The organism is Streptomyces sp. R35, from assembly GCF_041053035.1.
Classification (GTDB): Bacteria; Actinomycetota; Actinomycetes; order Streptomycetales; family Streptomycetaceae; genus Streptomyces; species Streptomyces lutosisoli.
Genome location: NZ_CP163440.1, coordinates 4160509 through 4272794, shown reverse-complemented (window position 1 = coordinate 4272794; position 112286 = coordinate 4160509). Strand labels below are relative to the sequence as shown.

The following is a 112286-nucleotide window of genomic DNA, read 5'->3' as shown; positions in this document are numbered from 1 at the left end:
TCCAGCTCGATGGCGAGGCGGTACCACTCCACGGCGGTCACCAGGTCGCCGTCCCGCCGCTTCCAGTAGCCCAGTTGACTGGCGGCCCGTGCGCTGCCCGCCCGTGCCATCCCGGCCACCAGGTCCTCGGCCTCGGTCGCTCGTCCCGATGCCCAGCAGCGCATTTCCTGGGCCATGGTGACCAGCCAGTCGGGGTCCTGCCTGACCTGAGCCTCGCGGCGGAGCCAGTGCTCGGCCTCCGCCTCGTAGCGGGCGTCCGTGTGCGCGAGCCTGCTGGCGCTCCAGGCCAGCTCGCGCACCGCGTCCAGGTGACCGGCCTCGGCCAACGGCACGAGTCGGCGCTTCGCTTCCTCGCGGTGCCCTTGCCGCAACAGGTCGCTGCCGAGCCGGAATTGGGCGGAGGCGTCGCCGTCCGCTGCCGATGTCGCCATGGGCAGCACCCTATGGCGGAGGGGCCGCCCCTCCGCGATGCGCCCCGGCGATGCGCCCCCGGGGACGCCCGCTGGGGACGCCCCCCCGTGTCGCCCCCGTTGCGGCCCTCGTTACGGCCGCCCCCGTCAGGCCGGTCAGGCCCGTCAGGCCCGTCAGGCTCGTCGGTCGGTCAGGCTTGTCAGGCCGGTCGCGCCCGTCGGCCCGTCGGCCGGTCAGCCGGTCAGGCCGGTCAGCCGGTCAGCCGGTCAGGCCGGTCAGGCCCGCCAGGCCGGTCACGCCCGTCAGGCCCTTCGGCCCGCCAGGCCCGTCAGCTCCGTCGGCCTGCCAGGCTGGCCAGGCGCGTCGGCCCGTCAGGCGCGTCGGCTGGTCAAGCCGGTCAGGCCCGTGGGCCCGTCAGGCCCGCCAGGCCCGCCAGGCCCGTCAGCCCCGCTCCCGAAGCACCAGCACACTCACCGCCGCCAGCGCCGCGAGCCCGGCGGAGACACCGATCGCGATGTCCGCGCCGTGTGCGAGCCCGCCCGTGGAGGTCACCAGCGCGATCGTGAGGGCGACGCCCGCGCAGGAACCGATGTAGCGGAACGTCTGCTGGGCGCCCGACCCCATCGCGGCCCGCTGTACCGGGACGGACTCCACCGCGAGCAGCGGCAGCGCGGCGTTCAGGAGGCCGCTGCCCACGCCGGAGACCACGAAGCCGGGGAGCAGCCGGGTCCATGAACCGGCGTCGACCGCGCCGAGCATCGTCAGGACGCCGGCCGCGTGCAGCGCGAAGCCGAGGGCGAGCTGGTGGCGCGGTGAGACCCGGCCCGCGAGGCGCCGTGCCTGGAGGGCGACCGCGAAGGAGAGGCCTGACCAGAGCAGGAACAGCCACGCCGTGTCCATCGCGGACAGCCCGAGCGTCCGCTGGAGCAGTGCCGGCAGGAAGCTGAACAGGCCGATCACCGCGAGGCCCGTGAAGAGTCCGCCCGCGGACGAGGCGAGGAAGCGGCGGTGCCGGAGCAGGCCGAGGTCGATCATGGGCGTACGGCTGCGGCGCTCGACGACGACGAACACGGACGTCAGCACGAGGAACGCCAGCACCAGGAGGCCCACCGGTGCGCGCAGCCAGCCGTCGCGGCCAAGCGTCAGTGCCGCGACCAGGGACACCAGCGCGAGGCCGAACGTCAGCGCCCCCGCCAGGTCGGGACGGCCGCCCCGTGGCGCGCGGGACTCGGTGAGTGTCCGGGCGCTGAGCAGAGCGACGATCAGCGCGGCGGCGCCCAGCACCGCGTACGCCGCCCGCCAGTCCCACCCCGCTATCGCGCCGGCGAGCAGCGGGCCCACCGCGATGCCGCCGCTGACGAAGGCGCCCCAGACGCCGGTCGCGTGCAGGCGTCCGCGGGGAGTCGGGAAGGCGTGGACGATCAGCCCCAGGCTGCTGGCGAGGATCGCCGCGCTCGCCGCGCCCTGCGCGACACGGGTGAGGGTGAACAGGAGGGTCGAGTCCGCGAGCGCGCCCAGTGCCGTGGTGATGCCGAGCGCGACCGTGCCGGCCAGGAAGATCCGGCGCCGCCCGTAGTCGTCCGCGAGGCTGCCGGCGACCAGGAGCAGCGCGGCCAGGCCCAGCGGGGTGCCGTTGAGCAGCCAGGCCTGGGCGGAGACCGAGGTGTGCAGGGCGGCGGCGGTGTCGGGGAGCGTGACCATCGGCGCCGTGTAGGTCATGAGGGCCACGGCGGTGGCGGCGCTGGTCAGGGCGAGGGTGGGGGCCGCGCGCGGGGTGTCCGTGGCCGAGGGTGCGGGTGCGGAGGGCGCGTCGGAGGGGGGCGGGTGCGTGGTGGCGGCGGTCCGGTCGAGCCCGGTCATGGCCTGCCCTTTCGGGATGAGGGGATTGGCGGATGGGTAAGGGAGTGGGTTCGGTCATTGAACCCACTCGCCGGTTCGACCGTAACACCCTAGGTTCGTTCACTGAACCAAGAAGTCGAAAAGTGGCTACAGTGGGGCCATGGCTCTGGGCAAGGACTACGCGACGCAGGAGTGCTCGATCGCCCGCGCGCTCGAGGTCGTCGGCGAGCGCTGGACACTCCTCGTCATCCGCGACGCTCTCTACGGCGTACGGCGCTACAACGACTTCCTCGGTCACCTCGGCATCCCGCGCGCCGTCCTCGCGACCCGCCTCCAGACGCTCACCGCCGAGGGCATCCTCGAAAAGCGCCGCTACCAGGAGTCGCCGCCGCGCGACGAGTACGTCATCACCGACCGCGGCATCGCGCTCTGGCCCACCCTGCGCTCGCTCGGCCTGTGGGGCCGCGAGCACTTCAGTGAGACCCAGCTGCGTGTCTTCCGCCACGCGACCTGCGGCACGGAGCTCGGCCCGTACGGCGAATGCGCCGTCTGCGGAACCGTCGTACCCGTTCCGGACGTCGAAATGATGCCGGGCCCCGGACTCGATCCGGACCCGGCGGATCCGGTCAGCCGGGCACTGCTCAAGCCGAAGCGGCTGCTCGAACCGATCGAGGCGGATCCTGTATAACGGCAGGGCAGGCACGTATGTACGACCGCATGCGACCGCATACGAGTGACGAGGAGGGGAGTAGGCGATGATCCGTAGCTGGGCCAACATGCGCCCCGCCGCCGTGCTGCTGCTTCTGCTCCTCGAAGTCGCCCTCCTCGACACCGGCAGCCTCTCCGCCGCCGTCGCCGTGGCGTTCACCGCGACCGCCGCGGCCGGTTCCGCGCTCGCCGTCTGCGCCCTCATCGGCTCGCGCTGCGCGCCGGCCGTCCCCCGTACGCGGGTACGGACGGCCCTCCGCGACCGCGAGCACCGTACGGCGTTCCTGCCCCAACGCGATCCCGACGCATCGGGGCGTACGCGCCCCCGAGCCCCCGGGCGTGCCCTCCTGACGGCCGCCGCGTAGGGACTCTCCGGATCTCAGGATCTCCGCATCTCCGGATCTCCGTAAGTCCGTAGCTGGACCCCGCGTGGGGCCGTCATGCCGCATTCCGTAACCCGGCACGACGAGACCCCCGGAGGGCTCACCCATGTCCACGTTCATGTCTGCTTTCGCGAGCCTGGTCGAGCAGCTCGCCGATCTGCTCCAGCCCTTGTTCCATGCCTCGGCGGCGGCTGCCGCGATCGTCCTGTTCACCGCGCTCGTACGGCTGCTCGTGCATCCCCTGTCGCGGGCCTCGGCGCGCGGACAGCGCGCTCGGGCGGCGCTCCAGCCGCAGATCGCGGAGCTGCGCAAGAAGCACGGCAAGGACCGTGAGAAGTTCCAGAAGGCGCTGATGGAGCTGCACGCGGAGGAGAAGGTGTCGCCGCTGTCCGGATGTCTGCCCAGCCTGTTGCAGATGCCGGCCTTCTTTCTCCTCTACCACCTGTTCTCCAGCTCGACGATCGGCGGCGAGGCCAACGCCCTGCTCGGGCACAAGCTGTTCGCCGCACCGCTCGGCGGCCGGTGGGCGGACGCGCTCGGCGACGGCGGGGTCTTCGGGGCGCAGGGCCTCGTCTACCTCGCCCTCTTCGCGATCGTCGCGGCCGTCGCCGCCTTCAACTACCGGCGTACGAAGCGGATGATGGCGACGAGTGCTCCGGTGGCCGACGGTGAGCAGGTGCCCGGGCTCGCCTCGGTCAACAAGCTCATGCCGTTCATGTCCTTCTTCACGCTCTTCACCGTGGCGGTGGTGCCGCTGGCCGCCGCGCTGTACGTGGTGACGAGTACGACATGGAGCGCGGTGGAGCGGGCGGTGCTGTACCGGGACATGCCCGGCGCGGGGCCCGCGACGGCGGCCCTCGTCTGATCTCGGCTCCTGGCCGCCTCGGTTCCCTGACCCCGGCCCCTGACCCCGGCCGTTGGTTACGGTCCAGTCCGTGAACGGGGTATTGCGGACTGGACGCCGAAATTGGAGGATCGACCAGTCCTCCGATGGCTGCACCCGTCGGTCGACCGCCCGCGATCGAGGGAGATTGTGATCATGAAGCTGCTGCGAGTCGGTACGGCTGGGTCGGAGCGGCCCGCGCTGCTCGACGCCGAGGGGACCCTCCGGGATCTTTCGGGCATTGTCCCGGACATCGACGGGGCGCTGCTCGCCGACGACGCGGCGCTCGGCCGGATCCGTTCCGCCGCCGAGGCCGGTGAGCTGCCCGCGCTGGACGCGACCGGGCTGCGCGTCGGGCCGCCGCTCGCGCGCATCGGCAAGGTCGTGTGCATCGGGCTGAACTACCACGACCACGCCCGCGAGACCGGCGCCGAGCCGCCCGCCGAGCCGGTGATCTTCTTCAAGGCCGCGGACACGGTGGTCGGCCCGAACGACACCGTGCTCGTGCCGCGCGGCTCGGTGAAGACCGACTGGGAGGTGGAGCTGGCGGTCGTCATCGGCCGTACGGCCCGCTATCTGGAGTCGCACGAGGAGGCGCTCGCGCATGTCGCCGGGTACGCGGTGGCGCACGACGTCTCCGAGCGCGAGTTCCAGATCGAGCGCGGGGGCACGTGGGACAAGGGGAAGAACTGCGAGACGTTCAATCCGCTGGGGCCGTGGCTGGTGACGGCGGACGAGGTGCCGGATCCGCAGAACCTGTCGCTGCGGTTGTGGGTCAACGGTGAGCTGAAGCAGGACGGCACGACCGCAGAGCAGATCTTCCCGGTGGCCGAAGTCGTGCGGTACGTCAGCCAGTTCATGACCCTCTACCCCGGTGACGTCATCAACACGGGTACGCCGGCGGGGGTTGCCCTCGGGCAGCCCGAGCCGAAGCCGTTCCTGCGGGCGGGGGATGTCGTGGAGCTGGAGGTCGAGGGGCTCGGGCGTCAGCGCCAGCAGTTCAAGGACGCCTGAGCCCCCCCGACGTCAGATCAGGAGGTCGGCCAGCCTGCGCCATGCCTCCCGCTGCAATCCGTCCCTCGGGCCGCCGTCCACCACCTGGATCGCCACATGGTCCGCGCCCGCCTCGTGGAAGGCGTTGACGCGGTCGCGGATCCGGTCCTCGTCGCCCCATGCGTACAGCGCGTCGATCAGGCGGTCGCTGCCGCCGTCGGCCAGGTCGTCCTCGGTGAAGCCGAGGCGCAGGAAGCTGTTCGTGTAGTTGGGGAGGGAGAGGTACATGGCGAAAGCCTCGCGGGCCAGGGCGCGGGCGCGGGTCGGGTCGGTCTCCGGGACGACCTTGAACTCGGGGGCCAGCAGCGGGGCCTCGCCCAGGATCTCGCGGGCCTGGGCGGTGTGCTCGGGCGTGACCAGGTAGGGGATCGCGCCCGCCGCCCGGTCGGCGGAGAGTTGCAGCGTCTTCGGACCGAGGGCCGCCAGGGCCCGGCGCTCCGCGGGGACCCCGGCCGCGTCCAGCGCGTCGAGGTAGGCAACCAGGGCCGAGTACGGGCGGCGGTACTGGTCCGCGAGCTTGGCGTGGCTCACCCCGAGGCCGAGCACGAAGCGGCCGGGATGGGCCGCATCCACCTCGGCGAAGCCCGCCGCGCTCGCCTCGGCGTCGTACTGCCAGATGCTCTGGATGCTGGTGCCGACCGTGAGGCGCGAGGTGGCTTCCAGCAGGGGTACGGAGTGGTGGGCGGCGCTGCTGCCGCCCAACCAGACGGCTCCGTAGCCGAGCTGCTCCAGCTCGGCGGCGGCCTCGGCGATTTCGGCGCGCTTGGCGGGGTCCTCCGAGCGGAGCCCGACGCTCCAGATGCCGTAGCGGCCGACTGTTTCCTTCAGGGCGGTTGTCATCGTTCCGTTCCCTCCGGTGGGTGTCGTTCCATGATCGCTGTCTCGTACGACGATCCCAACCGGAGGGTTCCTCGAGTTAATCCCGCCGGTGCTGTTCGGCCAGGAATTGCTCCAGCGCCTCCACCACGAGGCGGTGGTCCTGGAGCTGGGGCAGGCCGGAGACCGTGACCGTGCCGATCACGCCGACGCCCTCGACGTTGATCGGGAACGAGCCGCCGTGTGCCGCGTACACGTCGGGGTCGAGACGCGAGGACTCCTCGAACGTCGTGCCCTTGGCGCGGAAGCGGGTGCCGACCAGGAGCGAGGAGCAGCCGTAGCGTTCGACGACGCGGCGCTTGCGGTCGATCCAGGCGTCGTTGTCCGGGGTCGAGCCGGGCAGCGCCGCGTGGAAGAGCTGCTGGCCGCCGCGGCGGATGTCGATGGCGACGGGGGCGTGACGGTCCCTGGCCATCTCGACGAGGCGTGTGCCAAGGGTCCAGGCGTCGTCGTACGTGAAGTGGGGGAGCGTCAAGCGACGCTCCTGCTCCTCGAGGTCGGGGATCTCCGGCGCGTTCACAGGGACACCACCACTCCCTCGCGGGCGGAGCGGCGGGCCGCCTCCAGGACGTCGAGGGCGGCCGCGGCCTCGTGCGCGGTGACCGGGTTGGGGGCTCCGTCGCGGAGGGCGGCGGCGACGGCCGCGTAGTACGCGGGGTACGCGCCGGGGAGCGTGGGTTCGGGTCGGCCGCCGCCGGTCAGCGGGGACTCCCCGGAGCCGACGCGGCCCCACAGGTGCTCGGGCTCGACACCCCACTCGGCGTCCGAGCCGGCGTCCGTACCGGGCCGCTTGCCGTCGCGGAGGTCCGCCTCCTGCGGGTCGAGGCCGTACTTCACGTAACCGGCCCGCGAGCCCAGGACGCGGAAGCGCGGGCCGAGTTGGGCGGTCGTCGCGGAGACGTAGAGGTGGGAGCGCACCCCGTTCGCGTGCGTGATCGCGATGAACGTGTCGTCGTCGGTCTGCGCGCCCGGGCGGCGGATGTCGGACTCGGCGTACACCGAGGTCGCGGGGCCGAAGAGGACGAGGGCCTGGTCGACGACATGGCTGCCGAGGTCGTAGAGGAGACCTCCGATCTCTGCCGGGTCGCCGGACTCGCGCCAGCCGCCCTTGGGCTGCGGGCGCCAGCGCTCGAAGCGGGAGTCGAAGCGCTGGACGTCGCCCAACTCGCCCTCGGCGAGCAGCTTGCGGACGGTCAGGAAGTCGTTGTCCCAGCGGCGGTTCTGGAAGACGGAGAGCAGGAGGCCGCGTTCGTCGGCCAGGGCGGCCAGCTCGCGGGCCTCCGCCGCCGTACCGGCGAGGGGCTTGTCGACGACGACCGGGAGGCCGGCCTTGAGGGCGGCCGTCGCGATCGGGACGTGGGTCTTGTTCGGGGACGCGATGACGATCAGGTCCAGCTCGTCGGCGCGCGCCCACAGCTCGTCGGGCGTGGCGGCGAACCGGAGGCCGCCACCGAACTCGGCGCGGGCCTGCTCCTGCCGCTCCGGGTTGGACGTGACGACCGTGTCGAGGGTCAGCCCCTCGGTCGCGGCGATCAGCGGGGCGTGGAAGACGGAGCCCGCGAGGCCGTAGCCGACGAGGCCCACGCGGAGGGGAGTACCAGTCATGCCTGTCATGGTCTCTACTTTCGCAACGCTGTTGCCAAAGTGCAAGCGCGGGGGACAATAGTGGCGTGAACAGGAGTGATGGGGAGTCGGGCGTGGGGGTGCCGGGAGCGGCGAGGGGGCCGGAGGCGCCTGGGGTGGTGGACGTGCCTGGGGTGGTGGACGTGCCTGGGGTGGTGGACGTGCCGGGGGTGCGTGGTGGCCGGGGCGGGGAGGCGGGGGTGAATCTGCTGAATCTGCGGAGTCACAACGCCGCGCTCGTGCTCGATCTGCTGCGCACGGCCGGGCCGGCCGGGATCAGCCGGCTCGAACTCGCCGAGCGGACCGGGCTGACCCCGCAGGCCGTCAGCAAGATCACCGCGCGGCTGCGGGCGGAGGGGCTGGCCGTGGAGGCGGGGCGCCGGGCGTCCACCGGTGGCAAGCCCCGTACGGTGCTGCGGCTGGTGCCCGAGGCCGGTCATGCGGTGGGGCTGCATCTCGACCGGGACGAGCTGACGGTGGTGCTCTGCGATCTCACGGGGGCCGTGGTGGCTGAGCGGCGGGCTTCGTTGGGGCTGGGGGCCGGGGCCGATGCGGTGGTCGAGGGGGCGGCCGGGGAGGTGGAGGCCCTGATCGCGGGGGTGTCCGTGCTGGGGGTGGGGGGTGCGCTGCATGGGCCTCTCGATCTGTGGGGGGTTCTGCATCCGGCTTACGCGAGTTCCGGAGTGGGACGGGTTTCCGTTTGGGGGATGTGCTGGTGGAGCTGTTGGGGGGTTGCCCGTGTTGGTGGTCGACCAGGGAACCAATGCGGCCGGCGTTGGGGATTGCCTTGGGGGGCGCCGGGGATGGCTGCCGGGCGTGGTGGCCGAGTCCTTCGGTATCTGATTAGGGTTCGGGGGGCTGGGGGTGGGTGGTGAATGGCTGGGGGTGTGCATCGGGGTGCCGTACGTGAGGACGGGGGCGTTCGGGCATCCGGTTCATTCCCAGTTGGGGGTGGCCAGGTGTGCGTGGTGGAACTATGTGGTGGGGCCCGGGGGTGCAATGGAGTGCTGTGTTGGAGGCGGTGGGGCGGGGGGATGTGGATGAGGATGCGCGGGAGTCGGGGTTGGTGCGGCGAATCTGGTGGGGTCTGTTGGACATTGACTCTTGTGTTGCTGGGCGGAGCCGTACGGTTGCGGGTCACCCGGATGGCGTATAGTGGGGGGGTTGTCCGGGCGGTGTTGGGGGAGCGGGCTCGGGGGAGGGGGTCGTCGGTCGGGGGTTCGGTGGGGTTGCTTCGGTGGGGCGGGGGGGTTGCGGAGGGGGCGGCTCAGTTGTTGTTGGCGCCGTTGTTCGGGCGGGGGGAGGGGTGAGGGGGTTCTTTCGCCCCCGCCGCCCCTACCCGTCCCATCCAAGGGGCTCCGCCCCTTCGACCCCGTGGGTTGTGTTCTGTCTGCGGGTGAGTGGGGGCCGTTCGCGCAGTTCCCCGCGCCCCTTTTAGCAGCCCCCAGGAACGGGAACCCCACCCCCAGCCACCGCCGAGCCGGTCCGCCGGGTGGGGGACTTTCGGGGTTGAACGGGGCGGGTGCCGGGCGTGGCGGACAGGTTGGGGTGTGGGGGCGTGGCAGCGTCACGGGAGTCGTTGCCTGGTAGCGACTGATGTTTTTGTCTGACGTTCCGATCCCGATTCCTGCCGCTCTCGATCGGCCAAAGGCCCCTCATGCGACTGCGTAACTCCCTCCTCCCGCTCGCCCTCCCCATCGTCCTGACCGCCGCCGCCCCCACCCACGCTCACCCGCTCATCCTCACGACCCCCCGCCCCGCCTGCGCCGCCCCCGACACCCGGGACTTCCCCATCAAGACCCGGATCCACGGGGGGCCGGCCGCCTACGACGTCGGTGGTGACTACCGGACGTGGTACATCGACCTCAGCAACACCACGGCGCACACCTGCGGCGGCATTCACCCGATCGTCGTGCTCGTGGACGGGAAGCGGGCGTTGCGGCCGGAGCAGGCGCGGCTGGAGTTCTACGAGGGGGAGCGGTCGCATCCGGTGACGTTCGAGAAGAGTGACGAGGCCGAGAACGTGGGGGTGTTCGACGACGGGTTCCCGGGGTTCACCGTGGGACCCGGGCGGACGCTCACCGTGAAGGTGCGCCTCTCCGTGACCTCCGACGCGACCGCACCGAACGACGTCGTCGCCAACGCGGCGGTCGTGCAGCGCCACAACGACGACGGCGACTGGGTGGGGGAGTCGAACGACTACCGGTTCCGTATCGAAGGCGAGGAGGAGGGCGAGGGCGGCGGCGGTGATGGTGACGGCGGTGATGGTGACGGCGGTGATGGTGACGGCAGCGGCGTACACGACGGGGCGGCACCGTCCGCCGACGAGCTCCCCCAGACCGGACCGGGCGCACCGCACGAGCTCGGCGTGGCGGCCGGCCTCGTGCTGTTCGTCGTGGGAACGACCCTGTTCGCCGTAACCCGCCGGGCACGCCTTCGTCGCCGCTGACACCGGCAGCCCGGCACCTGGAACTCGCGGAGGCAAGCCCGTCTGCGACGATCCCCCCGTGAACTACCCGGACTACCCGAACGACCAGGCCCCCGGCGCCCCCGTCCGCTCCGGCATCCCGGAGCACGGCCGTATCCCGAAGTACTACGCGGTGAAGGCGCACATCGCCCTGCTGATCGAGGAGTTGGGCGAAGGGGGGCTCCTGCCCACCGAGCGTGATCTCGCCGAGAAGTGCGAAGTCGCCCGCGAGACCGTGCGGCAGGCGTTGCGCGAGCTGCTGCTGGAGGGGAAGCTGCGGCGGCAGGGGCGCGGGACGGTCGTCGCCGGGCCGAAGCTGGAGCAGCCGCTCTCCCTCGCCAGCTACACCGAGGGCGTACGGCGGCAGGGGCGTACCCCCGGTCGTACGCTCATCTCGCTCGACCGCTTCCCCTGCCCCGAGGCCCTCGCCGCCGAGGCCGGGCTCACGCGCGGCGAACCCGTCTGGCACATGGAGCGTGTCCTGCTCGCGGACGACGAGCGGGTCGGGCTGGAGAGCACCTATGTCGCCGTGGCCCGCGTGCCCGGCCTCGACCGCGACTTCGACCCCGACTCCTCCTTCTACGCCTACCTCCACGAGCGGCTCGGCATCGCGTTCGGCGACGCGGATGAGCGGATCGAGACCGTGCTGGCCACCCCGCGCGAGGCGCTGCTCATCGGTACGCCGCCCGCGTTGCCGATGCTGCTGATCCACCGGGTCTCGCGGGACACGGAGGGGCGGCCGCTGGAGCGGGTGCGGACGCTGTACCGGGGGGATCGCTTCTCGTTCACCGCTCACCTTCAAGGCTGACAGCGGGTTCAAGGCTGACAGCGGGCGGGCTTCGGCTCGCCCTCTTTTATAACCAACAGATAACGGGTCTAGCCCAAACGTGATGAGCGGTTCACCATCTGGTTGCTGGCCGGACCCTTTCGATTCCCCCGTCCCCAGGAGCGTTGCCGTCGTGAGAGTGATAGTCGTCGGAGCCGGTGTCGTGGGCACCCTGCATGCCTGGCATGCGGTGGAGCGCGGCCATGAGGTCGTACAGATCGAGCGTGAGGCGGAGGCCCGCGGGGCCTCGCTGCGCAACTTCGGACAGATCTGGGTGAGTGGTCGCGCCGGAGGAGAGGAGCTCGAAACCGCCCTGCGGGCACGGGAGTTGTGGGAGGAGATCGGGGCGCGCGTGCCCGGGCTCGGGTTCCGGGCCAACGGGTCGCTGACACCCGTGCGCAATGACCTCGAACTCGCCGTCGCCGAGGCCGCCCTGGCCCGTCCGGACGCCGCGGCCCGTGGCTACAAGCTGCTCACGGCCGACGAGGCGCGTGCGGTGAACCCGGCACTGCGGGGAGCGTTCGACGCCGCCCTGTACTGCGAGCGCGACGCGGCCGTCGAGCCGCGCACCGCCCAACTCGCCCTACGGAAACACCTGTTGATGTCCCCGAACTACACCTTTCTGCCGGGGCGCGAGGTCCGTGACGTCGTCGGTGAGCGAGCGGTTCGCGACGATCACGGGGAGGTGCATGACGGGGACGCCGTCGTGCTGTGCACGGGGGCCTGGCTCGGCGGCCTCGTACGGGAACTGGCGGGGCCCGGGCTGCCCGTGCGGCGCGTACGGCTGCAGATGATGCAGACCGATCCGCTGGGCGAGCCGCTCACGACATCCGTCGCCGACGCGGACAGTTTCCGCTACTACCCCGCGTACCGAAGCCCCGCCCTCGACGAACTCGACGCGCGCCGGCCCCAGTCCGCGACCGCCGCCGCGCACCGGATGCAGCTGCTCATGGTGCAGCGCGCGGACGGCGGGCTGACCATCGGCGACACCCACGAGTACGAGCACCCCTTCGCCTTCGACACCCTCGAAGACCCCTACGACCACCTCGCCGAGGTCGTCGAGTCCTTCCTCGGGCGGCCGCTGCCGAAGATCCGGCGCCGCTGGGCCGGGGTGTACGCGCAGTGCACGGACCCGAGCCGGGTCGTGCACCGGCAGCGGGTGCGCGACGGGGTGTGGCTGGTCACCGGGCCCGGCGGGCGCGGTATGACCTGCTCGCCCGCCCTGGCCGAGACGACCGCCGACGAGCTGGGATGGTGACCGAATTGACCTCGAACGACATACGGGATTCGACCGCGGACGACATACGAGAACCGGCCCCGAACGTCATACGGGAATCGGTCGCGAACGACATACGCCTCGTCGTGCTCGACATGGCCGGCACCACCGTCGCCGACGGCGGGCTCGTCGAGCAGGCGTTCGCCGCGGCCGCCGGGGAGCTGGGCGTCGAGCCCGGGTCCGTCGATCACGCCGAGAAACTGGCGTACGTCCGGGCCACCATGGGCGAGTCCAAGATCTCCGTCTTCCGGCAGCTGTTCGGGGCGGAGGACCTCGCCCGGCGGGCCAACTCCGCCTTCGAGAGGGCGTACGGGGAACTCGTCGACGGCGGGCGGATCGCGCCGATCGCCGGGGCGCGCGAGGCGGTCGAGGAGCTCGCGGAGGCCGGGCGGACGGTCGTGCTCACCACCGGGTTCGCCCGGGTCACCCAGGACGCCATCCTCGATGCCCTGGGCTGGCGGGAGCTGGTGCCGCTCACGCTGTGCCCGGCCGACGCGGGGGGCCGGGGGCGCCCGTACCCCGACATGGTGCTGGAGGCGTTCCTGCGGACCCGGGCCGCGGAGGGCGTACGACAGGTCGCCGTCGTGGGGGACACCTCGTACGACATGCTCAGCGGCGTACGCGCCGGGGCGGGTGTGGTGGCCGGGGTGCTCACCGGGGCACACGGAGACGCGGCGCTGCGCGCGGCGGGCGCCATGCGCGTGCTCGGGTCGGTCGCCGAACTGCCCGCTCTCCTCAAGGGGGTTGAGTGATGGACGGCGGTATTCGCTTCGACCGGGTGTCCGTCGCGTACGGCGGGACCACCGTCCTCGACTCGCTCGACCTCACCGTCGAGCCCGGCGAGGTCATGGCGCTGCTCGGGCCCTCCGGATCCGGGAAGACGACCGCGCTGCGTGCCGTCGCCGGGTTCGTACGGCCCGTCTCCGGGCGGGTGTTCCTCGGCGGACGGGACGTCACCGACGAGCCGCCGTACCGGCGTGGGGTCGGGATGGTGGTGCAGCAGTACGCCCTCTTCCCGCACATGCGGGTCGAGGACAACGTGGCCTTCGGTCTGAAGGCGCGAAGGGGGCGCGAGGCCGTGCCCCGGCGGGAGATCCCCGGGCGGGTCGCCTCGGCGCTGGAGATGACCGGGATGGCGGAGTACGCCCGGCGGTATCCGCGCGAGCTGTCCGGCGGGCAGCAGCAACGCGTCGCCATCGCAAGGGCGTTGGCCGTACGGCCCGGGGTGCTGCTCCTCGACGAGCCGCTGTCCGCGCTGGACGCGCAGCTGCGGTCCGGGATGCTGGCCGAACTCTCCCGGCTGCACCGGGAGTTGCCCGACGTGTCGATCCTCTACGTCACCCATGACCAGGTCGAGGCGCTCACTCTGGCCGATCGGATCGCCGTGATGGACCGGGCGCGGCTGGAGGACTGCGGGACGCCTCGGGAGCTGTATCGCAGTCCTCGTACGGAGTTCACGGCGTCGTTCGTGGGGAACGCCAATCTGTTGCCTGTGACCGTGGGGTCGGGAGCCGTCGCGTTCGGCGGGGCCGAGTTCACGGTCGATACGGGGGAGGTGGGGGCGGGGGTGTCGGCGACCTTGTGTGTACGGCCGCACCTCGTGGGGCTCGGGCCCGGGCCCAACCAGGTCGTCGGGACCGTGCGGGAGGTGCAGTGGCGGGGGGCCACGCATCGGCTGTACGTGGAGGTGGAGGGGCGGCGGGTGATGGCTGACCTTCGTGAGCTGCGCGAACCTCCGGCTCACGGGGACTCGGTGACTCTGCATTTCGCGCCCGAGGACGGAGTGTTGCTGGCTTCCGGGGTGGGCCATGGATAGGTCCATCGCCCTGCGGAACGATGGCCCACAGAGATACCTCTGGGCCCTGCCCCCTGTCCTCGCCCTCTCCCTCCTCTTCCTCTACCCCCTCCTCCTCGTCCTCCAGCAGTCCCTCCACCCGGACGCTGGAGGCACCTCTCTCCAGCCGTACGCCGACGTCTTCGCCTCTCCGGCCTTTCGGGAGGCACTCTGGACGACCGTCTGGATCGCGGTCGTCGCCACCGTCGGATGTCTCGTCCTCGGGTTTCTCCTCGCACTGGTCATCGCGTTTGTGCCGTTCCCGGGAGCCAGGGCCGTCGCGAGGTTCATCGACGTCTTTCTTTCGTTCCCGTCGTTCCTCATCACGCTCGCGCTGCTCTTCATCTACGGCACCGTCGGAATGGCGAACGGGCTGTGGACGGAGGTGACCGGAGCGGGCGACGGGCCCTTTCAGTTCCTGACCACGCCCTGGGGAGTGCTGCTCGCCGAGGTCACGTACTTCACGCCCTTCGTGATGCGGCCGCTGCTCGCCGCGTTCTCGCAGGTCGACACGGCGCAGGTGGAGGTGGCGGCCAGTCTCGGGGCGCGGCCCGGGCGCATTGTGCGGCGGGTGATCCTGCCCGAGGCGCTGCCCGCGCTCGCGGCCGGCGGCAGCCTCGTACTCGTTCTCTGTCTGAACGAGTTCGGGATCGTGCTGTTCACCGGGGCCAAGGGGGTCACGACGCTGCCGATGCTCGTCTACAGCAAGGCGATCCTGGAGTCGGACTATCCGGGCGCGTGTGTCGTCGCCGTCGTCAATGTCCTGCTGTCCGTGGGGCTTTACGGGGTGTACCGGGTGGTGAGCCGTCGTGCTGGTGCATAGCCGGGGCGGGAAGTGGGCGACCTGGGCGGTTTTCTTCCTCCTCTTCCTCCCCCTCTTCGCCCTTCCCCTTCTTGTCGTCCTCGCCGCCTCGTTCGCCACCCACTGGTCGAGCGTCTTCCCGTCCGGGTTCACGACCCGGCACTACGCCGCCGCCACCCGCGGTGAGTCCCTCCAGGCCCTCACCACCAGCCTGGTCACGGCGGTCACCGCGAGTCTGCTCGCGCTCGCGGCCGGGACCTGGGCCGCCCTCGCGGCGCACGCGCTGCCGAGGCGGGCCCGGCGGGTGCTCGACGCGCTGTTCGTGCTGCCCGTCGCCGTGCCCTCGGTGGTCGTCGGGCTCGCGGTCCTCGTCGCGTTCTCCAAGCCGCCGATGCTGCTCAACGGCACCCGGTGGATCGTCGTCCTCGCGCACGCCGTCCTGGTCACGGCGTTCGCGTACCAGTCGGTCACGGCCGCCCTCGTGCGGCTCGACCCGGCGTACGAACAGGCCGCCGCATCGCTCGGCGCCCGGCCCTGGTACGTGCTGTGGCGGGTGCGGCTGCCCCTGCTGCTGCCCTCGCTGACCGCCGCCGCGGGACTCTGCTTCGCCCTGTCCATGGGTGAGTTGAGCGCCACGATGATGCTCTACCCGCCGGACTGGACCCCGCTGCCCGTGCGCATCTACGCCGCCACGGACCGCGGCGCCCTCTTCGCCGGCTCCGCCCTCGCGGTCGTCCTCATGACCGCCACGCTCCTGGTCCTGTTCGCCGTCTCCCGCGTCCGGACCAGAGCGACCTACCGCTGACCTTCCAGACCTTCCTGGCCCATCAACTCACCCCATCCCGCAAGGAGTTCACCTCGCCATGCCCAGAAACGCCCACCTCAGGCCGATCCCCCCGCTCGCCGCCGTCCTCGGCAGCCTCGTCCTCGCCGCCACCCTCACCGCCTGCGGCGGCGACTCCGGCGCCTCCGACGCGAAGGTCGTCACCGTGTACAGCGCGGACGGACTCAAGGGCGAGAACGGCGACGGCTGGTACGACCAGGTCTTCAAGGACTTCGAGAAGGAGACCGGGATCAAGGTCAAGTACGTGGAGGGGGGTTCGGGGGAGATGGTGCAGCGGGCCGTCCGGGAGAAAAGCAACCCGCAGGCCGACGTCCTCGTGACCCTTCCGCCGTTCATCCAGCAGGCCGACGGCAAGGGGCTGCTGGCGACGTACGCGCCCAAGGGCTCCGACCAGGTCGACGGCGCCGGCAAGGCGGCCGACGCCACCTGGACCTCCGTCGTCGACAACTACTTCGGGTTCGTCTACAACACCAAGGAACTCAAGCAGCCGCCCACCACCTGGGAGGAGCTGCTCGACGCGAAGTACCGGAACAAGCTCCAGTACTCCACCCCGGGTGTCGCCGGTGACGGAACCGCCGTGCTCATCAAGGCGATCCACGACTTCGGCGGCAAGGAGCCGGCGCTGGCCTACCTGAAGAAGCTCCAGGCCAACAACGTCGGCCCGTCCGCCTCCACCGGCAAGCTCGCGCCCAAGGTGGACAAGGGCGAACTCCTCGTGGCGAACGGCGACGTCCAGATGAACTACGCCCAGTCCAAGACCATGCCGAACCTGGGCCTGTGGTTCCCCGCGCACCAGGGCGGGAAGCCCACCACGTTCGCCCTCCCGTACGCCGCCGGGCTTGTCACCAAGGCCCCGCACACGGCCAACGGCAAGAAGCTCCTCGACTTCATGCTGACCGCCAGGGCCCAGCGGCAGGTCAGCGAGATCGGCGGCGGCTTCTCCTCCCGCAAGGACGTCGAGGCCACCGACGCGAACGCCGTCGCCCTCACCAAGCTGATGGACGGCGTGGAGATCTTCGCACCGGACTGGACCGAGATCGACAAGAACCTGCAGAGTGACGTCGAAGACTGGAAAACCGCGACCGGCAGCTGACTGAGCACGATCGCTAGGCTGGGATTCCGCAGCCCGGCGTGAGTCACCCAGCCCAGCGTGAGTCACACAGCACGGCGTACGTCAGGAGATCGGCACATGTCAGAGCGCAAGCCCATCGAATCGTGGCTCACCGACATGGACGGTGTACTCATCCACGAGGGTGTGCCGATCCCCGGCGCCGATGCCTTCATCAAGAAGCTGCGGGAATCCGGGAAGCCGTTCCTGGTGCTCACCAACAACTCGATCTACACCGCCCGCGACCTGCACGCCAGGCTCCAGCGCATGGGCCTGGACGTGCCGGTCGAGAACATCTGGACCTCCGCCCTGGCCACCGCCAAGTTCCTGGAGGACCAGCGCCCGGGCGGCACGGCGTACGTCATCGGCGAGGCGGGTCTGACGACGGCGCTGCACGACATCGGGTACGTCCTCACCGACCACGACCCCGACTACGTCGTCCTCGGCGAGACCCGCACGTACTCCTTCGAGGCCATGACCAAGGCGGTCCGGCTGATCAAGGGCGGCGCCCGTTTCATCGCCACCAACCCCGACGAGACCGGCCCGTCCACCGAGGGCCCGCTGCCCGCCACCGGCGCGGTCGCCGCGCTGATCACCAAGGCGACCGGCAAGCAGCCGTACTTCGCGGGCAAGCCGAACCCGCTGATGATGCGGACCGGTCTGAACGCCATCGGGGCGCACTCCGAGACCAGCGCGATGATCGGCGACCGCATGGACACCGACGTGCTGGCCGGGCTGGAGGCCGGGATGACGACGTTCCTGGTGCTCACAGGCCTGACCACGCCCGCCGAGATCGAGCAGTACCCGTACCGGCCGTCGAAGATCGTGGACTCGATCGCGGACCTGGTCGAGCGCATCTAGTCCAAACCATTCAGAACCCGTACGGAGCAGTCGCGCCCCTCTGGAGATGCGGTGCGCCGCCCCGAGGAGGAGTCTCCAGGTATCTGGAGGTTCACGATGCGCTCAATGCGACTCACACTCTGTGCCGGGGCGGTGGTCGCGGCCGCGTTCACGCCCGTCGCGTACGCGGCCGAACTCCCGGGCGACTCGGCGGGCGGCGTCTCCGTGATGCCCGCGTCCCCCGCCCCCGGCGGCGACATCCAAGTGCGGGCGTCGGGCTGCACGGGCCGGACGGCCACCGCGTCGTCGGCCGCGTTCGTCGCGGACGCGCAGCTCACGGGCCAGGGCGGTGATGCGCTCGTCGGCGATACGCGGGTGCCCACCTCGCTCACGCCCGGCACGTACGACATCAAGGTCAGCTGCGACGGCGGCGACGGCAGGGTCACGGGCACGGTCACCGTCGGGCAGCAGGGCGGTCCGGGTGCGTCCGTGCCCGCGTCGCCGGTCGCGCCCGTGCACGCGGGCGGCGGCGGCACCGCGCACCTCGCCTCCGTCGACGCCCGGGCGACCGGACCCGGCACCAGGCAGGCGGTGATCGGCCTCGTCCTCGCGAGCGTCGCCGCCGTCGCCGTGGCGGTGCGCAGTGCGCGCCGGGGCCGCGACAGCCGCGACTGACGAGTCCGCCATGTCTGAACGGGAAGAACGGGAACGTTCCTCCGGCACCGGGCGGCTGCTCACCGGTGTCGCCTGGGCGGTGCTGCTGCTCGGGCTGTGGCTGTGGGGCCGCGAGCTGACGGACGTACGGCAGGGGATATCGGCGCCGACGACAGGGGACATCGCGGCCGTCGGACGGCCGCCGGAGGTCCGGCTGCCACCCGCGCTGAAACCGCTCGGGAACGCGCGCCCGCAGCGCATCGACATCCCGTCGATGGGGGTGCAGGCGCCCGTCGTGGCCCGCGGGCTCGACGCGCAGGGGGCGATCGATCCGCCGCCGTTCGACCAGCCGGGAGTCGTCGGCTGGTACGCGAGCGGGGCGAAGCCGGGGGCGGCCGGGACCGCGCTGTTCGTGGGGCACGTCGACACCGAGACCCGGCCCGCGGTCTTCTACAAGCTCAGCGCGGTACGGCCCGGCGAGACGGTCCGGGTGATCCGCGACGACGGGACGGTCGCCGAGTTCACCGTGGACGACGTCCAGGTATTCCCACGCGATCACTTCGACGCCCAACAGGCATACGGCGTACGGCAGTCGGGGCGGGCCGAGCTGCGGCTCATCACCTGCGGCGGCACGTTCGACCGGGCCAGCCGCAGCTACACGGCGAACGTGATCGTGTCGGCGTACCTCACGGGAAGCGGACTGTGAGCCGTAGCGGGGAGCGGATGACGATCCGTCGGTGGAGAGTGAGCTGAGCCGTACCTGGCCCGGTCGACGGCCCGCTCCCCCGGAAACCGCCGACCGGGCTGGTCCTCGACCGCGCGCGCACGGGCTGCGGGAGTAACCCGGCGACCGGCACGGGAGGCAGGTGGGAGCCGTCCGCGGGGGTGGGCGGACGGCGCAACTGGCCAGGAACTGGGGGCCATTTGAGGCAACTGTAGAACGGATGAGCGTTTTGGCCTAGAGGTTGTTTGACGCCAAGTCGACAGCCGGTGGCTCTGTGTCATTCGCGCAGGTGGAGGGGGTCTTCACCAGGGTCGCGGCGGCCCGTCGCCCAGATCGTCCCGGTCCACCGAGCCGTCGATCACCGCCGTCGCGACCTCGTCCAGCGGCAGCCGGTGCCGGCGGGCGTACTGGCGCAGCGCCAGGAACGCCTGGTCGACCCCCGTGTTCCAGCGCTCGGCGAGCATGCCCTTCGCCTGTTCGATGCGTACGCGGCTGGAGAGGGCGCCCTGTAACTGGCCCGTCAGGGTGCGGTATTGCGCGTACACCCGGTGGTTCTGCAGTCCGACGGCCGCCGCGTCGGCGAGGACCTGGGCCAGCAGCACGCCGCCGTCCTCCTCGGGTGGTGCGCCGTGCTCGGGGAGGGCGGGCACGAAGACGTTGAGCGCGCCGAGCAGGGTCTCGCGGCGGCGCAGGGGGACCGCGAAGGTCGCGGCGATGTCGTGGCGCAGCGCCCGCTCCGTGAAGTCGGGCCAGCGGGACGCGGCATGGGCGACGCTGATCGAGACGGGTGGCACGGGCCGCCCCGTGCCGTAACTGTCGCGGCAGGGACCGCGGTGGTGCTGGACGGCCAACAGGTCGAGGGCGACGTCCTGTTGGCGGCTGCTCACCCCGAGCGACACCGCCTCGCCGCCGTCGATCAGCATGATCCCGGCGGCCCGCGCGTCCAGGATCTCCACGCAGTGGTCGGACAGGCGTTGCAGATACTGCGCGGTGTCGAACCCGTCGGACAGGGTGTCCCCGGCCTCCAGCAGGGCCGACGCCAGCAGTATTTCCCGGCTGCCGTGGTGCATGTCCCGTACCCCGATTCCGTTGTCCCCCGTCCTCCCCTCGCTCAGCCGCGCCTACCCGGGGGGCCAGGGCTGTAACAGCTCTCCGACAAGCGTCGGGCGATCTCGTGGGCGACGCGACACGTATGTCAGGATTGAGACTTAGGACGGTGCACCCAAGGGGGAGTTGGATGTACGGCAGCAGGAGGGCCGGGGCACGGGCGTCCGTAGCGGTGGCGGGGGCGGCACTGCTGCTCGCGGGGTGTTTCTCCTCCGGGGGCGACAGCGACAAGGGCGACGGATCCGGTTCCAAGGTCACACAACAGCCCAAGAATTCGGACCCGTTCTGGGTCAACCCGGACGGGAACGCGGCCGAGCAGGTCGCCACCTATGTGAAAGCGGGCAAGACGGACGACGCCGAGCAGATCCGCAAGATCGCCGAGCAGCCGACCGGCGAGTGGATCGGCCCGGAGAACCCTGAACAGGAGGCGCGCGGCTTCACCGAGGCCGCCGAGAAGGCCGACCGCGCCGCGATCCTGGTCCTCTACAACATCCCGCACCGCGACTGCGGCCAGTTCTCGCAAGGTGGCGCCGCCGACGGCAACGCCTACCGGGCCTGGATCGACGGGGTCGCCCGGGGCATCGAGGACCGCCCCGCCACGGTGATCCTCGAACCGGACGCGATCCTGCACCTGGTCAACCAGTGCACTCCGGCCGAGTACCAGGAGGAGCGCTACTTCCTCCTCAAGAGCGCCATCGCCAAGCTCAAGTCCCTGAAGAACACGAAGGTCTACCTGGACGCCGGCAACGCGGGCTGGGGCCATCCCGACCAGATCTTCCAGCCGCTCCAGCTGGCGGGCATCGACCAGGCCGACGGCTTCGCCGTCAACGTCTCCAACTTCTACTCGACCCAGGACTCCATCGCGTACGGCAAGCAGCTGTCCGCCAAGGTGGGCAACAAACACTTCGTCATCGACACCAGCCGCAACGGCAACGGCCCCTACACGGCCGGCAAGGCCGACGAGAACTGGTGCAACCCGCCCGGCCGATCCCTGGGCGAGACCCCCACGACCAAGACCGCCGACCCCCTCGTGGACGCCTACCTCTGGGTCAAGCGGCCAGGGGAGTCGGACGGCACCTGCAAGGGCGGCCCGAAGGCGGGCCAGTGGTGGGCGGACTACGCGCTGAAGCTGGCCAAGGCTTCCAAGTAGAAGAGCAGCAACCCCACGCCCCTTTTTTAGGGGCGCGGGGAACTGCGCGACCAGCCACAAACAACCCGCAGCCGAAAACGAACCCGCGGAAGCGCTACGGCACCTTGACCCACTGCGCCTTACTAGGCGTCCCCTGGTCATCAGTCACGAACAACATGTACCAACCGGACTCCACAAGATTCCGGTTCTTCGGCACGGTCACCGTGATCCCGTCCTTCGTCTTCTTGAAGTCCAGCGCGATGGACCGCTGATCCACGTCGGTGACATGCGTCGACGCACTCGGCCGGATCAGCCGGGCCGTCTTGATGGACGACGCGTGCTGCGAGGTGAACGTCGCAGACCCCCCGCGGGCAATCGTCTTCGGCCCGCCCGACAGCGACGGCCGCGAATCCCGGTACAGATACGGCGGCGTATAAATCTCGATGCGCTGCTCGAACGTCGCGGGCTTGGTGTTGGCCTTGTCCGCGTAGAGCGAGTTGGAGCCGAAGAACATCACGCGGCCGTCGGGCAGCAGGATCGAGCCCGAGTGGTAGTTGCGGCCGACGAGCGGGTCCGCGACCCGGTCGAAGGTGTTCGACGTGGGGTTGTAGATCCGCGCCTGGAGGATGTTGGAGTCGCCGCGCCCCCGGTAGTCCTCGGAGCCGCCGGACACCAGGACGGTGTCGTCGGGCAGGATCGAGGACTGCGGATAGCGGGTGCCCTTGTCCAGTTCGGGCCCGTCCACGAACTTCGGGTTCTTGTCCTTGAGGTCGATGAGCCGGGTCTTCTTGCTGGACAGCGCGGACTCGCCGACCCCGCCACCGCCGATCACCATGTACTTCTCGTCCTGCGCGGGCGGCAGCAGCACCGTGCCGGACGTCTCCATCATGTTCGGGTCGCTCAGGCCCTTGAGCTTGGTGAACTTGTTGGTCGCCACGTCCCAGATGCCGGGGTCACGGCCGACGTCGTCCGGTCCGTAGCCCGCGTTCGAGCCCGAGTAGAACATCTCGCCGTTCTGCATCAGGCTGATCGCCGGGTAGGTCGGGAACTGCCGGATGCCCTTGGTGTACGTCCACTTCTTGGTCTTCGGGTCGAAGACCTCGTTCTTGCCCGGGACCAGCTGGCCGATCTCGTCCAGGCCGGAGAGACTGAGGACCTTGCCGTCCGACAGGGTGGTGAGCGTCGGGTACCAGCGAGCCTCGTTCATCGGGTCGACCTTGATGTACTTCTCGGCGACCGGATCGAACTCGTAGGCGTCCCGGATCCCCTGGAAGTCCTTCTTGTCCAGGGCGAGCTTCTGCGCGATGCCGTACGTGTTGCGGGCGTCGGCGCCGGTCAGACCCTGGACCCGGTAGTTGTCCTGGGTGCCCGTCTCGTGCTTCTGGCCGCTCTTCTGCGCCTCTACGTAGATACGGCCGAGGCCCGGGTCGTTGCGCAGGAACGTGCCGGTCGCCTTGTCGAAGACCTTCTTGGCGCGCGGGACGAGCACCGGGTCCTTGGAGACGAACGTCTTGCCGTTCTTCTTGCCGGTGAACTTGGTGCCGGCGGGCAGCGTGATCGGCTTGTCGGGGTTCTCGTTGTGGACGACCATCAGGCCGCCGGCCTTGGTGACGTCACCCTTCAGCGTCTCGTACCGCTTGGTGCCGCCCGCGATCAGCAGATTGCCGTTGGCGAGCTGCGTGTGGCCCGTGCAGAACAGGTCGGCCGGCGTCGGGATCTTCTTGATGGTGCCCTTGACCGGGTCCCAGATCCGTGTGTCGAACTTCTTCGCGTCGAAGTTGTCCTGGTTGTTGCCCGAGCCCGCGATCAGCAGGATCTTGCCGGTGTGCAGCAGGGCCGCGTGAATGGTGTTCAGGCGGTATTCCTCGGGGAACTGAACGATGTCCCAGTGACCGTTGGCGGCTTTGTACTCCGGCTTGTTGATCGTGTACTGGTGGTATTTGTCCGTTCCGAAGCGATACAGCCACGGCCCGTTCATCCCGGCCAGGGCGAGCACCACCACCCCGGTTATCGCGAGGCGGCGGGCACGGCGGCGACGGGCACCGTCTTTCATTTCTTATGTCCCCCAAGGGAAATCTGCATGGTCTGGTCGTTGCCGCCCTGCGCCGCGGCCCAACTGGGCTTGTGCTGCGGGGCATGGGGGGCGTGCTGCTCCTGCTGCGGCACAGAGGACTGTGCGGGCAGGTGCACCGGCTCCTCGGGTGGCACCGGCGGCTTCTTCCGCTCCTGACGCATGGCCCAGCGCCAGGCGAAGATCGGCGACGCGGTGATCAGCAGGGCGAAGGAGGCCCAGGTGAGCATCGCGGGGTGGGAGTGCCCGAGGAGGACGCCGGCGGCGATCGAGCCGGCGAAGACCAGAATGAAGAACAGATGGATCCGGAAGGTCCCGAACAGTGTGTCGGGGCTGGCCGAATCGCCCTTGGGGGTCACCACGAACTTGCTCTTGCGGCGCAGCACGGCGTCCATCAGGGACCGGGCGTAGATGGGCGCGGACAGCGCCGACATCACCATGCCGGCCACACCGCCCGAACCCTCCGGCTCGTGCGGCGAGACGTTGTGCCGGCGGTTCCAGATGTACAGGCCGATCTGCAGCGCGGACGCGTTGCCGTAGAGCATCAGCCAGACCGTCGGGTCGATGTTCACGCCGGAGGCGCCCAGGCCCAGGAACAGCGCGCAACTCAGGGCCGCGAGGATCCAGTTGAGGGCCGACATCGGGTAGAAGATGATCATCATCGTGTAGTTGAAGAGCTTGCCCGGAGGCATCGAGAAGAAGCCCTTCCAGTACTGCTTGAGGATCGTCTCGTACGTACCTCTGGACCAGCGCAGCTGCTGGGTGAAGAAGTCCGTCCAGGCGTTCGGCCCCTCACCGACGGCGAGGACGTCCGGCGTGTAGACCGACCTCCACTTCTTGCCGGTCGCCGGGTTCTTGGCGCGGTGGATCTCGAAGCCGGTCGCCATGTCCTCGGTGATCGAGTCGTACAGACCGCCGATCTGCTTCAGCGCCTTGATGCGTACGGCGTTGGAGGTGCCCACGAACATCGGGGAGCCGTAGAAGTTGCCGGCCCGCTGGATCAGGGCGTGGAAGAGGAACTGCTGCGATTCGGCGGCCTTGGTGATGAACGAGTCGTAATTGCCGTACACCTGGGGGCCGATGACGAAGCCGACGTTCGGGTCGCGGAAGAAGCCGAGCATCCGCTCCAGGTAGTTGGGCAGCGGTACGTGGTCGGTGTCGACCGAGGCGAAGTAGTCGTAGTCGTCGCCGTGCGCTTCCAGCCAGGCGTTGTAGTTGCCGTGCTTGGTCTTCGCGCGGTGCGGGCCCTTGGCCTGGTTCCACTTGGCGACGCCCTTGCGGGAGAAGTGGTGCACGCCCAGGCGCGCGCAGACCTCCTTCACCTCCGGGTCGTCGCCCTCGTCGAGGAGCCAGACGTGCAGAAGGCCCCGGTGGCGCAGCTTGACGGCCGCCTCCAGGGTCTTCGTCACCATGGCGAGGGGCTCCTTGCCGGGCACGAAAGAGGTGAGGAAGGCGACTCTGGTGCCGGTTTCGGGCACCACCGGGACCGGGTCGCGGGCGACCAGGGTGGCGTGCGCGTTCGACAGCACGTTCATGCAGCGGAAGAACTCGATCAGACCGATCGACACCAGCATCACGATGTCGAGTGCCGGCAGGAAGTCGTAGGCGGGATAGTCGCGTTGGGTCCAGTGGTCCGGCTGGAGCAGCCAGCCGAGCAGGATCAGTGAGAGCAGTGGCGCGGCGCCCAGCATGAGCGCGGCCCTTATGCGGTGCGGCTCCTGCGACAGCAGTGAGCGGTACTGGACCCGGTACGGCTTGTTCGGGTCGGGCTGCGTGAGGGGTCCCGCGAGCCGGCTGTAGTGCTCGTAGTCGTATTTCGGCAGGCTCTTCTTGATCCTGCGGAATCCGCCGGTCCGGTGCGATGGCACACGGAGCTGGGTCGTCTCGGACGGGTCGAAGTTCTGCCGGGCGCCCGTCGGCGTCGACGTCATGAGTCATCCCCCCGCACGCACCGTCAGGCGCGTGTTCGTCGGTCCTTGTCGCCCGCTCGGGTCCCCCTCGACCGTCCCGGACGCATCACTGGCAGGCCAGCGTCACCACATCTTCCACACCGTATAGACATGGAACGACGACCTTCCGGTTGCATGATGCCCCCCTCGGCATCGATTCATGATCGGGGCCCCCAACCCCCCATGGTCACAACCGGCCACGCCCCCAACTGTCAGGTATCGACAGTCCCTTGAAGCCCAGGGTTCTACGCCGTTCATCATGATCGCAAGATGCGAAACGCGGTGTTAACCGGTCATACGCGCTAATTGGGACGCGTGTACGAGCCTGGGGTCGACGCCCGGGCGGGGAGAGCGGGCCGGTGCGCCCCCATGACGAAGGGCCCCTCGCTGCTGCGAGAGGCCCTTCGGTCGGTGCGCCGCCAGGGACTCGAACCCCGGACCCGCTGATTAAGAGTCAGCTGCTCTAACCAACTGAGCTAGCGGCGCCTGCTGACCCGAGAACTCTACCCGACCGGGAGGGGTGCTCCGGACCACGGGGAGGGGTTCCGGGCCAGGTCGCAGGGGCCCCGTACATCATTCGGACCGTCAACATGCGACACCGGAGGACAGTTGAGAAACTGACGACTGTGCAGAACCGCGGAGATTTTACCCTGGAGTGTGAGGGGAATCGCATGGAGACTCCGGTATTCGAGGAATTCGATCCCGCGAGCGACTGCGACTGCCCCGGATGTGTTCACTGGCGCCGTGTCATGCCCCATTCCTCGAATACCGGGCTGGTGGGCCATCCGGCCGCCTGCAAGGCCGTCGTCCTCGCCGCGGCGGCGGGCACCGTCCTCGGAATCGGCCAGCCGACGCCGGCGGTCGCGGCCGCGCACGGACCCGCCCGGCCGGGCATCCCCGCAGGTGACGAGCCCGACACCCCGCAAGGCAGCAAGGCCCCGCTGCACGGCCCCGAGGGCAGGCCGCCGGCGAAACCCGGGAAGCCGTCGACCGTCACCAAGGCGCCCGTCACCACCCGGGCCGCGATCATCAACCGGGCCAAGCAGTGGGTCGCCGCACAGGTGCCGTACAGCATGTACGCCTACTGGTCGGACGGCTACCGGCAGGACTGCTCCGGCTTCGTCTCGATGGCCTGGAACCTGCCGGGAAACGAATGGACGGGCAGTCTCGGCGGCTACGGCGTGCGGATTTCCCGCGATCAGCTCCAGCCCGGCGACATTCTTCTCTTCCACAATCCGGCGGACCCGCAGAAAGGCTCGCACGTCGTCCTTTTCGGCGGCTGGACGGACTACACGCACACCTATTACCTCGCGTACGAGCAGACCCGCCCGCACGCCCGGAAACAGGCCACCCCGTACGGCTACTGGAGCAACTCGGACCGCTATCTGCCGTACCGCTACAAGGGGCTGGACAACGGCGCGAGCGGCGCGGTCGCGTCCTCGTCGGACACCAAGGTCACCCGCTACCCGGGGCATGCGTACTTCGGCTACGGCGCCAACAACGCCTATGTCACCCAGCTGGGCCGGCTGCTCGTGCAGCGGGGAGGGGGCCGCTTCTACACCTCGGGCCCGGGGCCGCGCTGGTCGGGCGCGGACCGGCGGGCCACCCAGGCGTTCCAGCGGGCGCAGGGCTGGACCGGGGCGGACGCGGACGGGCTGCCGGGGCCCGAGACGTGGTCGTACCTGGTGGGGAACAAGGGCAAGGACATCCCGGCGCCGTTCGAGGCCGGACACCCCGGTCCGCAGCCGTCCGTCCCCTCCTCGGATCCCTCCTCGGATCCCTCCTCGCACGGGGTGCCCGGCTATCCGGGGCGCGCGATGTTCCGGCCGGGGGCGCACAACCCGTATGTCACCCAGCTGGGAAAGCAGCTGGTCAAGAAGGGGTTCGGCAAGTACTACACAGCGGCGCCCGGGCCGCGCTGGGGCGAGGCGGACCGGCGCAACGTCGAGGCGTTCCAGCGGTCCCAGGGCTGGCGCGGCGGCGCGGCGGACGGTTTCCCGGGGCCCGAGACCTGGCGGCGGCTCTTCTCCTGAACCAGCCGGTCAGCACACTTCCGGGCGCGGAGGCATGGAGGCACGTATGAGTACGACGACTTCACACACCCCGGAGTCCGAGGGGGAACCGGAGGGCGTCGGCGGTCCGCGGTCCGCACGGCTCATCCACAACGAGGTGACCACCGAGATCCCCGTCCACCTGCTCTTCCGCGACGACCCCGAGCCGGTCGTCGTCCCGCTCGCGCCCGCCGTCGTGGGCCGGCGGCGCGGCACCGGCGAGCAGCCGCGGATCCGGCGGCCCGCATCCGGCCGGGCCCCGCGCCCGGTACCGGAGGTCGACCCCGAACTGGTGGAGCGCCCCGCGCGGGTGCTGCCCGGAGTCACGGGTGTGCTGGCCGGGGCCTGTGGTGTGGCCGGATGTGTGCTCACCACCTGGTGGACGGGCGCGCTGCCGCCTCTCGTGAGGGAGGCGTTGGAGCTTCCGGGGCAGGCGGGCGCCGGGCTCGGGCCCGCGCAGTGGGCCGCGTACGCCGGGGCGGGCGCGCTCGGGCTGTTCGGATTCGGCGGTCTCGCCCGCGGCCGGACCGGACGGGCCTGGGTGCTCGGCCTCTTCGGGGGCTACCGCGGAACGGTCCGGCGCACCGGGCTGCTGTGGATCAACCCGCTGGCGCTGCGCCGCCGGGTCGACGTACGGCTGCGGCACTGGCGCGGCGAGCCGATGTCCGTGGTCGACGCGAACGGGGTCGCGCTGCGGGTGGTCGTGCTCGTCGTCTGGCGCGTCAAGGACACCGCGCGCGCCATGCTCGGGGTCGAGGACCACGAGGCGTATCTGCGCGAGTGCGTGGAGGCGGCGCTCTCGCGGGTGCTCTCGCAGCTCCCGGCCGAGGTGCCGCCCGCCGTGGTCAAGGACGTGACCCTGCGCAACACGGACGCGGTCGGCGAGGCGCTGACCCGCCTGGTGGTCGCGGACACCGCACCGGTCGGCCTGGAGGTGTTCTCGGCGCAGCCGACCCGGATCGAGTACGCGCCCGAGATCGCCGCCGTGATGCAGCGCCGCCGGATCGCGGCGCTCGACGCCCAGCACCGGGACTCCGTGCTCACCTCGGTCGTCGACTCGGTCGAGGACACGGTGACGCGGCTGACCATGCGGGGGCTCGTCGAACTCGACGACTACGAACGCAAGGCGCTGGTGAAGGACTTGACGGTGGCGTTCTGCACGGGGCGCAGGGAGGCGTCGTCCTGAGGGGGGCGGACATGTTCGCGATTGGTATGGACACATCTTTGATATGGACACAGCCAACTAGTGGCAATAATCTGGGACTTGGTCTAGACCTGAACATCGCGCGCACAGCTCACGAGAACCTCCCCCACGTCCTCCAGGAGCGGCAGGATGCGCAAAGCCAAGTTCTACGCGGCCGCGCTCGGCCTCGCCACCGTGGGCACCTTCGTGCTCTCGACCGGCGGCGCCAGTGCTCACGGCTACACCGACCAGCCCCTCAGCCGGCAGAAGATGTGCGCCGCCAGCGGCGGTACCGTCGCCAACTGCGGTGACATCCAGTGGGAGCCCCAGAGCGTCGAGGGTCCCAAGGGCTTCCCGGCGGCCGGACCGGCGGACGGCCAGATCTGTTCCGCGAACCACACCAACTTCAGCCAGCTCGACCAGCCCAAGACCCCCGCGGGCACGGCCTGGCCGACGACCAAGGTGACGGCCGGTCAGAGTTACAGCTTCCGCTGGCAGTTCACCGCCGTGCACGCCACGACCGACTTCAAGTACTTCATCACCAAGACCGGCTGGAACCAGAACCACGCGCTGACCCGCGCGGACCTGGAGACCACCCCGTTCCTGACGGTCCCCTACAACGGAGCGCGCCCCCCGTCCACGTTCTCGCACACCGGCACACTGCCGACCGGCAAGAGCGGGCACCACATCATCCTCGGCGTGTGGACGATCAACGACACGGCGAACGCGTTCTATTCGTGCGCGGACGTCACGTTCTGAGCCCCACCCGGCGCAGGGCCCCACACCCGCTCGGGTAGGGTCCGCGTGCGCCGTGACCGGTTCCGGTCGCGGCGCACGCGGGTTCCGTCTTCCGAGAGCACGGGGGTGCGCTTCATGGACTTCGTCTTCCACATACTCTTCCCGCTGATGATCGTCGGGATCATCTGGGCCAGCTGCGCGATCGTGCGCAGGACGCAGGAGCGGCGGGCCGCCTGGGAGAGCGGGCTCACCGCCGAAGCGCGCGTGACGCGCGCCTGGGCCAGGACCCAGATGGTCAACAACGTGGCCCGGCGGATCCAGTACCACGAGTACGACTTCACGGCGGCCGACGGACGCGCGGTCCGCTTCGAGGAGGCCGGCGGCCCGGCGGGCCGGGGCGTGGGCGACCAGACGCTCGTGTACTACACCCAGGACCGGCCCGAGAAGGCCACCGCGTCCGAGCCCCGGCCGGGCAAGGACATGGCGGGAGCGGTGTTCGGTCTCGTCTTCCTCGGGGCGGGCGTCATCATCCTCATCAAGGTGATCGTCCAGTACGGCTGAGGACTCCGGCCATGCCTCCGAAGGTTCTGAGCATCCCTTGAGGCGCCCGCACAGCAGGTGGGGGTATGTTCCCCGCACGTCGACATGACCATGACGGCGCAAGGGGAGTCGTACGAACCTCGGGGGATCGCGATGGATTTCATCTTCTATGCCGTGCCGGGCCTGATCATGGCCGTGACGATTCTGATGGCGACCAAGGTGGTCCGCCGCTCGCTGGAGCTCAGGAGCGCCTGGAACAGCGGGCTGACCGCCGAGGCGCGCTGTCTGCGGTCGTACACGACGACCAGCGGCGGCGGTGGCGACACCTCGGTCAGCACGACACTGCACCACGTCTACGAGTTCGCGACGCGCGACGGCCGCAGTGTCCGCTTCGAGGAGGAGAACGGTCCCTCGACGATCGTCGAGGGCGACATCGTCACCGTGCACTACACGGCCCAGCACCCCGAGAAGGCCACCGCGCACGCGCCGAGCCCGGTCAAGGCCGCCGCGGGCACCATCGGCTTCCTGGTGTTCTTCGGCGTGATCATCGCCTTCTGCATCGGCTTCATGATCACGTTCCACGAGGTCTTCCAGGCGAACGACGCGTTCCCCGACGGCTGGTGAGCGGCCCCGGGGGCCACTTGGGCCGTACGGCCGGTGCCGTACCCCTCCTCATCTGACGGTACGTCAATTATGGTGCGCCTCCATGGGGTCCATGAGGCGTACCGTCGCGGAACTCGTACAGGAACGGTGGGACGACCACCGGCCGGGGCTGTGGTTCGAGGGCCGGGTGCTCAGCCACCACCGGGTGGCCGCGGGCTCGGCGGCACGGGCGGCGCTGCTCGCCGATCTGCTGCCGCCCGGCGCCGCACCGCACATCGGGGTGCTGCTCGACAACACCCCTGAATATCCGATGTGGTTGGGCGCGGCCGCCCTCGCGGGCGCCGCCGTCGCCGGGATCAATCCGACTCGGCGCGGCCCCGAACTGGCCCGCGACATCCTGCACACCGAGTGCCGCGTCCTGATCACCGAGCGGGCCCATCTGCCGCTGCTCGACGGCCTCGAACTCCCGGGCGTACGCATCCTGGTGACCGACACGGACGCGTACGCCGACCTCGTGGGGGCGTACGGGGGCGTGAAGCCGGACGCCTCCAAGGCGACCCCCGACGCCCGCCTCCTCCTCTACTTCACCTCCGGCTCGACCGGCGCCCCCAAGGCCGCGATCTGCACCCAGGGCAGGCTCGCCGCCGCCGGGCGGTCGCTCGTCGACCACTTCGGAGTGCTCCCGGACGACACGCACTACATCTGCATGCCGATGTTCCACGGCAACGCGGTGATCGCCGACTGGGCGCCCGCGCTGGCGGCGGGCGCGTCGGTCGCGCTGCGGCGCCGGTTCTCCGCGTCGGGGTTCCTCGCCGACGTACGGGCCTGCGGGGCCACGTACTTCACCTATGTCGGCCGTGCCGTCCAGTACCTGCTGGCCACGCCCGCCCGCCCCGACGACCGCGACAACCCCCTGCGCATGGGCTTCGGCACGGAGGCCGGCGCGGTCGACGCGGCCGCCTTCGAGGAACGCTTCGGAGTGCGCCTGGTGGAGGGGTACGGCTCCTCGGAGGGCGGCGCGGCCATCCAGCGGGCGCCCGGCACCCCGGCCGGGGCGATCGGACGGGCGGCACCCGGTGACGACCTCGCGGTGGTGGACCCGCAGACGCGCGCCGAATGCCCGCCGGCCGTCTTCTCCGCCGACGGACGTCTCCTCAACGGGGCCGAGGCGATAGGGGAGTTGGTGAACCGCGGCGCGAACCCCTTCGAGGGCTACTGGCGCAACCCGGACGCGGACGCCGCCCGGCGACGCGACGGCTGGTACTGGACAGGAGACCTCTTCTACCGCGACGCCGACGGATTCCTCTACTTCGCGGGCCGTACCGACGACCGGCTGCGCGTCGACAGCGAGAACCTCGCCGCCGCGGTGATCGAGAACATCCTCGCCCGGTACGGGGACGCCGCCGCCGTGGCGGTGTACGCGGTGCCGGATCCCGTCGCCGGGGACCAGGTGATGGCGGCGGTGGCGCTGCGGCCCGGGGTCCCCTTCGACCCCCTCTCCTTCGGCGAATTCCTGCTCTCCCAGCCCGACTTGGGCACCAAGATGGCGCCCCGCTTCGTACGGATCGTGGAGCGGATGCCCGTCACCGCCACCAACAAGATCCACCGGGTGGGGCTGCGGCGGGAGGGTTTCCGGTGCCCGGATCCGGTGTGGTGGCGGCCGGCGGGGGAGTGCGCGTACCGCAGGCTGGAGGCGGCGGACGTCGAGGGGCTGGTGGCCGAGTACCGGGCACGGGGGCGGGAGGAACTGCTCGCGAGGTAGGGCCGGCCCCACCTCGACCACACCCCCTGCTCGTATGGTCCGGCGTGCCCGGCGCCGCCTAACGTGGCCGCATGATCAGCAGAGTCGGGCCGTGGCGTGCGGCCGGGTATCTCGTCACCGGCGTACTGGTGGGCGTTCCGCTGCTCGTCGGGCTGCTGGTGCTCGGCGTCGTGGGCGCGGCCCTCACCCCCGTGCTCGTCGGGCTGCCTCTGCTGGCGCTGGTCGCGCTGACCGGCGTACCCGTGGGGGCGGTGGAGCGGTGGCGGCTGCGGCTCATGGACCCGGCGCGGGTGCCCGACCCCCACCGCACCCCGGACGAGCCGGGCCTCACCGCCTGGGCCAGGCTCCGGTTCGGCGAGCCGGTGACCTGGCGGGAACTGGCGTACGCCGTGCTGCTCGCCTGCGTGCTGTGGCCGCTGGACCTGCTGGTGCTGGCGGGGGCGCTGGGGGTGCCGGGCGCCATGCTGGGGGCGCCGGTGCAACTGGCCGTCTCCGGCGGTGACACCCGCATCGCCAAGCTGTGGCTGATCGACTCGTACGGGCAGGCGTTCCTGTGCGCGGCGGGCGGGCTCGTCCTGCTCCTCGTACTCCTGTGGCCGCTCGCGCTGTACGCCCGTGCCCGCGCCGCCCTCGCCCGGCTGTGCCTCGCCGCGCGCGAGCCCGAACAGCGGCTCGCCGAGGTGACGAGGTCCCGGGCCCGGCTGGTGGCCGCCTTCGAGGCCGAGCGGCGGCGGATCGAGCGGGATCTGCACGACGGGGCGCAGCAGCGGCTGGTGGCGCTCAGCATGAAGCTGGGCCTCGCCCGGCTCGACGCCCCGCCCGAGCTGGCGGAGCGGCTCACGGCCGCCCACGAGGAAGCCGACCAAGTCCTCGGTGAACTAAGGGAGTTGATCCACGGCATCCATCCGCAGGTGCTCGCCGACTACGGACTCGGGGACGCCATCGCCGACGCCGCCGACCGGTCCGCCGTACCCGTGGAGGTGGACGTGCGGCTGCCGCGGTTCGTCGAATCCGTGGAGGCCGCGGCGTACTTCGCGGTGCGCGAGGCGCTCGCGAACGTGGGCCGGCACAGCGGGGCGGGCCGGGCGTGGATCAGCGGGCGGTACGGGGAGAGGCTGCTGCGCATCGAGGTACGGGACGACGGTCGCGGAGGTGCTGATCCGCTCGCCGGCTCCGGGCTCACCGGTCTCGCCGACCGGCTGGCCGTCCTCGATGGAACACTGACCGTCGACAGTCCGCCCGGCGGTCCCACCGTGCTGTGTATGGAGATCCCTTGCTGAGAGTCGTGCTCGCCGAGGACAGTGTGCTGCTGCGGGAGGGGCTGGTCGGGCTGCTGGCCCGCTTCGGACACGAGGTCGTCGCGGCGGTCGGCGACGCGCAAGAGCTCACCGAAGCCGTGCCGGAGTACGCCCCCGACCTCGTCGTCACCGACGTACGGATGCCGCCCGGTTTCCAGGACGAGGGGCTCCGCGCGGCCCTCGCCCTGCGGGCGGCGGATCCGCGCCTGCCGGTGCTCGTCCTCAGCCAGTACGTCCAGCGGGCGTACGCCGCCGAGCTCCTCGACACCGGGGACGGCACCGGCGTCGGCTACCTCCTCAAGGACCGCGTCGGACAGGTCGAACAGTTCGCCGAGGCGGTGGAACGGGTGGCCGCGGGCGGGACGGTCGTCGACCCCGAGGTCGTACGGCAGCTGCTGCGCCGCCGACGCGATCCGCTGGAGGCGCTGACGCCCCGCGAGCGCGAGGTCCTGGGCCTGGTGGCCGAGGGAAAGTCCAACGGCGCGATCGCGCGTGAGCTGGTGGTCACCGAGGCCGCCGTGGGCAAGCACATCGGGAACATCCTGGGGAAGCTGGAGCTGCCTCCGGCGGAGGACACGCATCGGCGGGTGCTGGCCGTGCTGGCTTATCTGCGGGGGTAGGGAGTGCCCGTTCGGACATGCGTGAAGGCCCCCCACTTCAGTGGAGGGCCTTCTTCTGTGCGCCGCCAGGGACTCGAACCCCGGACCCGCTGATTAAGAGTCAGCTGCTCTAACCAACTGAGCTAGCGGCGCATGACTCCCGCCTCCCGCTCTCGCGGTCGGCGACAAAAGAAATACTACCTGGTCCGCAGGGGTGCTTCTGACCACCCGGCGGTGACGCCCCGGTGACCGCCCGGGGCGCTGGGTGGAGGCCCGAAAGGACGGCCCTAGATCGCCAGGGAGAGCAGAACCGGGGCGGCCCCCCGGTTCAGCGAGTCCGCGGCCTGGCGGAGCCTGTGTGCGTGCTCGACCGGGAGGGAGAGGGCCAGACAGCCGACGGAGGAGCCCGCCGTGATGGGGACGGCCGCGCAGACCGTGCCGATCGCGTACTCCTGGAGATCCAGCACGGGCACGGTGGGCGGGTGGGCGTCGAGGCGGGACAGGAGGAGCCGCTCGTTGGTGATGGTGCGCGAGGTGAGGCGGGCCATCCTGTGGCGGGAGAGGTGGTCGCGGCGGCCGTTGTGGTCGAGCTGGCCGAGAAGGCTCTTGCCGATCGCGCTGGCGTGGGCGGACGAGCGGAAGTCGACCCACTCGTTGACCGCCGGGGTCGCCGGGCCGGTGGCGCACTGGGTGACGTGGATCTCACCGTCGACGTACCGGCTGATGTAGATGGCGGCGCCGACCGAGTCGCGCAGCCGGTCGATGGTCTGCTGGAGTTTTGCGCGCAGTGCCTGGTCACGGCCGTGCGCGGAACCGAGTCGGCTGAGAGCGGCGCCGGTGACGTATGCGCCGTCGGCGATCTGCTCGACGTATCCCTCCCGGCGCAGCATCCGCAGCAGTGCGGTCAGGCGCTCGGTGTCGAGGCGGGTCTGGCGGGCGAGTTCGGCGTCGGTGACACCGGTGGAGTGCCGTGACACTGTCTCCAGGACGCGGAGGGCGTCCTGGGCCGAGTGGTACGGCGCGGTCGGCTCGTGCTTCAGCGCCACGGTTTCCCCCTGCGCTTCATGGGCCCGGCTCAAAACAAGACACAGCCCGGACAGCTGGGCTCCCTCCACGATACCCACCAAAGGGCCTGCTGTGAGCGTCTGTTGACGAGATTGATGGCGCGTTCCAACCCTCTCAGCAGGAACGCGCCACCCTGGCATATGCCAAAGTCATGGCACATTGGGCATGCCCCAATTGCCGGACCTCGCACCTTGCCGTGCTCGCCGTCATTCACTCCCCGTCATCACAGCACCGCGCTGAGAAATTCCCGGGTCCGGTCGTGCTCCGGATCGCTGAAGATCTTCTCCGGCGGACCGGACTCGATGACGCGGCCGGAATCGAACATCAGCACCTGGTCCGAGATGTCCCGGGCGAAATTCATCTCGTGGGTCACGCAGAGCATCGTGATGTCCGTGGTGCGGGCGATGTCACGGAGAAGGTCGAGGACGCCCGCGACCAGCTCGGGGTCGAGCGCGGACGTCACCTCGTCCAGGAGCAGCACCTGAGGCCGCATCGCCAGCGCACGGGCGATCGCGACGCGCTGCTGCTGGCCGCCGGACAGCCGGCCCGGATACACGTCGCACTTGTCCGCGAGGCCCACCAGGTCCAGCAGCTCGCGGGCCCGCGCCTCGGCCACGTCCCTGGACAGGCCGAGGACGGTGACCGGCGCCTCGGTGATGTTCCTGAGCACCGACATGTTCGGGAACAGGTTGAACTGCTGGAAGACCATCCCGATCTTCTTGCGGACCTCGCGGATCTGCTTCTCGCCCGCCGGGAAGAGCTGCTCCCCGGCGACCGTGATCGTGCCCTCGTCCGGCTCGGCCAGCGTCATCAGCAGCCGCAGGATCGTCGTCTTGCCGGAGCCGGACGGGCCGATCAGCGTGACGTGCTTTCCGGGGTCGACGCGGAAGTCGAGGCCGTCGAGGACGGTGTTGTCCCCGAAGCGCTTGGTGACCTTGTCGAAGCGGATCAGCTCTTCGGTCTTCGTATCAGCGGACAAGACGTCGCTCCAGGGCTCGCAGAAGCAGGGAAGCCGGATAGGAAATGAGGATGAAGGCCACGCCGATGACCGTGAGCGGCTCGGTGAACTGGAAGTGCTGCTGCGAGTACAGCCGCGCCTCGCCGAGCATCTCCATCACGGTGATCACCATCAGGATCGGGGTGTCCTTGAGCATCGAGATGACGTAGTTGCCGAGCGGGGGCACCACCCGGCGGATCGCCTGCGGCAGGATCACCGCGGTCCAGGTGCGCCGCACGGGCAGGCTGAGCGCCCTGGCCGCTTCCCACTGGCCGGCGGGCACCGCCTCGATACCGGCCCGGTAGACCTGCATCGTGTACGTCGAGTAGTGCAGCCCGATCGCGACGACACCGGTGGTCAGCGCGGAGAACGTGATGTTCCACTCGGGCAGCACATAGAAGAGGAAGAACAGCTGCACCAGCAGGGGGGTGTTCCGGATGAACTCCGTGACCACCCCGACCGGCCAGCGCACCCAGCGCGTCGGCGTCCGCATCAGCAGCGCCCACACCAGACCGAGGGCGAAGGAGATCACCGAGCCGAGGGCCAGTGCCTGAAGGGTGACCAGCAGTCCGTCCCAGAAGTGCGGCATGAAATCGCCGACCGCGCTCCAGTCCCACTTCATGAGGCACCTCCGCTCGCGGCTCCCACGCCGGTCGTCTGTGCGCGCTTGAGCTCACGCGCCGCCGTCTCCGTCCCGGGGTCCTTGCCGACCTCGGCCTTCAGCCGCTTCTCCAGACCGCGCATCAGCCGCGTGAGCAGGAAGGCGATCACGAAGTAGATCAGCAGGACGTACGTGTAGACCTCCGCGCTCTGCTGCAACGCGAGCCGCACCAGGTTGGCGCTGAACGACAGATCGCCCATGCCCATGACGGAGACCAGGGCCGTGCCCTTGAGCAGCTCGACCAGCAGGTTGCAGAAGGAGGGGACCATCTCGGGCACCGCCTGCGGCAGCAGGACCAGCCGCATCCGCTGCCAGGGCGTGAAGCCGAGCGCGATCCCGCCCTCACGCTGCGCCGGGTCGACCGCGTTCAGGGCGCCGCGCACGATCTCGGAGCCGTACGCCCCGTACGTCAGTCCCAGCGCCAGCGTGCCCGCCCACATCGGGACGAGCTGCCAGCCGAAGGCGAGCGGCAGCACGAAGTACACCCAGAAGATCATGATCAGCGCGGAGGTGCCGCGGAACACCTCGGTGTAGAAGCCCGCGAGGAAGCGGACGATCCACCACCGCGAGGTGCGCGCGATCCCGACGGCGAAGGAGATCGCACCGGCCAACAGGCCGCTGAAGATGAGCAGTTGGACGGTGATCCAGATCCCTTTGAGTACGAGTTCCCAGAGTCCCGAGGTCATCCGCGGCACAGCTCCTTCGCGGTCATGTCGGTCATCTCGGCCTGGGTGAAGCCGAACGGCCGGAGGATGCGGAACAGCTCGCCGCTGTCCTTCAGCTTCCTGAGCTCCACGTTGAAGGCGTCCCGCAGCCGCGTCTCCGGCGACCGGAACGCGAAGCCGCCGCCGTCGACATGCGGCTTGCCCTTCACCAGCGGCGCGAAGGGCCTCGTACTCTCGGCCTTGCCGGACTTCTTGACCACCTCACGCGTGGTCAGCGCCGTCCCCGCGAAGGCGTCGACACGTCCCGCCTCGACGGCGTTCAGCCCGGCCACCTGATCCGGCACGATCAGGATGTCGCTCTCCTTGTACCCGGCCTCCACCGCGTACTGAATCTCGGCGTACCCGGTCCCGGTGGCGAACTTGGCCTTCTTCCGGACGACATCGTCGTAGTCGTGCAGCCCCTTCGGGTTGCCCTTGCGCACGATGAACGCGTCGAGCATCCGGTAGTCCGGATCCGCGAAGATGACCTGCTCACAGCGCTCGGGGTTGATGTACATCCCGGCGGACACGACATCGAACTGCTGCGAGTTGAGCCCGGGTATGAGCGAGCCGAACTCGGTCGGCACCGGCTGGACGCGATCGACCCCCAGCCGTTTGAAGACGGCCTTCGCGAGCTCCGGCGCCTCGCCCGTCAGCTCGCCGTTCCTGTCGATGTACCCGAAGGGGACCTCACCCGCGATACCCAGCCGTACGACACCCTGCGCCTTCAGCCGGTCGAGGAGATCACCGCCGTCCGTGCCGGCCGCCGTGGCGACACGACTGCAGCCGGCGGCGCCCAGCGCCCCGACCGTGCCGAACACGGAGGCACCCGCGAGCAGCGACCGCCGGCTGGGCCCTCGTTTCTCTGTGTCATTCCCAAGTGGTGGAGCCATGGCCGCGCGACTACCCGGGGCCATGTGATCTATGCGGATCGATTTTGAGCCCCGTCCGTCACCGAGGCCACATTGACCCCCGCGGGACCTTGGAATGCAGGGCCTGGACCCTGGTGGGAGCATCGATTCCGGCGACCCCCGCCTCGTACAGCGTGTGCGCCGTCCGCAGGACGAGGTCGTCGCGGTGGCGGGCGGCCACGATCTGGAGGCCCACCGGGAGGCCGTCGGGGGCGAGGCCGACGGGGACGGTCGCCGCGGGCTGCTGCGTCATGTTGAAGGGGTACGTGAACGGGGTCCAGCCCGTCCAGCGACGGTGACCGGAGCCGGCCGGGACCTCGGCGCCCGCCTCGAAGGCCGTCAACGGAAGCGTCGGGGTGACCAGGACGTCGTACGACTCGTGAAAGCGGCCCATCCGCCGTCCGAGCGCCATCCGGACGTCCACCGCCGCGAGATAGTCCAGCGCGCTGATGCGCGCGCCGAGGCCGGAGATCTCACGCAGGCCCGGTTCGAGCAACTCCCGCTGGTGGGGCCCGAAGTGCTGGGTCAGACGGGCCGCCGCGCTGAACCAGAGGGTGTGGAAGGCGCCCAACGGGTCGGTCAGGTCGGGGTCGGCCTCGGTGACGTACGCGCCGAGTGCCGCGAGCCGCTCCACCGCGCGCCGTACGGCCGCCGCGACGGCGGGGCGGACCGCGACCTGCCCGCCCAGCGAGGGCGAGTACGCGACCCGCAGGCCCCGCACCCCGCCCTCCAGCGCGTCCACGAAGGAGCCGCCGACCGGCCCGAGCGCGGACCAGTCCCGCGCGTCGGGGCCGCTGATCACGTCCATCATCAGGGCGGCGTCGGCGGCGTCCCGCGTCATCGGGCCCACGTGCGTGAGTGTCCCGAAGGCGCTCGCGGGATACAGCGGCACTCTCCCGTACGTCGGCTTCAGCCCGAAGATCCCGCAGAAGGCGGCCGGGATGCGGACACTCCCGCCGCCGTCCGTGCCCAGGGACAGCGGGCCCGCGCCGAGCGCCACGGCCGCCGCGCTGCCGCCGCTGGAGCCGCCCGACGTGCGCGAGACGTCGTACGGATTGCGGGTCACCCCCGTCAGGGCCGAGTCCGTGACGCCCTTCCAGCCGAACTGGGGCGTCGTCGTCTTGCCGAGGAAGACGGCACCGTGCTCCCGCAGCCGGGCCACGGACGGCGCATCCTCGTCCCAACGGCCCTGCGGATCAACGGTCCTGGAGCCGCGCAGCGTCGGGCGTCCGCGCAGCAGGAGGACGTCCTTGACGGTGACCGGGACGCCGTCCAGGAGACCCGCGGGCTCACCCCGCCGCCACCGCTCAGCCGACTCCTGGGCCTGGGCGAGCGCTTCCTCCGCGTCCAGCCGTACGAACGCGTTCACGGCGGGCTGGACGGCATCGGCCCGCTCCAGGGCCGCGCGGGTCGCCTCCACGGGGCTGAATTCGCCCTTGCGGTAGCCGTCGACGAGTTGTGCCGCGGTCAGCTCGGTGAGTTCCGACATCGGCCCCTCCAAAGGGAGTTCAGCGTCCCGGTACGTACCCACGCTTCTTGTCGACGACGTTCAGGAGTGGCTTCCCCGCCGCCCAGCGCTCGAACAACTCCACGAACTGCTTACCCAGTTCGTCCCGCCAGCCGGCCGTGTCCCCGCTCATGTGCGGCGACACGATCAGCCCCGGAACATCCCACAACGGGCTGTCGGGGCCGAGCGGTTCGTGCTGGAAGACATCGAGGGCCGCGCCCGAGATCCACCGCTTCGACAGCGCCTCGGCGAGCGCGCCCTCGACGACGAGCTGCCCGCGCCCGACGTTGATGAAGCGCGCCGACGGCTGCATCATCCCGAAGCGCCGCGCGTCGAACATGCCGCGCGTGACCTCGGTGAGCGGCGCCGCGGACACCACCCAGTCGGCGCGCGCCATCAGCCGGCCCAGCTCCTCCGGTCCATGGATACCGGTCCGCGGAGTGCGCCCCACCAGGGCCGTCGTGACGTCGAGCGCCTTGAGCATCCTGACGATCGCCCGCCCGACCGGCCCGGAACCGACCACGCAGGCCCGGGTCCCCGCCACTCGCTGCGTGTCGCGGTGCCGCCACTCCCGGCGGCGCTGGAGATCCCATGTCCGCGGCAGATCCTTCGCCATGGACAGCACCAGAGCGGCGACGTACTCCGCGATCGGCTGGTCGAAGATGCCCCGCGCGTTGGTCACCACCGTGTCGGACGCGGTGAGCTCGGGACACATCAGATGGTCCACCCCCGCGCTCGCCGTGTGCACCCAGCGCGGCCGCGGACCCTCGCCGGGCCAGGCACGGCGTACGGCGCCCGAGGTGAAGTCCCATACGAGCAGAACGTCCGCGTGCGGCAGCCGCTCGGCCAGCGTGGACTCGTCGGCGTGCTCGATCCGCACCCGGCCGGTGAGCCTGCCGAGGCGGGGGAGGGGCTCGGCGTCCAGAACGAGGAGCGTGGTCATCGGGGGCAGCCGTTTCGCTATGCGGGTCCGCTCTGCTGGGGAGTTCCAGCCGTCTGAGATGCGCGGATTGACCACGCTCGCACCCGAACCTACCTTCGTCAACACGGGCCCGCGTACGGCCCGTTGCCACCCTTTTCCGTCTCGGCCAACCAGGTGACGTACTCGGCCGACGCGGCGCCGCCGGCACTCTTGGACGAATCCGCTCGGCGGGCCCCGTACTGTCGGCAGAACAGGAAGGTGGGGCATGACCGCACTCGGATTCCTCTACCCCGGTCACGCGGCCGAGGACGACTACCCGCGCATGGAGCAGCTGCTCGGCAGCGACATCCGCATGACCCTCGTCCACACGGAGATCCCGGAGACCACGGCGACTGGGGAGACCGGGGAGGCCGCCCGTCGCGTGGACGCGCTCCGCGAGATGGGCTCGGCGGACCGGCTCACCGCGGGCGTCGAGGAGCTGCGCCTCTCGGGCGCCGAAGCGGTGGTGTGGGCCTGCACCAGCGGCAGCTTCGTGTACGGCTGGCAGGGCGCCCATGAGCAGGTCCGCGGCCTTGCCCGGGCCGCGGGGCTGCCGGCCTCCTCCACGTCGTTCGGTTTCGCGCACGCGGTGCGGGAGATCGGGGTGCGGCGGGTTGCGGTCGCGGCGACGTATGCGGATGAGGTGGCTGGGCTCTTCGCGGCGTTTCTGGGGGATGCGGGGGTGGAGGTGGTGTCGGTGCGGGGTGCCGGCGGCAGCGGGAGGGCGGCGGCGGAGGTCGCGACCTGGGGCTACGACCAGATCCTCGCCCTGGCCCGGGCGGCCGACCATCCGGACGCGGCGGCGCTCCTCCTCCCCGACACCGCCCTCCACACGGTCTCCCACATCCCCGCCCTGGAGAGGGCCCTCTCCAAACCGGTCCTCACCGCCAACCAGGTAACCGCCTGGGAGGCCCTCCGCCTCTCCGCCCGCCGAGTCAACGCCCCCCGCCTCGGCACCCTCTTCACCAAGGAACCCCTCGTCCAGGTGTAGTCCAAAAGATTGCGCAGTTCCCCGCGCCCCTAAAAGACCCCGGGGCGGGCGGGGCGCCTTTAGGGGCGCGGGGAACTGCGCGAACGGCCCCCACCGTCCCGCAGCCGACGAGCTACCCCCGTCTTTCAGGGGCGCGGGGAACTGCGCAATCTTTTAGGGGGGTCTGGGGGCGCAGCCCCCAGGGATGGGACGGGTAGGGGCGGCGGGGGCGAGGAAACGGGAATAACCGGGGACTGCCTCCTGTTGGTACCCCCCGGACGCGCCACGCACAAAACCGCAGGAGGCACTGGTGACCGAAACGGACGAGATCCGAGGCAAGGCGGAGGGCACCGCCCCGGTACCCCTCTCCGTACTGGACCTGGTCACAGTCGGCGCAGGCCGCACCGCCACCGACGCTCTGCACACCAGCGTCAAGATCTCCCGCCTCGCGGAGTCCCGAGGCTTCCACCGCTACTGGGTCGCCGAGCACCACTCGATGCCGGGCGTGGCATCGTCCTCACCCGCCGTGATCCTCGCCCACCTCGCCGCCCACACCACCCGCATCCGCCTGGGCTCGGGCGGAGTCATGCTTCCCAACCACGCCCCCCTGGTCATCGCGGAGCAGTTCGGCACGCTGGAGGCGATGGCCCCGGGCCGTATCGACCTCGGCCTGGGCCGAGCCCCGGGCACGGACGGTGCGACCGCCGCCGCCCTGCGCCGCACCGACCGCCTGGGCGAAGGCGCCGACGACTTCCCCGAGCAGCTCGCGGAGCTCACCCGCTTCCTGGACGACGACTTCCCCGACGGCCACCCCTACGCCCGCATCCACGCGGTCCCCGGCCCCGTCCAGTCGACCTCCCCCGGCGGCGTACAGTCCCCGCACCGGCCCCCGGTCTGGCTGCTCGGCTCCTCCGGTTTCAGTGCCCGCCTCGCCGGAGTCCTGGGCCTCCCGTTCGCCTTCGCCCACCACTTCTCGGCCCAGAACACGGTCCCGGCGCTGGACCTCTACCGCGAGTCCTTCCGGCCGAGCGCCGTGCTGGCCGCCCCGTACGCCCTCATCGGCGTCTCCGCCCTCGCCACCGACGACGAGAAGGAGGCCCGCCGCCAGGTCCTGGCCGCCGCCCTGAACATGGTCCGGCTGCGCACCGGCCGCCCGGGTCTCGTCCCGACGCCCGAGGAGGCGGAGGCGTACGAATTCAGCCCCATGGAGCGGGAGTTCATCAACAGCTGGAACTCCAACGTCATCCACGGCACCGCGGACGAGGTCCGCTCCGGCCTCGACGACCTGCAGAAGCGCACCGGCGCCGACGAGTTGATGATCACGGGCAACGCCCACAGCGGCGACGTACGCCTGCGTTCCTACGAACTCATCGCGGACGCCTACGGGTTGCCGAAGGCCCCGCCGACCGAGGCCCGGTAGCCCCGGGAGCCTCAGGTCTGACGGCAGTCCGGCGCCGTCAATAGTGCGGAGATACGATCCGGCGCCACCGGCCGCGAGTACAGCCAGCCCTGCCCGGTGTCGCAGCCGATGCCGCGCAGCCGGGAGGCCTGGGAGGCGGTCTCCACACACTCGGCGGTGACCGTCAGGCCCAGCCGGTGGGCGAGTTGGATGAGGGCCTCGACGATGACCTCGTCGGCGGGGTTGGGGTGGGCGGACGTACCGTCGGCGTTCTCGTACTGGAAGCCCCGTACGAAGGAGCCGTCCAGCTTCAGGACGGAGACCGGGAGACGGCTGAGGTAGGCCAGGTTCGAGTAACCGGTGCCGAAGTCGTCGATCGCGATGCGTACGCCCATGTCGCTGAGCGCCTGGAGGGCTTGCAGCGGCCGGCCGGCCGAGCCCATCACCGCCGACTCCGTCAGCTCCAGCTGGAGAAGGTGCGGGTCGAGGCCGGTCTCCGCGAGGATCTCCGCCACGTCGGCCACCAGGTCGGAGTCCCAGACCTGGCGCACCGCCACGTTCACACTGACGAAGATCGGCGGGGCGTCCGGGTGGTCCAGCTGCCAGCTGCGGGCCTGCCGGCAGGCGGTGGCCAGCACCCAGCGGCCGAGCTGCACGATCGAACCGTCTTCCTCGGCCAATCCGATGAACCGATTCGGCGTCAGCGTTCCGAACTGCGGATGATTCCAGCGGACGAGGGCTTCGACCCCGCGCACCCCGCCGTCCTCCATGCCCACCAACGGCTGGTACTCCAGCGCGAACTCGCCGCGCTCGACGGCCGCGCGGAGGGTGGAGGAGAGGGCCTGGCGGGTCATGCGGTGGGCGTTGCGCTCCGGGTCGAAGAGGGTCCAGCGGCCCTTGCCGTCGGCCTTCGCCCAGTACAGCGTCGTATCCGCGGCCTGCATCAGACCGGTCGCGCTGGTTCCGGCGGCGCGCCGCTCGACGACCCCGATCGACGCGGAGAGGGACAGCCGCTGACCGGAGAGGTCGAAGGGGGCCTGGAGGGCCTTCAGCACCGAGTCGGCGAGGTCCGCCAACTGGTCCGTCCCTGTGGAGTCCTCGACGAGGAGCGCGAACTCGTCGCCGCCGAGTCTCGCCACCAGGGGAGTGGCGGCTCTCGTGTAACCCGCCTCGTCGGCGCAGCGCGTCAGGCGTTCGGCGACGGCCGAGAGCAGCCGGTCCCCGACGCGGTGGCCGAGTGTGTCGTTGACCGCCTTGAAGCCGTCCAGGTCCAGATAGCAGAGCCCGATCCGGCCGGTGCCGCCCTCCTCGTACGCCTCCGCCTCCAGGGCGGCCGAGAGGCGCTCGAAGAACAGGGTGCGGTTGGGCAGCCGGGTCACCGGGTCGTGCATCTGCAAGTGGCGCAGCCGCGCCTGGAGTTCACGGCGGGCGCTGATGTCGGCGACGGACAGCAGGACCGCCTGCTCCTGCGGGGGCAGCGGCGCCACGGTGATCTGGACCCAGAGCGAGTGGCCGTCGGGATGCTTGAGGCGCCGGGTGCAGCGCAGCCGGGCCTGCCGGCCTCGCAGTACCTCGCGGTACGAGTGCCAGGTGCGGGCGTCCGAGGCCAGGTCCACCAGATCGGCGGCGATCCGCCCGGCCAGCGCGTCCGCGCCGGGACCGAGCAGCGCGCCCAGCGACTCGTTGGCGGTGACGACGAGTCCCTCGCGGTCGACGACGGCCATGGCGAGCGGCGCGGTGGCGAAGGCCGCCTGGAAGGTACGGGGTGACGCTCCGTCGGATGCGGGCGTGTCGGGTGGCGTCCCGGCCGGGACATCGGATCCGGCGTACGGGTCTGGAGGCGTCTCGGCAGAGGCGTACGGGTCTGGAGATGACCCTGGGGCGATCGACACACCGGGAGGCGCCCCGGCGTACATACGAGGAGATGTGCCGATGTGACGCTCTGTGACGGCCGACCGGACGAGATCTGCCGTGGGCACCGGCCCTTCGGACGTTCCGCTCACCGCTCGCTCCCGCAGTGCACTCGTTCTTCGTATAGGTCTCTCGGGGTGGTCGGCCGGTGATGGACGGCCGCACAAGCCGTGTCCGTGCAGGAAAGTGTGCCGATCATAGAGGGTGGCCTCGGGGAGTTGCAGCCACTGTCCAGTGTCCCGGAACAACGGCCTCTTCTGACAGATCGTTTCTGCCTGCATCTGGACGGGTTCCTTCCCCCGTCGATCGGCTGTGACGTTCCGTGAGTGTTCGGGGTGTCGGCCTCGCGTGGCCCCTCACTCTTCTGGTGCAGGCAAACAGGGCGAAGTGTGACGAACTCACACAGGCTGGGTGCGGTGTCCTGAAAACCGCATCCGGAGGTCGACGTGCCGCGTCCGCTGCCCCTGAGAGGTCTCGCCCGTGAGGCCCTGCGGGGTTGCACTCGTGAGGCTGTGCGGGGTGTGGCGCGTGAGGCTTTGTGGGGTGTGGTGCGTGAGGCCTTTCGGGGTCTGGCGCGTGACGGGGTGCCACGCTGGCGCCGCACCGCGGCCGTGTTCACCTCGGTGACCGCGCTCGCCGCGACTTGCCTGATGCCGGGCCCCGCGCTCGCCGAACCCCGCTTGGCCTCATGTGCCCTCACACGGACCGACGCACACCACTCGGAGGGTGTCGACACCTGGAACTCCTCCTATGTGCGCCCCGATCACCCCCTCGACGCGGTGCTGGTCTTCCTGTCCTTCCCGGACTCCGCGCCGCGGACCACTCCGGCGGAACTGACCTCCGACTACTTCCCCGCCACCAGCCAGTTCTTCGAGCGTGCCTCGTACGGCAAGTTCACGGTGCGCCCGCATGCCCAGCGCGACTGGATCCGGATGCCGCACACCTCCAGGTCATACGCCATACAGCGTGACTGGAACGCCGACCGTCGCGCCGCCTATCTGCGCGACGCGGTCACCGCCGCCGACAAGCAGGTCGACTTCTCGCGCTACGACATCGTCTACTTCGTGGCCGATCCGGACGCCCCGGGCGTCGACTCGGACGCCACGAAGGTCGTCAACCTCGACACGCCCCTGCGCGCCGACGGCAAGGACATCCGCCGCGTGGTCACGGTCTTCGAGAAGCACCCGCCGGACCGCCTCGTCCTCGCCCACGAGACCGGCCACGTCTTCGACCTGCCCGACCTCTACCACCGCCCCTCCGACGGCAAGGGCGACTGGGACACCTACGTCGGTGACTGGGACCTCATGGGCAGCCAGTTCGGACTGGCCCCCGACCTGTTCGGCTGGCACAAGTGGAAGCTCGGCTGGCTGGAACCGAGCCAGGTGGCGTGCGTGCGGGGCGCCGGCGCCACGCGGCTGACGCTTGAGCCGCTGGGGGCGGGGCCGGGAGAGGGCGGTTCCGGGTCGGGTACGGCCGGTGCGGAGGCCTCCGGTGCCGGTGCCTCCGGCTCGCGTGCGCGGTCGCACGGCTCATCTGGTTCGTCTGGTTCGGTCGGTGCCTACGGCTCGTCTTCCGGCTCGGGCGTGTCGTCCGGCTCGGGCGGGTCGGATGTCACAGGTGTGCGGTCGTACGACTCGGGCGTGTCGGATGTGGCGGGTGGTGTGGAGCCGTACGGGTTGGGTGCGCGGGTGTTCGGTTCCGGGCGGGGCACCAAACTGGCGGTGGTCCGTACGGGTCCCGACAGCGTGCTCGCCTTCGAGGCGCGCGGCCCGGCGGGCAACGACGACTCGACGTGCGCGCAGGGCATCCTCGTCTACCGCGTCCGCAACGAGACCGAGTCGGGCGGCGGCCCGATCGAGGTCCTCGACGCGCACCCCCACTCCGAGTCCTGCTGGGAAGGCTCGGTCTACCCGGCACTCGCGGACGCGCCCGTGGCACTCGGGGAGAGCTACACGGTGCCGGGCGAGCAGGTCCGGATCGAGGTGGAGGACCGCACGGCTTCCGGGGCGTGGACGGTGAAGATCACGACAGGCTGAGCGCCGGGGGCCTTCTGGCGACTGCGGTCACGCGGCGAAGCCGTGCGGAAATGACGAAGAAGGGCGGAAACGGCGATGGCGTGCGGAGGCGTGCGGAAATGACGATGGCGAGGCCGATTCGCGTTTCCGCGAACTTGCCTCGCCATCGCTAGCGTGCGCCGCCAGGGACTCGAACCCCGGACCCGCTGATTAAGAGTCAGCTGCTCTAACCAACTGAGCTAGCGGCGCCTGCTGACGTCGTAGACCTTAGCATCCTGATCGGCGGGAGGAAAAATCGATATCCGCACCGCCGCGGAGGCGGCCGCGCGGGCCGCCCGGACGGCCGCCCAGAGCATGATCTCGGGCCCGGGAAGCCAGGGGTGCCGGGTGTCGGGGGCGACGAGCCAGCGGGATTCCAGCCGGGCGGCGGCGCTGGGCCCGGTGCCGTCGGCGATCGGCGCGGGGACGGTGACCGCGTCGCCCGTACCGTGGCAGAGCAGCGGCGGAACCGCCTCGCACCGCCCCACGTGCCCGGCGGCCTCCTGGTCCCAGGCGTCCCGGGAGCCCCAGTCCTCCCACTCCAGGAGTGACGGCAGCCGCTGAGCCGTACCGGGCGCGGCGAACAGCAGCATCCGCCCGCGGTAGGTCGCCACCGGGCCCGAGCCCGGCCCCTCGTCCCACAGCCGGTCGAGCATCTGCCGCCCGAAGATCGCCGGAGCGTTCACGACGTCGAAGGTGCTGCCGCAGGGCAGTACGACCGGGGCGTGCGGCCGCTCCTCCCAGAGGGCGAGCGTGCTGCGCGGATAGGTTCCGGCCGAGGCGAGCCAGGTGGCGCCCTCGGAGGTGACTCCCGCGATGTCGGACCGCGCGATGTCGGACCGGTCGGGCAACGGTGCGCCGGGGCCGTGGGGGATGGTGCGTGCCGGGTTCCGTGTGCTGCTCATGCCGATATATCTACCGGCGGTGACCATTCAGTCTCTGAGGGTTGCCGGAAATCGGGACAGGGCGGGGTGGGGTGGAGTATCTTGCCCGGCTGGCATATGCCAGGGGGTGTGTGACGCTCGGGCCAGGGGGCGTATGCCGCCCGCCCACGTACAGTCGTTCAAGCCCTTCAAGTACTTCAAATACTTCAAGCCTTCAAGTACTTCAAGTCCCGTGGCCGGCAGGCGAGGTGGGGAATGCGGATCGGTGAACTGGCCCGGCGCACCGCCGTGAGCGAGCGGTCGTTGCGCTACTACGAGACGCAGGGGCTGTTGCGGGCCGAACGCACGCCGGGTGGTCATCGCGACTACGGCGACTGGGCGGTGGACCGCGTCATCCGCATCCAGGCGCTCTATGCCGCCGGCCTCTCCAGCAAGAAGATCGCCCAACTCCTCCCCTGCATGCGCGACACCGACGGCCGCCCCTCCGCGATCGCCACGCCGCGGCTCGTCGCCGACCTCACCGCCGAACGCGACCGTATTGACCGCACGATCGCGGATCTTGTGCGGTCGCGGGAGGTGTTGAACGAGGTGATCGACGCGGCGACGGACTGAGCCGTGCGCCCCTTCGACCCCGTTGGGTTGTGTGTCGGGTGCGGGTGGGTGGGGGCTGGTCCAAAAGATCGCGCAGTTCCCCGCGCCCCTAAAAGGGGCGCGGGGAACTGCGCGATCTTTTGGGGGTCTGGGGGCGGAGCCCCCAGGAACGGGATGGGACGGGTAGGGGCGGCGGGGGCGAAAAACCCTGCGGTCACCCCCGTGGCTCAGGCGTGGTCGCTCACCCCATGCCCATGTCCATGCCCGTTCCCCTCCACCCCCCGAAGCAGATCCCGCCCGAACTCGACCATCTTCTTCGCGTAATCCTCGGTCCACTCGGCCCGCTCGGCGATGGCAGCCGCAGTGAGCCGGTCAAACCGCCGAGGATCAGCCAGCTGCGCCGCAGCGATCGCCTGAAACTCGACAGCCCGATCCGCCGCGGCCCGAAACGCAAGCGTCAGCTCCGTCGCCCGGTCCAGCAACGCACGCGGATCATCGATCGACTCCAGATCGAAGAAATGCTCCGGATCCCCGGCGGCCTCCGCGGGCTCGAAGAGCAGGGGCGCGGGGCGTCGCCGCGGTTCGTTCCGACGCGGCGTGGGCTCCGCCATGTCTTCTCCTCCTCGTACGGTTCAGGGGCCCGCCTCGTAAGGGGGCCACCGTCTATTGTCCCCCGCCCACGCAAGTGGGCCAGAGACCCCAGGCCAGGGCAGGGACCACAGGGATCCGCGGAGAACCACGGAGATCTACGGAGAACCGCAGAGCCGCGCAGAGATCCGCAGAGCCGCGCGGAGATCCGAAGGGGCCCCTAAAGATCGCTCCCCACGATCTACGGCCGCCAAGCCACCCGATGCTCCCCGAGATGCGACAACACCGCGTGATTGGCCTCCCAACCGTCGGGGAACTTCACGGTGACCCCCAGCTGCACCGGCTCCGTCGACGGGTGGTCGTCCAGTAGCTCCGTCACCCCCGCCCGGCACACCACGATGCACGCGTGCCGATGCCGGGACGCGAGCACGCACAAGCGGCCCGTCTCCAAGTGGAACGCCGTCGCGTCGGGCCGCCCCGACAGCGGATGCAGCACCACCGTCACATCGAACTCCCGCCCCTGAAGACGGTTCGCCGTGTCGACGGTGACGTCCAGGACGCCGAGCTCCGCCAGCGCGGCCCGTACGGCAGCGGCCTGGTCCCGGTGCGCCGTGCCGACGGCGATCCGGTCGGCCGTCAGCGGCACCGGATCGTCCGCCCGCTCCGACGTGGCCGCGCCACCCCGGTCCAGCAGTCGGCGTACGACCTGCGCCACGGCCCGCACCGCCTCGGGATCCGTACGAGGCGTGTGCCGGGCCGGCAGCTCCAGCAGCCCCCAACCCGCCTCCGTCGCCTCGTCGATGACCCGGTCGGGACCCGAACCGTCCGAGACGACCGCGAAGTTGAGGCGACGGTCGCCGTGCCCCGTGCCACTGCGGAACGGCGTATACGGGTAGAACGCGTCCGAGACCAGCGGTGCCGCCGACGCGGGCAGCCGCCACGACACCGGGAGGCGGTGCTGCGGCAGCTCGGGATTGTGGGCGAGCAGTGTCGTCACCGCGGACGCCGAGGGGTCGTACGACAGCCCCGCCCACTGCTCGGAGCCCACGGTCGAGAAGGGGTCCAACTGTCCCGGGTCGCCCACGAACAGCGCGCGCTCGAAGAGCCCGGCCACGGCGAGCAGCGCGTCCGACCGCATCTGGTACGCCTCGTCGACGATCGCGTGCCGCCACGGCTCGACGCCCTTGACGTGAGCCCACTTGGCGGCGGTCGAGATGACGACGTCGAGGCCCGCCAGGTCGGCAGCCTTCGTCGACTTGCGGACGTTCGGAAGGCCGTCCAGCGCCTTGTCGTAGGGGTCGGTGTCGCTGCTGTGCAGCCGTCCGACGGGCAGCTCGGGGTCCTTTTCGGCGAGCCGCACCACCAGGTCGTCGACCTGGGCGTTGGTCTGCGCGATGACCATCAACGGGCGCCCGGCGGCGGCCAGTTCCAGGGCCGCGCGTACGACCAGGGTCGACTTCCCGGCACCGGGCGGGGAGTCGACGACGACTCCGCGATGCGTGCCGTGGAGTGTGTCGTGCAGGATCGCGTCGGTGGCGCGGGTCGCGGCGGCACCCGGGTCGAAGGTGGTGGTCACAGGACGTCCTCCTCCGTCACCGGGTCCGGCAGGGGTACGGCGTCGGGCTCGCCCGGCGGCCCTCCGTGCGTCCACGGTGTCTCCTCCGGGTCGGGCAGTTTCGCCCCGCCCCGCTGCTCGTGCTCGAAGAGCGTGAAGCAGACGAGGTCGCCCTTCTCCGGCACGGAACCGGTCTCGGGCTCCTTGCCGCGCCCCATCTTGTCGACGATCCGCAGCACGACAGCGACGTACCCGTCAGCGCTCCCGTCGGCGGCGCCTCCGGCACCCCCGTCCTCGTATCCCCCCTCGTGCCCCACGAACTCCGCGGCCTGTGGCTTTCCGCCCAACGACCGGTACACCTTGGCCCGTTCCCCCAGATGCGGGCGGTCCTCCGTGCGGACGGTCACCAGGGGGCGCGGGCTGGGGCGCTTGCCTTCGCTGTACGCCATCACGACATCCGTGACCTCGCCCGCGAACGCCTCCCCGGCGAGCCGACGCCCGGCCATGACGAGCGGGTCGTCCAAGGCCTCCTGGGCTTCCAGACGGGCCTGTTCGCGCTCGCGCGTCGCGAGCTTGTTGGCCGCGGTGACCGCGTCGTCGCGGCGCGGCTGCGGCGGTTCGCCCGCGGTGACCCGGTCGCGGTGGCCGGTGAACGACCAGCGGTCGCGGGTCCAGCGGTCGGTGGCGTGCGCGCCCTCGGGGAGCGTGCGCAGCAGGTCGAGTCCGCGCCACACCGCGTCCCAGGTGGGCCGGGTGACGCTCGCGACGAGGGCGTGGATCTCCCGCTCGGCGGCGGTGAGCGCGCCGAGCCGGTCGTCCGCCTCGATGCCGTCCTCGGCGGCGGCGAGCGCCGTACGCGCGCGGTCGTAGCGCTCGATGGCGGGGGCCAGCAGCGTGTTGTCGAAGGCGGGGTCGGTGGCGGGTCCGGCCGGCGGGCAGACGAGCTGGCCGCGGGAGTCCCGGCGCAGCTCGGCGTGGAGTGCGGCCGCCGCACCCGACTCGCCGTCCGGCGGGTCGATCCAGGCGAGCAGCGCGCCGAGGTGCTGGTCCTCCAGGCTGCTCTGCCCGGTGGCCCAGTGCCGGGACAGTACGTCGGTGAGGGCGAGGAGGAGGGCGGAGCCGGGCACCCGGGCCCGCTCTCCATAGTGCGTCAGCCAGCGCCCGAGCAGCGGCACGCGGGGCGGCGCCGGATGGGGCGCCTCGGGATCCTGCTCGGCGGTGCGCCTGAAACGCATGGAGCGCCCGAGCAGCCGTACGAACTCGATGCCCGACCGGCTCGGCACGATCAACTGGGGCGCGTCCGCGCACAGTTCGACCTCGACCTTGACCCGCTTGCCGGTCTCCGGATCTGTCTCGTTGCGCTCGGCCGCCTCGACCACGTCCGCGTACGCGTCGATGTACGGCAGGACGACATCCGCCAGCTCGGCGAGGAACGCGAACCGCAGATCCCGGTCCCGGGGCTGCGGCACGACGAGCAGCCGGGGCGCGTCCCGGTCCGTGCCGACGAGTGCCCCGAGGGGGGCTCCCGCCTCACCGGCGGTGATCAGCGGCACGAACACCAGTGGCCGCTCGGTGAGATGCCGGTGCCGCACGGTGGCGGCGGCCTGAGCCCGCCCGCTCTCGACGGCTTCCAGACGGGCGAGGGTGGCGATCAGTGACATACGGCCGCCCCCTCCCGGTCGCTGGGGAGCGCCAACGCCTCGGCCCTCGCGGCCTGGGCTCCCAACGCCTCGGCCCGCAGCCGCGCCGCTCTCCTCAGTGCCGCGACCGCCGGGTCGTCCGGATCTCCCGTCTCACCGTGGGCCGCCGCCAGGACGTCTCCCACCGTCGTCAGCCCGCCCAGTTCCGCGCGCAGTGAGCGGCCCAGGGACGTCACCGCGCCCTCCGCGCGCGAGTGGTCGCGGCAGTGGAAGGCCAGTTCGCAGGCGGACAGGCACTCGGGGGCGTAGGTCGCGGGGACGGATTCGACGGCCGTGGTCAGGTCGGCGGCGGGGAGGTCGGGGGAGAAGCAGGTGCCCTCGGGGAGGGCGGCGGCGATGTCCTCGACGCGGGTGAGGCGGGCGAGCTGGCGGCGGGTGACCGCGCGCTGCTTGCGGACGTCGACGGCGGACGCGGTCGGGAGGTTGGAGAAGTCCTTGGGACAGACCAGGAGGACCCGGTGGCGGACCTCGGGGACGGGGTCCAGATGGGCGGCGACCTGCTCCAGCGCCAGGACGTACACCGCGGACTGGCGCGCGGCCGCGCCCACCTTCGCCGGGTCCGCCGAACCGTCGAGCATTGGGAAGGACTTGATCTCGACGACCGTCCAGCCGCCGTCGGGGTGCACGACCACGGCGTCCGGCTCCAGGAAGGCGGGGGAACCCGCGACGTCGAGGGCGAGCATCGGGTGGTCGAGCAGGGTCCAGGTGGCGGCCGCGGTGGCCTCGCGCAGCGCGAGGGCCGTACGCGCCGCGCGTCCCTCGGGGCCGACGGCGCTCAGGTCGGGGACGACACCCGCGGCGGGCGGCTCGGCGCCGGGGTCCAGCTTTTCGTGCACAAGCCGCAGCAGCTCCGCGCCGCCGTCCGCCTTGACCCGCGCCTCGAACGCGTTGCCCCGCATGAAGGCGAACTGCGACATACCGAAACCGGACGGCGAACCGAGCGCACCGGCCAGCTTCGCCTTGTCGACCCCCGCGCCGTCTAGGAGGGCGCGCCGGTCGCAGCCGGGGTTCGCGGCGAGCGCCGCGAGGGCGCGCGCGTCGAGGGCCTTGGGCGGTACAGCCGGACCGCGCAGGTCAGCGAGTCGCTGCCGGAGCGCCGTCCCCCGCGTCCGAGGGAGAGGCATCCGGCTCGGCTCCCGGCCCGGTTCGGGACTCGCGCTGTCGGGGAATTCGCTCACCCGTGGAAGTCTGGCACCCCGCACTGACAATTGGGGAACCTGCGCCCCGCGAGGCACCCACGACCCGCGGGAAACGGGCGCCCAGCCGTGTCTTCAGCCGGTCCGCCAGACGCATCACCAACGGCGTCAGCAGCAGCCCGATCCCCATCACCGACGCACCCGCGACGGCGTCGAGGAAGTAGTGGTTCGCCGTGCCCATCACGACGATCGTGGTGAGCAGCGGATACGCGACACCCGCGACCTTGGCGGCAGGCGTGCGGCCGTACCGCCACAGCATCACTCCGCACCACAGCGCCCAGCCCACGTGCAGGCTCGGCATCGCCGCGTACTGGTTGGTCATTCCGCCCATACCCCGCGGCGCGCTCGCCTCGCCGCCCCACCAGCCGTACGAGCTGTACTGGGCCATCGTGTCGACGAAGCCATGGCCGGGGGAGAGCAGCCGGGGCGGGCAGGTCGGCAGCAGGGTGAAGCCGATCAGGCCGATGAACGTGGAGGTCATCAGCCAGGTGCGGGCCGCGCGATAGCGCACGGTCCGGGAGCGGAAGAGCCAGATCAGGATCGCGGGCGTCACCATGTAGTGCAGCGACGCGTACCAGAAGTCGGCGGGCACACCCAGCCAGGCCTCACGGGTGAACAGCCGGTTCAGCGGGTGTTCGGCGTTGAGGCGGAGGGCCTTCTCGACGCGCAGGATCTCCAGGCCGTGGTGGACGGCGCTCGAGGTGTCGCCCCGGGCGAGCAGCCGGCCCGCCGAGTACGACGCGTACACCATCACGATCAGCGGCAGTTCGGTCCACCAGCGGAGCCGGGCGTGCGGTGCCCCGGCGTTGCGCAGGTCGGTCCACCGGCGAAACCGGGCGCGTGGTGCCGCCTCGGTACGCAGTGCATCGGTCTGCGGCATCCGATCGCCCTCCCCCATCTGCTTGCGGTGACCCGCCTGTCCGCCCCGCCAGTCTTCACAGTCTGCTGACGACGATCTGTGGCCACATCCGATTTTACGGTGTATGTGAACGCCCTAAAGAGGCGCCCCCGGTCCTCAAAGACGCGGAGATCGCCCGGCGGGTTGCCCGTCGCGCCGGTGAGCGATGATGGAGTGACCCACCCCTCACTCCTCGTTGGGTGATTCACCCCTCACTCGTATCACTCGTCCCGGAAAGGCTCCTCTTCATGGCACCGCGCATCCTGCTGGCCCGGCACGGACAGACGGAATGGTCGCTGTCCGGCAAGCACACGGGCAGGACCGACGTCCCGCTCCTGGAGGAGGGCCGGCGCGGCGCCAAGCTGCTGGGGGAGCGGCTGCACCGGGCACCCTTCGACGGCCTCTCCGGGCTCGAGGTACGCACCAGTCCGCTGGCACGCGCGCGTGAGACGTGCGAACTCGCCGGTTTCGGTGAGCGCGCCACCACCTGGGACACGCTCATGGAGTGGGACTACGGCGCGTACGAGGGCATGACCCCGGCCGAGATCCAGGGGATCCGCCCGGGCTGGTTCATCTGGCGCGACGGCGTCCCCGAGGGCGAGACCCTGGAGGAGGTCTCCGCGCGCGCGGACGAGGTCGTCGCCTGGGCCCGCGCCGAGGACCGCGATGTCCTCGTATTCGCCCACGGCCACATCCTGCGCTCCATAGGCGCCCGCTGGCTCGGCCTCCCCCTCGACTTCGCGGCCCGCATCCGGCTCAACCCGACCTCGCTGTCGGTGCTCGGGTGGGCCTACGGAGAGCCCGCGATCGAGACGTGGAACGACTGCGGACACCTGACCGCGTAACCCCCCGGCGGCCGTTGTCACGCCATGCGCGGCAGGCTCGCGTGGCGTTCCAGGAACGTCGACACACCCGAGGCCCTGCGGTGCGGGAGCAGCACACGGGCCGTTCCCGCCAGCATGGTCTGGATGCGGGACGACTGGACCTCGCCCAGCAGGTCCAGGACGCGCAGACCGGCGAGGGCGGCCTCGTCGGGGCGGCCGCCGCGCGCGAGGTCGTCGGCGAGTTCGGCCATGTAGAGGGCGATGTTGCGGGTGAAGTGCGGGTCCTGGAGCTCGGCGGCGCGGCGCGCGTGGCGGGCCGCGCGGGGCCAGTCGCCGAGCGTCGACCAGCACTGCGCCTCCAGACCCTCCAACTCGGCCTCTCCGTAGAAGGTCATCCACTCGGGATCCGTCTCCGAAGGACCCCGTTCGTAGAGCGCCTGCGCGCGCGCCAGTGCCTGTTCGCACCCCGCGCGGTCGGCGAGCCCCGCCCAGCCGCCCGCCTCGCGCAGCGCGAGCAGGGACAGCAGGCGCGGGGAGCCGAGGGGGCGCGCGGCGCGCTGCGCCGCCTGCGCCGCGCGCACGGCCTCGCGGGGGCGCCCCGCGTCGCGCGCGAGAAACGCGGTGTTGCAGAAGGCGTGCGCCTCCAGGCCCGGGTCGCCCGACATCCGGGCGGTGGCGAGCGCCTCCGCGTAGTGCGAGCGCGCGTCGTCGAAGCGCCCGGAGTCGTGTGCCAGCCAGCCCACGGAGATGGCCAGTTCACCCGCGCCCGAGTACAGCCGGTCGGTGGTCGACTGCCGGGTGGTGCCCGCGTCGAGCAGCGCGTACGCCGTGCGCAGCGGGGCCGCCGCGCGCCGGTAGAGGCCGTCGGCCCCGTGCCGGTCGTCGAGCAGCCGGATATTGCGTACGGCCTCTTCGAGGGCGCCCGCCTCGGACGTACCCGCCCGGTGGACGCGCCGTTCCGCGGCCGCGGAACGGCCGCCGAAGGCGACCGCGAAGGGGCCCAGTGAGGCCGCCGCCACGGTGGCGGTGCCTCCAGTCATGAATGCGCGACGTTGCACGTCGCTCTCCTCGTGGTTCTGATCGTGGTCCTCGTACGGGTCGTACGTGTCATGCGCGCCGTGCGGGTCGTACGGGATCTGGATGTGGTGCGGGTCGTGCGGGATCTGCGCGTGGTGCGTGTGGTGCGGATCCGGCGTTTCATACGTCTCGTACGCCCCCTCCGTCTCATGCGAGGCGTGCGAAAGGCTCGTGGAGTGCGCAGGGGGCGCCTCGTCCGTGCCGCGCGCCCCGCGCCCGCGTACCGATGAGCGGGGCGCGAAGCCCAGGTCGGTGAGCGTGCGGCCGGGGAACATGTGCAGGAACACCCGCTCGTACGCGTAGTTGGGACAGCGGATCTCGCCCGCCTCGACGCGCCCGATGTAGCGCGCGTCGCAGCTGACCCGCTCGCCGATCTCGCGCGCGGCCCGCCGTACCGCCGCGGCGAACTCGCCGGGCGAGCGCTGTGCGCGCAGCCGCCGGAAGGCGAGGTTCGGCCGCGGTGGCCGGGGGAACTGGGACGAGGTCACCGATGACAACGTCATGGCCGGGCCCTCTCTTGCGAACCGTCGAACCATGCCGGACGCAAGGCGAGTTGCCCGGGTTGTGCCCAGTAGGTGCCTTGCTTCCAGCGCGGCAAGAACGTACCTGCTGTCACAGCGCCGCCACGCTGGGTTTGGCTACAAACCGGATATCTCATCCACGATCTGCCATGAACTGCCATCCTTTGCGGCGGTGTTCCGCCGTAGCCGTTGACGTCCTGGCGCGTTGAACTCTGCGGACCGGGAGCCGCCCGAACTCCCGACCCACTCGTCATGAGGAGGGGTTCCGTTGGAGGCCGGGATGGAGACCAGGCAGAGCACCGAGTTCCGTACTTCGCTGTCGACCGCGCAGCACCGGCCGTCCCCGGAGTGCAGCGCTCCACCACAGCCGGTCGCCGAGTGCGACCTGGTGACCGTTCCCGCACGGCAGGGGCTGGAGGCGGTCGACATCCTGCGCCGTGGCTCCTGCGACGCCGTCGGGCCCGTACTGCACGACGACGGCTGCGACACCCTCGGCTTCCTGGTGCCGCCCGGCACCGCCGACGCCTGGGACGTGCCCGGCAGCATCTGCACACAGACCAACGGCCGCGGCCTCAGCCTGGCCCCGGAACCCCCGGTCGAGGGCTCGGACTGGCTGCTGCCGCCCGGCGAGGCGGACCTCGCCACCGACCCGGCCGTGCTGCGGGCCGCGCTGGGCGAGGCGGCCCGGCTGATCGAGGCCGCCGACAACCGTCAGTGACGTCCAACCGTCAGTGACGTCAGCCGCCAGTGACGTCGGCGGACCGCCGCTGGCGCTGTCCGGACAGCGCCACTGAGCCGTCCGGACAGTGCTGCTGGGCTGTCTGGACAGCACAGGGCAGCCGCTGCTGCGCCGACCTGCCCGTACGCCCCGATAATGGCGGGATGGCAAGGGCGAGGAACAAACGGTCGGACGACAAGCGGTCGGACGATGGGCGTGAGGCGGGGCGGGGCGCCCGGCGCGGGCAGGCGTCCGCCGAGGCCGTCGTCGAGCCGGTCGACGGCGGGCTCGCCCAGCTGCTGCCCGACCGGGACCGGGCGCGCGCCTGGACCCTGCTGATCGACGGCGCCCCGCAGTCGCACGTCGACCTCGACGACCCCGCGTACCTGAGCTTCGAATACCAGCGCCGCCTCGGCCATGTCATCGACCTCGTCGCCCCGCCCGGCAAACCCGTGCACGCCGTGCACCTCGGCGGCGGCGCCCTCACCCTCGCCCGCTACACCGCCGCGACCCGCCCCCGCTCCACCCAGCAGGTCGTCGAACGTGACGCTGCCCTCGTCCAACTGGTCCGCCGCGAGCTGCCCTTGGACCCGAACGCACGCATCAGGGTGCGCTCCATGGACGCCCGCGAAGGTCTCGCCAAGGTGCCCGACGGCTGGGCGGACCTGGTGATCGCGGACGTGTTCAGCGGTGCGCGGACGCCGGCGCATCTGACGTCCGTCGAGTTCGTCACGGACGTACGCAGGGTGGTGAAGGCCTCAGGCGTCTACGCCGCGAACCTCGCCGACGGGCCCCCGCTCGCCCATCTCCGCGGCCAGATCGCCACCGTGGCGACCTCCTTCCCCGAACTCGCCCTGGTCGCCGACCCGACGGTGCTGCGCGGCAAACGCTTCGGGAACGCGGTCCTCGTGGCCTCCGGCCACCCGCTGCCGATCGCCGAGCTGACCCGCCGCGCGGCCTCCGACCCGCACCCCGGACGCGTCGAACACGGCAAGGAACTCACCGACTTCACCGGAGGCGCGACGCCGGTCACGGACGCGGCGGCGGTGGCGTCACCGGCGCCGCCGCCGTCGGTGTTCCGCTAGGGCCAGTTGTCATCGGCAGTCGTCAGTAGTTGCCGATTTCCACGTGCGGCGGTCCGTCGTGCCAGGTGCAGAACACCGACACCCGGTCCGCGCCCGAGGTGAACTCCACACGGATCCACGACTCCGTCTTCCACACCTGCATCGACCAGCCCGAGCCCGGCGTCGCGGACACCAGCGTCGCGGACGTCTTGCCGAGATCGAAGACCGCCCGGCCGCCGTCGGTGTCATAACTCTTGATCTGGCCGGACGAGGTGGGCGAGGGGGAGGCGGAGCGGGAGGGGGAGGCGCTCTGGGTCGCCGACTTCGAGGGAGTGGAGGTCGGCTTCCTGGTTGTCGCGGGCGGCCTCGACGCGCTCTTGGACGGCTCGGCCCGTTGCGTCGAGGAGGCGAGCGGCTTCGACCCCTGCGTCGTCGCGTCGCCCGCCGTGATGGGCAGGGCCCGCGGCGGGTCGTACGCCGTCCCCGCCATCACCGTGTGGACACCCCACCACGACAGCGTGACCGCCGCGCCCGTGGCGAGCGACCAAGCCAGTACGTGTACGAGTCCTCTGCGCATCGCGGGCCATACTGCACCACCAGCCCCACGGGTGTCGCACTGCTACGTCACAGTCGGAGTTGTCCACAGGTACCGACAACAGGTTGTCCACAGGCATCGGACGGCATCGCCCGGATGGCGTACGGTGCCGCCCATGGCAAGTGTGCTCGTGGTCGAGGACGACCAGTTCGTACGCTCAGCCCTCATCCGGCATCTGACCGATGCCGCGCACACCGTGCGCAGTGTCGGCACAGCCCTTGAGGCGCTGCGCGAGGTCGCCCATTTCTCCTTCGACGTCGTCATCCTGGACCTCGGTCTGCCCGATCTGGACGGGTCCGAGGCGCTGAAGATGCTGCGCGGAATCACCGATGTCCCAGTGATCATCGCCACCGCGCGGGACGACGAGACGGAGATCGTGCGCCTGTTGAACGACGGCGCGGACGACTACTTGACCAAGCCGTTCTCGGTCGAGCACCTGTCGGCGCGGATGGCGGCCGTGCTGCGTCGCTCCCGGGCAACCACGGGCGAGGCGCCCCCGTCGACGGTGATCCGGGTCGGCGGGCTCGCCATCGACCCGCTGCGGCGCCAGGCCGAGCTGGACGGCGTACGACTGGATCTCACGCGGCGCGAGTTCGACCTGCTCGCCTTCCTGGCCGGGCGGCCCGGTGTCGTCGTGGCGCGCAAGGAGCTGCTCGCCGAGGTGTGGCAGCAGGCATATGGGGACGATCAGACCATTGACGTCCATCTGTCGTGGCTGCGGCGGAAGTTGGGTGAAACGGCCGCCCGGCCGCGCTATCTGCACACCCTGCGGGGCGTCGGCGTGAAGCTGGAGCCGCCGAGGGTGGAGCCGCCGCTATGAGGTGGGCAGCGGTCGAGGGGCGGGCGTCATGAGGGGGGCGTCATGAGGTGGGCGCTGGTCAAGGTGTGCGTGGCGGTGACGACCATGGTCGTGGTCGCCTTCGCGGTCCCGCTCGGGCTCGTCATCAAGGAGATGGCCAGGGACCGGGCGTTCTCGAACGCCGAGCGGGAGGCCGCCGCCGTCGCGCCCGCGCTCTCCATCACCACCGATCGGGACCAGCTGGAGCGGGTCGTCGCCTCCGCCGGCTCGGACGAGGGTATGGCCGTGCACATACCGGCGGGTGACGGCGCCAAGGCGGTCGACATCGGGCGGCAGCGCGCCGCGGGCAAGGACATCGCGACCACCCGGAAACTGGGCCGGGCCTCCACCACCGAGGTCCCCGGCGGCTCCGCCCTGCTCCAGCCCGTCGCGCTGAGCTCCGGCGAGATCGCGGTCGTCGAGGTGTACGTCCCCGAGTCCGAGGTCAGCAACGGCGTCGGCACGGCCTGGGCGGTACTCGCCGCGGTCGGCGTCGCGCTCATCATCGGCTCGGTCGCGGTCGCCGACCGGCTGGGCGTACGGATGGTGCAGCCCGCGCAGCGCCTGGTCGAGAGCGCGCATGAGCTGGGGGAGGGAAAGCTGGGGGCCCGGGTGCCCGAGGAGGGGCCGACCGAACTGCGCCTGGCGGCGGTCGCGTTCAACTCCATGGCCGACCAGGTCGTACAACTCCTCGCGAACGAGCGTGAGCTGGCCGCGGACCTGTCCCATCGCCTCCGTACGCCCCTGACCGTCCTGCGCCTCAACACGGCCTCGCTCGGCGACGGACCGGCCGCCGAGCAGACCCGGGCCGCCGTCGCGCAACTGGAGCGCGAGGTCGACACGATCATCCGGACGGCCCGCGAGGCCAAGCCGCAGACAGCGGCGATAGGTGTCGGCGCCGGGTGCGACGCGTCCGAAGTCGTACGCGAGCGGATGGACTTCTGGTCGGCGCTCGCGGAGGACGAGGGCCGCAAGGTGCGGGTGGCCGGCGTCGACCGTCCGGTACGCATACCGGTCGCCCGCGCCGACCTTGTGGCCGCCCTCGACGCGCTGCTCGGCAATGTGTTCCGCCATACGCCCGAGGGCACGGCCTTCGCGGTCGATGTGCACAACGGTGAGGACGCGGTGATCGTGCTGGTGTCGGACGCCGGGCGGGGGATCGTGGACCCGGAGGCGGCGATGGCGCGCGGACGGGGTTCCGGCAGCGACGGGTCTACGGGGCTGGGGCTGGACATCGTGCGGCGGCTCGCGGAGTCGACGGGTGGGGATGTGCGGATCGGTTCGTCCGTGCTGGGCGGCACTGAGGTTCGTATCTGGATCCAGCTGGACGGGCGGGAGCCTCTTCGGCGGGGACACCGGGGGAGGACGGTACGGGGGCGCCGGCGCGGGGCGGGTGTGGGCTGAGGCCCGGTTGTTCCGCTGCGCGGCGTCTCCAAGTGGCCGAATTGGTCTCTACCTTTAACCAACCCCGATGCCTTCCTTAAGCGCACCCTAAGATCCTCAACCCCCGCCCGGATGAAGCGGTTTGCCCGATTCCGGATCGCTAGCGTGCTGCCGCACCCACCCCTGGGAATCCCCTGTGGAATCTCATGTGATCCCCCGTGAATCCGCGAAGGCAGGCACGCGATGAGCAGCACGCACCGGCGCAGCAAGGTCAGTGGCAGGAACAAGGCGATAGGCGGCATCGTCGCCGCGGCCGTGGTCGGCGGTGGCGCCTTCCTGTTCACCGGCACAGCGCAGGCGGCCGGCGTCGGCGCGGCGTACACCAAGACCAGTGACTGGTCGACGGGTTACACCGCGCAGTACGTCATCACGAACGACAGCGGCCAGGTGAAGACGGACTGGACGCTGGAGTTCGACCTGCCGACGGGCAGCAAGCTCAGCTCCCTCTGGAACGGCGAGTCCACCGTCAGCGGCCAGCACGTCACGGTGAAGCCGCCGTCCTGGGACAAGGACGGTCTGACGGCCGGCGAGTCCGTCACCGTCGGGTTCGTCGTGAACGGCACCGCGGACCCGACGGGCTGTCTCATCGACAGCGTCAAGTGCTCGGTGGACGACGGCGCGACGCCCGAGCCGAGCGGCCGCCCCACGGAGTCCGCGACCCCGACGGCCACGCCCACCGCGACCGCCACCGCGTCGCAGAGCGCGACCCCGACCGCCACGGCCACGGCCACCGCGACCGCGACCGCGACCGCTTCCCCCTCGCAGAGCTCCGGGAGCGGCAGCACGACAACCGCCGGTTTCGCGCCCTACGTCGACACCTCCCTCTACCCGGCCTTCGACCTGGTCGCCAGCGCCACGGCCACCGGCGTGAAGGACTACAACCTGGCCTTCATCACGGACGGCGGCAGCTGCACGCCCAAGTGGGGCGGTGTGACCGACCTCGCCAGTGACGGGGTGGCGTCGCAGATCGGTGCGCTGCGCGCCAAGGGTGGCGACGTCCGGGTCTCGTTCGGCGGGGCCTCCGGTTCGGAACTGGCGACGACGTGCTCCTCGGCGGACGCGCTGGCGACGGCGTACGGGAAGGTCGTGGACGCGTACAACCTCACCAAGGTCGACTTCGACGTGGAGGGCGGCGCGCTGCCGAACACCACCGCGAACACGAACCGCGCGAAGGCCATCGCCAAGCTTCAGCAGCAGCACCCGAGCCTGGACGTGTCCTTCACCCTCCCGGTCATGCCGGAGGGCCTGACCCAGGACGGCGTGAACCTGCTGTCCAACGCCAAGTCGAACGGCGTGAACATCTCCACGGTCAACATCATGGCGATGGACTACGGCGCCTCGTACAGCGGTGACATGGGCACCTACGCCGAGCAGGCCGCCACGGCCACGCAGGCGCAGGTCAAGAGCGTGCTCGGGCTGTCGGACAGCGCGGCGTGGAAGGCCGTCGCCATCACCCCGATGATCGGCGTCAACGACGTCTCGTCCGAGATCTTCAAGGTCGACGACGCCTCGCAGCTCGTCACCTTCGCCCAGTCGAAGGGCCTCGGCTGGCTCTCCATGTGGTCCGCGACCCGCGACAAGCAGTGCTCGGGCGGCGCGAAGAACTACGCCGACGCGACGTGCAGCTCGATCGTCCAGGACGACTCCGCCTTCTCGAAGGCCTTCGGCGCCTACAAGTAGGACTTGTAGGACTTTGCCAGCCAGCGCCTACACGTAGGACCTTGCCAGTCGGCTCCTACGCGTAGGCGGTCCCACCACGGGGGAAGGCGCCCCGGCCGGAAATCCCCCCACCCGGCCGGGGCGCCGATTTCTGATTGCCGAGTACCGAGTACCGAGTACCGAACTCCTGCGGTCGTGAACGTGTCGACACCATCTCCCCGGAGCCGATCACGCCGAATTCCTGGACCGCACCGCCGAGTTCACACCGGGTGCCGCGGGTCATGAGACGGACTCGCGCGGACGACGGCCTGGTCGCCTCGGGGCCCGAAGAGGTGCAGGATCTCTACGGCGCTGGTGTTCGCCGGGCCGAACCAATGCGGTTCTCTCGTGTCGAACTCGGCCACTTCGCCGGGGTGGAGTGTGCAGTCGCGTTCGCCGAGGATGAGGCGTAGTTCGCCGGCGAGGACGTAGAGCCACTCGTAGCCGTCGTGGGTCACGAGCTTTGGCTCGCGGGGTGCCAGTACCTGTTTGAAGACCTGCACCCGGCCCGGGTACTGGGTCAGGGGTACGAGGACGCTGCCGTGGCTTTTGCGCAGGGGCTTGAGGTGGACCCGGGGGTCACCGCTGGCCGGTGCGGCGACCAGTTGGTCGAGTGCGATGTGGTGCTCGCGTGCGAGCGGGATGAGCAGATCCAGGGTCGGGCGCCGTTTGCCCGACTCAAGACGGGACAGCGTGCTCACCGACAACCCGGTCGTCGCCGCGAGGGCCTCCAGGGTGAGCCCACGGTCCCGGCGCAGTGTGCGCAGCCGGGGGCCGATGCCGTCGATGATCTGTTCCAGTTCCGCGTCCACAGGGTCCAGTTTGCAGCCTTCGCAAATTTGATGGGCGGCGGTGGTCGTCCGGGCCGAGCCTGGCGGGGCAGGCGCTCAAGCGCCTCCGGACGTGAGAGGTGGACCAACCGTGACCGCGACGACTCATCCCATTCAGCTTCAGCCCATGGTGAGTGCGCGCAGGCGCTGGACCGTGCTGGCCGTCTGCTGCCTGAGCATGTTCCTGGTGGGCCTGGACACCACCATCGTCAACGTGGGACTGCCGGCCATCGGGCGCGGTCTGGGGGTCGGGACCCGTGGTCTTGAGTGGACCGTGGACGCGTACACCCTCGTCCTGGCGAGTCTTCTGATCTCCTCGGGTGCGCTGGCGGACCGGTTCGGGCGTCGGCGGGTGTTCCAGTCCGGGTTGGCCGTGTTCGGTGCGGCCTCGCTGGTCTGCGCGGTGGCCCCTTCGGCGGGCGTGCTCATCGCCGCCCGTGCCGTTCAGGGGATCGGCGCCTCGATGCTCAGTCCCGTGGCGCTGGCGATCGTGGTGAACGCGATGCCCGACCCGAGGGAGCGGGCGCAGGCGATCGGTGTGTGGGCGTCGGTCTTCGGGCTCAGCATGGCCGCCGGCCCTGTCACGGGCGGCGCCCTCCTCGCCGGCTTCGGCTGGCGGTCGGTGTTCTGGATCAACCTGCCGGTCATCGTGGCCGCCCTCGTGCTCAGCGCGGTGTTCGTGCCGGAGTCCCGGGCGCAGCGGGCGCGGCGGCTCGACCTCCCGGGTCAGGCCCTGCTGACCGTGGTCATCGGGGTCTCGGTCGGTGTCCTCATCGAGGGGCCGCGCGTCGGCTGGGCGTCGCTTCCGGCACTGGGCGCGTACGTCGTCGTTGTCGCGGCGGCGGTCGGATTCGTGTGGGCCGGGACCCGTCGGAGCGAGCCGCTGATGGACCCGCGGCTCTTCCGGAGTCCGGTGTTCAGCGGTGCGGTGCTGGGCGCGGTGGCCGTCTTCGTCGCCCTGAACGTGACCCTGCTGCTCAACACCCTCTATCTGCAACACACCCGGGGATGGACGCCACTGGCCGCCGGGGTGGCGACCTTGCCCATGGCGGCCGGAGCGACCGTCTGCGCACCCTTGTCCGGCCGTCTGGTCGGCCGTACGGGACCGCGGCTGCCGCTGCTCCTGGCCGGCGGCTTCATCACGGTGGGCGGACTCTGCCTGGTCGGGCTCGACCAGCACACGAGCGTGCTCCTGCTCCTGTTGGCCTACCTGCTCATCGGCATCGGGTTCGGCTTCGCCAACGCTCCGATCACCAACACCGCGGTGAGCGGACTTCCTCCCGCCCGAGCCGGCGTGGCCGGAGCGATCACGTCCACGGCACGCCAGTTCGGCTCCGCCCTCGGCATCGCCATCGCCGGCGGCCTGGTCGCGGGTACCACCCCGACGGGGCTCGCCCATGCCTCCCGTCCGGGCTGGATCCTGGTCGCGACCTGCGGACTGTCCCTGTTCCTGGTGGCTCACGCATCGCGGCCGAAGGAGGGGCCGAAGGAGGGGTCGAAGGACGGGCAGGCCTCGCACGGCTAGGAGGGCGCCGTCGCGACCGACTCCAGCGCTCCCAGCACCCACGCCACGTTTTCCTTCTTCGTCACGATGACGACCGGGGTTTCGCCGTCACGGCACTCGATCACCACGCTCTCGGCGGCGTAGTCGCCGTTGTGGGGGTCCGTCCAGTAGGGCGGGCGGACGCGTACGGGGATGAGGGTGGCGGGGACGGGGCGGCGGGCGAAGGCGCCGGTCGGGTCGGGGGTGGTCAGGAGGACACCGGGGGCCGCTACCAGGTAGCCGCCGCCTCCGGCGCTGTAGCGGCCCTCGCCCAGGACGGAGCCCGCGAAGCACTGCTCCGAGGTCGGGGCGGACGGCGTCACCTCGATGGTGTCGTCGTCCTTCTGCCGCCGCCGGAGCACGAGCGCGGCCACGGTGCAGGCCAGCAGGACCACGCCCGCGGCCACCGCGACGTACTCCAGCGCGGTCCAGATCCCGTGGGTCACGAGGGCCACGACGGCACTGGTCGCGGCGAGCGTCAGTGCGCCCGTCATGGGGAGGCCGAGCTGCCAGGGGGCGCGCAGGGGAGACGCCATGGAGCGCCGGGCCCACCAGTACCCGGCCCAGAGCGGAGCCAGGCCGAAGAAACCGATACCGAGACTCGCGGCCAGGCGGGGCCGGTAGCTGCCGCGCGGGTCGGCGTGCGTGGACAGGCGTCCGGCCGGGAAGTCGACGTACCGGATCTCGCCCCGCCAGAGGGTGACGTTGACGTGGGTTCCGGACCAGGCGGTCGGGGAGCCAGGGGTGTGACCCTCGATCCAAGCGCTGTCCTTCTTGCCACCCGGCTCAGTGACGTACAGCCAGTACGACGCCCCCCTGTGCTTCGTGTCCCGCTCGGCGCGGTCTATTCGTGCCGTCACGGTGCGCAGGCAGTCCTCGGAGCCGCCGGTCGAGACCGTCCGCGTCGGACAGGCCACCGCCGCCCTGAACTCCCGTTCCTCGGCAAGCGCACCGCGCACGTTCACCAGCAGCAGCCACGCCGCGATCAGCAGCAGGACACCGCCGATGGCCGCGGGCCACGTCGCCGACGGGTGGGGCCTCTTGGGGAGCGCACTGCCGGCTCTTCCAGACAGAGGGTCGCCCTCGTCGTCCTGGCCGTCCTTGTCATCCTCTGCGCGTGTCACCGGACAATTCTGCGCCTCCCTCCGCATCACCTTCCACGCTCCGGGTGCCAAGGAAGCGTTAAGGTCAACAGCCGTCTCACAGTGGGTACTTACGGTGCGTGGTGGCGCCATTGGGCGGACAGCGCGGCTGCGGGCAGGCGCTGGTTCTCGGAGTCCCGGGGGACCCAGATGCCGAAGTCGGTTTCCAGCTGTTCCAACACCTGCCGTGGGCCCAATGGTTCGCCGGGTGGCCAGGGGAGGGCCAAGGGGTCCGGGCCGTCGTCGTAGTGGCGGAAGAGGGGGTCGAAGGACGACAGGGTGCGGCCGTCGACCGCGTACTCGACCCGCTGTGTTGCATTCACGTCCGTACTGGCCGCCACCACGCGGGTGCCTCGGGAGAGGGCGGGCAGGTAGTCGCTGGCCGATACGTACGAAGTGGAGGCCTGTATCGCGAAGGACCAGGCCCCGGCCGGGCCCGCGCGGATGATCGCGTTCGCCTCGGGACGGAGGAATCCCAGGGCGTCGAGGGTCTCCTCGTCAATGCCGTCCATGTCGTCCAGGTCGTACGGCTCCTCCATCGAGTTGCCCACCTCGATCAACTGCGCCACGTCCCGCGTCAACGGGTAGAACGCCTCCGGGCTGCCGCCGAGCCGCACCAGGATCTCCTCGGGGGCGAGTCCCTCGCAAAGAATCACGCTGTAGCCGAGGGGATACGCCTCGGCTATCCAACCGAGCCCGTCACCGGTCAGCATCCGCTCCTCCGTCCCTCCTTGACCGCGTGGATCAGTCCGGCCAGGGCGTTGGGTGTGGTCGTGGCGATCTCGTACGGCTGGGCGCTTTCGCGGAGGTGGATGTGGGCGCCGGCCGCCGCTGCCGCCAGTTCTACGCAGTTGCCTTCGCCGCCGGTGCTGAACGAGGACTTCTGCCAGGTGAGGTGGGGCATCGTGGTTCCTCTCAGGGGAGGGCAGTACCCTGCGGGACGATCACATCTGAGACAGGGTTCGTGTTCTTTCCAGGACGGCGGTACGTCTGATGGCCCGCACCCGGCCCTTCGCCCAGCGCGCGGCGATTTCCTTCAGCATGGCCGCGGCGGGGATGACCGTGACCTCGCTCGTGACTGAGCATGCGTTTCCGTCGGCTGTCGAGGTCGGGACGTTCGTCGTTGTCTCGGTGGTCCTGATCGCCGTGCTCGCGCCGGTGGTCCGGCGGCGCGTCAAGGTCGCGCGATCCGAGCGGTCTTGAGGGCGCCGAGCAGTCCCGCGAGGGCGTGGGGCGTGGTTGTGGCGATCTCGTGGGGCTGGTCGCTTTCGCGTAGGTGGATGCGGTGAGGGGCTGCTGCCGCCAGCTCTACGCACTCGCCTTCGCCGCCCCCGCTGAACGAGGACTTCTGCCAGGTGAGTTGGGGCATCGCTGTTCCTTTCAGAGGGCGTACATGACGTGCTGGATCAGGCTCAGTGAGTCGCGAGACCTGTGTGTTTCCGGCGCTGACTCGGGGTCGATCGACGGCAAGGCCAACTCGGAGAGCCGCTCGAACATCTTGGCGTACTCGTCGAGTTGGTCTCCATCCCGCAGGAAGAGCGAGTTCGTCGGGTGCTCCAGATACACGGTGTCCAGTTCGGGGGTTACGCCACCAAAGATCGCGAATGCTCGACTGTACGCAGAGTAGACACCCGCCTCGAACGGGAAGACCTGCACGGTCACGTTGGGCAGCCGCGACACCTCAATGAGTCGAAGTAGCTGCTCGCGCATCACTTTTGGTCCGCCGATCTGCGCATGGAGCGCGGCCTCGTAGATGACGGCGCGGTACGTGACGGGGGTGCCCTCAGCCAGGATGCGCTGCCGGGCGAGACGGAACTCGACGTATCGATCAGCCCGTTGAGGGTCGGACTCCGTTTCGCTGAGCACCGCCCTGGCGTACTCCTCGGTCTGCAACATGCCGGGGATGAACAGTGGCTCGTGCGTGCGCAGGACGGCCGAACGAGATTCGAGTTCGGCCAGATCTCGGGCCGTTGGGCCGGCGGTGTCCTTGAACTCGTCCCACCATCCCTTGCCGCGCTCGCCGGCCATCTGCATGATCCCCTCGAACAGAGGGCCTGGCGGGCAGTCGTACTCACGCAGGAGCATGTAGAGCCGGTTGCGCGAGACGTCGACGCGACCCGCCTCAATGTTGCTGATCCGCGCGCGGTCCGCGTCCAGTAGGGCGCCGGCCTCGTGGCCGGACAGCCCCGCACGGTCGCGCAACTTGCGCAGTTCCAAGCCGAGCCTGCGCTGGCGCTCGCTGGGGTTGCTCCTGGGTGGCATGCGCACCTCCTCCGACTGCAGTCTGCACAGTCGAACTGCCATGGTCCACAAGGTCGTTCGCCAGTCACTCACACAGGTGACTCAACCCGGAAACCCTTGTTACTTCATGAATGGGTTCCCTACCGTCGTAGTCGTCCCAACCACCCCGCGCCTCGAGGAAGTACCCCCACCCTCGCCCCAGTTGAGGACCCCCGGACCTGGTCACCACGTGCGCGCCCCAACCTCAAGGAGCCCCCCATGGAGGACCCCCCACACCCCCTCCCCACCCCCACCGATGTCTCCCTCGTCTTCCCACCCCACCCCATCTGGGTCCACACCGCCCGCCAAACCATCCGCACCCTCCTCACCGCCTCCCACCGCCCCGAACTCACCGACACCGCCGTCCTGTTGACCTCAGAAGCCGTCACCAACGCCATCAACGCCTGTGCGGGCAAAGGCTGCACCACCCCCGTCACCCTTTACGCCGGCTGGACGGACCCGTACCGCCTCCGCGTCCTCATTCACGACGAAGCCCCGGGCACCCCCACCTGCCGTACCCCCGATCCCGACGACGAGGACGGCCGCGGCATACAGCTCATCTCGTACGGCGCCGACGCCTGGGGCGTGTGTGCGCACGGCCCCGGCCGGGGCAAGGCCACCTGGTTCGAGCTGGGGCGCAGCCCCCAACTCGGCATGCCCATGGCTATATAGTGTGCGGCCGGGTCGATCTTGGCCCGTGCCATCACTCGGGCTTCGGCCCGTGCCATCACTCGGGCTTCGGCCCGTGTCACCACTCTGGCTTCGGCCAGGTTCATCACTCGGGCTTCGGCCCGGTCACCACCCGGGCCTCGGCCCGTATCACCACTCGGGGGAGTCGTGCTTTCCATCCGTCATGCCCTTGGCACCGCCATGCTCGTTTCCGTGGCGCTGACCCTCACCGCCTGTCAGCCCGGCGAGACCGATGACACCGGTGCCGCCGGCAGCAGCGCCAGTCCGAGCGCCACAGCCTCCGCGGGCGCTACACCCACCGCCAGTCCTGCCGCCTCCGCGAGCGCGGACAACGGCTCCTGCCCGACCATCGCCAAGGGCCACAAGGTCATCTGGGTCAACAACGTCGAAGGCGCCATGAACAACGTCATCGCCAAGGACGCCAAGATGCACTGCGACCCGAAGTCGGACGCCGGTGCCGCCTACGAGCCGGTCGGTGAGCCGAAGACGTACTCCATGGCCTCGGGCGACACCAAGGTGACCGTCATCAGCAAGAACGACATGAAGCAGAAGACCCTCACCGCCCAGGACGGCGGCATCGCCCACGTCAAGACGTGCGCGGACCCGAACGGGACCTCGTACGACGGCGGTCAGGCCTCGGCGGACACCAGTGACTGCTGGGGGATGAACTTCTACGACGTCGCCGTCGGCGCCGACAACAAGATCACCGCGATGACCGAGGTCTACTCCTCGTAAACAGCCGTGGATCGCCGGGGCGCGGCACCCCCCTCAGGTGCCGCGCCCCGTCCCCCGCGATCCCCCGCGCCCCCCGGGCACCTGGTCTATTCGGCGGCCGTCACCGGCGGCAGCGTCCCCGTCCGGGCCGCCTGCCGGTACCAGAGGGCGCTCGACTTCGGCGTACGGGCCTGCGTCGCGTAGTCCACGTACACCGCGCCGAAGCGCTTGCCGTAGCCGTACGCCCACTCGAAGTTGTCCATCAGGGACCAGAGGTAGTAGCCGCGGACGTCCGCGCCGTCGGTGATCGCCCGCCGTACGGCCGACAGGTGGCCGTGCAGATAGGCGATCCGCTCCGGGTCGTGGACACGGCCGTCCGGGTCCGGCTTGTCGTCGTACGCCGCGCCGTTCTCCGTCACATACAGCGGCAGGCCCGGCGCCTCCCCGCTGTAGCGCATGATCAGGTCGTGCAGGCCCGTCGGGTCGATCGTCCAGCCCATCTCCGTACGCTCGCCCGGGGTCTGATGGAAGGCGACGTCGTCCGCGCCCGGCCAGGGGGAGAAGGAACTCGCGCCGTGGCCGTCGGCGCGCGGGCCGTCGGCCGATGCCGCCGCGGCCGACACCAGCGTCGGGGTGTAGTAGTTGAGGCCGAGCGCGTCGAGCGGCTGGTTGATCGCCGCCAGGTCGCCGTCCAGGACGTACGACCAGTCGGTGACCGACGACGTCGCCGCCAGCAGGGTCTCCGGATAGGCGCCGTGCAGCATCGGGCCGTGGAAGACACCGTTGGCGAGGTCGTCGATGCGCCGGGCGGCCGCCAGGTCGGCAGGGTCCTGGGAAAGCGGCCTGACCACCGAGGAGTTGAGGCTCACCGCGACCGAGTTGCGGGCGGGCATCGTGGCGCGGAGTGCCGAAGTCCCGAGCCCGTGGGCCAGGTTCAGGTGGTGGGCCGCGCGCAGGGACGCCACCGGGTCCGTACGGCCCGGAGCGTGCACCCCGGAGCCGTATCCCAGAAAGGCGCTGCACCAGGGCTCGTTGAGGGTGATCCACTGCTCGACCCGGTCGCCCAGCGCGTCGCCGACGATCTGCGCGTACTCGGCGAACCGCAGCGCGGTGTCGCGCTCGGGCCAGCCGCCGGCGTCCTCCAGCTCCTGCGGAAGGTCCCAGTGGTAGAGGGTGACCGCCGGCTTGATGCCGTGTGCGAGCAGCTCGTCGACCAGGTTGCGGTAGAAATCCAGGCCGCGCTGTACGGCGGGGCCGCGGCCGGTCGGCTGCACGCGCGACCAGGAGATCGAGAAGCGGTACGCCGTCAGGCCCAGCTCCGCCATCAGGGCCACGTCGTCGCGGTAGCGGTGGTAGTGCTCGACAGCGATGTCACCGGTCTCACCGCCGGCCGTCTTGCCGGGCGTATGGCTGAAGGTGTCCCAGATGGAGGGGGTGCGGCCGTCCTCCCGCACCGCCCCCTCGATCTGGTACGCGGAGGTGGCCGCGCCCCAGAGGAAGGCGGGAGGAAAGGTCACAGGGGTAACGGGCTCAGGCATGGAAGCGCTCCCATAAGGGGTCGTGGAGACCGACGGTCAGGAGGAGGGGGGAAGTGGGGGGAGGTGCATGGGGCCGGGGCGGCGGTGACCCGGCCCCGTCGGCGGCTGCGCGGCCGGCGGCGCGGCAGGTCAGCCCTTGATCGCGCCGTTCATGATGCCGCCGACGATCTGCTTGCCGAACAGCAGGAAGGCGATGAGCAGCGGCAGCGTGCCGAGCAGCGCGCCCGCCATGATCACGGCCTGGTCGGGTACGTAGCCGGTGCCCAGCGAGTTGAGGGCGACCTGCACGGTCGGGTTCTGCTGGTTGAGCGCGATGATCGGCCACAGGAAGTCGTTCCAGGCCATCACGAAGGTCAGCAGTCCGAGCACCGCCATCGCGGGGCGCGCCGCAGGGAAGACCACGTGCCACACCACGCGCATACTGTTCGCGCCGTCGACGCGCGCCGCCTCGATCAGCTCGGTGGGCAGCGCCTGCACCAGGTACTGCCGCATGAAGAACGTGCCGAACGCGGTGACCAGGGTGGGCAGGATGACCGTCGGCAGATGGTTGGCCCAGTGCAGGTCGCTCATCCACAGGTACAGCGGTACGACGGCCAGCTGCGGCGGGATCATCATCGTGCCGATGGTCAGCAGCAGCAGGGTGCTGGAGAACCTGAAGCGCAGCTTGGCGAAGGCGAATCCGGCGAGCGTGGAGAAGATCACCGTACCGATGGTGATGGTGCCCGCCACGATCGTGCTGTTGAGCATCGCGGTGCCGAGCCCGGCCTGGTCCCAGGCGGCCTGCATGTTCTTGAACAGGTTGCCGCCGAACCACAGCGGCGGCGGCGTCTGGGCCAGGCGCTGGTCGTTGCGTGAGGCAGCGATGGCCGTCCACAGCAGCGGCGCCAGCGAGACCATTGCGAAGATGACCAGGACGACGTAGGTGACCGGGCCCGCGTGCAGCTGCTTGCCCGCGCCGAGCATCCGGCGCCGGGAGCCCCGGCCGCCCGTGCCCGCGCCGTCGCCCGTCGCCTTCTCCTTGCCCTTCCCCTTCGCCTGAGGCAACGTCAGATCACTTGTGGTCATTGGGACTTCCTCAGACGTCGGGTGAGCAGCAGATTGATCACGGCGACGATCAGCAGGATCAGGAACATCGACCAGGCGATCGCGGACGCCTTGCCGAGGTTGCCGATGATCCAGCCCTGGTCGTACATGTACAGGCCGAGCGTCTGGAACTGGTGGCCGGAGCCGCCCTTCGAACCGCTGAGCCCGCCGAACAGCAGCGGCTCGCCGAAGAGCTGGGTCGCACCGATGGTGGAGACGACCACCGTGAACAGGATCGTCGGCCGCAGCATCGGGATGGTCACGTGCCGGAACTGCTGCCAGCGGTTGGCGCCGTCCAGCGCCGCCGACTCGTACAGGTCGGTCGGGATCGCCTGCATCGCGGCGAGATAGATCAGCGCGTTGTAGCCGGTCCACCGCCAGATCACGATCGAGGAGACCGCGAACTGCGAACCCCAGTCGGACTCACGCCAGTTGACCGGGTCGACCCCGACGAAGTGCAGCAGCCAGTTGATCATGCCGCCGTCCCACGAGTACAGCAGTGTGAAGACGAGCGTCGCCGCCGCCACCGAGGTGGCGTACGGGGTGAGCATCACGACCCTCCACACGGTCGAGCCGCGCAGCCGGTAGTTGAGCAGATGCGCGATCGCGATCGCCATCAGCAGCTGCGGCACCGTGGAGATCAGGCCGATGGTGAAGGTGTTCTTCAGGGCGTTCCAGAAGAAGTCCGAGGACCACAGGTTCTTGTAGTTGTCCAGGCCCGCCCAGGTCTGGTGGTCCAGCGAGGCCAGCTGCACGTCGTGCAGCGAGTACCAGGCCGTGTACAGCAGCGGGATCAGCCCGAAGGCCCCGAAGATGATGAAGAAGGGGGCGATGAACGCGTACGGCGACGCCTTCATGTCCCAGCGGTACAGCCGGCTGCGCCACGAACTCGAGCCCGGGGGCGGCGTACCGCGACCGTGAGCGCCCCCCGCCGCGCCCGGCTTGGAGCCGGGCGCGGCGTCAGCACTCGGCGCGGGTTGCGCGAGAGCCTGCTTGGAGCTGGTCACTGGCCGAGCACGTCCTTGATTTCGTTCGTGGCCGCCGACCACCCCTGGGCAGGGGTCTTGCCCTTCTGTTCGACCTGGAGGATGCCCACGTCGGTGATCGCGGTGCCGATCGGCTGGTCCTTCGTGCCGAAGTACTGCGTCGGGATGGTCTTCGCCGAGTCGGAGAAGATCTGCGCGATCGGCGCGTTCGAGAAGTACGCCGTGGTGTCCGCCAGCGGCTTCAGACTCGCGTACGCCGACGGGGTCGACGGGAAGCTCGCCTGCTTGGCGAAGACCTTCGCCTGCTGCTCGGGCGCGGTCAGCCACTTCGCCAGCGCGATGGCCTCCTTCTGGTGCTTGCCCGCCGTAGGCACACCGATGAACGAGCCGCCCCAGTTGGCCGCGGTCGGCGCCGCCGCCACGTCCCACTTGCCCTTGCCGGAGTCACCCGACTTTTCCTCGATGTAGCCGATCATCCACGCGGGGCAGGCCACCGTCGCGAAGGTGGCGTTGGAGAAGGCCTTGTTCCAGGGGTCCTCGAACTGCTTCAGCTTCGCCGACATATTGCTGGTCGCGACCGTCATCGCGTTGTTCCAGGCCGACTTCACGCCCGTGGACTTGTCCCAGATGACGTTGCCGTCCTTGTCGTAGTACCGCTCGCTCTCGCCACCGAGCGCGGCGTTGTAGACCGAGGAGGCGGAGTCCACGAACTTGGTGCCGCTGGGCGCCTTCTTCATGTACTCCTTGCCGAGCGCGACGTACTTGGACCAGTCGCCCTTCCACTGCGCGGCGAGCTTGGTGCGGTCCGTCTCCAGACCGGCCTTCTCGAAGAGGTCCTTGCGGTAGCAGATCGCCATCGGGCCGATGTCGGTGCCGAGCGCGATCGTCTTGCCGTCCTTGGTGGTGGCCTGCGCCAGCTTCCAGTCCAGCCACTGGGACTTGTCGACCTCCTTGCCCAGGTCGACGAACTTGTCGGCCTGCGTCTGGACGGCCTCGGTGACGTTGCCGACCTCGATCGCCTGGATGTCGTCGGTACCGGAACCGGCCTGCAGACGTGTGAGGGTCTTGGGCCAGTACACGTCGGTCTTGGTGGTGACGTTCTCCTTGATGGAGATGTTCGGGTGCAGCTTCATGTACTCGTCGTAGAGGCCGGCCTGCTTGTAGCCGAAGACGCCGAAAGTACCGATGGTCAGCGTGGTCGTGCCCTTGCCGCCGCCTCCGCCGCCGTCCGACGACGACTTGTCTTTCGAGTCGCTGGCGCAGCCGGCCAGCAGCCCTGTGGTCAGCGCGGCGACGGCCGCGAGGGCCCCCAGCCTGCGGGACCGACGGGTACTCGTGCGCATTGCGTCCTCCTGTTGCCTGACGTGCCGACCCCCCGGCCAACTGCTCTGTTGGGCCCGTTGGTTCTCGCTGCGGCTCGGGCGGGGAACGTGCGGGATGTGTATGTGTCAGGTACTGTGGGAGCGCTCCCACAGGTGATGTGTTGAAGAGTCGTCGGTCCGGGCGGGGGTGTCAAGGGTGGGAGCGCGGAGAGATGCGTTCAGTTATCGGCCCGTTAACTAACCGCGGGGGACGGGTCGGAGGGGGGCAGTGGGGCGGAGGGAGTGGCTCGGGTCAGTGTGACTTGCCGACTCCGGGTCGTGGCCTCGGATGGTGGCCCGGGCGGTTGCAGGGTGGCGGTTCGGGCGTGGCCCGGTGATGGCCTGGGCGGTGGTTCGGGTGGTTGCCGGGCGGAGGCTCGGGCGTGGTCAGGTAGTGGCCTGGGTGGTTGCCGGATGGTGACTCGGGTGGTGGCAGGGCGAGGTCGGCGCGATCGCCGGGCTTCTGTCCATGAACGGGACTGTTAGATTCCAGGCCAGTCGCGCAGCGCGCGGTGTCGACGGGAGGCGGACCATGGCAAGCCACGGAGCGCGGGGCCGGGGTGGCGGCCGGCCGACCTTGGAAGAGGTCGCGGCACGCGCCGGAGTGGGCCGCGGCACGGTCTCCCGGGTGATCAACGGCTCCCCACGGGTCAGCGACGCGACCCGTGCAGCCGTCGAGGCGGCGGTCGCGGAACTCGGGTACGTCCCCAACACGGCTGCCCGCGCCCTCGCCGCGAACCGTACGGACGCGATCGCCCTGGTCGTCCCCGAGCCGGAGACCCGCTTCTTCGCCGAGCCGTACTTCTCCGACATGCTCAAGGGCGTAGGCGCCGAACTCTCCGAAACCGAGATGCAGCTCCTGCTGATCTTTGCGGGCAGCGACCGGGAGCGGCAGCGGCTGGCCCAGTATCTGGCGGCCCACCGGGTGGACGGCGTCCTCCTGGTCTCGGTCCACGCGGACGACCCCCTCCCCGACCTGCTCGCCCAGCTGGAGATCCCGGCCGTCATCAGCGGCCGCCGCTCGGCCGACGAGACGCTGCCGTCCGTGGACTCCGACAACTACGGCGGGGGCCGCGCGGCGATCGAGCACCTGATGGCCCGGGGGCGCCGCACGATCGCCCACATCGCGGGACGTCTCGACGTCTACGGCGCCCAGCGCCGCGTCGACGGCTACCGCGAGGCGCTGCTCGACGCGGGCCGCGAGGTGGACGAGCGGCTGATCGTCCCCGGCGACTTCACGGAGGAGGGCGGCCGCCGTGCGATGACCCAGCTCCTGGAGCACTGCCCCGACCTCGACGCGGTCTTCGCCGGCTCCGACGTCATGGCGGCCGGCGCCCGCCAGGTCCTGCGCGAGGAGGGCCGCCGCATACCCGACGACGTGGCGCTGATCGGCTACGACGACTCCGCCATCGCCCGCCACATGGACCCGCCCCTGACCAGCGTCCGCCAGCCGATCGAGGAAATGGGCCGCGCGATGATCGACCTCCTCCTCGGCGAGATCGCGGACCGCCGGCCGGCGGTGTCGCGGGGACTGGAGAAGCGGCAGCTGGTGCTGCCGGCGGAGCTGGTGGTGCGGGCGTCGTCGTAGGGCGTGCGGTGTCCGGCAGTACGACGCCGTATGCGCCGGTCGTACGACGCCGTACGCGCCGGTCATACGACGTCTCGTGCGCCCCGGCGTACGACGTCCCGTGCCCGACTACCGGTACCAGTCGCCGCCCCGGCCGTCCCCGTCGCCCCCGAGCGCCCGCCCGAGGTAGTCCCGCAGGTCCCGTGCGGCCCAGCGCCGGCTGTCGTCCTCGTGATCCCACACGAAGATGTCGGCGCGCGGGGGTGTCCGCACGAACGCGAACTGGTCACCGCCGCCGTTGTCGCCGAAGAAGAGCAGGGGCTCGAAGGGCATGTAGAGCCCGGCGAACGACGGGTCCGACCGGAAGAGAAGGTTCTGCTCGACGATCTGCTCCAGGTCCCAGACGGTGTCGACCCCGTCGGGACCTTCGATGCCGTCCGTCTCCCGCAGCAGCTCGGCCAGCTCGTCCGGCAGCCGGCAGCCGAGCCGTGTCTCGGCGGCGGCGAGGGCGCTCTCCTCGACGGGGGTGCGGAACCCGGCCTCGGGCGATGCCTGACCTGCGGCTTCTCTCCACATGGGGGCAGGGTATTACGGCAAGGTGGCGAGCATGGTCCTGCATCCCTTGCTCGGAGTTGATGAAGTGCCCGCCGTGGAACCGTACTTGGGCCGTGTGGGCGAGGTGTTCAAGGTGTTCAGGGAGCAGGACTCGGGGTGTGTGTCGTACGGGGTGCGGCTGCTCGACGGTGCGCGGTGGTTCGTCAAGGAGTCGGTCAACGACCGTGCACGGCGTTCACTCGATCGAGGATGGGCATTTCACCGGGCCGTACGGCACTCGGCGATCGTCCCCCAGGTCCACCGGATCGCCGTGCGCGGAGGTGGCGGCTGGGCGGTCGTGATGCCCTGGCGGGAGGGCGAGGTGCTGTACCACGCCACCGTGGGCGGTCCCCGCGACCGTACGAGCCCGGGCAGCCCGATGGCCCGCTTCCGCGCCCTGCCCGCCGCTCGCGTATTGCGCGCCTTCGACCGGGTCCTGGACGCACACCTCGCGGTGGAGGCTGCCGGCCATGTCGCCGTCGACTTCTACGACGGCGCGCTGCTCTACGACTTCGCCGCCGACACGGCCCATCTCATCGACCTCGACGAGTACCGGCCGGGTCCCTTCGAGGTGGAGGACGAACGGCTGCCGGGCTCCCGGCGGTTCATGGCCCCCGAGGAGTTCGTGCGCGGGGCGGTCATCGACACCCGTACGACCGTCTTCACCCTCGGCCGCACCGCCCGGTTGCTCCTGGACGCGGGCGACGAGGAGCGCGCCTGGCGCGGCACCCCGCAGCAGCTCGCGGTCGTCGAACGCGCCACCTTCCCGGACCCCGACGACCGCTTCGCCGACGTCCACCGTCTCGCCACCGCCTGGCGCGCGGCCAACGAGCCTCAGGAGACGTGAGGCGACGGCCGCACAGTCAGCTCCCACCGGGCCTCGCCGCCATGGACGGTGCCGGTCGGGGACAGCCCCGCCGCCGCGGCGACGGCCGCGGAGGCGTGGTGGCCGGGGTGGATGTGGGCGACGACGGTCCGCACGGACCGCTCCGCCAGCCACTCCACCAAGCCCCGGGCAGCCTCCTTGGCCAGCCCCCGCCCCTGCCACCGCGCACCCAACACCCAGGCGATCTCCGCCCGTTGCCCGACAACAGTCGCCTGCACCGTCCCCACCGGACACGCCTCCTCCCGCAGTCCGAGCACCCAGTTGCACCAGGAGACCGCGGGGTCGGGGGAGCCCGTGACGAGCCGCTCGTACCGCGCACGCAGGTCCTCGGGACCCTCAGGGGCACCACCGATGAAGGTGTGCAGCGCCGGGTCGGACAGCACCTCGGCCATCTCCTCGGCGTGCTCGACGCGGAGGGGGAGGAGATCCAGGCGGGCGGTGCGGATGATGTCGGCGGACACGCGCGGCGTGGGCGGCGTGGGCCAGGGGTGCCCGTCGGGCGACGCCGTCGCCGGTCGGCCGGCCAGGACGAAGTCCCGGTACTCGTCCTGCGACACGGCCTCGTTGACCCACCGCCCGCGCACCGCTCCCGTACGGCTCTCGGCGAGGTCCAGGGCGGTCAGCGGGTCGTCGGCCGTGGCGATCAGGAAGCCGAAGTCGGCACGCTCGTCGTCGGGATCGAGAGGCGGGAACTCCACGAGATCCATGAACGACTCGTGCCCGACGTCTTCCACGGAGTGGAGGTAGATCTCGTACCCCGTCTTCACCGGCCTGATCTCCACATATCGGACACCGGGCCGCTCGGGCGAACCGGCCGGACCGAGGAACTGTTCGATCGGGCGGCCCCGGCGCAGGGCTCCGAGGGCGAAGGGTTCTGCGAGATGGCGCACGCGGGAAGGGTACGGGCTCCGGCGATGCGTGGAACGTTCGGGAACGCAATCAGCCGGTGACCTGTTCGAACAGGTCACCGGCTGATTGATCAGGGTGAGTGACGGGACTTGAACCCGCGGCATCCTGGACCACAACCAGGTGCTCTACCAGCTGAGCTACACCCACCATGTCCGGTCTTGGTTTCCCTGACCGGCCGAGAAAAAGTGTACAGGGTCCGAAGGGGTGCTCGCGCACGGCTTTTTCGGGGGCCCCAGAAGGGCCCCGTCAAAGGCCTACTCGGCGGGCAGGACGTGCTTCGCCGCGATGGTGCGGGCGGTCTCCGAGTCAGGGCCGGGCTGGGGGACGAAGATCGCCTCGCGGTAGTAGCGGAGCTCGACGATGGAATCGCGGATGTCGGCGAGGGCGCGGTGGTTGCCGTTCTTGTCCGGGCTGTTGAAGTACGCCCGGGGGTACCAGCGGCGGGCCAGCTCCTTGATGGAGGAGACGTCCACGATGCGGTAGTGGAGGTAGTCCTCAAGGGTCGGCATGTCGCGGAGGAGGAAGCCGCGGTCCGTGCCCACGGAGTTCCCGCACAGCGGGGCCTTGCCCGGCTCCTTGACGTGCTCACGTACGTAGGAGAGGACCTGCGCCTCGGCGTCCGCGAGGGTCGTGCCCGCGGCCAGCTCTTCGAGGAGGCCGGAGGCCGTGTGCATCTGGCGCACCACGTCCGGCATCGTCTCCAGCGCCGCGTCCGGAGGGCGGATCACGATGTCCACGCCTTCGCCGAGCACGTTCAGCTCCGAGTCGGTGACCAGTGCGGCCACCTCGATGAGCGCGTCATCCGACAGCGAGAGCCCGGTCATCTCGCAGTCGATCCACACCATGCGATCGTTCATGTGTCTCACCCTACGGCCCGCTCCGGCCGACTGGACCCGCCCGTGCGCGCGGGCGCACGGGAAGGGGGCCCGCACCCCAAGGCGCGGGCCCCCTTCCGGCAGGTACTGCTACGGCGCACTCCGCTGCCCCGGCAGGCTCGGGCGGCCCGCCGCGTACAGCTCGGGCTTGCCCGAGTCCGTGGACAGAGACGCAGACGACGCAGCGGGGCCCAGGGCGCTCGCCGCCGCTGTGCGGCGGGTCTGCATCGGGACCGGGCTCTCCTGGTGCACGGACGGTGGCGGTCCGGCCGGAGCCGCCGGGCTGTCCGTGTCCGACGAGCGGTCGGACTGCGGCCTGCGGGCGCGGTACGCCGCCCGGTACGCGGCCGGGGACGATCCCAGCTGGCGCCGGAAGTGACCCCGCAGCGCGACCGGCGAGCGGAAGCCGCAGCGGCCCGCGACCTCGTCGACCGAGTAGTCGGAGGTCTCCAGGAGGCGCTGTGCCTGCAGTACGCGCTGAGTGATCAGCCACTGCAGGGGAGCGCTCCCCGTGAGCGAGCGGAACCGGCGGTCGAAGGTGCGGCGGCTCATGTACGCACGTGCCGCCAGCGTCTCGACGTCGAACTGCTCGTGGAGGTGCTCCAGCGCCCAGGCGACGACCTCCGCGAGGGGGTCGGCGCCGATCTCCTCCGGCAGAGACCGGTCGAGGTAGCGCTCCTGACCGCCGCTGCGGCGTGGGGGGACCACCAGACGGCGGGCCAGGGCTCCGGCCGCTTCGTTGCCGTGGTCCGACCGCACGATGTGCAGGCAGAGGTCGATTCCGGCCGCCGTACCCGCTGACGTCAGGACGTCTCCGTCGTCCACGAAGAGTTCTCGTGGGTCCACATGCACCGACGGATAGCGCTTGGCCAGCGTCGGTGCGTACATCCAGTGGGTCGTCGCCGGACGGCCGTCCAGTAAACCCGCCGCCGCGAGGACGAAGGCGCCGGTGCACAGCCCGACTATGCGGGCACCCTCCTCGTGCGCGCGGCGCAGTGCGTCGAGCGCGTCCTCCGGTGGTGGCGAGGTGATCGACCGCCAGGCGGGCACGACCACCGTGCCTGCCCGCGAGATCGCTTCCAGGCCATGTGGCGCGGTGAGTTCCAGGCCCCCTGTGGTCCGCAGTGGGCCTTCCTCGCCGGCGCACACCAGTAGGCGGTAGCGCGGCACGCCGGCGTCCTGGCGGTCAATCCCGAACACCGACAGCGGTATGGAACTCTCGAAGATGGGGCCGCCGCTGAACAGCAGCACCGCGACGATCTCCTTGCGGCGTCGCCCGGAAAGTTTCCGGGCCGCGGCTTCCGGCGCGGCAGTGGAGTCGTGGCTCATACTGCTAAGCCCCCCTCGGTGGTCGCGGCTCCTCGGTTGTGTCGCTCCTGCACGTTTCCCCTCGGTCCTGCACGAGTCCCCCGCCGTAAGACAAGATCGAATCTACTGTGTCCCGTGGCGCCAAGGTGACCAGTTCGCTACTCCGCAGAATGTCGACATGGCAACTTGGCGTGAAGCATTCGATCACGAAGCGTTGCACTCGTGGGCCGTACAGGGAAGTGCGCCTCGTGGCAGTGGCCAATCCACGTAGGGTGCGCGCGCCCCTGGTGGCCCTTTCAGTGCAGGTCGAACGGGGGTTGGGGGGTCGTTCGACCAAGGGATGCGCGGTGCGCAGAAGTTGGCTGAAAAGTAGCGGGCGCGTGCGCGGAAACCGGTCAGTCGACCGGCTTGTTTCCCGCGCCGTGCCGACCACCTCTGTGCGCGCCCGCACCATTTCTGCCGTGCGCGGCGACCACACCGCGCACACCGCCCACTCCGGACCCATCGCGAGGGCCGGGCGGACCGCCCACTCCGGCCACATCGCAGGGACCGCCCACGCCGTGCGGGCCGCTCCTGCCGTGCCGGCCGCGGTGCGGGGCCCGCTCCTCGGCGCGCAGTCGCGCCGCGCCGCGTTCCGACTGCCTCAGCAGCACCCGGCAGGCCCCGGTCACCGCCGCCAGGCCCAGGGCCGTACCGGCCGCGCCGGCCAGCGAGGTGCCGTACCAGACGAGGACCACCGGGACCAGGACACAGCTGAAGGCCGCCCAGCGCACCACATCGCTCGCGGTGTCCGGCACGGGCGGCGACGCGGGGTGTGCCGCGGGGGAGGGGTGGGACGCGGTCTCGGGTCCGGGCACGGTCTGCTCCCTAGTACTCCAGTGCTCCCCATGGCGAGTACGCGCGTGCTCCCCATGGCGGTGGCTTACCGGTTCAACGCGTGTTCGACCGGCCGGTCACTGCCCGGCCGACGGTGATGCGACGCCGAAGGGCTTCGGTGTGCGCCGAGGCAGGACGCCGGCGTGCCGAGTCGTGCGACGATGAAAGGGCCCCTCCCTAGGTGAACCCTGTGCAAACCGCCTGTACGGGGCAGCAACCATTGCGTTACGGGCGCCTCTCATGCATGCTCCGGGGAACGCCGCACAGCGCGCGCGGGATCTGGGCAGAGGAGGCGTGCCGCCGTACCCTTGGGGGTATGGGGTTGGGAAGATGTTTCCCAGACACAGCTCTGCCGATCGTTGTCGTCCCCACCACGAGGATCCAAACGCCGAGACACCCATGGCCGGTCACGAATTCTTCGATCCCGCGGACCGCAAGCGCCCGCTCGCCGATCCCACGGCGGCCGAGCCCCTGGCGGCGGAAGAACCCCGCCAGTCCTGCGATCCCGCCTTCAAGCACGGCGTCGTCGTCGGTTTCGACGGTTCGACGTCCAGCGAGCGCGCCCTCGCCTACGCGATCGGCATGGCCCATCGCTCCGGCTCGGGCCTGATCATCGTGCATGTCGCCAACCGGCTGCCCACCACGGTGTGGGCGGGCTGTGAGCCACCGGTCTTCGTCGACGTGCCGGACCACCGCACCGAGGTGCTCGGACTCGAACTCGCCTGCGCCGAATATCTGGCCGAGGTGCCCTGGATCCTCGTCGAGCGCGGCGGTGACATCTGCCACGAACTCGAAGAGGTGGGGCGGGAGTACGAGGCGGACGCGATCGTCGTCGGCTCCACGCACGGCATCGTCGGGCGCATCTTCGGCTCGGTGGCCGGAAGACTCGCCAAGCGCGCGAAGCGCCCCGTCATCGTCATTCCGTAACTCGCCGTTGTCCCAGGTGAGATGAGCCGGACGAAATTCCTGGCGGGTCGTCAACTCCCCCTGACGCAAGCGTGATGCGGCCTAAATCTACTGGCGCGTAGAGGTGGTTTGTGCCCTTGTGAAGGGTACATACCGGTCGCCGGACCAACCGCACGGCCGGTACCACGCAGCACAACTGCACATGCATGAAGGGAGCCCGCCGTGGACAACGACGTCTCTGCGGGAAGCACCACATCGACCCTCGGCCAACTCGCGCTCGGACTCACCCTGCTGGCCTTCGGCCTCGGTCACACCCAAGTGATCGACGGCGTCACGGCAGCCGACTCCGTCTCCCTCGCCACCTATGTCGGTGGCATCGCGCTCTTCGTCGCCGGTCTGTTCGCCTTCCGTGACCGTGACGCCTTCACCGGTACGGCCTTCTCCGCACTCGGCGCGCTCTGGTTCACCTGGGGCGTCACGTCCGACGCGCAGGCCTCCGCCAACGCGGCCGGTCTCTTCCTGCTCCTGTTCGCGCTGGTCGCGCTGAGCCTGGCAGCGGGGGCCTCCGGCAGTTCGGCGGTCGTACGGGGCACGTATGGGCTGCTCTTCGTGGCCATGCTGCTGCTTGCCATCGGGCAGTTCGGTGACTCCAGCGGGCTTGCGAAGGTCGCGGGCTGGTTCGCGGCGGTCGGTGGGCTGCTGGCTTGGTACGGGGCTACTGCGGCCATGGCTCACTGGCCCACCACGCTTCCGGGACGCGCCGCAGGCCGGGGGGTGACGGCCACCGGTTAGCGGCGCCGGCTGGGGGTTTGGGCGGCCCCCGGCGATGAGAACGGACCCCCCGTGTTTGGTGGCAACACGTGGGGGTCCGTCCGCTTGTCCGGCCTGTGCGGGCGCGTTGTGGTTGCTCGCGCAGTTCCCCGCGCCCCTAAAGGGGCGCTCCTTACGGGGCGCTGCCCCTTTCAGGGGCGCTTCACTACTCCACCGTTACCGACTTCGCGAGGTTGCGCGGCTTGTCGATGTCGCGGCCCAGGGCCAATGCCGTGTGGTAGGCGAGGAGTTGGAGGGGGATGCCCATGAGGATGGGGTCCAGTTCGTCCTCGTTCTTCGGGACGACGATCGTCTGGTCGGCCTTCTCCTGGTGCTGGTGGGCGACCGCGAGGATCTTGCCGCTGCGGGCCTTGATCTCCTCCAGGGCGGCGCGGTTCTTCTCCAGGAGGTCGTCGTCGGGGACGATCGCGACCGTGGGGAGGGCGGGCTCGATGAGGGCCAGCGGGCCGTGCTTGAGCTCGGAGGCGGGGTAGGCCTCGGCGTGGATGTACGAGACCTCCTTGAGCTTCAGGGAGGCCTCACGGGCCACCGGGTAGCCCCGTACGCGGCCGATGAAGAGCATCGAGCGGGCCTCGGCGTACTCGGCGGCCAGCTTCTTGATCTCGTCCTCCTGCTCCAGGATCTCGGAGATCTGCGCGGGCAGCTTGCGCAGGCCCTCGATGATCCGCTTGCCGTCGCGGACCGACAGGTCACGGGTACGGCCGAGGTGCAGCGCGAGCAGCGCGAAGGCGACGGTGGTGTTGGTGAAGCACTTCGTCGAGACGACGCAGACCTCGGGGCCCGCGTGGACGTACATGCCGCCGTCCGCCTCGCGTGCGATCGCCGAGCCGACGACATTGACCACGCCCAGCACCCGCGCGCCCTTGCGCTTCAGCTCCTGGACGGCGGCCAGTACGTCGTACGTCTCACCGGACTGGGACACGGCCACGTACAGGGTGTCGGGGTCGACGACCGCGTTGCGGTAGCGGAACTCGGAGGCCGGCTCGGCGTCCGCGGGGATGCGGGCCAGCTCCTCGATCATCTGGGCGCCGATCATGCCCGCGTGGTACGAGGTGCCGCAGCCGAGGATCTTCACGCGGCGGATCTGGCGCGCCTCGCGGGCGTCCAGGTTCAGGCCGCCGAGGTGGACCGTCGAGAACCGGTCGTCGATGCGGCCGCGCAGCACGCGGTCCACGGCGTCGGCCTGCTCGTGGATCTCCTTGTGCATGTACGTGTCGTGGCCGCCCATGTCGTACGACGCCGCCTCCCACTCCACGGTGGTCGGCTCGGCCGTCGTGCGGGTGCCCTCGGTGGTGTACGTGCGGAAGTCGTCGGCCTTGAGGGTGGCCATCTCGCCGTCGTCCAGGGTCACTATCTGGCGGGTGTGGGTGACCAGGGCGGCGATGTCCGAGGCGACGAACATCTCCTTCTCGCCGATGCCGAGGACGACCGGGGAGCCGTTTCGGGCCACCACGATGCGGTCGGGGAAGTCGGCGTGCATCACGGCGATGCCGTACGTGCCCTCGATCACGCGCAGCGCCTGGCGGACCTTCTCCTCCAGGGTCTCGGCCTGGGAGCGGGCGATGAGGTGGGTGAGGACCTCGGTGTCGGTCTCGGAGAGGAACTCGACGCCGTCGGCTTCAAGCTTCTTGCGCAGGTCGGAGGCGTTGTCGATGATCCCGTTGTGGACGATCGCGACCTTGTTGTCGGCCGACATGTGCGGGTGGGCGTTCACGTCGGAGGGGGCGCCGTGGGTGGCCCAGCGGGTGTGGGCGATGCCGGTGGTGCCCTTGAAGCGCGCGGGGACCTTGGCCTCCAGGTCACGGACCCGGCCCTTGGCCTTGACCATCTTCAGGCCGGCCGACTTGGGGGTCGTGACGACGATGCCCGCCGAGTCGTAGCCGCGGTACTCCAGGCGCTGGAGGCCTTCGAGCAGCAGGGGAGCCACATCACGCTTGCCGATGTATCCGACGATTCCGCACATATAGGTAAAGTCCCAGTTCCTCAGCCATAAACGATGCGGCGCAGCTGCCTGAGCGTGAGCTCCGGCGGCGCGACCGCGCGGTACTTCAGGTCCGCCTCGATCCGATCGAAGATCGTCGCGTTCACCATGCCCTGGGCCTGGAGCTCGCGATGGCGGCGACGGACGTACTCCTCGGTCGTCTCGTCGAAGTAGGCGAGCACGTCCTGAATCACCCGCAGTGCCTCGCCCCGGTTCAGGGGCGTGGACCGCGTCAGATGATCAACAAGTTCGTCGTGCACCCGTTGATCCTGGGGTACGGGCGAGTGATTCGCAAGAATCCTGCCCGATATCGGGCAAGCGGCTGTTGAAGCTCTTATGGGGGGCTGTTTGCAAGCTGTCCATCCTGTGTCTTGTGCCGCGTCGATTGCCGGGAGCAACTTCTGTGACCATGGACACTCCACGCATGGGCGTACCGGAGAAGCTCGCCGAGCGCATGAGCATGGCCGAGCAGCACGAATTTCTCCGCGCCAAGTTCTCCCGGCGCAACATGATCAGAGGCGGGGCCGTGACCCTCGGCGCCGTCGCGGGCGGCGCCTTCGTGCCGGGCGCCGTCGCACAGGCCGCGGTCCCGACGCAGGCCACCGCCTCCTCGGCCGAGACGGTCGACGGCGCGCTCGTCGCCCCCTTCGGCCGCCACCTGGCCTTCGGCAACGACCCGCGCACCGAGGTCACGGTCTCCTGGCAGGTCCCGACCGCCGTGAAGAAGCCGTACATACGCATCGGCGCCGACCCCTGGGACCTCTCCCGCAAGATCGAGGCCGAGGTCCGGGCGCTGTACACCCCGGCCGGTGTAGGCGTCAGCGCCGACCACACGCAGTACTACCTGCACGCCAAGCTCACCCACCTGCGCCCCGGCAAGACGTACTACTACGGCGTCGGCCACGCGGGCTTCGACCCGGCCGCGCCCCACCTCCTCGGCACCCTGGGCACCTTCACCACCGCGCCCGCGAGCGCCGAGCCGTTCACCTTCACGGCCTTCGGCGACGAGGGTGTCGGCTACCACGGCCTCGCCAACGACGCCCTGCTGCTCGGCCAGAACCCGGCCTTCCACCTGCACGCCGGCGACATCGCGTACGCGGACCCGTCCGGCGCGGGCAAGGTCGCGGACACCGGCTTCGACTCGCGCATCTGGGACCAGTTCCTCGCCCAGACCGAGTCGGTCGCCAAGTCCGTCCCGTGGATGCCGGCGTACGGCAACCACGACATGGAGGCCTGGTACTCGCCCAACGGCTACGGCGGCGAGGAAGCCCGCTGGACCCTGCCGGACAACGGGCCCGACAAGGCGAACCTGCCCGGCGTGTACTCCTTCGTCTACGGCAACACGGCGGTCATCTCGCTGGACGCCAACGACATCTCCTTCGAGATCCCGGCGAACCTGGGCATCTCCGGCGGCACCCAGACCACCTGGCTGGAGGGGCAGCTCAAGAAGTTCCGGGCGTCCAAGGACGTCGACTTCATCGTGATCTTCTTCCACCACTGCGCGTACTGCACCTCCACGGCGCACGCCTCGGAGGGGGGCGTGCGACAGGAGTGGGTGCCGCTGTTCGAGAAGTACACGGTGGACCTGGTCATCAACGGTCACAACCACCAGTACGAGCGGACCGACGTCATCAAGGGCGACGCGGTCGTCAAGAAGCTGCCGATCGGGGGTACGGCGTACCCGGAGACCGAGGGTGTTGTCTATGTGACGGCGGGGGCGGCCGGGCGCAGCCTGTACGCGTTCACCGCGCCGCAGTCGTACGAGGGGAACGAGAACGAGGTCGAGTCCGTGGCCTCCTTCATCAACCAGAAGGACGGGAAGCAGAACGAGACGGTGGCGTGGTCTCGGGTGCGGTATCTCAACTACTCGTTCCTGCGGGTGGATGTTGCGCCTGCGGTGAAGGGGCGGATGGCCACGTTGACTGTGCGGGGGATTGCTGAGACCGGGGCCGAGGTTGACCGGTTTACCGTGGCTCGACGGGTTCGTTAGGTGCGGGTGCGTGGGGGTTGCTCGCGCCCACGCGGCGGAGCCGCAAATGTCACAGCCCCGCGCCCCTAAAAGCAAAAGACCCGGTTCTCTTACATTCGTTTGAGGACCGCCTGCTTGGCCAAGGTGAACTCCTCGGCCGTCAGGACGCCCTCCTTGTGCAGGTCGCCGAGTTCGCGGAGGCGGCGCAGGAGGGCGTCGTGGTCGGCCTCCGGGGGGATGGCGGCGGGCTGCTCCTTCGGTGGCAGCTCTGCCGGGGATGCCGTGGGGTGGGGGAGCCGTGCCTGTACGGCCGCCGCGACGAGTGCCATCAAGGGGTCCTTCCTGAAGCCCCACAGCTCGACGGAGTTGGGGTCGTACTTCGGTGGGGCCTTGGTTTCCGCGCCGCGTACCGTGAAGCGCAGGGAGCCGTTCTCCAGGCCGATCGCGGGGTGCCACTCGACGGCGGTGATGTCGGTGAGGGCCAGGGTGCGGGTGCCGGCGGCGGACTTGGCGTCCTCCGTCTTCCAGTTCCATTCCAGGCGTACGTGTTCGCCGTCGAAGCTCGCCGTGCCGTCCCCGGCGGAGGCGGACAGCGGTACGGAGGGGCCGGGGAGCAGGTAGCTGTCGACCGGGCCGGAGGGCACCTGGTCGAGGAGCAGCGCGTTGCGGATCTCGTCCACCAGGTACTCGGCGACGCCGTAGCGGTCGGACTCGACGGTGAGCTGGTACGGGTCGTTCGGCTCCGCGAGCTTGCCGGCGGTCGCCTGGAGCAGCGGGTCGGCGCCGTCGCGCAGCCGGAGCCTGAGGCGCCCGGTCTTCCTGCCCTGCTCGAAGGAGATGCTCGCCAACGCGCCGAGCGGAACAGTCAGTTCACCCAGCATCGTGCGGAGCGGGCTGACGTTCTTGTTCCGGCCAGGGGTCATCCGCAGGGCGTCGCCGTCGAAGACCCACGTGCCGTCTCTCTGGATGATTTCCGCCATGAGGGGGATTGTTTCACCGGCCCTGCGGGAGAGTGGTCTTTACCAATTTGGGTCCACCCCCAGGTGCAGGGCCCTCGAAGGGAGCGCATGTGAGACAGCACAGAACGCCCCGCCTTCTCGGTACGCTGCTGCTTGTGGCGGCTGCCGGTATCTCCGTCGTCGGCGCGGCTCCCACCGCCGCCGCGAAGACCGCTGCCCCGCTGGGGCAGGTCGTCCCGGCCCCCGCCTCTGTCCGTCCCGGCGGCTCCGCGTACCGCATCACCGGCGACACCCGCATCCGTGTCGACGACTCGCCGGGCGCCCGCCGCGTCGGCGAGTACCTCGCGGACATCCTGCGGCCCTCCACCGGCTACCGGCTGCCGGTCACCTCGCACGGCGGGGGCGGCATCCAACTCCGGCTCGGCGCGAAGGGATTGGGCGGGGAGGCCTACCGCCTGGACAGCGGCCGGGGCGGTGTCACCATCACCGCCGCCAAGCCCGCCGGGCTCTTCCACGGCGTCCAGACCCTGCGCCAGCTGCTGCCCGCCGCCGTCGAGAAGAACTCCGTACAGCCGGGACCCTGGCTCGTCGCGGGCGGCACCATCGAGGACAGCCCGCGCTACGGCTACCGCGGCGCGATGCTCGACGTCTCCCGGCATTTCTTCAGCGTCGGCCAGGTCAAGCGCTACATCGACGAGTTGGCCCTCTACAAGGTCAACAAGCTGCATCTGCACCTGAGCGACGACCAGGGCTGGCGCATCGCGATCGACTCCTGGCCGAGGCTGGCCGCGTACGGCGGCTCGACGCAGGTGGGCGGCGGCACCGGCGGCTCCTACACCAAGGCGGACTACCAGGAGATCGTCCGGTACGCCGCCTCGCGCTATCTGGAGGTCGTCCCGGAGATCGACATGCCGGGGCACACCAACGCCGCCCTCGCCTCGTACGCACAGCTGAACTGCGACGGAGTCGCGCCGCCGCTCTACACCGGCACGGACGTCGGCTTCAGCTCGCTGTGCGTGGCGAAGCCGGTGACGTACGACTTCGTGGACGACGTGATCCGGGAGCTCGCCGCGATCACGCCCGGCAGGTATCTCCACATCGGCGGGGACGAGGCCCACTCCACCAGCCACGCCGACTACGTGACTTTCATGGACAAGGTGCAGCCGATCGTCGCCAAGTACGGGAAGACCGTCGTCGGCTGGCACCAGCTGACCGGAGCCACTCCGGCGAAGGGCGCCATCGCGCAGTACTGGGGGCTCGACGACACCAGTGCCGAGGAGAAGGCGCAGGTCGCGAAGGCCGCGCGGAACGGGACGGGGCTCGTGCTGTCGCCCGCCGACCGGGTCTACCTCGACATGAAGTACACCGCGGACACCCCGCTCGGGCAGGACTGGGCGGGTCTGGTCGAGGTGAAGCGGGCGTACGACTGGGACCCTGGCACCTACCTTCCCGGAGCCCCGAGTTCGGCGATCCGCGGGGTCGAGGCGCCGCTGTGGACGGAGACCATCGTCACCGGCGCGGACATCGACTACATGGCCTTCCCGCGGCTGCCCGGCGTCGCCGAGCTCGGCTGGTCGCCCGCGTCGACGCACGACTGGGACACGTACAAGGTGCGGCTCGCGGCGCAGGGGCCCCGCTGGGACGCGCTGGGGATCGGCTACTACAAGTCGCCCCAGGTTCCCTGGCCCGCCGCGTAGGCATGCAGGAGCGGGCGCCCGGAATCCCCAACTCCCGGGCGCCCGCGCTCAGGTGGTGGACGCGTCGGCCCGTACGAAACGTACGGCGCTGCCCGCTCCTGCGGCGGTCAGCATGCCGATGCCGCCAGGGCGCGCACCGAGGGCGATCCTCGGGTTGTCCTGGCACAGGAGGGTGACGTAGTCGCCCGAGGCGGCTGCCTTCAGGAGAAAGGCCTGATCCTCGGGGTAGGGGGCGTTCGCGCCCTGGCTGTAGGCGCACGGGCGCTGCTGCATCCCGTCGCCCGCCCTGCGGTCGCCCGCGATGTCCAGGCAGAGCTTCGTCGCCACGTTCTGCAGGGCCACCGACTTCCCCTTGGTGGCCACGACGCGCCACCGCTGCGAGGCGCTGCCGTCGCAGACCGCCTGCGCGGGATCCACGTCCCAGGAGGCGGAACCGCCGGGGACGGCGAGACAGCGGCCTGTCGCCCGGCTCCGCAGCGTGATGGCCGCCGTGGCGGCGGAGGCGGAGGGCGAGGGGGACGGGGTCGCGGAGGGGGCCGACGGGGCGACGGCGGAGGGGCGGTCGGAGGCCGCGGCCTCGGATCCGGAGCCCAGCTTCAGGACGGCCGTGGTGGCCGCGGCGGTCACCACCACCGTCGCGACCACGGTGTACAGCAGGGTCCCGCGCCGCCGGACCGGCTCGTGCGGCGCCGGGGGCTCGTCCGGGGGCTCGTCGGGCCCGGGGACGGTGTACTGGCGCCGTAACGCGTCCTGGTAGGCCGTGCCGCCCCACAGCAGCACCTGGGCGACCAGCAGCGTCCGTACGTCGCTCTCCTCGCCCGCGGCGAGCGTGTGCAGCACCGTGTAGTCGTGGGCGCAGAAACGGCAGCCGGCCATGTGCTGTTCGAGGTCCGCCGGTGCGTTGGCGTGCGTGCCGCGCGAGACCGCGCTGATCATCCCGCCGTAGTGGACACACGCGGCCTCCGCCGTGCGTTCGGCGCGCAGCCGCCGGTAGGTCTCGATCAGCCGGTCGCGGGCGGCGTGCGCCGAGGCGACCGCGAAGTCCTCCGTGGTGCCCAGCAGCGCCGCCGCGAGATCCGTCGACCTCTCCTCCGCCAGGACGTGCCACAGGGCCGTCCGCGCCGAATCCGGCAGCTCCTCGAAGGCGCGCAGCAGCAGGGAGGACTGCTCCACCCTGCCCAGGGTGTCCGTCTCCCCGAACGCGACGGCGGCACGCCGCGACCACTGGAGGAAGCCGGGGCTCAGCCGCCCGGCCCACCCGGTGCGCAGCCGGCCGTACGCGGCGCGCCGCACCTCGGCCAGCAGTGCGGGGCGCAGTGCCGGCCCCTCCCACCCGGCCGCCCGGTCCAGCGCCTCGTCGGCCAGCTCCGCGGCGTCGCGCGGACCGGCGCAGAACGCTCCCGCGTAGGCGCGCACGGCGGCTTCGTGCGGGGCCAGGTGCGACGACCTGTGTGGCGATGTGCGGGGCGATGCGCCTGGCGATGTACGTGGCGGTAAAAGCGGCTTCGTCATGTGCTCGGACATGGTGTCCCCCCAATGGCGTGCACAGCAGGGGTGGACGCTAGTGGGGTTGCCTGTGAGGTGGCTGTGGACCTCAAGTGACGTGCGGAGACCGGGTGGTTGGGGTGCTCGGCGAGCTGTGCGGCACATGGGTCCGGGCCCGGGGGGACCGTCCCCCGGGCCCGGACAGTCTGTGCGGATCAGACCGCGATCGGGTTCTTCAGCGTGCCCACGAGCTGGAGGGCTCCCGACGGGTCGGCGAGGTCCACCATCTGCTGGTTGTTGCGCAGCTGGAGGCGGTTGAGGCAGGACAGCGCGAACTCCGGCGCGAACATGTCGTACTGCTGGAATTTGTCGGCGAGTTCGGGCGTCGCGTCCTGGTACGCGCGCACCGACTCGGCGACCGTCCGCCAGAAGTCGTCCTCGTCGAGGATGCCCTCGCTCGCCAGATTGGCGGCCAGGAAGCGGAAGAAGCAGTCGAAGACGTCCGTGAAGATGGACAGCAGTTTCTTGTCCTCGGGGACTTCGACCCTGATCCGCTCGACCGTGGGCGGCAGCACCGCCTGCGGGTCCATGACCGCGATCTCCTCGGCGATGTCCTTGTAGATCGCGCGCTGTACGGCGCCGTCCTTGAGGACCAGGATGACGTTCTCGCCGTGCGGCATGTAGACGAGGTCGTACGCGTAGAAGCTGTGCAGCAGCGGAGTGAAGTAGGCGCGCAGATAGCCGCGCAGCCACTCCACCGGGGTCAGCCCCGACTGCTCGATCAGCGCGCCCGCGAACGACGCGCCCTCGTGGTCGACGTGCACGAGGGACGCCATGGTCGCCAGGGTCTCGCCCTCCTGGAGCGAGGACACCGGGCTCTCGCGCCACAGGGCGGCGAGCATTTTCCGGTACGGCGAGTAGCGGTCCGTGGCGGCCTCGTACTCCAGGTGGCGGTAGCCGACGGCGGCGCGCTCGCGGATGACCGACAGGCCGGTGGACTTCAGCACCGGGTCGTTCTCCACGAGTTGGGCCAGCCAGTCGTTGATCGCCGGGGTCGCCTCCATGTAGGCGGCGGAAAGACCGCGCATGAAGCCCATGTTGAGGACCGACAGGGCGGTCTTCACGTAGTGCTTCTCGGGCGCGCTCCTGTTGAAGAACGTCCGGATCGACTGCTGGGCCAGGTACTCGTCGTCGCCCTCGCCGAGGCAGACCAGGTGGCGCTGGGCGACCTCGGCCGCGAAGGTCACGGAGAGCTTGTTCCACCACTGCCAGGGGTGGACGGGGATGAGGAGGTACTCCTCGGGGTCCAGGCCCTGGTCCTTCAGCGTCGCCGCGAACCGCTCGACCGTCTCCCGGCCCAGCTCCTCACGCACGAACGACTCGTACTCGATGCCCACACCCGCAGTGAAGGCCGCCCGCGAGCGGTGCGCGGCCAGCCACACCAGGCGGATCGGGCTCGCGGTCTCGGGAGCGTACGAGAGGTACTCGTGCACTCCGAAGCCGAGCCGCCCGTTGTTGGCGACGAAGCAGGGGTGGCCCTCGGTCATCCCGGTCTCGATGGCCTGGAAGCCGCTTCGGACGAGTTCGGCGACCGGGATCTGCGGCTTGGTGAGCTTGAAGCAGGTGCCCGAGAGGGTGGAGGAGATCTCCTCCAGGTAGACCGGCAGGACCTCGTCGCTCAGGCCGAGCGACTTCTTCAGCTCGATGAAGAAGTCCAGGGCGGCGAGCGGGAGTTCGGTGCCGTCGCGGTGCCGGGTGATCGACTCGGCGTCGATCTGCCAGTGGTCGAGGGAGCGCACCACGGCGGTGAAGCGGTAGCGGGTCAGACCGTCGTCGCCGCGGACCTCGTAACGGCCGTCCGGGAGACTCGTCGGCGTGATCAGCCGCTCGTGGGCGAACTCGGCGAGCGCCTTGCGGACGAGGAGGCGGCCCGCGCGAGCCCAGCGCTCGGGGGAGAGGTGGGCCACGGTGTCGATGAGGCTCATGCGGCCACCGCCTTCCGGAACTGCGCGCGGGTACAGAAGCTCAGCAGCGCCCGCTTCTCCGGCTTCTGGATCTCCCGCTCGGGTACGAAGCCGACGGCCTCGTTGAGGGCGTGCACCGCCGTGTTGCGGACGTCGGGTTCGACGACGACCCGCGCGGTCGCCGGGTCGGCGAACAGGTGCTCCATCACGGCGGTGATCACGGCCCGGGTGAAGCCGTGCACGGGCGTGTCGCTCGGCGCGACCAGGAAGTGCATGCCGACGTCGCCGGGCTCCGGCTCGTACAGGCCGGCGAGTTCGACGTGCGCCGGGTCGTAGCGCTCCATCAGGAACGCGGGTTCGCCGTCGCGCAGCCCGAGGAACGCGTCGTGGTACTCGCTGGCCGCGATGGCCATGTACTCGCGCTCCACGTCGTGCAGTTTCGCCTCCTGCATCATCCAGAAGGCGGCCTTGGGGTGCGTCACCCAGCCATGCAGCAGCTCGGCGTCCTCGGTCGGGTCGAGCGGGCGGACGGTGAAGGTGCCTATGTCGGTGGTCGTGCTCATGCGGCGAACTCCTGGAACGCGATCGACTTCTCGACGGGGTAGTACTCGGTGCCGAGCAGCTCACGGATGATGGACGCGTTGCGGTACGCGCCCATGCCGAGGTCCGGCGAGGTGATCGAGTGGGTGTGGACGCCCGCGTTCTGCAGGAAGACCCCGCGCCCCGTCGTGTCGATGGCGTAGTTGCGGGCCACGTCGAAGTTGCCGTGCGTGTCGTAGCGCAGCCGGTCGCGGACGGGCTTGAGGAACTCGGGCTCGGCGTACTTGTATCCGGTGGCGAGGATCAGGCCCTCGGAGCGCAGCTCGTAGTCCTTGCCCTGCTCCTCCTGGCGCAGGCCCAGGGTGTACGTGCCGCTCTCGTGACGCACGCTGTTCAGGGAGGAGTTGGTGAGCAGCCGGGTGGGGACCGGGCCGCCGAGGTTCTTCTGGTAGAGCAGGTCGAAGATCGCGTCGATCAGCTCGCCGTCGATGCCCTTGAACAGGCCCTTCTGCTCCGACTGGAGGCGGTAGCGGGTCGGCTCGGGCAGCGCGTGGAAGTAGTCGATGTACTCCGGGGAGGTCATCTCCAGCGTGAGTTTGGTGTACTCCAGCGGGAAGAAGCGCGGGGAGCGGGTGACCCAGTTCAGCCGGTAGCCGTGGACGTCGATCTCGCCGAGCAGGTCGTAGTAGATCTCGGCGGCGGACTGCCCGCTGCCGACCAGGGTGATCGACTCTTTACCCTGCAACTCCTGCTTGTGCTTCATATAGCGGGAGTTGTGGATGAAGTCGCCGCCGAGCTCCGCGCAGGCCTCCGGGATGTACGGCGGGGTGCCGGTGCCGAGGACCAGGTGCCGGGCGCGGTACACGTCACCGGCTTCCGTCCGTACGACGTACACCTCGTTCTCGTACGTCACTTCCGCGACCGTCGTGCTGAACCGGACGCTGCTGAGTTTCGACGCGGCCCAGCGGCAGTAGTCGTCGTACTCGACCCGCAGCGGGTAGAAGTTCTCGCGGATGTAGAACGAGTACAGACGGCCCGATTCCTTCAGGTAGTTGAGGAAGGAGTACGGGGACGTCGGGTCGGCGAGGGTGACCAGGTCCGACATGAACGGGGTCTGGAGGTGGGCGCCCTCCAGGAACATCCCGGAGTGCCACTCGAAGTCCGGCTTGGACTCCAGGAAGACACCGTCCAGTTCGACGATCGGCTCGGTGAGGCAGGCGAGGCCCAGGTTGAACGGGCCGAGGCCGATCCCCACGAAGTCGTGGACGTGGCTGCTGGATTCAGGAAGCGCGGTCAAGGGATTCTCCCAGGTACTGCTCGGCGTGGCCGGCGATCAGATCGAGTACGGCGGTGATGTCGTCCACCGTGGTCTCGGGGTTGAGCAACGTGAACTTCAGGTAGTGGCGACCGCCGACCTTGGTGCCCGCCACGACGGCGTCGCCGGAGGCGAAAATGGCCTTGCGGGCGTACAGGTTGGCGCGGTCCATCTCGGACGGGTCGGTGACGGCCGCCGGGATGTAGCGGAACACGAGGGTGGACAGCGACGGCTGTACGACGACGTCGTAACGGGGGTCGGCCGCGAGGACCTTCCAGCCCTCCTCCGCCAGGTCGCAGACCTCGTCGAAGAGTTCACCGATGCCGTCGGCGCCCATCACGCGCAGCGTCATCCACAGCTTGAGCGCGTCGAAGCGGCGGGTGGTCTGCAGGGACTTGTCGACCTGGTTGGGGATGCGCTCCTGGACCATACGGCGGGGGTTCAGGTACTCCGCGTGGTAGGTCGCGTGGCGCAGGGTCGAGGCGTCCCGGACCAGCACGGCGGACGAACTCACCGGCTGGAAGAAGGACTTGTGGTAGTCGACGGTGACGGAGTCGGCGCGCTCGATGCCGTCGATGCGGTCCCGGTTCTTCAGTGAGGTGAGCAGTCCACAGCCGTAGGCCGCGTCCACGTGCATCCAGGTGCCGAACTGGGCGCACAGCTCCGCGATTTCGGGCAGCGGGTCGATGGAGCCGAAGTCGGTGGTGCCGGCGGTCGCGACGGCGGCCATGGGGACGAGGCCGTCGCGCTTGCAGCGGTCCAGCTCATGGGCGAGGGCGACCGTCTGCATGCGCTTGTCGTGGTCGACGGGGATCGAGACGACGGAGTCCGCGCTCAGGCCGAGGAGTTTGGCCGACTTCTTGACGCTGAAGTGGCTGACCTCGGAGGCGAAGATACGCAGTTTGGCGAGGTCGTTGGACTTCGCCTCCTCGCGGGCCAGCAGCAGCGCCTGGAGGTTGGACTGCGAGCCGCCGGAGGTGAACACGCCGTCGGCGGCCGGGCCGAGGCCGATCCGCTCGTTGGTCCAGTCGATGAGCTTGCGCTCGATGAGCGTGCCGCCGGCCGACTGGTCCCAGGTGTCCAGCGAGGAGTTGACGGCGGAGAGGACGGCCTCGCCGAGCACGGCCGGGATGACGACCGGGCAGTTGAGGTGGGCGAGGTAGCGCGGGTGGTGGAAGTAGATCGCGTCCCGGAGGTAGACCTCTTCCAGCTCGTCGAGGACCGCCGTGGTGTCGTGCAGCGGCTGGTCCAGGTCGATCTGCTCGATGCGGGGGGCGAGGGCGTCGACCGTGACGCCGGTGAACGGACGGTCGGTGGTGGCGAGTTTGGCCGCCACCCGCTCGACTCCTTCCGTCACGGAACGGCGGTACCGGTCCGCGGTGGTGTCATTGAGCAGGTGCGAGCGCATGTGGGGGTCCTCCGTGCGGGGGGAGAGTCCGAGCGGGACAGGAGAAGGGCGGGGTCGCGACGTTCAACTTAGGTTAGCCTAACCTAACTCGATCGTGCGACCCCGCCCCACCTGTGTCTTCAGTGACGTACGCCTCTGTTTGAACTGCCGAGAGGCGCCGCAGACCTTCGAACTACTCGCCCTGCTCCCGCAGTTGCTCCTCGCTGAGCCCGCGCCGCCAGTAGCCCACGAAGGTGACCCTCCGGCGGTCGATACCGCGCTCGCGTACGAGATGGCGGCGCAACTCCCTCACCTGGCCGGACTCGCCCGCGATCCAGGCGTACGGCGCTTCGGCGGGCGGAAGGTGGGCGGCCCGCACGGCATCGACGGCCATGGGGGAACCGTCGCTCCGTACGAGCCACGTGATCTCGGCGTCGGCCTCGGTCGCCAAGTCCTGGATGTCACCGGCGTGATGGACCTCCAGCCAGGCGCGGACGCGGGCGCTCGCCGGCAGGGATTCGAGGATGGCCGAGGCGGCGGGGACGGCTGTCTCGTCGCCCCAGATGACGATCAGGTCGGTGTCCTCGGGCGGGCGGAAGCGGATCGCCCGGTTGTCCTCGATCGCCGGGCCGAGCAGCACGACACGGTCGCCCGCGGCCGCCCGGGACGCCCACGCGGACGCGGGCCCCGCGGGCGTCGCCGCCCCCGGCTCCACGCCGTGCAGCGCGAAGTCGATGTCGATCTCGTCGGGGTCGCGGCGCAGCGCGCGCAGGGTGTACGAGCGCATCACCGCCCGTACGCCGTCGGGGAGTTCACGCCAGCCCTGCCACCAGCCGTCGCCCAGTTCGTAGGGGATGGCCGGCTCGGTCTGGCCGGGGTGCGGCAGGAAGAGGGAGAGGCTCTGGTCGCGGCCGTTCGAGTGGAAGGCCTGGAGGTCGGAGCCCGCGAAGGTCACCCGGACCAGAGACGGGCCGAGCCGCCTCGTCCGTACGACCTGGAGGGAGAAGAAACGGAACGGGGCGGCTACGGCCGTCGTCATGAGTGCTCCTGAGTTGTCGTCAGGGATTCACGGCAGGGGGATGTCAGGCGACCTTCTTGGCGTTCTCGATCGCCTCGGCGAGGTTGTCGAGGAGCGGGGTGCACTTGTCGTACGACACGATCGGCTCGGGGGAGCGGGCGATGACCTGGCCGGCCTTGACGGCGGGCAGCTTCTTCCAGGTGGCCTCGGTGATGTCGGCCGGCTGGATGGTCGCGCTGCGGTCGTCCATGATGATGATGTCGGCCGGGTACTTGTCGACGTTCTCCCAGCTCAGGTTCTCGAACCAACCGCCGCTGGCCTTCAGGGCCTTGGCGGAGGGCTCGATGATGTTCACGCCGAGCGCCTTGAAGTACTCCAGGTCGATGGAGAGGTTGGAGCCGGAGACGTAGAAGATGTCCTGGCTCGCGGAACCGGCGAGCACCTTGATCTCCGGGCGGGCCTTGGCGGCCTTGCGCAGCCGCTCGGCGGCCGTCTCGAACTTCTTCTTCGCCTCGACGATCTTGGCGGACTTCACGTCGGCGCCCAGCGACTCGGCGAGCGCGTACATGCGCTCCAGCGACTGGGGCATCTGGCGGTCGTAGACGGAGATGCCGACGGTCGGGGCGAGCTTGACGATCTTGGCCTTGGACTCCTCGGGGACGTACCAGAGGGTGCCCGCGGCGTCGAACATCGTGGAGATCAGCACGTCGGGCGCGAGGGCCGCGTACTTCTCGATGTTGAACTGGCCCCACTCGTTGCCGAGGATCGTCAGCTTGCTGATGTCCATGTCGCCGGCCTGGACATCGGCCTCGCCGTCCTTGGTCTTGGTCGGACCGAAGACGCCCTTGACCTCGATGCCGTAGTCGAAGAGCGCGGCGGCGACACCGGTGAACGCGACGATGTTCGCCGGGATCTTGTCGAGCTTCACCGTGGTGCCGCGGTCGTCCTTGAACGTCCAGGGACCGGACTTGGCGTCGGCGGCCTTCGTCGAGTCCGAGCCACCGCTTTTCGTACCGTCGTCGTCGCCACAGGCGGCGAGGACGGCACCGAGGCCGAGGGCGCCGCCCGCAGCGAGGATGCCGCGACGAGTGAGGTGGGTGGCACGGGCGTTGGACATGAGTGTGACTGCTTTCGGCACGGGGCAGGAACGCCCGCCGGACAAGTTCGAAGATAGGTTAGCCTAACCTCATCTCCTGTCCAGGGGGCGGGATGCGCCGAGGTGATCAATATGTTGCGGGCATGGCATGTGTCACCTGCGAGTGATGATCCATATCCGTTGTGGATCACCCGCTTCTCTCCTTAGTGTTCCGATCAACACGCTCGGTCCCAGGTCGAGTTGACGGATCATTGAACATCGGGAGGGAATCATGGGCAGATACAAGAAGGGGCTCGCGGTCGCGGTCGCGGGGGCGGCGCTGACGGTGGGGATGTCGGCCGGGCCGGCGTCGGCGACTTCGTACACGCTGTACTGCGACACGTCGTCGGCGTCGGGTGCCGGCACGATCAACGGCTGGGGCAGCGGTGCGACGAGCCTCGACGTCATCCTGTCCGTGTACGACGCCAAGGCGGACGGCCACCACGTGGCCATCCGCCTGATCGCCAAGAACGACGGCGGCGGGGTGGTCACCCCCTGGCCGTGGCACCACAACTACGACGGGTACGACAAGAGTCTGACCTTGAGCAGCACGGCCACCTACTCCGCCGGCATGTACGACGTCGGCATCGAGGTCGCCACCTTCGAGGGCAGCACCGAGCTGAACTACTGCAGGGACTGGCTGCGCTCCGACCAGACCTGACGGCCCGGCGGGCGGTCTGCGGCGGCACGCCGGACCGCCGGAGTGCCGGTCCGCACCCGCAGTGGTGCGGACCGGTCGATGTGTCCCTGGCCGATCAGGCCTTGCCCTTGCTCACCACCCACTTGCCGCCGACCCAGTTGCCGACCGTCTCGTAGCCCGAGCGGAAGGAACCCAGCCAGTCCAGCTTCAGGTTCGCCTCGGCGGTGGACTTGACGGCGGTGTAACTGCTCGCGTCGTCCGCCGAGCCGCCCGTGGTGTTCTTGGCGTAGTACGGGAACGGGTAGACCGGGCGGGTGGAGGTGACCTTGCCGGTGCTGTCGACCGAGGTGGTCGTCAGGCTGCCCGGGGCCTCGCCCTTGGTGACCCAGTCGGTCATCGCGGTCAGCGCGTCGAAGGTGTTCGGGCCCTGGCCGCCGCCGCAGTGCGCGACACCCGGGAGCAGGAACAGCCGCGCGAAGCTCTTGGTCGCCGTCTCGCCGCCCATGACCTTCTCCACGGCCTTGTAGTACGCCATGGTGCCGACCGCCGGGATGTGCTGGTCGCCCAGGCCGTGCCAGAGGACCAGCTTGCCGCCGGCCTTCTTGAACGCCGACAGGTCGGGGTCCGTGGCGTCGTACATGCCCTCGTTGGGCTGCATGACCTTCTTGTAGTAGGCCGCGGTGAACTTGACGTCCTTGTACGTCAGGGCCGGCTGCGGGCTGTCGAAGATCTGGTAGCGCAGGGTCTCGCGGACGAAGCTGATGTCACCGGAGTTGGCGGTGGCCGTGGCGGGCGTGATGATCCCGGCCCAGTTCAGCTCGGAGCCGCGCAGCTGGTAACCCGGGTACAGCAGCCGGCCGTTCTCGTCGGTCGGGCCGGCGTAGATCCGGCGCAGGGTGGTGACCTGGTCGGCGGTCAGGCAGTAGTCGTCGGCCGTGGAGGTCTGGCCGGTCTTGCACTGGATGCTCGCGGGGTCCCAGTCACAGGCCGGCGGGTCGGCGATGATGCCGTCCGCGGGTGCGTCACAGCCCTTGAGCACGGCCTTGTGGAGGTCCGCGAGGTCGGCGTTGGTGATGGTGGCCGGGCCGCCGTTGAGGTAGACGGACTGTGCGGTCCAGGCGTGCGAGAAGGTGTTCAGCGCGGTGAAGTTGTTGGCCGGGGCGCCGGCGATGATGCCGTCGAAGTCGGTCGGGTAGCGCTGGGCCTCGGTCAGGGCCTGGTGGCCACCCTGCGAGCAGCCGTCGAAGTACGAGTGGTCCGGGGCCTGACCGTAGTACGTCTTGATGATCGCCTTGGCCGCCTGGACGAGCAGGTGGTCGGACTTGTAGCCGAAGTCGGCGCGCAGCGTCGGGTCGGTGGAGAAGAGCCCGCCGCCCTGGTAGTGGCCCTCGTCGCTGGAGGCGACCGCGAAGGCGCCGCTGGTCAGCGGGACACAGCCGGCGGAGGCCGGGGCGCTGGTCACGTTCGTGTTGCCGCAGAGCCCGCCGCAGCCGACCTGGAGGTAGTTGGCCTGCCAGCCGCTCTGGGGCAGCTTGATCTCGAAGTGGATCTGCGGGGCGATCACGCCCTTCACGTCACAGGCGGCCCAGTTGCCGAGCGTGTTGGCGCTCGCGGCCAGCTCGGTGGCGGAGCTGATCTCGAAAGGCACCCCGGGGACGGCGGCGGCCAGGTCCTTGGACGCGATGTCGGCGCAGGAGATGGCCGGGGTGATGCCGGAGGTCGTGGAGCTGGCCGTGGTGGCGTTGACCGAGTTCGAGGTGGAGGCCGCCGCGCTGCCGGTCGTGGCGCCCGCGAGGGCCACGCTCGCGCCGGTCACCACCGCGAGGGAGGCGGCGAGGGTGGCCATGAACGTGGCTGATTGCCACCGACACCATCTCAACAGCTTGGACATGCTCGGTCTCCGTTCGATCGTCGGCTCGGGGATACGGACCAGTGCAGGTGCCCTCGTGGACCGGTCAGGCCCGACCGGGCGAAACGCGTTCGCCGGTGTGCCGGTGAGCACGCGGACGCGACCGTCGGCAGGCCAGGGGCGATGCCACGGTGGGGCCGCGCGGATCGGGTCGCGACAGCGGTCAGGCGGGTGACTGGGGGGAGGGGGCGAGATGCCGGAGATCTGGGCAGAGGGGGCCGCTGTGCGGACCCCGTCCTCGCACCGGCGCCCGTGCAGGGGCCTGTGCGCGACTGCGGCTCAGGGGGTTCGGCCTCCTTCCGCGACTCCGGCTCTGCAGTGGCGGTACGGCGAGGAACCTAGTCCGCCGTTTACGCGCGCACAAGACCTGTCAACGAGATTGTTGACGATGTTGTCGGGGATTTTCGGCCATGTGGGGGCGTGGGGGCGTGGGGGCCCGGGGGAATGGGGTGGGGGTTGTGTGTCGACTGCGGGTGAGTGGGGGCTGGTCGGGCAGTTCACCGCGCCCCGCCGCCCAGCCGTCAAGCGAGCCCGGGGGATCGCGGGGCGCAGCCCCGCGCCTTCAGGGGCGCGGGGCTGTGTCGATATGCGGCTCCGCCGCGTGGGCGCGACCAGCCCCCACCGGCCCGCGGCCGACGCACTACCCCCACGCGCCCTTCCGATCGCTCAGCCGGTCAGCCCCAGCTCCCGTGCGATCAGCATCCGCTGCACCTCGCTCGTACCCTCGCCGATCTCCAGGATCTTGGAGTCGCGCCACATACGGGCCACCGGGTACTCGTTCATGAAGCCGTAGCCGCCGTGGATCTGCGTGGCGTCACGGGCGTTGTCGACGGCGATGGTGGAGGAGTAGAGCTTGGCGATCGCCGCCTCCTTCTTGAAGGGCTCTCCGGCGACCAGGCGGGACGCGGCGTCACGCCAGCCGACGCGGGCCATGTGCGCCTTCATCTCCATGTCGGCGATCTTGAACTGGATGGCCTGGTACGCGCCGATGTTCCGCCCGAACGCGTGCCGCTCCTTGGCGTACTTCACCGACTCGTCGACGCAGCCCTGAGCGAGCCCGGTGGCGAGGGCGGAGATGGCGATCCGGCCCTCGTCCAGGATCCGCAGGAACTGCGCGTATCCGCGGCCCTCCTCGCCGAGCAGGTTCGCGGCCGGTACGCGTACGTCGGAGAAGGACAGCTCACGGGTGTCCGACGCGTTCCAGCCGACCTTCGAGTAGGGGGCGGCGACCGTGAAGCCGGGCGTTCCGGACGGCACGATGATGGCGGAGATCAGCGGCTTGCCGTCGGGCTTGCGGCCCGTGACCGCGGTGACCGTCACCAACCCGGTGATGTCCGTACCGGAGTTGGTGATGAAGCACTTGCTGCCGTTGATCACCCACTCGTTCGTCTCGGGGTCGAGCCGCGCCGTCGTACGGGTCGCGCCCGCGTCCGAGCCGCCGTCCGGCTCGGTCAGCCCGAACGCGCCGAGGATCTCGCCGGAACAGAGCCGGGGGAGCCACTCGGCCTTCTGGGCGTCGGTGCCGAACAGGTGGATCGGCATGGCGCCGAGCGAGACCCCGGCCTCCAGGGTGATGGCGACCGACGAGTCGACCCGGGCCAGCTCCTCCAGGGCGATGCCGAGGGCGAGATAGTCGCCGCCCATGCCGCCGTACTCCTCCGGGAACGGCAGCCCGAACAGGCCCATGCGGCCCATCTCCCGCACGATCTCGTACGGGAACTCGTGCCGCTCGTAGAAGTCGCCGATCTTCGGCGCCACGACGTCGTGCGCGAACTCCTCGACCGTACGCCGGAGTTCTTCGAGTTCGGGGGAGAGACGGTGGTCCAGGGACATGCGGATCACTCCTGGTGGGAGAGGGCTTTGACGGTGCGGGACGGGCTGGGTCGGCCCAGTTGTCCGGCCATCCACACGCTGGTGGCGGTGAGGCGGCCGAGGTCTACCCCGGTGTCGATACCGAGGCCCTGGAGCATCCATACGAGGTCTTCGGTGGCGAGATTGCCGGTCGCGGACTTCGCGTACGGGCAGCCGCCGAGGCCGCCCGCCGAGGCGTCGACGGTGGTCACGCCGTGCTGGAGCGCGGCCAGGGTGTTGGCGAGCGCCTGGCCGTACGTGTCGTGGAAGTGCACGCCGAGCGCGCTGGTCGGCACGCCCTCCTCGTTGAGCTCGGCGAGGAGGCTCTGGACGTGGCCGGGCGTCGCGACGCCGATGGTGTCGCCGAGGCTCAGCTCGTCGCAGCCCATGTCCATCAGGGACTTGCAGACGCGGACGACCTGGTGGATGGGGACCGCGCCCTCCCAGGGATCGCCGAAGCACATGGAGATATAGCTGCGGACGTGGACCTTCTCCGCACGTGCCTTCTGCACCACCGGCTCGAACATGGCGAGCGACTCGTCGACCGTCCGGTTGAGGTTGGCCTTCGCGAAGGACTCGGTGGCGCTGGCGAAGACGGCGATGTGCCGCGCGCCGAGCGTGAGGGCTCGGTCCAGCCCGCGTTCGTTCGGCACGAGGACCGGCAGATGGACGCCAGGCAGGTCGCTCACGAGCGGCAACAGCTGCTCGGCGTCCGCGAGTTGGGGCACCCACTTCGGGTGGACGAAGCTGGTGGCCTCGATGGTGGTCAGGCCCGCGTCGGCGAGGCGCCGGATGAACTCCGCCTTGACCTCGGTGGGCACGGTCGCCTTCTCGTTCTGCAAACCATCGCGCGCGCCGACCTCGTAGATCCGCACCCGCGCGGGGAGATCCTGGGCCGGTACGACCATGGGCAGCCCTTGAACGGTCATTCCGCCTCCTCGTGCGGTGCGATGACGGCCAGCACCTGGTCCATGGCGACCGTCGTGCCCGGGGTGACGTCCAGCTCGCTGACGGTCCCGGCGTGCGGCGCGGAGATGACGTGCTCCATCTTCATCGCCTCGACGACCAACAGGCTCTGACCGGCGGTCACTTCGTCACCAACGGCGACCTTCACGACGGTCACCGTGCCGGGCATGGGGGCGGTGAGAGAGTCCGCCCCCGCGTGGCCGGCGCCGGTGAGCGACTCGGCCACGGGGTCGTGGTCGCGCACGTGCCAGGCGTCGCCGTCGCGGCCCAGCCAGGTGCCTGACGGCAGGGCGGCGAAGGTGTGGGTGACGCCGTCGAGCCGGAAGGTGAACCGTGATGCGGTCGCCCCTTCCCGGAGCGGGGTGAGGGGCCCGGCCCCCCGGAGGGGTGGCTTCTCGTCGTCGAGCAGGACCTCGACGCCGCCGTCCGCCGTGCCGCGCACGCGGACGGTCACGGGGTCGTGGCCCGGCACCTGGAGGTGGTGCGCCGTCCAGGCAGGCGTGCCGCCGAGGCGCCAGCCGCTGGGCACGGCGAAGGGGTCCACCCACTCGGGGGTCCCGGGGCGAAGCCCCCGGGGGGTGTCGGGGGAGAGAGCCTCGTGCCGCAGCAGTGCCGCCGCCGCGTACACCTCCTCGGGGACCTCGCCCGAGACCAGCCCCTCGGCCTCCCGCTCCACCAGCCCTGTGTCCAACTCGCCCGCCACTACCGCCGGATGGGCCAGCAGCCGCCGCAGGAACCCCGCGTTCGTCTGCACCCCCAGCGTGACCGTCTCGGCGAGGGCCGCCCGGAGCTTGCGCAGTGCGGTCGGGCGATCCGGGCCGTACGCGATGACCTTGGACAGCATCGGGTCGTAGAGCGAACCGACCTCTGTGCCCTCGCTCAGCCCCGAGTCGGTGCGCACGCCGGGGCCGTCGGGCTCGTGCAGTGCCAGCACCGTGCCCCCGGAGGGGAGGAAGCCGCGGGCCGGGTCCTCGGCGCAGATGCGTGCCTCCACCGCGTGGCCCGTGAGCGTGATGTCCTTCTGCTCGTACGGCAGTTGCTCGCCCGCGGCGACCCGGAGCTGCCACTCCACGAGGTCGAGTCCGGTGATGAGCTCGGTGACCGGGTGTTCCACCTGGAGGCGGGTGTTCATCTCCATGAAGAAGTACGAGGAGGGGTCGCCGCCGGGCACGATGAACTCCACCGTGCCCGCGCCCTGATAGCCGCAGGAGCGGGCTGCCTGTACCGCGGCCTCGCCCATCGCGGCGCGGGTGCCGGCGTCGAGGAGCACGCTCGGTGCCTCCTCGATGATCTTCTGGTGGCGCCGCTGGAGGGAGCACTCGCGCTCCCCGAGGTGCACGACATTGCCGTGGCCGTCCGCGAGGACCTGGATCTCGATGTGCCGGGGGCGGTCGACCCAGCGCTCTACGAGGAGGGTGTCGTCGCCGAAGGAGGCGCGGGCCTCGCGGCGGGCGGCGGCGATCTCCTCGGCCAGCTTCTCCGTGTCCCGCACCAGGCGCATGCCCTTGCCGCCGCCGCCCGCCGAGGGCTTCAGCAGCACCGGCACGCCGATCTCGTGGGCGGCGTCGGCCAGTTGGGCGTCCGTGAGCCCGCTGCCGGAGGAGCCGGGTACGACCGGCACCCCGGCCGCCTTCACGGTCTCCTTGGCGCGGATCTTGTCGCCCATGAGGTCGATGGCGGAGGCGGGCGGACCGATGAAGACGAGCCCGGCCTCGGCGCACGCGCGCGCGAAGGCGGCGTTCTCCGCGAGGAAGCCGTAGCCCGGGTGCACGGCCTGTGCGCCCGTCCGCGCCGCCGCCTCCAGGAGCCGCTCCACCGACAGATAGCTCTCGGCCGCCGGTGCCGGACCGATCCGTACCGCCGTGTCCGCCTCGCGCACATGCCGGGCGTCGGCGTCGGCGTCCGAGAAGACGGCCACGGAGCGCACGCCGAGGGCCCGCAGCGTACGGATGACCCGGACCGCGATCTCGCCCCGGTTGGCCACAAGAACGGTGTCGAACATGGTCAGAGGTCCCTTACATCCGGAAGACGCCGAACTGGGGGTCACCCAGGGGCGCGTTGGCGCAGGCGGTCAAGGCGAGGCCCAGCACCTGCCGGGTCTCCATCGGGTCGATCACACCGTCGTCCCAGAGCCGGGCCGTCGCGTAGTAGGCGTTTCCCTGGCGCTCGTACTGCTGGCGGATCGGGGTCTTGAAGTCCTCTTCCGCCTCGGCCGGCCAGGACTCGCCGCGCCCCTCCAGCTGGTCGCGCTTGACGGTCGCGAGGACCGACGCGGCCTGCTCGCCGCCCATCACGGAGATCTTGGCGTTGGGCCACATCCACAGGAAGCGCGGCGAGTACGCCCGGCCGCACATCGAGTAGTTGCCCGCGCCGTACGAGCCGCCGACCACCACCGTCAGCTTGGGCACGCGCGTGCAGGCGACGGCCGTGACCATCTTGGCGCCGTGCTTGGCGATGCCCCCGGCCTCGTACTGCCTGCCCACCATGAACCCGGAGATGTTCTGCAGGAACACCAGCGGGATGCCGCGCTGGTCGCACAGCTCGATGAAGTGGGCGCCCTTCTGGGCGGACTCGGAGAACAGGATGCCGTTGTTGGCGACTATCCCGACCGGGTGCCCGTGGATCCGGGCGAAGCCGGTGACCAGGGTCTGCCCGAACTCCGCCTTGAACTCGGCGAAGCGCGAACCGTCGGCCACGCGCGCGATGACCTCGCGTACGTCGTAGGGGGTGCGGGAGTCGACCGGCACCGCCCCGTACAGCCCGTACGGGTCCACCTTGGGCTCGACGGAAGGCTCGACGGCCCAGGGCAGCGGCCCGCGCGCGGGGAGCGTGGCGGCGATGTTCCGTACGATCCGCAGCGCGTGCGCGTCGTCCTCGGCCAGGTGGTCGGTGACGCCCGACACGCGCGCGTGGACCTCGCCTCCGCCCAGCTCCTCCGCCGTGACGACCTCGCCGGTGGCGGCCTTCACCAGGGGCGGGCCGCCGAGGAAGATCGTGCCCTGATTGCGCACGATCACGGCCTCGTCGCTCATCGCCGGGACGTACGCGCCGCCGGCCGTGCAGGACCCGAGGACGGCGGCGATCTGCGGGATCCCGGCCCCCGACATCCGCGCCTGGTTGTAGAAGATCCGCCCGAAGTGCTCGCGGTCGGGGAAGACCTCGTCCTGCATGGGCAGGAAGGCGCCTCCGGAGTCGACGAGATAGACACAGGGGAGGCGGTTCTCGAGTGCCACCTCTTGTGCCCGCAGGTGCTTCTTCACCGTCATCGGGTAGTACGTGCCGCCCTTGACGGTGGCGTCATTGGCGACGATCACGCACTCGCGTCCGCTGACCCTGCCGATCCCGGCGATGACGCCCGCCGCCGGGGCCTGCCCTTCGTACATCCCGTCGGCGGCGAGGGGAGCCAGCTCCAGGAAGGGCGAGCCGGGGTCGAGGAGGGTGTCCACGCGGTCGCGGGGCAGCAGCTTCCCGCGCGCGGTGTGCCGGGCGCGGGCCTTCTCACCGCCGCCGAGCCGGGCCGCCGCCAGCTTCTGGCGCAGCTCCTCGCCCAGCGCGCGATGTGCCGCCTCGTTGGCCCGCCAGGCCTCCGACGCGGGGTCTGCCGCGCTCGTCAGCTCCGGTGCCTCGTGCATCCTGCGGTCCCCTCATCTTGTTAATGAGCGTTAACGCGTTTCCTTCAGGTTAACGACCGCTAACCTCCCTGTCTAGAATTGCTTCCATGGCCACGAGAACCGACGCCCCCACCCGCCGCGAGCAGATCCTCAAAGAGGCCGCGCGGCTCTTCGCCGAGCGCGGCTTCCATGGCGTCGGCGTGGATGAGATAGGAGCGGCCGTCGGCATCAGCGGTCCCGGCCTCTACCGGCACTTCGCCGGCAAGGACGCGATGCTCGCGGAGCTGCTGGTGGGGATCAGCGGTCAGCTGCTCACGGGGGGCAAGCGCCGGGTGGCGGAGACCGACGGGAACCCCGAGGCGCTCCTCGACTCGCTCATCGAGGGCCACATCGACTTCGCGCTCGACGACCGCCCCCTGATCACCCTGCACGACCGCGAGCTGGACCGCCTCCGGGACAGCGACCGCAAGCTCGTACGGCAGCTCCAGCGGCAGTACGTCGAGCTGTGGGTGGAGGTCGTGCGCGAGGTCTATCCGGGGCTGACGGAGCCCACCGCGCGCTCCGCCGTGCACTCCGTCTTCGGTCTGCTGAACTCCACGCCGCACCTGGGCCGCCCCGGCGCGCTGCCGGGCCGGGCGGGCACCGCCGCGCTGCTGCACCGGATGGCTCGTGGGGCCTTCGAGGCGGCGCGGGCGTGACGAGCGTCTCGGGGTGGTTGCTCTGGACGACCGTCGTGACTGCCCGGTAACCTGCTATCTGAGCAAGCGCTTAGACAGAATTCCCAGGTGGAGGTGGCGGCGGTGCGCCGTACTGTGTTCAACGAGGACCACGAGGCGTTCCGGGAGACCCTCCGGGCCTTCATCGAGGCCGAGGTCGTTCCCGTCTACGACGAGTGGTTCGCCGCGGGCCAGGCGCCGCGCGACTTCTACTACAAGCTCGCCGAGCTCGGCATCTTCGGCATCCGTGTCGACGAGGAGTTCGGCGGCGCCGGCATCGACTCGTACAAGTTCGAAGCCGTCATGTACGAGGAGACCGCGCGCGCGGGCGTCCAGTTCGGCGGCTCCGGTGTGCACGTGCTGCTCGGCCTGCCGTACATCAAGATGCTCGCCACCGACGAGCAGAAGAAGCGCTACCTGCCGAAGTTCGTCTCCGGCGAGGAGATGTGGGCCCTCGCGATGACCGAGCCGGGCACCGGCTCCGACCTCGCGGGCATGAAGACCACCGCGAAGCTCTCCGAGGACGGCACGCACTACGTCCTCAACGGCTCCAAGACCTTCATCACGGGCGGCGTGCACGCCGACAAGGTCATCGTCTGCGCCCGCACCTCCGCGCCGACGGCCGAGGACCGCCGCTTCGGCATCTCCCTCTTCGCCGTGGACACCAAGTCCGAGGGCTACTCCATCGGCCGCAAGCTGGACAAGCTCGGCCTGAAGACCTCCGACACCGCCGAGCTCGCGTTCGTCGACGTCAAGGTGCCCGTCGAGGACCTCCTCGGCGAGGAGAACAAGGGCTTCTACTACCTCGGCCACAACCTCGCCTCCGAGCGCTGGGGCATAGCCTTCGGCGCCTACGCCCAGGCCAAGGCCGCGGTTCGGTTCGCCAAGGAGTACGTCCAGGAGCGCACCGTCTTCGGCAAGGCCGTCGCCTCCTTCCAGAACACCAAGTTCGAGCTGGCCGCCTGCCAGGCCGAGGTGGACGCGGCCGAGGCCGTCGTCGACCGCGCCCTGGAGGCCCTCGACGCGGGCGAGCTGACCCCCGCCGAGGCCGCCAGCGCCAAGCTGTTCTGCACCGAGGTCGCGCACCGCGTCATCGACCGCTGCCTCCAGCTGCACGGCGGCTACGGCTTCATGAACGAGTACCCGATCGCCCGCCTGTACGCGGACAACCGCGTCAACCGCATCTACGGCGGCACCAGCGAGATCATGAAGTCGATCATCGCCAAGGACATGGGCCTGTAAGGTCCGCGAAAAAAGTTCACGGTACAACTGACCTATGAGTCAGGCACTTCAGTCGCTGCTCGATCTGCTCGACCTCGAGCGGATCGAGCAGGACATCTTCCGCGGCCAGTCCCGCTCCGCCGTCGTCCCCCGAGTCTTCGGCGGACAGGTGGCGGCGCAGGCACTGGTCGCCGCGGGGCGCACGGTCCCCGAGGACCGTCTCGCCCACTCCCTGCACGCGTACTTCCTGCGTGCGGGGGACCCCGGCGCGCCCATCGTGTACTCCGTGGACCGCATCCGCGACGGCCGTTCCTTCACCACGCGCCGGGTGGTCGCGGTCCAGCACGGCCAGCCGATCTTCCACCTCTCCGCGTCCTTCCAGGCGTACGAGGAGGGCATGGAGCACCAGGCCGAGATGCCGCCCGCGCCCGACCCGGAGACCCTGCCCACGGCCGCCGAACTGCTGCCGCTGTACGCCGACGTCATCTCCGACCCGCTCGTCGTGGAGCGCCTCCTGGAGGCCCGCGAGTCCGTCGACCTGCGCTACGTCGACGCGCCGCCGTACGGCACGGTCGGCGAGGTCCGCGAGCCGCGCTCCCAGGTGTGGTTCCGCACCAACGGCAAACTCGCGGACGACCCTCTCCTCCATGTCGTCCTCGCCACCTACGTCTCCGACATGACGCTCCTCGACTCCATCCTGCTCGCGCACGGCCGCGGCGGATGGGTGACCGGCGACGTCGTAGGGGCCTCCCTCGACCACGCGATGTGGTTCCACCGCCCGTTCCGCGCCGACGAATGGCTGCTGTACGACCAGGAGTCGCCCTCGGCCTCGGGCGGCCGGGGCCTAGGCCAGGCACGCATCTACACGCAGGACGGGCGGCTGGCCATTTCGGTGATCCAGGAGGGTGTGGTCCGGGTGCCTAGGTGAGCTGCGCAGGCTGACCGTAGCGACAGTGGGCGATTCGGAGTACTTGTTCCTGTTGGGTCACTTCCGAGTGAATGTGGCGGAAGCATGTCTGGCGGACGTGGTGGCACGCAACGGTCGTCTTGTTCGGTGACGGCTCTCGGGGGCTGGCTGACGCCCATGAAGCAGGAACCCGCGGTGGCGCCGCTAGTCGGCGCGGACCAGAATCTCCGTTACGTTGGAACGGGGAGGGCGCCAAATCTGGGCGCTGCTCGGCGATGTTCGCCGCCCTGACTTTCTCGGCGGCGTCTTCGCCGACCACGGACGTCCAACAGGCGCGCGGGGAGGCGGAGCGCGTGGGGGCGCCCTTCAAGCGCTACCTCCGGCACACCCCCGACACCGCAGTGAAGGCCGTCGTCATGGAGGACTCGGCCGCGCTGGTGGGCCTGCTGTTCGCCGCCGGCGGCCTGCTGGGCGGCCAGCTCACCGGCTCCAGTGTCTGGGACGGCATCGCGTCGCTCTGCATCGGCGCGCTCCTGCTGTACGTCGCCTGGGTGCTGGGCCGCTCCAACGCGGAGCTGCTGGCCG

At 70.3% G+C, this 112286-nt stretch carries 103 protein-coding genes, 4 tRNA genes and 1 pseudogene (2 of these 108 only partly in view); 50 read left to right on the top strand and 58 right to left on the bottom strand.

What is annotated here, in order from left to right; genetic code table 11:
- A protein-coding gene (locus AB5J50_RS19545; RefSeq protein ID WP_369259748.1) for a hypothetical protein crosses the window boundary here: on the bottom strand, positions 1-431 show its 5' portion. Its footprint begins 187 nt before the window's first position; the window shows 431 of its 618 coding nt (coding positions 1-431); the start codon lies at positions 429-431; its stop codon lies off the left edge, out of view.
- Positions 432-852: 421 nt separating this feature from the next.
- On the bottom strand, positions 853-2271 hold the full coding sequence (locus AB5J50_RS19540) for an MFS transporter (protein ID WP_369259746.1): 1419 nt from the start codon (positions 2269-2271) through the stop codon (positions 853-855).
- A 139-nt stretch (positions 2272-2410) separates the two neighbouring features.
- On the opposite strand from AB5J50_RS19540, the gene AB5J50_RS19535 reads away from it, so the two are divergent.
- The 4 genes from AB5J50_RS19535 to AB5J50_RS19520 all read left to right on the top strand — a co-directional run bounded on the left by AB5J50_RS19535 (position 2411) and on the right by AB5J50_RS19520 (position 5238).
- Positions 2411-2938 (top strand): winged helix-turn-helix transcriptional regulator, encoded by a 528-nt coding sequence (locus AB5J50_RS19535; RefSeq protein WP_369259744.1) that lies wholly within the window; start codon positions 2411-2413, stop codon positions 2936-2938.
- A gap of 67 nt (positions 2939-3005) precedes the next feature.
- A complete protein-coding gene (locus AB5J50_RS19530; RefSeq protein WP_327428994.1) occupies positions 3006-3323 on the top strand; it encodes a DUF6412 domain-containing protein in 318 nt (105 codons plus the stop codon).
- Positions 3324-3447: 124 nt separating this feature from the next.
- Positions 3448-4206: a YidC/Oxa1 family membrane protein insertase gene (locus AB5J50_RS19525; protein ID WP_369259742.1), complete on the top strand. Its 759-nt coding sequence runs from the start codon at positions 3448-3450 to the stop codon at positions 4204-4206.
- 174 nt (positions 4207-4380) lie between these two features.
- Positions 4381-5238 (top strand): fumarylacetoacetate hydrolase family protein, encoded by an 858-nt coding sequence (locus tag AB5J50_RS19520; RefSeq protein WP_330304844.1) that lies wholly within the window; start codon positions 4381-4383, stop codon positions 5236-5238.
- 12 nt (positions 5239-5250) lie between these two features.
- Here AB5J50_RS19520 and AB5J50_RS19515 read toward each other — a convergent pair whose 3' ends face one another.
- From AB5J50_RS19515 to AB5J50_RS19505, 3 genes are all read right to left on the bottom strand, one after another.
- On the bottom strand, positions 5251-6117 hold the full coding sequence (locus AB5J50_RS19515) for an LLM class F420-dependent oxidoreductase (protein WP_369259740.1): 867 nt from the start codon (positions 6115-6117) through the stop codon (positions 5251-5253).
- 76 nt (positions 6118-6193) lie between these two features.
- A complete protein-coding gene (locus tag AB5J50_RS19510) occupies positions 6194-6673 on the bottom strand; it encodes a heme-degrading domain-containing protein (RefSeq protein WP_369259738.1) in 480 nt (159 codons plus the stop codon).
- Positions 6670-7767, bottom strand: coding sequence for a Gfo/Idh/MocA family oxidoreductase (locus AB5J50_RS19505; protein WP_369259736.1), 1098 nt, complete (start codon positions 7765-7767; stop codon positions 6670-6672). The genes AB5J50_RS19510 and AB5J50_RS19505 overlap by 4 nt, the downstream gene beginning before the upstream one ends.
- Before the next feature lie 209 nt (positions 7768-7976).
- Here AB5J50_RS19505 and AB5J50_RS19500 point away from each other — a divergent pair, with 209 nt between their 5' ends.
- From AB5J50_RS19500 to AB5J50_RS19445, 12 genes are all read left to right on the top strand, one after another.
- The gene (locus tag AB5J50_RS19500) at positions 7977-8651 is read left to right on the top strand and encodes a winged helix-turn-helix transcriptional regulator (RefSeq protein WP_369259734.1); all 675 of its coding nucleotides are present in this window, start codon (positions 7977-7979) and stop codon (positions 8649-8651) included.
- A 782-nt stretch (positions 8652-9433) separates the two neighbouring features.
- A complete protein-coding gene (locus AB5J50_RS19495) occupies positions 9434-10225 on the top strand; it encodes an LPXTG cell wall anchor domain-containing protein (protein WP_369259732.1) in 792 nt (263 codons plus the stop codon).
- A 58-nt stretch (positions 10226-10283) separates the two neighbouring features.
- Positions 10284-11051 (top strand): GntR family transcriptional regulator, encoded by a 768-nt coding sequence (locus AB5J50_RS19490; protein ID WP_369259730.1) that lies wholly within the window; start codon positions 10284-10286, stop codon positions 11049-11051.
- Between the two features lie 151 nt (positions 11052-11202).
- On the top strand, positions 11203-12327 hold the full coding sequence (locus tag AB5J50_RS19485) for a TIGR03364 family FAD-dependent oxidoreductase (protein WP_369259728.1): 1125 nt from the start codon (positions 11203-11205) through the stop codon (positions 12325-12327).
- Positions 12321-13097, top strand: a complete 777-nt coding sequence (locus AB5J50_RS19480) for an HAD family hydrolase (protein WP_369259726.1) — start codon at positions 12321-12323, stop codon at positions 13095-13097. The genes AB5J50_RS19485 and AB5J50_RS19480 overlap by 7 nt, the downstream gene beginning before the upstream one ends.
- The gene (locus tag AB5J50_RS19475) at positions 13097-14161 is read left to right on the top strand and encodes an ABC transporter ATP-binding protein (protein WP_369259724.1); all 1065 of its coding nucleotides are present in this window, start codon (positions 13097-13099) and stop codon (positions 14159-14161) included. Before AB5J50_RS19480 ends, AB5J50_RS19475 begins: the two co-directional genes overlap by 1 nt.
- Positions 14154-15002 (top strand): 2-aminoethylphosphonate ABC transporter permease subunit, encoded by an 849-nt coding sequence (locus AB5J50_RS19470; protein WP_369259722.1) that lies wholly within the window; start codon positions 14154-14156, stop codon positions 15000-15002. The genes AB5J50_RS19475 and AB5J50_RS19470 overlap by 8 nt, the downstream gene beginning before the upstream one ends.
- Positions 14989-15786 carry an ABC transporter permease gene (locus AB5J50_RS19465; protein ID WP_369259720.1) on the top strand — a complete coding sequence of 266 codons (798 nt, stop codon included), beginning with the start codon at positions 14989-14991 and terminating at the stop codon, positions 15784-15786. Before AB5J50_RS19470 ends, AB5J50_RS19465 begins: the two co-directional genes overlap by 14 nt.
- A gap of 58 nt (positions 15787-15844) precedes the next feature.
- Entirely contained in the window at positions 15845-16918 is a 1074-nt protein-coding gene (locus tag AB5J50_RS19460; protein WP_369259718.1) for a 2-aminoethylphosphonate ABC transporter substrate-binding protein, read from the top strand.
- A gap of 96 nt (positions 16919-17014) precedes the next feature.
- The gene (locus tag AB5J50_RS19455; protein ID WP_327428981.1) at positions 17015-17794 is read left to right on the top strand and encodes an HAD-IIA family hydrolase; all 780 of its coding nucleotides are present in this window, start codon (positions 17015-17017) and stop codon (positions 17792-17794) included.
- A gap of 96 nt (positions 17795-17890) precedes the next feature.
- A complete protein-coding gene (locus AB5J50_RS19450; RefSeq protein ID WP_369259716.1) occupies positions 17891-18448 on the top strand; it encodes a hypothetical protein in 558 nt (185 codons plus the stop codon).
- 10 nt (positions 18449-18458) lie between these two features.
- Positions 18459-19133, top strand: a complete 675-nt coding sequence (locus AB5J50_RS19445; protein WP_369259714.1) for a class F sortase — start codon at positions 18459-18461, stop codon at positions 19131-19133.
- A gap of 320 nt (positions 19134-19453) precedes the next feature.
- On the opposite strand, the gene AB5J50_RS19440 is transcribed toward AB5J50_RS19445, so the two are convergent.
- Positions 19454-20221 carry an ANTAR domain-containing protein gene (locus AB5J50_RS19440; protein ID WP_369259712.1) on the bottom strand — a complete coding sequence of 256 codons (768 nt, stop codon included), beginning with the start codon at positions 20219-20221 and terminating at the stop codon, positions 19454-19456.
- Positions 20222-20388: 167 nt separating this feature from the next.
- Between AB5J50_RS19440 and AB5J50_RS19435 the strand changes: the two genes are divergently transcribed.
- Positions 20389-21408: a glycoside hydrolase family 6 protein gene (locus AB5J50_RS19435; protein ID WP_369259710.1), complete on the top strand. Its 1020-nt coding sequence runs from the start codon at positions 20389-20391 to the stop codon at positions 21406-21408.
- Positions 21409-21502: 94 nt separating this feature from the next.
- On the opposite strand, the gene AB5J50_RS19430 is transcribed toward AB5J50_RS19435, so the two are convergent.
- The 3 genes from AB5J50_RS19430 to AB5J50_RS19420 all read right to left on the bottom strand — a co-directional run bounded on the left by AB5J50_RS19430 (position 21503) and on the right by AB5J50_RS19420 (position 25893).
- Positions 21503-23440 carry a galactose oxidase-like domain-containing protein gene (locus AB5J50_RS19430; RefSeq protein WP_369259708.1) on the bottom strand — a complete coding sequence of 646 codons (1938 nt, stop codon included), beginning with the start codon at positions 23438-23440 and terminating at the stop codon, positions 21503-21505.
- Positions 23437-25389 (bottom strand): glycosyltransferase family 2 protein, encoded by a 1953-nt coding sequence (locus AB5J50_RS19425; protein WP_327428975.1) that lies wholly within the window; start codon positions 25387-25389, stop codon positions 23437-23439. Before AB5J50_RS19425 ends, AB5J50_RS19430 begins: the two co-directional genes overlap by 4 nt.
- A 430-nt stretch (positions 25390-25819) precedes the next feature.
- Positions 25820-25893: transfer RNA gene (locus tag AB5J50_RS19420), tRNA-Lys, on the bottom strand.
- A gap of 185 nt (positions 25894-26078) precedes the next feature.
- Here AB5J50_RS19420 and AB5J50_RS19415 point away from each other — a divergent pair.
- The 8 genes from AB5J50_RS19415 (at position 26079) to AB5J50_RS19380 (ending at position 34202) form a co-directional block, all read left to right on the top strand.
- Positions 26079-27440, top strand: coding sequence for a peptidoglycan-binding protein (locus AB5J50_RS19415; protein ID WP_369259705.1), 1362 nt, complete (start codon positions 26079-26081; stop codon positions 27438-27440).
- A 46-nt stretch (positions 27441-27486) separates the two neighbouring features.
- The gene (locus tag AB5J50_RS19410) at positions 27487-28644 is read left to right on the top strand and encodes an SPFH domain-containing protein (protein ID WP_369259703.1); all 1158 of its coding nucleotides are present in this window, start codon (positions 27487-27489) and stop codon (positions 28642-28644) included.
- Between the two features lie 147 nt (positions 28645-28791).
- Positions 28792-29400: a lytic polysaccharide monooxygenase gene (locus AB5J50_RS19405; RefSeq protein WP_327428972.1), complete on the top strand. Its 609-nt coding sequence runs from the start codon at positions 28792-28794 to the stop codon at positions 29398-29400.
- 114 nt (positions 29401-29514) lie between these two features.
- Complete coding sequence (locus AB5J50_RS19400; protein ID WP_369259701.1) at positions 29515-29940, top strand: DUF3592 domain-containing protein; 426 nt, start codon at positions 29515-29517, stop codon at positions 29938-29940.
- Positions 29941-30072: 132 nt separating this feature from the next.
- A complete protein-coding gene (locus AB5J50_RS19395) occupies positions 30073-30543 on the top strand; it encodes a DUF3592 domain-containing protein (protein WP_369265447.1) in 471 nt (156 codons plus the stop codon).
- Between the two features lie 82 nt (positions 30544-30625).
- Positions 30626-32284, top strand: a complete 1659-nt coding sequence (locus AB5J50_RS19390) for a long-chain-fatty-acid--CoA ligase (protein ID WP_369259699.1) — start codon at positions 30626-30628, stop codon at positions 32282-32284.
- A 71-nt stretch (positions 32285-32355) separates the two neighbouring features.
- Entirely contained in the window at positions 32356-33564 is a 1209-nt protein-coding gene (locus tag AB5J50_RS19385; protein WP_369259697.1) for a sensor histidine kinase, read from the top strand.
- Positions 33565-33569: 5 nt separating this feature from the next.
- Complete coding sequence (locus AB5J50_RS19380; protein WP_369265446.1) at positions 33570-34202, top strand: response regulator; 633 nt, start codon at positions 33570-33572, stop codon at positions 34200-34202.
- Between the two features lie 58 nt (positions 34203-34260).
- Here AB5J50_RS19380 and AB5J50_RS19375 read toward each other — a convergent pair.
- The 8 genes from AB5J50_RS19375 to AB5J50_RS19340 all read right to left on the bottom strand — a co-directional run bounded on the left by AB5J50_RS19375 (position 34261) and on the right by AB5J50_RS19340 (position 40969).
- Positions 34261-34334, bottom strand: a tRNA-Lys gene (locus AB5J50_RS19375).
- Positions 34335-34468: 134 nt separating this feature from the next.
- Positions 34469-35227 carry an IclR family transcriptional regulator C-terminal domain-containing protein gene (locus AB5J50_RS19370; protein ID WP_327428967.1) on the bottom strand — a complete coding sequence of 253 codons (759 nt, stop codon included), beginning with the start codon at positions 35225-35227 and terminating at the stop codon, positions 34469-34471.
- 242 nt (positions 35228-35469) lie between these two features.
- A complete protein-coding gene (ehuA, locus tag AB5J50_RS19365; RefSeq protein ID WP_369259695.1) occupies positions 35470-36225 on the bottom strand; it encodes an ectoine/hydroxyectoine ABC transporter ATP-binding protein EhuA in 756 nt (251 codons plus the stop codon).
- A complete protein-coding gene (gene ehuD / locus AB5J50_RS19360; RefSeq protein WP_369259693.1) occupies positions 36215-36865 on the bottom strand; it encodes an ectoine/hydroxyectoine ABC transporter permease subunit EhuD in 651 nt (216 codons plus the stop codon). The genes ehuA and ehuD overlap by 11 nt, the downstream gene beginning before the upstream one ends.
- Entirely contained in the window at positions 36862-37590 is a 729-nt protein-coding gene (gene ehuC / locus AB5J50_RS19355; RefSeq protein ID WP_369259691.1) for an ectoine/hydroxyectoine ABC transporter permease subunit EhuC, read from the bottom strand. The genes ehuD and ehuC overlap by 4 nt, the downstream gene beginning before the upstream one ends.
- The gene (gene ehuB / locus AB5J50_RS19350; RefSeq protein ID WP_369259689.1) at positions 37587-38501 is read right to left on the bottom strand and encodes an ectoine/hydroxyectoine ABC transporter substrate-binding protein EhuB; all 915 of its coding nucleotides are present in this window, start codon (positions 38499-38501) and stop codon (positions 37587-37589) included. Before ehuB ends, ehuC begins: the two co-directional genes overlap by 4 nt.
- Before the next feature lie 58 nt (positions 38502-38559).
- A complete protein-coding gene (locus tag AB5J50_RS19345) occupies positions 38560-40008 on the bottom strand; it encodes an amidase (protein WP_369259687.1) in 1449 nt (482 codons plus the stop codon).
- A gap of 19 nt (positions 40009-40027) precedes the next feature.
- Positions 40028-40969 (bottom strand): D-2-hydroxyacid dehydrogenase, encoded by a 942-nt coding sequence (locus tag AB5J50_RS19340; protein ID WP_369259686.1) that lies wholly within the window; start codon positions 40967-40969, stop codon positions 40028-40030.
- A gap of 244 nt (positions 40970-41213) precedes the next feature.
- Between AB5J50_RS19340 and AB5J50_RS19335 the strand changes: the two genes are divergently transcribed.
- The gene (locus tag AB5J50_RS19335; RefSeq protein ID WP_369259684.1) at positions 41214-41978 is read left to right on the top strand and encodes a decarboxylase; all 765 of its coding nucleotides are present in this window, start codon (positions 41214-41216) and stop codon (positions 41976-41978) included.
- Between the two features lie 289 nt (positions 41979-42267).
- Positions 42268-43377 (top strand): LLM class flavin-dependent oxidoreductase, encoded by a 1110-nt coding sequence (locus AB5J50_RS19330; protein WP_369259682.1) that lies wholly within the window; start codon positions 42268-42270, stop codon positions 43375-43377.
- 11 nt (positions 43378-43388) lie between these two features.
- Here the strand turns inward: AB5J50_RS19330 and AB5J50_RS19325 are convergent, their stop codons facing one another.
- Positions 43389-45359, bottom strand: coding sequence for a putative bifunctional diguanylate cyclase/phosphodiesterase (locus AB5J50_RS19325; RefSeq protein WP_369259680.1), 1971 nt, complete (start codon positions 45357-45359; stop codon positions 43389-43391).
- Positions 45360-45917: 558 nt separating this feature from the next.
- Here AB5J50_RS19325 and AB5J50_RS19320 point away from each other — a divergent pair.
- Positions 45918-47303: a M6 family metalloprotease domain-containing protein gene (locus AB5J50_RS19320; RefSeq protein WP_369265445.1), complete on the top strand. Its 1386-nt coding sequence runs from the start codon at positions 45918-45920 to the stop codon at positions 47301-47303.
- A gap of 154 nt (positions 47304-47457) precedes the next feature.
- Here the strand turns inward: AB5J50_RS19320 and AB5J50_RS19315 are convergent.
- Together AB5J50_RS19315 and AB5J50_RS19310 are read right to left on the bottom strand one after the other, a co-directional pair.
- Positions 47458-47531 (bottom strand) — tRNA-Lys (locus tag AB5J50_RS19315).
- Positions 47522-48226 carry a bifunctional DNA primase/polymerase gene (locus AB5J50_RS19310; protein ID WP_369259678.1) on the bottom strand — a complete coding sequence of 235 codons (705 nt, stop codon included), beginning with the start codon at positions 48224-48226 and terminating at the stop codon, positions 47522-47524. The genes AB5J50_RS19315 and AB5J50_RS19310 overlap by 10 nt, the downstream gene beginning before the upstream one ends.
- A gap of 234 nt (positions 48227-48460) precedes the next feature.
- Between AB5J50_RS19310 and AB5J50_RS19305 the strand changes: the two genes are divergently transcribed.
- Positions 48461-48817, top strand: a complete 357-nt coding sequence (locus AB5J50_RS19305) for a MerR family transcriptional regulator (RefSeq protein ID WP_327428956.1) — start codon at positions 48461-48463, stop codon at positions 48815-48817.
- Positions 48818-49023: 206 nt separating this feature from the next.
- On the opposite strand, the gene AB5J50_RS19300 is transcribed toward AB5J50_RS19305, so the two are convergent.
- The 5 genes from AB5J50_RS19300 to AB5J50_RS19280 form a co-directional block, all read right to left on the bottom strand.
- Complete coding sequence (locus AB5J50_RS19300; RefSeq protein ID WP_327428955.1) at positions 49024-49407, bottom strand: hypothetical protein; 384 nt, start codon at positions 49405-49407, stop codon at positions 49024-49026.
- A 218-nt stretch (positions 49408-49625) separates the two neighbouring features.
- Positions 49626-50960, bottom strand: a complete 1335-nt coding sequence (locus AB5J50_RS19295) for an AAA domain-containing protein (protein WP_369259675.1) — start codon at positions 50958-50960, stop codon at positions 49626-49628.
- The gene (locus AB5J50_RS19290) at positions 50957-52600 is read right to left on the bottom strand and encodes a hypothetical protein (RefSeq protein WP_369259673.1); all 1644 of its coding nucleotides are present in this window, start codon (positions 52598-52600) and stop codon (positions 50957-50959) included. Before AB5J50_RS19290 ends, AB5J50_RS19295 begins: the two co-directional genes overlap by 4 nt.
- Positions 52591-53763 (bottom strand): hypothetical protein, encoded by a 1173-nt coding sequence (locus tag AB5J50_RS19285; protein WP_369259671.1) that lies wholly within the window; start codon positions 53761-53763, stop codon positions 52591-52593. Before AB5J50_RS19285 ends, AB5J50_RS19290 begins: the two co-directional genes overlap by 10 nt.
- Positions 53714-54715: a phosphatase PAP2 family protein gene (locus tag AB5J50_RS19280; RefSeq protein ID WP_369259669.1), complete on the bottom strand. Its 1002-nt coding sequence runs from the start codon at positions 54713-54715 to the stop codon at positions 53714-53716. Before AB5J50_RS19280 ends, AB5J50_RS19285 begins: the two co-directional genes overlap by 50 nt.
- A 266-nt stretch (positions 54716-54981) precedes the next feature.
- Between AB5J50_RS19280 and AB5J50_RS19275 the strand changes: the two genes are divergently transcribed.
- On the top strand, positions 54982-55578 hold the full coding sequence (locus AB5J50_RS19275; RefSeq protein WP_330304810.1) for a histidine phosphatase family protein: 597 nt from the start codon (positions 54982-54984) through the stop codon (positions 55576-55578).
- 17 nt (positions 55579-55595) lie between these two features.
- Here the strand turns inward: AB5J50_RS19275 and AB5J50_RS19270 are convergent, their stop codons facing one another.
- Positions 55596-57137 (bottom strand): hypothetical protein, encoded by a 1542-nt coding sequence (locus tag AB5J50_RS19270; protein ID WP_369259667.1) that lies wholly within the window; start codon positions 57135-57137, stop codon positions 55596-55598.
- A gap of 298 nt (positions 57138-57435) precedes the next feature.
- Here AB5J50_RS19270 and AB5J50_RS19265 point away from each other — a divergent pair, with 298 nt between their 5' ends.
- Entirely contained in the window at positions 57436-57873 is a 438-nt protein-coding gene (locus AB5J50_RS19265; RefSeq protein WP_369259665.1) for a hypothetical protein, read from the top strand.
- A gap of 164 nt (positions 57874-58037) precedes the next feature.
- A complete protein-coding gene (locus AB5J50_RS19260; protein WP_327428947.1) occupies positions 58038-58958 on the top strand; it encodes a fused MFS/spermidine synthase in 921 nt (306 codons plus the stop codon).
- 22 nt (positions 58959-58980) lie between these two features.
- On the opposite strand, the gene AB5J50_RS19255 is transcribed toward AB5J50_RS19260, so the two are convergent.
- Positions 58981-59514: a hypothetical protein gene (locus AB5J50_RS19255; RefSeq protein ID WP_369259663.1), complete on the bottom strand. Its 534-nt coding sequence runs from the start codon at positions 59512-59514 to the stop codon at positions 58981-58983.
- Between the two features lie 133 nt (positions 59515-59647).
- On the opposite strand from AB5J50_RS19255, the gene AB5J50_RS19250 reads away from it, so the two are divergent.
- From AB5J50_RS19250 to AB5J50_RS19240, 3 genes are all read left to right on the top strand, one after another.
- The gene (locus AB5J50_RS19250) at positions 59648-60352 is read left to right on the top strand and encodes a response regulator transcription factor (protein ID WP_327428945.1); all 705 of its coding nucleotides are present in this window, start codon (positions 59648-59650) and stop codon (positions 60350-60352) included.
- 42 nt (positions 60353-60394) lie between these two features.
- The gene (locus AB5J50_RS19245) at positions 60395-61774 is read left to right on the top strand and encodes a sensor histidine kinase (protein ID WP_369259660.1); all 1380 of its coding nucleotides are present in this window, start codon (positions 60395-60397) and stop codon (positions 61772-61774) included.
- A 222-nt stretch (positions 61775-61996) separates the two neighbouring features.
- Positions 61997-63493, top strand: a complete 1497-nt coding sequence (locus AB5J50_RS19240) for a cellulose binding domain-containing protein (RefSeq protein WP_369259658.1) — start codon at positions 61997-61999, stop codon at positions 63491-63493.
- 239 nt (positions 63494-63732) lie between these two features.
- Here the strand turns inward: AB5J50_RS19240 and AB5J50_RS19235 are convergent, their stop codons facing one another.
- Positions 63733-64323 carry a helix-turn-helix domain-containing protein gene (locus AB5J50_RS19235; RefSeq protein WP_369259656.1) on the bottom strand — a complete coding sequence of 197 codons (591 nt, stop codon included), beginning with the start codon at positions 64321-64323 and terminating at the stop codon, positions 63733-63735.
- A gap of 109 nt (positions 64324-64432) precedes the next feature.
- Here AB5J50_RS19235 and AB5J50_RS19230 point away from each other — a divergent pair, with 109 nt between their 5' ends.
- Positions 64433-65866, top strand: coding sequence for an MFS transporter (locus AB5J50_RS19230; protein WP_369259654.1), 1434 nt, complete (start codon positions 64433-64435; stop codon positions 65864-65866).
- Here the strand turns inward: AB5J50_RS19230 and AB5J50_RS19225 are convergent.
- The 3 genes from AB5J50_RS19225 to AB5J50_RS19215 all read right to left on the bottom strand — a co-directional run bounded on the left by AB5J50_RS19225 (position 65863) and on the right by AB5J50_RS19215 (position 67930).
- Entirely contained in the window at positions 65863-67008 is a 1146-nt protein-coding gene (locus tag AB5J50_RS19225) for a hypothetical protein (protein ID WP_369259652.1), read from the bottom strand. The genes AB5J50_RS19230 and AB5J50_RS19225 overlap by 4 nt on opposite strands.
- Positions 67009-67097: 89 nt before the next feature.
- Entirely contained in the window at positions 67098-67739 is a 642-nt protein-coding gene (locus tag AB5J50_RS19220; RefSeq protein ID WP_369259650.1) for a DUF6461 domain-containing protein, read from the bottom strand.
- Positions 67733-67930 carry a DUF397 domain-containing protein gene (locus AB5J50_RS19215; protein ID WP_369259648.1) on the bottom strand — a complete coding sequence of 66 codons (198 nt, stop codon included), beginning with the start codon at positions 67928-67930 and terminating at the stop codon, positions 67733-67735. The genes AB5J50_RS19220 and AB5J50_RS19215 overlap by 7 nt, the downstream gene beginning before the upstream one ends.
- A gap of 89 nt (positions 67931-68019) precedes the next feature.
- On the opposite strand from AB5J50_RS19215, the gene AB5J50_RS19210 reads away from it, so the two are divergent.
- Positions 68020-68229, top strand: a complete 210-nt coding sequence (locus tag AB5J50_RS19210) for a hypothetical protein (protein WP_369259646.1) — start codon at positions 68020-68022, stop codon at positions 68227-68229.
- Here AB5J50_RS19210 and AB5J50_RS19205 read toward each other — a convergent pair.
- Entirely contained in the window at positions 68201-68395 is a 195-nt protein-coding gene (locus AB5J50_RS19205) for a DUF397 domain-containing protein (protein WP_369259644.1), read from the bottom strand. The two genes, AB5J50_RS19210 and AB5J50_RS19205, sit on opposite strands and share 29 nt — an antisense overlap.
- An 11-nt stretch (positions 68396-68406) precedes the next feature.
- Positions 68407-69330 carry a helix-turn-helix domain-containing protein gene (locus AB5J50_RS19200; protein WP_369259642.1) on the bottom strand — a complete coding sequence of 308 codons (924 nt, stop codon included), beginning with the start codon at positions 69328-69330 and terminating at the stop codon, positions 68407-68409.
- Positions 69331-69525: 195 nt separating this feature from the next.
- Between AB5J50_RS19200 and AB5J50_RS19195 the strand changes: the two genes are divergently transcribed.
- Positions 69526-69978, top strand: a complete 453-nt coding sequence (locus AB5J50_RS19195) for an ATP-binding protein (protein WP_369259640.1) — start codon at positions 69526-69528, stop codon at positions 69976-69978.
- 210 nt (positions 69979-70188) lie between these two features.
- On the top strand, positions 70189-70731 hold the full coding sequence (locus AB5J50_RS19190; protein ID WP_369259638.1) for a hypothetical protein: 543 nt from the start codon (positions 70189-70191) through the stop codon (positions 70729-70731).
- An 86-nt stretch (positions 70732-70817) separates the two neighbouring features.
- On the opposite strand, the gene AB5J50_RS19185 is transcribed toward AB5J50_RS19190, so the two are convergent.
- From AB5J50_RS19185 to AB5J50_RS19170, 4 genes are all read right to left on the bottom strand, one after another.
- Entirely contained in the window at positions 70818-72248 is a 1431-nt protein-coding gene (locus tag AB5J50_RS19185; RefSeq protein WP_369259636.1) for a GH1 family beta-glucosidase, read from the bottom strand.
- A 129-nt stretch (positions 72249-72377) separates the two neighbouring features.
- On the bottom strand, positions 72378-73313 hold the full coding sequence (locus tag AB5J50_RS19180) for a carbohydrate ABC transporter permease (protein ID WP_369259634.1): 936 nt from the start codon (positions 73311-73313) through the stop codon (positions 72378-72380).
- Positions 73310-74338: a sugar ABC transporter permease gene (locus tag AB5J50_RS19175; protein WP_327428931.1), complete on the bottom strand. Its 1029-nt coding sequence runs from the start codon at positions 74336-74338 to the stop codon at positions 73310-73312. Before AB5J50_RS19175 ends, AB5J50_RS19180 begins: the two co-directional genes overlap by 4 nt.
- Positions 74335-75660: an ABC transporter substrate-binding protein gene (locus AB5J50_RS19170; RefSeq protein WP_369259632.1), complete on the bottom strand. Its 1326-nt coding sequence runs from the start codon at positions 75658-75660 to the stop codon at positions 74335-74337. The genes AB5J50_RS19175 and AB5J50_RS19170 overlap by 4 nt, the downstream gene beginning before the upstream one ends.
- 550 nt (positions 75661-76210) lie before the next feature.
- Here AB5J50_RS19170 and AB5J50_RS19165 point away from each other — a divergent pair.
- Positions 76211-77266, top strand: coding sequence for a LacI family DNA-binding transcriptional regulator (locus tag AB5J50_RS19165; protein ID WP_369259630.1), 1056 nt, complete (start codon positions 76211-76213; stop codon positions 77264-77266).
- 108 nt (positions 77267-77374) lie between these two features.
- On the opposite strand, the gene AB5J50_RS19160 is transcribed toward AB5J50_RS19165, so the two are convergent.
- Positions 77375-77821 (bottom strand): SMI1/KNR4 family protein, encoded by a 447-nt coding sequence (locus tag AB5J50_RS19160; protein ID WP_369259628.1) that lies wholly within the window; start codon positions 77819-77821, stop codon positions 77375-77377.
- A gap of 31 nt (positions 77822-77852) precedes the next feature.
- Here AB5J50_RS19160 and AB5J50_RS19155 point away from each other — a divergent pair, with 31 nt between their 5' ends.
- Positions 77853-78686, top strand: a complete 834-nt coding sequence (locus AB5J50_RS19155; RefSeq protein WP_369259626.1) for a serine/threonine protein kinase — start codon at positions 77853-77855, stop codon at positions 78684-78686.
- Here the strand turns inward: AB5J50_RS19155 and AB5J50_RS19150 are convergent.
- From AB5J50_RS19150 to AB5J50_RS19130, 5 genes are all read right to left on the bottom strand, one after another.
- Complete coding sequence (locus tag AB5J50_RS19150) at positions 78674-79186, bottom strand: GNAT family N-acetyltransferase (RefSeq protein ID WP_369265444.1); 513 nt, start codon at positions 79184-79186, stop codon at positions 78674-78676. The genes AB5J50_RS19155 and AB5J50_RS19150 overlap by 13 nt on opposite strands.
- 522 nt (positions 79187-79708) lie before the next feature.
- Positions 79709-79781, bottom strand: a tRNA-His gene (locus AB5J50_RS19145).
- 107 nt (positions 79782-79888) lie between these two features.
- Positions 79889-80491 (bottom strand): oligoribonuclease, encoded by a 603-nt coding sequence (gene orn / locus AB5J50_RS19140; RefSeq protein WP_369259624.1) that lies wholly within the window; start codon positions 80489-80491, stop codon positions 79889-79891.
- 108 nt (positions 80492-80599) lie between these two features.
- Positions 80600-81838 carry a helix-turn-helix domain-containing protein gene (locus AB5J50_RS19135; protein WP_369259622.1) on the bottom strand — a complete coding sequence of 413 codons (1239 nt, stop codon included), beginning with the start codon at positions 81836-81838 and terminating at the stop codon, positions 80600-80602.
- Between the two features lie 374 nt (positions 81839-82212).
- Entirely contained in the window at positions 82213-82614 is a 402-nt protein-coding gene (locus AB5J50_RS19130; protein ID WP_369265443.1) for a hypothetical protein, read from the bottom strand.
- A 478-nt stretch (positions 82615-83092) separates the two neighbouring features.
- Here AB5J50_RS19130 and AB5J50_RS19125 point away from each other — a divergent pair, with 478 nt between their 5' ends.
- Positions 83093-83620 (top strand): universal stress protein, encoded by a 528-nt coding sequence (locus tag AB5J50_RS19125; RefSeq protein WP_189184879.1) that lies wholly within the window; start codon positions 83093-83095, stop codon positions 83618-83620.
- 201 nt (positions 83621-83821) lie between these two features.
- Positions 83822-84391 carry a GPR1/FUN34/YaaH family transporter gene (locus AB5J50_RS19120; RefSeq protein ID WP_369259620.1) on the top strand — a complete coding sequence of 190 codons (570 nt, stop codon included), beginning with the start codon at positions 83822-83824 and terminating at the stop codon, positions 84389-84391.
- 184 nt (positions 84392-84575) lie between these two features.
- On the opposite strand, the gene glmS is transcribed toward AB5J50_RS19120, so the two are convergent.
- Together glmS and AB5J50_RS19110 are read right to left on the bottom strand one after the other, a co-directional pair.
- A complete protein-coding gene (glmS, locus tag AB5J50_RS19115) occupies positions 84576-86393 on the bottom strand; it encodes a glutamine--fructose-6-phosphate transaminase (isomerizing) (protein ID WP_327428923.1) in 1818 nt (605 codons plus the stop codon).
- A gap of 20 nt (positions 86394-86413) precedes the next feature.
- Positions 86414-86671, bottom strand: coding sequence for a hypothetical protein (locus tag AB5J50_RS19110; RefSeq protein WP_327428922.1), 258 nt, complete (start codon positions 86669-86671; stop codon positions 86414-86416).
- Between the two features lie 164 nt (positions 86672-86835).
- On the opposite strand from AB5J50_RS19110, the gene AB5J50_RS19105 reads away from it, so the two are divergent.
- Positions 86836-88401 carry a purple acid phosphatase family protein gene (locus tag AB5J50_RS19105; protein ID WP_369265442.1) on the top strand — a complete coding sequence of 522 codons (1566 nt, stop codon included), beginning with the start codon at positions 86836-86838 and terminating at the stop codon, positions 88399-88401.
- Positions 88402-88490: 89 nt separating this feature from the next.
- Here AB5J50_RS19105 and AB5J50_RS19100 read toward each other — a convergent pair whose 3' ends face one another.
- Complete coding sequence (locus tag AB5J50_RS19100) at positions 88491-89360, bottom strand: DUF4429 domain-containing protein (protein ID WP_369259617.1); 870 nt, start codon at positions 89358-89360, stop codon at positions 88491-88493.
- Between the two features lie 89 nt (positions 89361-89449).
- Between AB5J50_RS19100 and AB5J50_RS19095 the strand changes: the two genes are divergently transcribed.
- Positions 89450-91036, top strand: a complete 1587-nt coding sequence (locus AB5J50_RS19095) for a beta-N-acetylhexosaminidase (RefSeq protein ID WP_369259615.1) — start codon at positions 89450-89452, stop codon at positions 91034-91036.
- Positions 91037-91084: 48 nt separating this feature from the next.
- On the opposite strand, the gene AB5J50_RS19090 is transcribed toward AB5J50_RS19095, so the two are convergent.
- The 7 genes from AB5J50_RS19090 to AB5J50_RS19060 all read right to left on the bottom strand — a co-directional run bounded on the left by AB5J50_RS19090 (position 91085) and on the right by AB5J50_RS19060 (position 99862).
- On the bottom strand, positions 91085-92452 hold the full coding sequence (locus AB5J50_RS19090) for an RICIN domain-containing protein (protein ID WP_369259613.1): 1368 nt from the start codon (positions 92450-92452) through the stop codon (positions 91085-91087).
- Positions 92453-92736: 284 nt separating this feature from the next.
- The gene (locus AB5J50_RS19085) at positions 92737-94506 is read right to left on the bottom strand and encodes an IucA/IucC family siderophore biosynthesis protein (RefSeq protein WP_369259611.1); all 1770 of its coding nucleotides are present in this window, start codon (positions 94504-94506) and stop codon (positions 92737-92739) included.
- A complete protein-coding gene (locus AB5J50_RS19080; RefSeq protein ID WP_369259609.1) occupies positions 94503-95048 on the bottom strand; it encodes a GNAT family N-acetyltransferase in 546 nt (181 codons plus the stop codon). The genes AB5J50_RS19085 and AB5J50_RS19080 overlap by 4 nt, the downstream gene beginning before the upstream one ends.
- The gene (locus AB5J50_RS19075; RefSeq protein ID WP_369259607.1) at positions 95045-96322 is read right to left on the bottom strand and encodes a lysine N(6)-hydroxylase/L-ornithine N(5)-oxygenase family protein; all 1278 of its coding nucleotides are present in this window, start codon (positions 96320-96322) and stop codon (positions 95045-95047) included. The genes AB5J50_RS19080 and AB5J50_RS19075 overlap by 4 nt, the downstream gene beginning before the upstream one ends.
- The gene (gene desA, locus AB5J50_RS19070) at positions 96306-97748 is read right to left on the bottom strand and encodes a lysine decarboxylase DesA (RefSeq protein ID WP_369259605.1); all 1443 of its coding nucleotides are present in this window, start codon (positions 97746-97748) and stop codon (positions 96306-96308) included. The genes AB5J50_RS19075 and desA overlap by 17 nt, the downstream gene beginning before the upstream one ends.
- A gap of 172 nt (positions 97749-97920) precedes the next feature.
- Positions 97921-98766 carry a siderophore-interacting protein gene (locus AB5J50_RS19065; protein ID WP_369259603.1) on the bottom strand — a complete coding sequence of 282 codons (846 nt, stop codon included), beginning with the start codon at positions 98764-98766 and terminating at the stop codon, positions 97921-97923.
- Positions 98767-98809: 43 nt separating this feature from the next.
- Positions 98810-99862, bottom strand: coding sequence for an ABC transporter substrate-binding protein (locus AB5J50_RS19060; protein ID WP_369259601.1), 1053 nt, complete (start codon positions 99860-99862; stop codon positions 98810-98812).
- A 250-nt stretch (positions 99863-100112) separates the two neighbouring features.
- On the opposite strand from AB5J50_RS19060, the gene AB5J50_RS19055 reads away from it, so the two are divergent.
- Positions 100113-100541: a hypothetical protein gene (locus AB5J50_RS19055; protein WP_369259599.1), complete on the top strand. Its 429-nt coding sequence runs from the start codon at positions 100113-100115 to the stop codon at positions 100539-100541.
- Between the two features lie 94 nt (positions 100542-100635).
- On the opposite strand, the gene AB5J50_RS19050 is transcribed toward AB5J50_RS19055, so the two are convergent.
- The 5 genes from AB5J50_RS19050 to AB5J50_RS19030 all read right to left on the bottom strand — a co-directional run bounded on the left by AB5J50_RS19050 (position 100636) and on the right by AB5J50_RS19030 (position 108878).
- Complete coding sequence (locus tag AB5J50_RS19050) at positions 100636-102366, bottom strand: tannase/feruloyl esterase family alpha/beta hydrolase (protein WP_369259597.1); 1731 nt, start codon at positions 102364-102366, stop codon at positions 100636-100638.
- Positions 102367-103095: 729 nt separating this feature from the next.
- Positions 103096-104256: an acyl-CoA dehydrogenase family protein gene (locus AB5J50_RS19045; protein WP_369265441.1), complete on the bottom strand. Its 1161-nt coding sequence runs from the start codon at positions 104254-104256 to the stop codon at positions 103096-103098.
- Positions 104257-104267: 11 nt separating this feature from the next.
- Positions 104268-105209, bottom strand: coding sequence for a hydroxymethylglutaryl-CoA lyase (locus tag AB5J50_RS19040; protein WP_369259595.1), 942 nt, complete (start codon positions 105207-105209; stop codon positions 104268-104270).
- Positions 105206-107248: an acetyl-CoA carboxylase biotin carboxylase subunit gene (locus AB5J50_RS19035; RefSeq protein ID WP_369259593.1), complete on the bottom strand. Its 2043-nt coding sequence runs from the start codon at positions 107246-107248 to the stop codon at positions 105206-105208. Before AB5J50_RS19035 ends, AB5J50_RS19040 begins: the two co-directional genes overlap by 4 nt.
- Positions 107249-107261: 13 nt before the next feature.
- Positions 107262-108878, bottom strand: a complete 1617-nt coding sequence (locus AB5J50_RS19030) for a carboxyl transferase domain-containing protein (protein WP_369259591.1) — start codon at positions 108876-108878, stop codon at positions 107262-107264.
- An 86-nt stretch (positions 108879-108964) separates the two neighbouring features.
- On the opposite strand from AB5J50_RS19030, the gene AB5J50_RS19025 reads away from it, so the two are divergent.
- The 4 genes and pseudogenes from AB5J50_RS19025 to AB5J50_RS19010 all read left to right on the top strand — a co-directional run.
- A complete protein-coding gene (locus AB5J50_RS19025; protein WP_327428907.1) occupies positions 108965-109555 on the top strand; it encodes a TetR/AcrR family transcriptional regulator in 591 nt (196 codons plus the stop codon).
- A gap of 102 nt (positions 109556-109657) precedes the next feature.
- Positions 109658-110815 carry an acyl-CoA dehydrogenase family protein gene (locus AB5J50_RS19020; RefSeq protein ID WP_369259589.1) on the top strand — a complete coding sequence of 386 codons (1158 nt, stop codon included), beginning with the start codon at positions 109658-109660 and terminating at the stop codon, positions 110813-110815.
- Positions 110816-110849: 34 nt separating this feature from the next.
- Positions 110850-111722 (top strand): acyl-CoA thioesterase II, encoded by an 873-nt coding sequence (gene tesB / locus AB5J50_RS19015; RefSeq protein ID WP_327428905.1) that lies wholly within the window; start codon positions 110850-110852, stop codon positions 111720-111722.
- A gap of 296 nt (positions 111723-112018) precedes the next feature.
- A pseudogene (locus AB5J50_RS19010) lies at positions 112019-112286 on the top strand (cation transporter) (its annotated part continues 236 nt past the right edge of the window); the annotation flags it as partial.

Bases quoted from the DNA above. Each gene is read 5' to 3' on its own strand.
- AB5J50_RS19470 (WP_369259722.1), top strand. From the start codon at position 14,154: ATGGATAGGTCCATCGCCCTGCGGAACGATGGCCCACAGAGATACCTC.
- AB5J50_RS19450 (WP_369259716.1), top strand. From the start codon at position 17,891: ATGCGCTCAATGCGACTCACACTCTGTGCCGGGGCGGTGGTCGCGGCC.
- AB5J50_RS19215 (WP_369259648.1), bottom strand. From the start codon at position 67,930: ATGCCCCACCTCACCTGGCAGAAGTCCTCGTTCAGCACCGGCGGCGAA.
- AB5J50_RS19335 (WP_369259684.1), top strand. From the start codon at position 41,214: ATGACCGCACTCGGATTCCTCTACCCCGGTCACGCGGCCGAGGACGAC.
- AB5J50_RS19180 (WP_369259634.1), bottom strand. From the start codon at position 73,313: ATGACCACAAGTGATCTGACGTTGCCTCAGGCGAAGGGGAAGGGCAAG.
- AB5J50_RS19310 (WP_369259678.1), bottom strand. From the start codon at position 48,226: ATGAGCAGCACACGGAACCCGGCACGCACCATCCCCCACGGCCCCGGC.
- AB5J50_RS19155 (WP_369259626.1), top strand. From the start codon at position 77,853: ATGGTCCTGCATCCCTTGCTCGGAGTTGATGAAGTGCCCGCCGTGGAA.
- AB5J50_RS19385 (WP_369259697.1), top strand. From the start codon at position 32,356: ATGATCAGCAGAGTCGGGCCGTGGCGTGCGGCCGGGTATCTCGTCACC.
- AB5J50_RS19105 (WP_369265442.1), top strand. From the start codon at position 86,836: ATGGGCGTACCGGAGAAGCTCGCCGAGCGCATGAGCATGGCCGAGCAG.
- AB5J50_RS19245 (WP_369259660.1), top strand. From the start codon at position 60,395: ATGAGGTGGGCGCTGGTCAAGGTGTGCGTGGCGGTGACGACCATGGTC.
- AB5J50_RS19260 (WP_327428947.1), top strand. From the start codon at position 58,038: ATGGCAAGGGCGAGGAACAAACGGTCGGACGACAAGCGGTCGGACGAT.
- AB5J50_RS19250 (WP_327428945.1), top strand. From the start codon at position 59,648: ATGGCAAGTGTGCTCGTGGTCGAGGACGACCAGTTCGTACGCTCAGCC.
- AB5J50_RS19205 (WP_369259644.1), bottom strand. From the start codon at position 68,395: ATGCCCCAACTCACCTGGCAGAAGTCCTCGTTCAGCGGGGGCGGCGAA.
- AB5J50_RS19135 (WP_369259622.1), bottom strand. From the start codon at position 81,838: ATGAGCCACGACTCCACTGCCGCGCCGGAAGCCGCGGCCCGGAAACTT.
- AB5J50_RS19160 (WP_369259628.1), bottom strand. From the start codon at position 77,821: ATGTGGAGAGAAGCCGCAGGTCAGGCATCGCCCGAGGCCGGGTTCCGC.
- AB5J50_RS19435 (WP_369259710.1), top strand. From the start codon at position 20,389: ATGTACGGCAGCAGGAGGGCCGGGGCACGGGCGTCCGTAGCGGTGGCG.
- AB5J50_RS19480 (WP_369259726.1), top strand. From the start codon at position 12,321: ATGGTGACCGAATTGACCTCGAACGACATACGGGATTCGACCGCGGAC.
- AB5J50_RS19300 (WP_327428955.1), bottom strand. From the start codon at position 49,407: ATGGCGGAGCCCACGCCGCGTCGGAACGAACCGCGGCGACGCCCCGCG.
- AB5J50_RS19085 (WP_369259611.1), bottom strand. From the start codon at position 94,506: ATGAGCCTCATCGACACCGTGGCCCACCTCTCCCCCGAGCGCTGGGCT.
- AB5J50_RS19065 (WP_369259603.1), bottom strand. From the start codon at position 98,766: ATGACGACGGCCGTAGCCGCCCCGTTCCGTTTCTTCTCCCTCCAGGTC.
- glmS (WP_327428923.1), bottom strand. From the start codon at position 86,393: ATGTGCGGAATCGTCGGATACATCGGCAAGCGTGATGTGGCTCCCCTG.
- AB5J50_RS19060 (WP_369259601.1), bottom strand. From the start codon at position 99,862: ATGTCCAACGCCCGTGCCACCCACCTCACTCGTCGCGGCATCCTCGCT.
- orn (WP_369259624.1), bottom strand. From the start codon at position 80,491: ATGAACGATCGCATGGTGTGGATCGACTGCGAGATGACCGGGCTCTCG.
- AB5J50_RS19080 (WP_369259609.1), bottom strand. From the start codon at position 95,048: ATGAGCACGACCACCGACATAGGCACCTTCACCGTCCGCCCGCTCGAC.
- AB5J50_RS19405 (WP_327428972.1), top strand. From the start codon at position 28,792: ATGCGCAAAGCCAAGTTCTACGCGGCCGCGCTCGGCCTCGCCACCGTG.
- AB5J50_RS19395 (WP_369265447.1), top strand. From the start codon at position 30,073: ATGGATTTCATCTTCTATGCCGTGCCGGGCCTGATCATGGCCGTGACG.
- AB5J50_RS19035 (WP_369259593.1), bottom strand. From the start codon at position 107,248: ATGTTCGACACCGTTCTTGTGGCCAACCGGGGCGAGATCGCGGTCCGG.
- AB5J50_RS19495 (WP_369259732.1), top strand. From the start codon at position 9,434: ATGCGACTGCGTAACTCCCTCCTCCCGCTCGCCCTCCCCATCGTCCTG.
- AB5J50_RS19220 (WP_369259650.1), bottom strand. From the start codon at position 67,739: ATGCTGACCGGTGACGGGCTCGGTTGGATAGCCGAGGCGTATCCCCTC.
- AB5J50_RS19340 (WP_369259686.1), bottom strand. From the start codon at position 40,969: ATGACCACGCTCCTCGTTCTGGACGCCGAGCCCCTCCCCCGCCTCGGC.
- AB5J50_RS19305 (WP_327428956.1), top strand. From the start codon at position 48,461: ATGCGGATCGGTGAACTGGCCCGGCGCACCGCCGTGAGCGAGCGGTCG.
- AB5J50_RS19525 (WP_369259742.1), top strand. From the start codon at position 3,448: ATGTCCACGTTCATGTCTGCTTTCGCGAGCCTGGTCGAGCAGCTCGCC.
- AB5J50_RS19445 (WP_369259714.1), top strand. From the start codon at position 18,459: ATGTCTGAACGGGAAGAACGGGAACGTTCCTCCGGCACCGGGCGGCTG.
- AB5J50_RS19425 (WP_327428975.1), bottom strand. From the start codon at position 25,389: ATGACGTCGACGCCGACGGGCGCCCGGCAGAACTTCGACCCGTCCGAG.
- AB5J50_RS19455 (WP_327428981.1), top strand. From the start codon at position 17,015: ATGTCAGAGCGCAAGCCCATCGAATCGTGGCTCACCGACATGGACGGT.
- desA (WP_369259605.1), bottom strand. From the start codon at position 97,748: ATGCGCTCGCACCTGCTCAATGACACCACCGCGGACCGGTACCGCCGT.
- AB5J50_RS19475 (WP_369259724.1), top strand. From the start codon at position 13,097: ATGGACGGCGGTATTCGCTTCGACCGGGTGTCCGTCGCGTACGGCGGG.
- AB5J50_RS19460 (WP_369259718.1), top strand. From the start codon at position 15,845: ATGCCCAGAAACGCCCACCTCAGGCCGATCCCCCCGCTCGCCGCCGTC.
- AB5J50_RS19345 (WP_369259687.1), bottom strand. From the start codon at position 40,008: ATGTCGGAACTCACCGAGCTGACCGCGGCACAACTCGTCGACGGCTAC.
- AB5J50_RS19400 (WP_369259701.1), top strand. From the start codon at position 29,515: ATGGACTTCGTCTTCCACATACTCTTCCCGCTGATGATCGTCGGGATC.
- AB5J50_RS19255 (WP_369259663.1), bottom strand. From the start codon at position 59,514: ATGCGCAGAGGACTCGTACACGTACTGGCTTGGTCGCTCGCCACGGGC.
- AB5J50_RS19320 (WP_369265445.1), top strand. From the start codon at position 45,918: ATGCCGGGCCCCGCGCTCGCCGAACCCCGCTTGGCCTCATGTGCCCTC.
- ehuD (WP_369259693.1), bottom strand. From the start codon at position 36,865: ATGAAGTGGGACTGGAGCGCGGTCGGCGATTTCATGCCGCACTTCTGG.
- AB5J50_RS19285 (WP_369259671.1), bottom strand. From the start codon at position 53,763: ATGCCTCTCCCTCGGACGCGGGGGACGGCGCTCCGGCAGCGACTCGCT.
- AB5J50_RS19415 (WP_369259705.1), top strand. From the start codon at position 26,079: ATGGAGACTCCGGTATTCGAGGAATTCGATCCCGCGAGCGACTGCGAC.
- AB5J50_RS19050 (WP_369259597.1), bottom strand. From the start codon at position 102,366: ATGGCCACCCTCGCCGCCTCCCTCGCGGTGGTGACCGGCGCGAGCGTG.
- AB5J50_RS19030 (WP_369259591.1), bottom strand. From the start codon at position 108,878: ATGCACGAGGCACCGGAGCTGACGAGCGCGGCAGACCCCGCGTCGGAG.
- AB5J50_RS19025 (WP_327428907.1), top strand. From the start codon at position 108,965: ATGGCCACGAGAACCGACGCCCCCACCCGCCGCGAGCAGATCCTCAAA.
- AB5J50_RS19410 (WP_369259703.1), top strand. From the start codon at position 27,487: ATGAGTACGACGACTTCACACACCCCGGAGTCCGAGGGGGAACCGGAG.
- AB5J50_RS19280 (WP_369259669.1), bottom strand. From the start codon at position 54,715: ATGCCGCAGACCGATGCACTGCGTACCGAGGCGGCACCACGCGCCCGG.
- AB5J50_RS19430 (WP_369259708.1), bottom strand. From the start codon at position 23,440: ATGAAAGACGGTGCCCGTCGCCGCCGTGCCCGCCGCCTCGCGATAACC.
- AB5J50_RS19165 (WP_369259630.1), top strand. From the start codon at position 76,211: ATGGCAAGCCACGGAGCGCGGGGCCGGGGTGGCGGCCGGCCGACCTTG.
- ehuB (WP_369259689.1), bottom strand. From the start codon at position 38,501: ATGGCTCCACCACTTGGGAATGACACAGAGAAACGAGGGCCCAGCCGG.
- tesB (WP_327428905.1), top strand. From the start codon at position 110,850: ATGAGTCAGGCACTTCAGTCGCTGCTCGATCTGCTCGACCTCGAGCGG.
- AB5J50_RS19195 (WP_369259640.1), top strand. From the start codon at position 69,526: ATGGAGGACCCCCCACACCCCCTCCCCACCCCCACCGATGTCTCCCTC.
- AB5J50_RS19290 (WP_369259673.1), bottom strand. From the start codon at position 52,600: ATGTCACTGATCGCCACCCTCGCCCGTCTGGAAGCCGTCGAGAGCGGG.
- AB5J50_RS19200 (WP_369259642.1), bottom strand. From the start codon at position 69,330: ATGGCAGTTCGACTGTGCAGACTGCAGTCGGAGGAGGTGCGCATGCCA.
- AB5J50_RS19390 (WP_369259699.1), top strand. From the start codon at position 30,626: ATGGGGTCCATGAGGCGTACCGTCGCGGAACTCGTACAGGAACGGTGG.
- AB5J50_RS19210 (WP_369259646.1), top strand. From the start codon at position 68,020: ATGGCCCGCACCCGGCCCTTCGCCCAGCGCGCGGCGATTTCCTTCAGC.
- AB5J50_RS19055 (WP_369259599.1), top strand. From the start codon at position 100,113: ATGGGCAGATACAAGAAGGGGCTCGCGGTCGCGGTCGCGGGGGCGGCG.
- AB5J50_RS19540 (WP_369259746.1), bottom strand. From the start codon at position 2,271: ATGACCGGGCTCGACCGGACCGCCGCCACCACGCACCCGCCCCCCTCC.
- AB5J50_RS19170 (WP_369259632.1), bottom strand. From the start codon at position 75,660: ATGCGCACGAGTACCCGTCGGTCCCGCAGGCTGGGGGCCCTCGCGGCC.
- AB5J50_RS19270 (WP_369259667.1), bottom strand. From the start codon at position 57,137: ATGACGTTGTCATCGGTGACCTCGTCCCAGTTCCCCCGGCCACCGCGG.
- AB5J50_RS19515 (WP_369259740.1), bottom strand. From the start codon at position 6,117: ATGACAACCGCCCTGAAGGAAACAGTCGGCCGCTACGGCATCTGGAGC.
- AB5J50_RS19530 (WP_327428994.1), top strand. From the start codon at position 3,006: ATGATCCGTAGCTGGGCCAACATGCGCCCCGCCGCCGTGCTGCTGCTT.
- AB5J50_RS19275 (WP_330304810.1), top strand. From the start codon at position 54,982: ATGGCACCGCGCATCCTGCTGGCCCGGCACGGACAGACGGAATGGTCG.
- AB5J50_RS19040 (WP_369259595.1), bottom strand. From the start codon at position 105,209: ATGACCGTTCAAGGGCTGCCCATGGTCGTACCGGCCCAGGATCTCCCC.
- AB5J50_RS19440 (WP_369259712.1), bottom strand. From the start codon at position 20,221: ATGCACCACGGCAGCCGGGAAATACTGCTGGCGTCGGCCCTGCTGGAG.
- AB5J50_RS19240 (WP_369259658.1), top strand. From the start codon at position 61,997: ATGAGCAGCACGCACCGGCGCAGCAAGGTCAGTGGCAGGAACAAGGCG.
- ehuC (WP_369259691.1), bottom strand. From the start codon at position 37,590: ATGACCTCGGGACTCTGGGAACTCGTACTCAAAGGGATCTGGATCACC.
- AB5J50_RS19100 (WP_369259617.1), bottom strand. From the start codon at position 89,360: ATGGCGGAAATCATCCAGAGAGACGGCACGTGGGTCTTCGACGGCGAC.
- AB5J50_RS19505 (WP_369259736.1), bottom strand. From the start codon at position 7,767: ATGACAGGCATGACTGGTACTCCCCTCCGCGTGGGCCTCGTCGGCTAC.
- AB5J50_RS19535 (WP_369259744.1), top strand. From the start codon at position 2,411: ATGGCTCTGGGCAAGGACTACGCGACGCAGGAGTGCTCGATCGCCCGC.
- AB5J50_RS19125 (WP_189184879.1), top strand. From the start codon at position 83,093: ATGGCCGGTCACGAATTCTTCGATCCCGCGGACCGCAAGCGCCCGCTC.
- AB5J50_RS19185 (WP_369259636.1), bottom strand. From the start codon at position 72,248: ATGCCTGAGCCCGTTACCCCTGTGACCTTTCCTCCCGCCTTCCTCTGG.
- AB5J50_RS19265 (WP_369259665.1), top strand. From the start codon at position 57,436: ATGGAGACCAGGCAGAGCACCGAGTTCCGTACTTCGCTGTCGACCGCG.
- AB5J50_RS19520 (WP_330304844.1), top strand. From the start codon at position 4,381: ATGAAGCTGCTGCGAGTCGGTACGGCTGGGTCGGAGCGGCCCGCGCTG.